Origin of the sequence: Streptomyces sp. NPDC059906 (assembly GCF_042730645.1) — a bacterium.
Classification (GTDB): Bacteria; Actinomycetota; Actinomycetes; order Streptomycetales; family Streptomycetaceae; genus Streptomyces; species Streptomyces rubrogriseus.
In genome coordinates this window covers 1-115,343 of record NZ_JBHWKU010000020.1, presented here as the reverse complement: position 1 = coordinate 115,343, position 115,343 = coordinate 1, and the positions used below count along the sequence as shown (strand labels likewise).

Below are 115,343 nucleotides of genomic sequence, written 5' to 3'. Positions count from 1 at the left end.
GCGGCCGCGTCGGCCTCCATGGCGTCGAAGCCCTTCTTGATGGCGTCCTGGTGGGAGCCGGAGAAGGACGTGTAGACCAGGTCGCCCACGTACGGGTGGCGCGGGTGGACCTCCATCTGGTTGCAGTACTCCCACGTGCGACGGATCTCGTCGATGTCGGAGAAGTCGATCTGCGGGTCGACGCCCTGGGAGAACAGGTTCATGCCCAGGGTGACCAGGTCGACGTTGCCGGTGCGCTCGCCCTGTCCGAACAGGCAGCCCTCGATGCGGTCGGCGCCGGCCAGCAGCGCCAGCTCGGCCGCCGCCACCGCCGTACCGCGGTCGTTGTGCGGGTGGACGGACAGGCAGACGTGCTCGCGGCGGGACAGGTTGCGGCCCATCCACTCGAAGCGGTCGGCGTGCGTGGACGGCGTGGAACGCTCCACCGTGGCCGGCAGGTTGAGGATGATCTCGCGGCCCGGACCGGGCTGGTAGGTGTCCATCACCGCCTCGCAGACCTCCAGGGCGAAGTCCAGCTCGGTGTCGGTGAAGATCTCCGGCGAGTACTGGTAGCCGAACTCCGTCTCCGGGCCCAGCAGTTTCTCGGCGTACTCCATGACCAGGCGGGTGCCGTCGACCGCGATCTGCTTGATGTCGTCGCGCGAGCCGCGGAAGACGACCCGGCGGAAGACCGGGGCGGTGGCGTTGTACAGGTGGACGGTGGCCCGCCTGGCGCCCTTCAGGGACTCCACCGTGCGCTCGATCAGGTCCTCGCGGGCCTGGGTCAGTACGGAGATGGTGACGTCGTCCGGGATGGCGTCCGGGTCCTCGATGATGGACCGTACGAAGTCGAAGTCGGTCTGGCCGGAGGCCGGGAAGCCGACCTCGATCTCCTTGTAGCCCATCTTGACCAGCAGGTCGAACATGGCGCGCTTGCGGACCGGCGACATGGGGTCGATCAGGGCCTGGTTGCCGTCGCGCAGGTCGGTGGAGAGCCAGCGGGGAGCGGTGGTGACCCGCTGGTTCGGCCAGGTGCGGTCGGCGATGTCGACCTGGTCGTAGCCGCGGTACTTGCCGGTCGGCATGGGGCTGGGCTGCTGGCGGTTGGCCATGATGGCGTGGGCTCCTCGTGATGTCCGCGGATCTCGGCGGTGTCCGCGTCGTCCGCGTGTCCGGAAGGACGGCCGACGGCACCACCAAGCTCCGCGGGGAGGGAGTCGGCCTCTACAGGCCCTCGCCGCGGCAGCTAAGGAGAAGCAGCCCGAATCGCATGATGCCCAGCACCCTAGCCGAGTCACGCGGGGCACGCGGGTCCGTATCAGTATGCGGGACCGGGGTGAGAAAGGGGACAAAAAGTGCGGTATACCACTCCCGACCGGGCCACGGGGGTCCCTTCCCGCCCCTGTGCACCGATCGTGGTTGCGGGTAGTGACAGCACGGTCACTCAGTGCGAGAGTGCCGGACATGACGACACACGGGGGCTTCCAGCCCGTCTTCTGCACGATCGTCCCGCCCCACGTCCTCGACCGGCTCGCCCGGAACACGGACCCCGTGCTCGCCGGGCCCGCCCGCCGCACCATCCAGCGCGACGCCCTCGAACGCACCCGCCGCGGCCTGACCACGGTCGCCGGCGCCCCCTCGGTGGCCCCGCGCGCGGACGCGGAGCCCGGGAAGCCGCAGCGCACGATCTACGACGCCGGGCACGGCACCGACCTGCCGGGCAGCGAGGTGCGCGCCGAGGGTGAGGAGCCCGGCCAGGACGCCACCGTGAACCGCGCCTACGCGGGCCTGGGCGCCACCTTCGAGCACTACCTCGAGGTCTACCGGCGCGACTCCATCGACGGCGCGGGCCTGCCGCTGGACGCGACCGTGCACTACGACCGCGAGTACAACAACGCCTTCTGGAACGGCGAGCAGATGGTCTTCGGCGACGGCGACGGCGAGATCTTCCTCGACTTCACCGTCGCCCTGGACGTGATCGGCCACGAGCTGACCCACGGCGTCACCCAGCACACCGCCAACCTGACCTACTACGGCCAGCCCGGCGCCCTCAACGAGTCGGTCTCCGACGTCTTCGGCTCCCTCATCAAGCAGTACGCGCAGGGCCAGACCGCGGAGGAGGCCGACTGGCTGATCGGCGCCGGGCTGCTCGCCCCGCGGGTGACGGGCGAGGCGCTGCGCTCCATGAAGGCGCCGGGCACGGCCTACGACGACGACGTGCTCGGCAAGGATCCGCAGCCCGCGACGATGGACGACTTCGTACGCACCGGCCGCGACAACGGCGGGGTGCACATCAACTCCGGCATCCCCAACCACGCCTTCTACCTGCTCGCCACCGCGCTCGGCGGGCACGCCTGGGAGCGGGCCGGGCAGCTCTGGTACGACGTGCTGACCGGCGGCGAGCTGGCCGAGGACGCGCTGTTCGCGGACTTCGCGACGCTGACGGTGAAGGCCGCCCGGGAGCGCTACGGCGACGGGGACGAGCTGGAGGCCGTCGGCAAGGCCTGGGAGCAGGTCGGGGTGCGGACGCGGTAGTTCCGTACTAGACACGGGTCCATGCGGATTCAGGTGAGGCGCACAGGAGGCTTCGCGGGCATCGAACGCCACGCGGAGGTCGAGACCGAGGGACGCCCCGACGCGGACGAGTGGCACGCCCTGGCCGAGCGGGCGGTCGCCGACGGCCGGAGCACCCCGCCGGTCGGGGTGCCGGACGGGTTCAGCTACCAGCTCACCGTGGACGGGCGGACGGTGTACGCGGCCGATCCCCGGCTGACGGACGAGCAGCGCGCGCTGATCTCGCGGGTGCTGAAGGAGGGTGCGTAACGCCGGTCGGATGCACGGGCGTTGACTTCCCTTACCGGGGGTACGGATGATCCGCGCATGGCGACTGACGACGCGATGCCCGCGAAGCTGATGCCGGCGAAGCCGATGCCGCGGTTCCCGGACGGCTTCCTGTGGGGCGTGTCCACGTCCGCGCACCAGATCGAGGGCGCGGCCGACCTGCGGGGGCCGTCCGTGTGGGACGCCTTCACGGCGGAGCCCGGCCGGGTGAAGGACGGTTCGACGGCGGCGGTGGCCTGCGACCACTACCACCGCTACCGCGAGGACGTGGCCCTCCTCGCCGGCCTCGGCGTGGACGCCTACCGCTTCTCGGTCTCCTGGCCCCGGGTGGACTCCCCCGGCGGCCTGGACTTCTACGACCGCCTGGTGGACGAGCTGTGCGCGGCGGGCGTGCGGCCGGTGCCGACGCTCTTCCACTGGGACCTGCCGGCGGGCCTGGACTGGCTGGAGCGGGACACGGCCGCCCGGTTCGCCGAGTACGTGTCGGTCGTCGCGGAGCGGCTCGGCGACCGGGTCGGCAAGTGGATCACCCTCAACGAACCCGCCGAGCACACCCTGCTCGGCCACGCCCTGGGCGTCCACGCCCCCGGCCGGGAGCTGCTGTTCGACGCCCTTCCGGTCGCCCACCACCAGCTCCTGGCGCACGGCCTGGCGGTACGGGCCCTGCGCGCGTCCGGCGCCACGGACGTCGGCATCGCCAACTCGCACGGCCCGGTCCGGCCCGCCTCGGACGACCCGGCCGACCGGGAGGCGGCGGACTTCTACGACCTCCTGCTGAACCGGATGTTCGCCGACCCGCTGCTGACCGGGCGGTACCCGGAGGGCATCGGGGACCTCATGCCAGGCGATGTGGCGGCCGACCTGGAGATCATCGCCGAGCCGCTGGACTGGTACGGCGTGAACTACTACGCGCCGACGCGGGTGGGCGCCCCGCAGGGCGCGGAGATCGAGTTCGGCGGGGTGACGCTCCCGGCCGAACTGCCCTTCTCGGTGCGCCGGATCGAGGGGCGGCCGGTGACGGACTTCGGCTGGCCCGTGGTCCCGGAGGGGCTGACGGAGCTGCTCACCGGCTTCCGGGACCGCTACGGCGACCGGCTCCCGCCGGTCGTGATCACCGAGAACGGCTGCTCCTACGAGGGCCTCGACGACCGGGACCGCATCGCCTACCTCGACGGACACGTGCGCGCCCTGCACCGGGCGGTCGAGGCGGGCGTGGACGTGCGCGGCTACTTCGTGTGGTCGCTCCTGGACAACTTCGAGTGGGCCGAGGGGTATGCCCGCCGCTTCGGACTGGTCCACGTGGACTTCACGACGCTCGCGCGCACGCCCAAGGCGTCCTACGGCTGGTTCCGGGATCTGCTCGACGGGCAGCGGCGGGTACCGGTCGGATAAACCCCTCGGTGCTGTCGGCGGGGAGTCGTACGCTGGAGTCAGCAGACACACCCGTCACGCGGCGGACGCCGCAGAGGAGGACGAGCAGGCCTAGAGCGCCGGCCCATGACTCAGACACCCTCAGCTCGCACCCCCGCGCAGGGGCAGGCAAGAGCACAGATCACCGTCCCCGCCCAGCACCCGATGGTGACCGTACTGGGCTCCGGAGACTCCCTCCTGCGCGTGATCGAGAAGGCCTTCCCGGCGGCCGACATCCATGTCCGGGGCAATGAGATCAGCGCCGTCGGCGACACCCATGAGGTCGCTCTCGTACAGCGCGTGTTCGACGAGATGATGCTGGTGCTGCGCACCGGGCAGCCGATGACGGAGGACGCAGTGGAACGCTCGATCGCCATGCTCAAGGCGAGCGAGAACGGGGAGAGCGACGGCCGGGAGACCCCGGCCGAGGTGCTCACGCAGAACATCCTGTCCTCGCGCGGCCGCACGATCCGCCCCAAGACGCTGAACCAGAAGCGGTACGTCGACGCGATCGACAAGCACACCATCGTCTTCGGCATCGGCCCCGCGGGCACCGGCAAGACCTACCTGGCGATGGCCAAGGCGGTGCAGGCCCTGCAGTCCAAGCAGGTCAACCGCATCATCCTGACCCGCCCGGCGGTCGAGGCCGGTGAGCGGCTCGGCTTCCTGCCGGGCACGCTGTACGAGAAGATCGACCCGTATCTGCGCCCGCTGTACGACGCGCTGCACGACATGCTCGACCCGGACTCGATCCCGCGGCTGATGGCGGCGGGCACGATCGAGGTCGCGCCGCTGGCGTACATGAGGGGAAGAACCCTTAATGACGCTTTCATCATCCTGGACGAGGCCCAGAACACCAGCCCCGAGCAGATGAAGATGTTCCTGACCCGGCTCGGCTTCGAGTCGAAGATCGTGATCACGGGTGACGTGACGCAGGTCGACCTGCCGGGCGGCACGAAGTCGGGTCTGCGGCAGGTGCAGGACATCCTGGACGGCGTCGAGGACGTCCACTTCTCCCGGCTCACGTCGCAGGACGTCGTCCGGCACAAGCTGGTGGGCCGTATCGTCGACGCCTACGAGCAGTACGACAGCAGGAACGGCACCGAGAACGGCGGCCACAACGGCGGCCGGACACCGGGACACGGTGCCAAGGCCAAGGGGAAGTAGACCAGCACGACCATGTCGATCGACGTCAACAACGAGTCCGGAACCGAGGTCGACGAGCAGGCGATCCTCGACATCGCCCGCTACGCGCTCGCGCGGATGCGCATCCACCCGCTCTCCGAACTGTCGGTGATCGTCGTGGACGCCGGCGCCATGGAGCAGCTGCACATCCAGTGGATGGACCTGCCGGGTCCCACCGACGTGATGTCCTTCCCGATGGACGAGCTGCGTCCGCCGTCCAAGGACGAGGAGGAGGCGCCGCAGGGGCTGCTCGGCGACATCGTGCTCTGCCCGGAGGTCGCCGCCAAGCAGGGCACCGAGGCGCCGACGGAGCACTCCATGGACGAGGAGCTGCAGCTCCTGACCGTCCACGGGGTGCTGCACCTGCTGGGGTACGACCACGAGGAGCCCGACGAGAAGGCCGAGATGTTCGGTCTGCAGGCCGCGATCGTGGACGGCTGGCGTGCGGAGAGGGGCCTGACCGGCCCGTCCCCGGCCCCGACGGTCTCATGAGCCTGCCGCTCGTCGCCGGTGCCGTCGCCCTGGTGGTGGTCGCCTGGCTGGCCGCGTGCGCGGAGGCGGGGCTCGCGAGGGTCTCCAGCTTCCGCGCCGAGGAGGCGGTACGGTCCGGGCGCCGGGGCGGCGAGAAGCTCGCCCAGGTCGCCGCCGACCCGACGCGCTACCTCAACGTGGCGCTGCTGGTCCGCGTCGCCTGCGAGATGGCGGCCGCCGCACTGGTCACGTACGCCTGTTTGCAGGAGTTCGCCAACACCACCGAGGCCCTGCTCATCGCCATCGCGGTGATGGTGCTGCTCTCCTACGTCGCCGTCGGGGTGTCCCCGCGCACCATCGGGCGCCAGCACCCGCTGAACACGGCGACCGCCGCGGCGTACGTGCTGCTGCCGCTGGCCCGGATCATGGGCCCGATCCCCTCGCTGCTGATCCTCATCGGCAACGCGCTCACCCCCGGCAAGGGCTTCCGCCGCGGCCCCTTCGCCTCGGAGGCGGAGCTGCGGGCGCTGGTGGACTACGCGGAGAAGGAGTCCCTGATCGAGGCCGAGGAGCGCCGCATGGTGCACTCGGTGTTCGAGCTGGGCGACACCCTCGTGCGGGAGGTCATGGTGCCGCGCACCGACCTCGTGGTCATCGAGCGCTACAAGACCATCCGGCAGGCCCTCACCCTCGCCCTGCGCTCCGGTTTCTCCCGGATACCGGTGACCGGCGACAGCGAGGACGACGTCGTCGGCATCGTCTACCTGAAGGACCTGGTCCGCAGGACGCACATCAGCCGGGACGCGGAGAGCGACCTGGTCTCCACCGCGATGCGCCCGGCGTCCTTCGTGCCGGACACCAAGAACGCCGGTGACCTGCTGCGCGAGATGCAGAAGGAGCGCAACCACGTCGCCGTCGTCATCGACGAGTACGGCGGCACGGCCGGCATCGTCACCATCGAGGACATCCTGGAGGAGATCGTCGGCGAGATCACCGACGAGTACGACCGGGAGCTGCCGCCGGTGGAGGAGCTGGGCGGGGACCGCTTCCGGGTCACCGCGCGCCTGGACATCGGCGACCTGGGCGAGCTGTACGGCTTGGACGAGTACGACGACGAGGACGTGGAGACGGTCGGCGGTCTGCTGGCGAAGGCGCTGGGCCGGGTCCCGATCGCCGGGGCTTCGTCGATCGTGGAGCTGCCCGACGGCCGTGAGCTGCGGCTGACGGCGGAGGCTGCCGCGGGCCGCCGGAACAAGATCGTGACGGTGCTGGTGGAGCCGGTGGGCGCGGCGAAGCCGGCCGAGGAGGCCGGGTCCGAATGACCCCCGGGGAACTGCGCGACTTCTGCCTGTCCTTCAACGCCTCGGTGGAGGACTTCCCCTTCAACCCGGAGACCTCCGTCTTCAAGGTGCTGGGCAAGATGTTCGCGCTGACCTCGCTGGACGGGCGCCCGCTCACGGTCAACCTCAAGTGCGACCCGGACGACGCGATCCGGCTGCGCGACGACCACCCGGGGCTGATCGTCCCGGGCTGGCACATGCTGTGTCCTCTGGGGGGCACCCCCAGACCCCCAAGCGGCACTGGAACACGGTGACGGTGGGCGCCGGGCCGGACGGCAGTCCCGAGGGCCGGCTCCCGGACCGTGTCGTCCGGGAGCTGGTGGAGGACTCGTACGACCTGGTCGTCGCCGGCCTACCGCGCGCCGACCGTCTCCGCCTCGACCGCCCCTGAGCCCGCCGGGCGGTTGATGCGCAGCCCCACCGCGACCAGTACGGCCGCCGCCAGCACGATCGCCGCGTCCAGGACCAGCACCGTGTGGACGCCGGAGCGCAGGTCCGTCGCGGTGGTGGCCAGCACGCCGAGCAGCGGGATGCCGACGGTGATGCCGACCTGCTGGGTGGAGGTGACCAGGCCGGTCGCCAGGCCCTGCTCCTCGTCGGGGACGCCGGAGGTGACGGTCAGGCCGTAGGAGATGATCGCGCCCAGGTGGCACATGCTGGCCAGGGAGATCGCCGCCGTGGCGAGCACCACCGACCAGTTGCCCTCCCCGATCGCCAGCAGGGGCAGCCCCAGCAGGCCCTGCCCGGTGAGCGCGCCGACCAGGGTGCGGCGGGCGCCGAAGCGGCCGATGACGCGGGGTGCGAGGGAACCGGCCACCACCGACAGCACACCCTGCACGCCGAAGACGAGACCGGTCTCGAAGGCGCTCAGCCCCACGATCTCCTGGAGGTACAGGGTGAGCACGAAGACGACCGTCGACATCATGGAGAAGGTGACCAGGCCGCCCAGGTTGCCCCAGGCCACCGTGCGGCGGCGCAGCATCGGCAGGGAAACGAGAGGGGCCGCGCTGCGCGATTCGACAGCCACGAAGGCGGCCAGGAGCAGCAGGCCCGCGGCCAGGGTGACGAGGACGTCGGTGCGGCCGAAGCCGTGCTCGGCGGCCGTGGTCAGGGCGTAGATCAGGGAGAGCAGCCCGCCGGTGACGGTGACCGCGCCCGGGACGTCGAGGCGGGGCCGCTCGGGAGTGCGCGACTCGGGCAGCAGGCGGGGCGCGAGGGGCAGCACGACGAGTGCGAACAGGGTGAGCAGTCCCATCGTGGAGCGCCAGCTCAGCAGGTCGGTCAGGACGCCGCCGGCCACCATGCCGACGGTGAAGCCGAGCGAGAGCAGGGTGCCGGAGATGCCGAGGGCGCGGTCGCGGGCGGGGCCCTCCGGGAAGGTCGTCGTCAGCAGCGACATGCCGGTCGGGACGATGGCCGCCGCACCGAGGCCCTGGAGGGCGCGCCCGGCGAGGAAGGAGGCCGGGTCCCAGGCGAGGGTGGCCAGCAGGGAGGCGGCGCCGAAGAGCGCGAGCCCGGCGAGGAAGAGCCGCCGGCGGCCGTAGAGGTCGCCCATGCGCCCGAAGAGCAGCAGGAACCCGCCGGACGGCAGCGCGAACGCGGTGACCGCCCACTGGAGGGCGGAGGTGCTCATGCCGAGGTCCGCGCCGAGCACGGGCAGGGCGACGTTCAGGACGGAGAAGTCGAGCGCGACCATGAACTGGGCCGCGCAGAGCACGAACAGGACCAGCCGGTCGCGGGCGGAGAGCCGTGGAGCGGGCGGTTTGGCCGCCACGGGGTCCGGGGTGGAAGTCGGGGTGGTGTCGATCGCCATGGACATGAGCGTCGGGCCCCCGGAATAGTTGTGGGGAGACGCCGATTGTTCTGGTGGTGCCACCACCAGGCACCGGCAGGCACCACAAGCATGGCTACGGGGGGAGTGCGTACGTGCCGGACGTGATCACGAGGACCGGGACCGCGGGCCGGGACCGGCGCCGCAGTGAACTGCGGGAGTTCCTGATGAGCCGGCGGGCGCGGGTGTCCCCGGCCGAGGTCGGCCTGCCGGACGGCGGGGCGCGGCGCCGCACGCCGGGGCTGCGCCGCGAGGAGGTGGCCGTGCTCGCCGGGGTGGGCGCGTCCTGGTACCAGTGGCTGGAGCAGGGCCGCGACATCTCCGTCTCCCCGCAGGTGCTGGACGCGGTCGGCCGGGTGCTGCGGCTCAGCAACACCGAGCGCCGCCACCTGTACGTGCTGGCGGGGCTGAACCCGCCCGCGGCCGAGGTGGAGCCGTCGAAGCGGGACATGTGCGAGGGGCTGCGGCGCCTGATCGACACGTGGATGCCGTATCCGGCGCACATCATGGACCGGTACTACAACTGCGTGCTGTACAACGACGCGGCGGCGATGGTGCTGGGCATGCGGCCCGAGACGACGTGGAACTGCATCCTCGACTTCTTCACCGACCCCCTCTACCGCTCCCGGGCCCGCAACTGGGAGCACAACGCGCGCACGGTCGTCGCCCAGTTCCGCGCGACCTGTGCGGCCAACCCGGACGACGAGGGCTTCCAGCAGGTGCTGGCGGACCTGAAGGGGGCCAGCGCCGAGTTCGCCGCACTGTGGGAGGAGCGGGACATCGAGGACGCGGGGCAGATCCGCAAGGAGCTGGACCACCCGCTGGTCGGCCTGCTCAGCCTGGAGTCGACGGCGCTCCAGGTCCCCGCCCGCCCCGACCTGACCATCGTGCTGCACACCCCGCTGGAGGAGGCGAACACGGCGGCGAAGCTGGAGTGGCTGGCCTCGCCGGAGGGCCGGCGCGGGGCGATGTACCCGGTGGCGGGGTGAGCGGCCCGGGGCCCGGCGGGGCTCCGTATGCTCACCCCATGACCACCGAGACTCCCGGCCTCGACCCCGAGGACCGCAAGATCGTCACCCTGGCCCGCTCGGCCCGCGCCCGCAACGGCGTGCCCGAGGGCGCGGCCGTTCGCGACGAGACCGGCCGCACGTACGTCGCCGGCACGGTCGCCCTGGACTCCCTCCACCTCAGCGCCCTGCGCACGGCGGTGGCAATGGCGGTGGCCTCCGGCGCGAAGTCCCTGGAGGCGGCGGCGGTGGTGACCGAGTCGGAGTCGGCGTCGGAGGAGGACCGGGCGGCGGTGCGCGACCTGGGCGGAGCGGGGACGCCGGTACTGGTGGCTTCGCCCGACGGCACGGTACGGGCCACGGTGAGCGCGGGCTGACGCTCGCGGGCCCGGCGGACGACCGTGGTACGGCGGGGCTTCGGGGATCAGGGACAATGGGCGCCATGAGCGTTCGTACCCAGTCATCCGAAGAACCGGCCGAGACTGTTCACCGGGCCGGCTTCGCCTGCTTCGTGGGCCGTCCCAACGCGGGCAAGTCCACCCTTACGAACGCTCTGGTCGGGCAGAAGGTGGCGATCACCTCCAACCGCCCGCAGACCACCCGGCACACCGTGCGGGGCATCGTGCACCGCGAGGAGGCCCAGCTGATCCTGGTGGACACCCCTGGGCTGCACAAGCCGCGCACGCTGCTGGGCGAGCGGCTCAACGACGTGGTGCGCACCACGTGGGCCGAGGTGGACGTGATCGGCTTCTGCCTGCCGGCCAACGAGAAGCTGGGCCCCGGTGACCGCTTCATCGCCAAGGAGCTGGCGGGGATCAGGAAGACCCCGAAGGTCGCGATCGTCACCAAGACCGACCTGGTGGACTCCAAGACGCTGGCCGAGCAGCTGATCGCGATCGACCAGCTCGGCCAGGAGCTGGGGATCACCTGGGCGGAGATCGTCCCGGTGTCCGCCACGGCGAACCAGCAGGTCGACCTGCTCGCCGACCTCCTCACCCCGCTGCTGCCCGAGGGTCCGGCGCTCTATCCCGAGGGTGACCTGACGGACGAGCCCGAGCAGGTCATGGTCGCGGAGCTGATCCGCGAGGCCGCACTGGAGGGCGTACGGGACGAGCTGCCGCACTCCATCGCGGTGGTCGTCGAGGAAATGCTCCCGCGCGAGGACCGCCCCGCCGACAAGCCCCTCCTCGACATCCACGCCAACGTCTACATCGAGCGCCCCAGCCAGAAGGGCATCATCATCGGCCCCAAGGGCAAGCGCCTGAAGGACGTCGGCATCAAGTCCCGCACCCAGATCGAGGCCCTCCTCGGGACCCCGGTCTTCCTCGACCTGCACGTGAAGGTCGCCAAGGACTGGCAACGCGACCCGAAGCAACTGCGGCGCCTCGGGTTCTGACCCGCCCCGGACACCCCGGACCCAGGCCCCGCAACCACCCGACCGACCCCCACAGCCACACCCCGCCACGCGGCGGTAGCCGCACATTGATACAGCCTGGACCTGCACGTGAAGGTCGCCAAGGACTGGCAACGCGACCCGAAGCAATTGCGGCGCCTCGGGTTCTGAAGCTCCCGAGGGGCAGCGGCCGTCAGGGTGTTGGGCGGCGGAAGCCGATGGTGGGGACAGCGCGGCGCAGGGGCCAGGAGCCGGGCCGGGTGTCGGGGACCAGGTCGGCCAGGAAGGCGTAGCGGCGCAGGGCCGTCGGGTCCTGGCTCTCCACCGACTGGACCTTGCGCCACCAGGTGGCGATCTCGCACCAGCCGGGTGCCGACAGCGAGCCGCCGAACTCCTGGACGGACAGGGCCGCGGTCAGGCCCGCGAAGGCGAGCCGGTCGGCGAGCGGCCAGCCGGCCAGGGTGCCGGTGACGAAGCCGGCCACGAAGACGTCCCCCGCGCCGGTCGGGTCCAGGGCCTCCACCTCGATGGCCGGGACCTCGGCGCTCTCCCCCGTACGCCGGTCGACCGCGTACGCACCGTCCGCGCCGAGGGTCACCACGGCGAGCGGCACGTGCTCGGTCAGGGCGTGCGCGGCGGCGCGCGGGCAGGTGGCGCCGGTGTAGCGCATGGCCTCCTCCGCGTTCGGCAGGAAGGCCTCGCAGTGCGCGAGGTCGGGCAGTCCGGCCAGGTCCCAGGCGCCGGTGTCGTCCCAGCCGACGTCGGCGAAGACGCGGGTGCCGCGCGCGGCGGCCTGGGCGATCCAGGGGGCGCGGACACCGGGCGTGAGGGAGGCGACGGCGGCACGCGCGCGGGGCGGGCAGTCGGGGGACGGCTCCTCCGGCGGCGGTTCGTGGCCGTGGGAGACCATCGTGCGCTCCCCCTCGTACGCCATCGAAACCGTCACCGGCGAGTGCCAGCCGGGCACGGTGCGGGACGGGGACAGGTCGATGCCCTCGCCCTGGGCGAGCGCGTCCCAGCAGTAGTCGCCGTAGTGGTCGTCGCCGAAGGCGGCGGCCAGCGAGGTGCGCAGGCCGAGGCGGGCCAGCGCGGTCGCCATGTTGGCGATGCCGCCCGGGCTCGACCCCATTCCGCGGGCCCAGGACTCGGTGCCGCGTACCGGGGCGGAGTCGAGGCCGGTGAAGACGACGTCGAGGAAGACGGTGCCCGTCAGGTACACGTCCCAGGGCGGGTCCTGCGGGGTGCGCAGGGCGGCGAGGGGGTCGACCTCGGGGCGGTGGTGCGCTCCCTCGCCCTGGGTGTGGCGGTGGGTTCGCTCCTCGGCCGGCACGACGGGCATGACGGGCATGGCGGGCATGGCGGGCATCTCGGACGCGGTGGCAGTTGACACGGTGGACACGGTGGAGGCTGTCACGGTGCGCTCCCTGGCATGGTGCGGATCAGGCCAGTGTGCACCACGGCGCGGACAACCCGGCGCAGGAACCGGGACCGCCGGTCACCAGCGCGGCACGGCCGGGGTGACCCACGCGGGGTCGGCGACCCGCATCGCGGCCGCGTCGTCGCGCTCGCGGAGCGTGCCGTCGTCGTCGAGCCAGCGGCGGTGGAGGAACGCCAGCCGGTCACGGTCGAGTTCGACGCCGAGGCCCGGGGCGTCGGAGACGCCGACCCGGCCGCCGTCGAAGGTGAGCCGTTCGGTGAGCACGTCCTCGGACTGCCAGGGGTAGTGGGAGTCGCAGGCGTGGTGGAGGTCGGGCACGGTGGCCGCCACGTGGGTCATGGCGGCGAGGCTGATGCCCAGGTGGGTGTTGGAGTGCATGGAGACGCCGATGCCGAAGGTGCGGCAGACGGCGGCGAGTTGCTGGGTGTTGCGCAGTCCGCCCCAGTAGTGGTGGTCGCAGAGCACGACCTGCACGGCGCCCTGGGTGAACGCCTCCTGGATCTCGGCGAACGTCGTCACGCACATGTTGGTCGCGAGCGGCACCCCGGTCCGCGCCGCGACCTCGGCCATCGCGGGCGTGCCGAGGGCCGGGTCCTCCAGGTACTCCAGGACGTCCCCGAGTTCCCCGGCGACCTTCAGCGAGGTCGAAACGGACCAGGCCCCGTTGGGGTCCAGACGCAGGGGGTGCCCGGGGAACGCCTCGGCGAGGGCCCTGACGGCGGCGACCTCCTCGTCGGGCGGGAAGACGCCGCCCTTGAGCTTGAAGGAGGTGAAGCCGTACCGCTCGGTGAAGGCGCGGGCCTGGGCGACGACTCCGGCCGGGTCGACGGCGGCGCCCCAGTCGTCCTTCTCGCTCGCCACGCCCTCCGGGTGGTCGGCCCACTTGTAGAAGAGGTACGCGCTGTACTCGACGGTGTCGCGGACCTTGCCGCCGAGCAGCGCGTGCACGGGCAGGCCGAGCGCCTTGCCGAGGGCGTCGAGGCAGGCGACCTCGAAGCCGGAGACGACGGACAGGCGCAGCTTGTCGGCGGTCTGGACCCCGCGCAGCCCGCCGACGTCGACCTGTGCGGAGACCCGGGAGGAGTCCACGGCGACCTCGTCGGCGAGGGTGGACAGGCCGTTGAGGTCGCTCACCCGACGCCCCACCAGCTTGTCCGCGAACGGGCGGGCCAGCTCCAGGTACTTGGTGTCCCCGTAGGTCTCGCCGACGCCGGTGACCCCGTCGGCGGTCTCCACCTCCACGATCAGCCGGGGGGTGTACGGCTGGTGCACGCCCTGTGTGTTGAGCAGCGGCGGGTCCGCGACGAGGATCGGCGTGAGGCGGACGGCGGTGACGGTGAGGTCGCGGGTCACGGGGCGGCTCCTACGAGGTCGAGTCCGGTGGGATCTCGTCATCTCCACCGCTCATGTCATCGGGTCGTGCCTTGTCTTCGTATGTAGATGTAATCCATGTATGGAGATGGAGATTAGATAGGCGACCGGGGAGCGTCAATGGGTCGACGGCATCGGAACGCGTCGGCGCGGTGTACCTGACGGTGCCCCACCTCGGCCGGGCGCACGGGCTGCCGCTGGCCGCGATCGCCCTGACGGCGCTGGCGGTGTGGCCGCTGACCGGCCGCCTGCCGGGTCCGACGGCCGCCCCCTCCCCGGCCGCACCCGGCACCGACGCCACCGCCCCGCTACCCCACCGCCGTTCGGGGCTCGTCCTCGCCGTCACCGTGCTGTGCTGGTCCCTGGCCCAGAACTCCCTGTGGGGCGTCAGCGGCCGGATCGGGCTGACGCAGGCCGGCCTCGGTGACGCCACCCTCGGCGTGATCTTCGCCGTCGCGCTGGGCGCGGGCCTGGTGGGCGTGCTGGTGGCGGGCGCGCTCGGGCCGCGGCTGGGGCGGGCGATGCCCGTCGGCGCCGGCACGGTGCTCATCGCGGGCTGCATCGCGGTGAGCGCGTCGGCGACGACCCCGACGGCGTTCGCCACCGGGGAGATCGCCTGGAACACCGTCTATCCGGTCGTCCTGTCGTACCTGATCGGCCTCGCCGCCTCGCTCGACGCGCGCGGCCGGTGGGCGGTGCTCGTCGGCTCGGCGTCCTCGCTGGGCACGGCGGCCGGGCCGCTGGCCGGCAGTGTCCTGTCGGCGCAGGCCGGTTACGCCGGCATGGGGATGATCCTGGCCGCCGGGCTGCTGCTGGTCGCCGCGCCGCTGACCGCCGTCGCACTGCACACCGCGGGGCGCCCGCTGCTGCCCGGCGCGATCCGCCGCCGCGGCGGCACCCCGGCCGCGCTGGTCGCCGCCGCCACCGGAACGCCGAGCGGTGCGGTGCCCGAGGTCGGTGCCGTGGAGCAGCCGGTCGTGGAGATCGCCGTGGAGGTCCCGGCGGTGGCCGTCCAGGGCGCCTACGACACGGCGGGACCCCGGCAGGCGGCGGCCGCACCGGGGTCCGGGCCGGGCTGAGACCCGCGTACGGGATCCGCTACGCGGCGGGGAACTCGTACGCCTCGACCTCCGCGAGGTACCGCGCCCGCAGTTCCTCGTCGTCCTCCAGGAAGGAGGCGAGGAACGAGTTGCGGGCCAGTTCCCGCAGCCGCTCCCCGGTCAGGCCGAGGGCCTGGCGCACGGCGTCGAAGTTGTCGCCCGCGTAACCGCCGAAGTAGGCCGGGTCGTCGGAGTTCACCGTGCACATCAGGCCCGCGTCGAGCATCGCGGGCAGCGGGTGGTCGGCGAGGGTGTCGACCGTGCGCAGCCGCACGTTGGACAGCGGGCACAGGGTGAGCGGGACGCGCTCGCGCACCAGCCGCTCGACCAGCGCCGGGTCCTCCACCGAGCGCAGCCCGTGGTCGATCCGTTCGACGCCGAGGACGTCGAGGGCCTCGACGACGTACGCGGGCGGCCCCTCCTCGCCCGCGTGCGCGACCCGGCGCAGGCCGAGGGCGGCGGCGGCCGCGTACACCTCGCGGAACTTGACCGGCGGGTGGCCGACCTCGGCGGAGTCCAGGCCGACGCCGGTGATGCGGTCGAGGTACGGCCCCGCCGCGTCCAGCGTCGCCATCGCCGACTCGGCGGACTCGTCGCGCAGGAAGCAGAGGATCAGCCGGGTGGAGACGCCGTGGTTCTCGCGACCCGCGCCCAGCGCCCGCCACAGCCCCTCCACCACCGTGCCCATCTCCACGCCCCGGGCGAGGTGGGCCTGCGGGTCGAAGAAGATCTCGGCGTGCCGGACGCCCTGGGCCGCGGCACGGGCGAGGTAGGCGTTGGCGAGGTCCTCGAAGTCCCGCTCGGTGCGCAGGACGGCCATCAGTTCGTAGTACAGGTTCAGGAAGGACTGGAGGTCCGCGAAGCGGTACGCCTCGCGCAGCGCGTCCTCGTCCGCGTACGGCAGGGACACGCCGTTGCGGGCGGCCAGCGCGAAGGCCAGCTCCGGTTCCAGGGTGCCTTCGATGTGGAGGTGCAGTTCAGCTTTGGGCAGGGGCATCAGAGCATCGTACGGCGGTTTCACCGACGTTTCGGAACCGGTACGCGGGTGAGGTCCCGGGCCACGGTCAGCTCGCCCTCGTATCCGGCCGCGCGCGCCTGCCGTTCGAACTCCTCGGGCTCGGCGTAGCGCTGGCTGAAGTGGGTCAGGACCAGGTGCCGTACGCCCGCGTCCCGGGCCACCCGGGCGGCCTGGCCGGCGGTGAGGTGGCCGTGGTCGGTGGCGAGGGTCTCGTCCTCGTCCAGGAAGGTGGACTCGATGACGAGCAGGTCGCATCCCTCGGCGAGCGCGTGCACGCCCGGGCAGAGCCGGGTGTCCATGACGAACGCGAACCGCTGGCCGCGGCGGACCTCGCTGACCTCGTCGAGCACGACGCCGCCCAGCGAGCCGTCGCGCTGGATGCGGCCCACGTCGGGGCCCTTGATGCCGTGCGCGGCCAGGCGCTCGGGCAGCATGCGGCGGCCGTCGGGCTCGGTGAGCCGGTAGCCGTACGACTCGACGGGGTGCGACAGCTTGCGGGCGTCCAGGGTGTAGGCGGGGGTGACCGCGAGGGGGCCGTCGGCGGCGACCGGGGCCTCGGTCAGGGCGACGGTCTCGCGGTAGGCGGTGGCGTAGCGCAGGCGCTCGAAGAAACGCTGCCCGGAGCGCGGGTAGTGGGCGGTGATCTCGTGCGGGACCCGGTCGAGGTTGATGCGCTGGATCACCCCGGCGAGGCCCAGGCTGTGGTCGCCGTGGAAGTGCGTGACGCAGATCCGGTTCAGGTCGTGGGCGGCGACCCCGGCGCGCAGCATCTGGCGCTGGGTGCCCTCGCCGGGGTCGAACAGGATGCCCTCGCCGTCCCAGCGCAGCAGGTAGCCGTTGTGGTTGCGGTGCCGGGTCGGGACCTGGCTCGCGGTGCCGAGGACGACGAGTTCGCGTACGGACATCGTGGGTGATCCGGTCCGGGCTATCCGGGGGGCCATTCCAGGCCGCGGCCGCCGAGCACGTGGGCGTGCGCGTGCCAGACGGTCTGGCCGGCGCCGCTGCCGGTGTTGAAGACGGTGCGGTAGCTGTCCAGCTTCTCGTCGTCGGCGACGGCCTGGGTCTCGCGCAGCACGTCGGCGGCGAGCTGCGGGGCTTCGGCGGCGAGGGCGGCGGCGTCCTTGTGGTGGGCCTTGGGGATCACCAGGACGTGGGTGGGGGCCTGCGGGTTGATGTCCCGGAACGCGACGGTCGTGTCCGTCTCGCGGACGATCGTCGCGGGAATCTGCCCTGCGACGATCTTGCAGAACAGACAGTCGTCCTGGGGTTCGCCAGCCACTTGGCTCTCCTCACGCCGGTGATCTTCTAGTGGGCATCGTATCCGCCACCGCCGCCGCCATAGCTGCGGGCAGTCGGCCGCCGTAGCTGCGGGCAGTCGTGCCGCCGTAGCTGCGGGCAGTCGTGCCGCTGGGGCGGCACGGGTGGGCGCAGCGGCACCCCGCTCCGCCGGGCCGCGCTCCCACCCGGGGGCGACACCGTCACCGGAATCGGTGGGGCGCCGCCCGCCGTCGTGGGCGCCGGGTGGGTGTGCTCACCGGCGGGCGCCGCAGGCTAGGGCAGGCTCGGCGGTGTCTTCGCCGGGGTTTCCTCCAGTGCCGCCAGCGCCAGCGCGATCGCCTCGTCCAGTTGGGGATCGCGGCCCGCCGCGTGGTCCTGCGGGCGCTGAGGGACCTCGACGTCGGGGTCGACGCCGTGGTTCTCCACGCCCCAGCCGTAGCCCTCCAGCCAGAACGCGTACTTGGGCTGCGTGATCAGCGTGCCGTCGACCAGCCGGTAGCGGCTGTCGATGCCGATGACGCCGCCCCAGGTGCGGACCCCGACGACCGGGCCGATGCCCAGCGCCTTGATCGCCGCGTTGACGATGTCGCCGTCGGACCCGGAGAACTCGTTGGCGACCGCGACCACCGGCCCCCGGGGCGCGTCCAGCGGGTAGCTGGTCGGCCGCATGCCGCGCGGCAGGTCCCAGCCGACGATGCGCCGGGCCAGCTTCTCCACCACCAGTTGGGAGGTGTGCCCGCCGCGGTTCTCCCGGACGTCGACGACCAGGCCCTCCCGGGCCACCTCGACGCGCAGGTCGCGGTGGATCTGGGCCCAGCCGGGCGCCTGCATGTCCGGGACGTGCAGATAGCCGAGCCGGCCGCCGGACTTGTCGTGGACGTAGGCGCGGCGGTCGGCGACCCAGGCGTGGTAGCGCAGCGGCTCCTCGTCGGCGAGCGGGACGACGACGGCGTGCCGCACCTCGCCGCCGCCGGACGGGGAGACGGTCAGCTCGACCGGCTTGCCCGCCGTACCGACGAGCAGTGGTCCGGGACCGGTGACCGGGTCGACGGCCTGTCCCGCGACCGCGACGATCGCGTCCCCGGCGCGCACCGCGACCCCGGGTGCGGCGAGCGGGGAACGGGCGTCGGGGTCGGAGGTCTCGGACGGCAGCACGCGGTCGATGCGCCAGGCACCGTCCTCGTGGCGGGAGAGGTCGGCGCCGAGCAGGCCCTGCCGGGCGCCGGAGCCGTGGCCGCCGCGCGGGGTGACGTAGGCGTGCGAGGTGCCCAGTTCGCCGTGCACCTCCCACAGGAGGTCGACCAGGTCGTCGTGGGTCGCGACGCGGTCCAGGACGGGCCGGTAGCGGTCCAGGACGCCGTCCCAGTCGACGCCGTTCATGTCGGCCCGCCAGTAGTGGTCGCGCATGATGCGGCCGGTCTCGTCGAACATCTGCCGCCACTCGGCGGCCGGTTCGACGGTCTGCCGGACCCGGCCCAGGTCGACACTGATGTTGGTGTCGCTGTCCTCGTCGCCGGAGGCCCGCCGGTCGCTGGGTACGACCTTGAGCCGGCCGTCGGTCCACAGCAGCACCCGCTTGCCGTCGCCGCTGACCTCGAAGTGGTCGGCGTCGCCGCCGAGGTGCTCGACACGCTGCTGGGCGAGGTCGTAGCGCTCCAGCTCGGTGTTCGGGTCGGGGTCCTCGGGGTTGGCGCGGGAGGCGCCCAGGACGCCGGTGAGGGGGTGGCGCAGCCACAGGACGCCGTCCTTGGCGGCACGCAGCCGGGAGTAGCGGGCGGCCTCGACCGGGAAGGGCACGATGCGGTCGGCGAGGCCCTCGATGTCGATCCGGGTGGTGGGGGTGCCCTCGCTGTCGGGGGTCTCCTCACGGTCCGGGGTCTCGAAGGGGCGGCCGTGGCGCTGCGGGCCGAAGGGCGAGGGGGTGGTCGCGGCGAGGGTGATCAGGTAGGGCCGGGCGCCCTCGACGAAGGCCAGGTCGAAGACGTGCTCGTCGTAGACCGGGTCGAAGGAGCGGGTGGAGAGGAAGGCGAGGTGCTTGCCGTCCAGGGTGAAGGCCGGCGAGTAGTCCTTGAAGCGCAGCGGCGTCGCCTCGCTCACCGACAGGTCGGTGGTGTTGGCGAGCTTGAGCTGGCGCAGCGGGTCGGGGCCGGGGTGGGACCAGGCGAGCCAGGAGGAGTCGGGCGAGAAGACCAGGCCGGAGGCGTCGCCGTCCTCGCTGCGGTCGACCTCGCGGACCTCGCCGCTCTCCCGCTCGACGAGCAGGACCCGCCCGTCGTGCGAGGCTACGGCGACGCGGCTGCCGTCGGGGGCCACGGCGAGGTGCAGCACCCGGCCGAGCTGCCCGGCGGCCAGGCGCCGTGCGGTGGCGCCGGGGGCGAGTCCGGTGGCGGGCGCGAACTCCAGGGCGTCGTCGCCCTCGGCGTCCGTCACCCACACCACCCACTCCTCGCCGTCGGCGCGGAAGGTACGCGGCAGCCGGGTGCGCACGCCCGGGGTGGCCGCCAGCGCACGGGCGGGTCCGGAGCGGTGGGTGACCCAGTGCACGCCGCCGCGCACGGCGACGGCGCTGCCGCGCGCGGTGTGGTCGGGGGACGCGGAGCCGAACCAGCGGGCGGCGTTGACCGGGTACGACTGGAGGTCGACGCGGGCGCCGCCGAGCCGGATGTCCAGACGGCGCGGTTCGGCGCCGTCGAGGTCGTCGAGGGTCCACAGCTCACCGGCACAGGAGTAGACGACGCGGCTGCCGTCGGTCGCGGCGTGGCGGGCGTAGAAGCCGTCGAGTGGTGTGTGCCGGCGCAGGTCGGAGCCGTCGGCGAGGGAGGAGTAGAGGGCGCCGGTGCCCTCGTGGTCGGAGAGGAAGGCGATCCGGTCGCCGACCCAGAAGGGGTACTCGATGTTGCCGTCGAGATCGGCGTGCAGGCGCACGAACTCGCCGTCGTCCTCGCGGTCGATCCACAGCTTGCCCGCGGTGCCGCCCCGGTAGCGCTTCCACCAGGCGGCCTCGCGGCCCATCGGCGCGGACAGCAGCACGGTGTGCGGGCCCTGGGCGACGTCGCCGACGGGTCCGTAGGGCAGGGTGGCGGCCGGGCCGCCGTCGAGCGGGAGGGCGCGGGCCCAGCTGCGGCGCAGGCTGGCCTGGCCGTAGGTGCTCAGGGCGAGGACGCGGCCGTCGGCGGTCCAGCCGCGTACCTGGGTCCTGATGCTGCCCCAGTGGGTGAGGCGCTTGGCGGGGCCGCCCTCGACGGGGGCGACGTGCACCTCGGGGGCGCCGTCGCGGGTGGAGGTCCAGGCGACCGTGGTGCCGTCGGGCGAGATCCGCGGGTGGTTCACCGGCACGTTGTCGGCGCTGGCCCGCCAGGCACGGCCGCCGTCGAGCGGGGCGAGCCACACGTCGTCCTCGGCGGTGAAGGCGACCAACTCGCCGTGCGGGTGCGGAAAGCGGAGGTAGGCAGGCGCTGCGGGCTGAGTCACCCCCATACCCTATGCAGGGGCGCGGCCCGCCGACAGAGGTTTGGATCACTTCCGGCCGAGGACCCGTCCGGTCCCGGCCGAGGACCCGTCCGGCTACTTGCCCTCGACCGGCCGGCAGTGCGGGTCGTCCGGGCACCAGATGGTCCGGGTGACGGTCACGGTGGGCCCCGGCCCGTCCTGGGAGGGCCGGTTCGCGGGCGGGGCGCTGGTGGCGTCGCAGTTGCCCAGCCCCTTCACCCGGAACCACTCCTTGCCGTCCACCTTCGCGGTCAGGCCGCCGCGCACGCAGGCGCCGTCGACGACTCGGGTGACCTTGCCGTCGACGGTGATGTCCTTGCCGTCGTCGGTCCTGCCCTCGCAGTGCACGGAGGCCACCGCGTTCTCGCTCGCCGAGGCCGTGGTGCCCTTGTCGCCGTAGGAGGCGGTGCAGGTGAGCCAGCGCACCTGCGCCTTCTGCCGCTGCAGTTCGCGGGTCACGGTCTGGTCGGTCGTGTAGGCGACCGTCGCCGAGCCGAGTCCGCCCGGCTCGCACGCGACGAGACCACCGACGGCGACGGCCGAACCGACGGCCACCGGAGCCATGCGCCAAATCCGTCTCAACGCCCCCATAGAGGGCAGCCTGCCACCGCTCCGGAACCGGCGGTAGGGCGCATACGGCCACTCCTCACCACCGTGGGCGCCATGGGCAACGACCGCAGGCAGCGCGGGCTCGTCGTGGACGCGCTCACGCTGTACCGGGACGGGCCGTCACAGGACCGGCCGTCACAGGACCGGACCCGGCACCGTCGGAAGCCGGCTTTCGGCGCCGTCAGGACCAGCGGCCGGTGCGGGCCAGGAGTACGGCGGTCGCGGCGGTGCCCGCGGTGGAGGTGCGCAGGACGCTGCGGCCCAGGCGGTAGGGGTCCGCGCCGGCCTCGGCGAAGAGCGTCAACTCGTCCGGGGACACCCCGCCTTCGGGGCCGACCACCAGCACGATGTCGCCGGAGGCGGGGAGTTCGGCGTCGGACAGGGGGACGTCGCCGCTCTCGTGGAGGACGGCGGCGAAGTCGGCCGCGGCCAGAAGTGAGGCAACCTGCTTGCTGCTCGCGGCGTCCGCGACGTCGGGGAAGCGGACCCGGCGGGACTGCTTGCCCGCCTCCCGGGCCGTCGCCCGCCATTTGCCGAGCGCCTTCAGGCCGCGCTCGCCCTTCCACTGCGTGATGCACCGGGACGCCGCCCAGGGCACGATCGCGTCGACCCCGACCTCGGTCATCGTCTCGACGGCCAGCTCACCGCGGTCGCCCTTGGGCAGGGCCTGGACGACGGTGATGCGGGGCTGCTCGGCGGGCTCCTCGCGCACGCCGCCCGGGACGGTGACGACCAGGCGGTCCTTGCCCTCGGCGGCCTTCACCGAGCCCTCGGCCCAGTGGCCGCGCCCGTCGGTGAGAACGACCTCCTCACCCGCCCGCAGCCGCTTCACGGAGACGGCGTGGCGTCCCTCGGGGCCGTCGAGGACGTACTCCCCCGCGGGCAGGTCCTGCGGCCGCAGCGAGTCGACCACGAACACCGGTGCCGTCATCGGGCGCCGCCCCCCGTCGCATAGCCCGACAACCCCGACAACGCTGTCCCGACGTCGGCGAGTTCGGACACCAGCACCTCCACCAGCTGACCCGCGGGCAGCTCCCGGGCCATCCGGTGGCCCTGTCCCGCCCAGAGCGCCATGCCCTGCGCGTCGCCGGTCTTCGCCGCCGCCCTGCGCACCGGCGAGGTGAGGTGGTGCACCTCGGGGTAGGCGGCGGGGGCGTAGCGGCCGTGCTCGCGCAGGAAGCGGTTGACCAGGGCGCGGGCCGGGCGGCCGGAGAAGGCGCGGGTGAGTTCGGTGCGGACGAAGAGCGGGTTGGTCAGCGCCTGCTTGTGCAGGTCGTGCGCGCCGGACTCGGGGGTGGCGAGGAAGGCGGTGCCCAGCTGGGCCGCGCTCGCGCCGGCCGCGAGGACCGCGGCGATCTGGCCGCCGCGCATGATGCCGCCGGCGGCGACGATCGGCAGGCTCACCGCCTCCCGGACCTGGGCGACCAGCGACAGCAGTCCGGTGCCGGCGCCGCCGGTCTCCGGGTTGTCCCGGTGGGTGCCCTGGTGGCCGCCGGCCTCCGTGCCCTGGGCGATCACCGCGTCGGCGCCGGACTGCTCGACGGCCCGGGCCTCGTCCGCGGTGGTCGCGCCGACCAGGGCGAAGGTGCCCACACGGTGCAGGGAGTCGACGACCTCGCGGCTGGGCACGCCGAAGTGGAAGGACACCACCGGCACGGGGTTGTCCAGCAGGACGGCGAGCTTGGTGTCGTAGCCGTCGTCCCGGCCGCAGTCGGGGTCGCCCAGCTCGGTCTCGTACCAGGCGGCCTCGCCGGCCAGCTGGTGGGCGTAGACGTCGACGGCCGCGGGATCGGCCGTCTCCGGCTGCGGGAGGAAGAGGTTGACGCCGAAGGGACGGCTCGTGAGCCCCCTCAGCTGCTTGATCTCCTGGTACATCCCGTCCGCGGTCTTGTACCCGGCGGCCAGGAATCCCAGCCCGCCCGCCTCGGACACCGCGGCCGCGAGCCGCGGCACGGAGACGCCGCCCGCCATGGGCGCCTGCACGATCGGGTAGGGGAAGAGATCGGTCAGTGCGGAGGACATGACGGCATGTTGTCACGTCCTCCACACAAGTCCGAATCCGGGCTTCCGTTGGCATACGCCAGGAGCATCCGCATCACGGCGTACGGCGTCAGCGCCCGTTGAACGCGTCCTTCAGCCGGGAGAACAGCCCCTGCTGCCCCGGCTGGAACTGCCCCGTCGGGCGTTCCTCGCCGCGGAGCTTGGCCAGCTCGCGCAGGAGGCGTTCCTGTTCGGGGTCGAGCTTGCCCGGGGTGGTGACCTCGACGTGGACGATGAGGTCGCCGCGGCCGCCGCCGCGCAGGTGGGTGATGCCCCGGCCGTGCTTCGGGATCGACTGGCCGGACTGGGTGCCCGGGCGGATGTCGACCTCCTCCATGCCGTCGAGGGTCTCCAGCGGCACCTTCGTGCCGAGGGCCGCCGCCGTCATCGGGATGGTGACCGTGCAGTGCAGGTCGTCGCCGCGGCGCTGGAAGGTGGAGTGCGGCAGCTCGTGGATCTCGACGTACAGGTCGCCGGCGGGGCCGCCGCCGGGGCCGACCTCGCCCTCGCCCGCGAGCTGGATCCGGGTGCCGTTGTCGACACCGGCCGGGATCTTCACCGTCAGGGTGCGCCGGGAGCGGACCCGACCGTCGCCCGCGCACTCGGGGCACGGGGTCGGGACCACGGTGCCGAAGCCCTGGCACTGCGGGCAGGGGCGCGAGGTCATGACCTGGCCCAGGAAGGAACGGGTGACCTGCGAGACCTCGCCGCGGCCGCGGCACATGTCACAGGTCTGGGCCGACGTGCCCGGGGCCGCGCCCTCGCCGTTGCAGGTGTTGCAGACGACCGCGGTGTCGACCTGGATGTCCTTGGTCGTACCGAAGGCGGCCTCGTCCAGCTCGACCTCGATGCGGATCATCGCGTCCTGGCCGCGGCGGGTGCGCGAGCGCGGCCCGCGCTGCGACGCCGTGCCGAAGAACGCGTCCATGATGTCCGAGAAGTTCCCGAAGCCGCCCGCGCCGAAGCCGCCCGCGCCACCGCCGGCGGCCTGCGAGAGGGGGTCGCCGCCGAGGTCGTAGACCTGCTTCTTCTGCGGGTCCGACAACACCTCGTAGGCGGCGTTGATCTCCTTGAACCGCTCCTGGGTCTTCGGATCGGGGTTGACGTCCGGATGCAGCTCGCGCGCGAGCCTCCGGAACGCCTTCTTGATCTCGTCCTGGGAGGCGTCGCGGCGCACGCCGAGTACGGCGTAGTAGTCCGTGGCCACCTACGACTCCGCCAGGATCTGTCCGACGTACCGTGCCACTGCGCGTACCGCTCCCATCGTTCCCGGGTAGTCCATGCGGGTCGGTCCGACCACGCCGAGCTTGGCAACCGCCTCGCCGCCCGAACCGTAGCCGACCGACACGACGGACGTTGAGTTGAGTCCCTCGTGGGCGTTCTCATGACCGATCCGTACGGTCACGCCCGGATCCTTCGCCTCGCCGAGCAGCTTGAGGAGCACGACCTGCTCCTCAAGGGCTTCCAGCACCGGCCGGATCACCAAGGGGAAGTCGTGCCCGAAGCGGGTCAGATTGGCGGTGCCGCCGATCATCAGCCGCTCCTCGTTCTCCTCGACCAGCGTCTCCAGGAGAGTGGAGAGCACGGTGGAGACCGTACCGCGATCCTCGGCCTCGAAGGGCTCCGCCAGATCTTCCACCAGAGCCGGCACATCCGTGAAACGGCGCCCCGCGACCCGGCTGTTGAGCCGCGCCCGCAGATCGGCCAGCGACGCCTCGCCGAACGGCGCCGGGCAGTCGACCATCCGCTGCTCGACCCGCCCGGTGTCCGTGATCAGCACGAGCATCAGGCGCGCGGGCGCGAGCGAGAGCAGTTCCACGTGCCGCACGGTCGAGCGCGTCAGCGACGGATACTGCACGACGGCGACCTGCCGGGTGAGCTGCGCCAGCAGCCGCACCGTGCGGGCCACGACGTCGTCGAGGTCGACCGCGCCCTCCAGGAAGTTCTGGATGGCACGCCGCTCGGGCGCGGTCATCGGCTTGACGCCCGCCAGCTTGTCGACGAAGAGCCGGTAGCCCTTGTCGGTCGGGATGCGCCCGGCGCTGGTGTGCGGCTGTGCGATGAACCCCTCGTCCTCCAGGGCCGCCATGTCGTTGCGCACGGTGGCCGGGGAGACGCCGAGGTTGTGCCGCTCGGTGAGGGCCTTGGAGCCGACCGGTTCCTCGGTGCCGACGTAGTCCTGGACGATGGCGCGCAGCACCTTCAGCCTGCGTTCACTGAGCATCGGCGCGCACCTCCAGCTGTCGTCCGCCCGTTTCGGCCCGTCTGGCCCTGTCCGACTTGTCTGCCCTGGCACTCATGGCTCGCGAGTGCCAGACTTCCCCGGCCCAGTGTACGGCCGTGGGGTACGCCCCCGGCAAGGCCGGGACCAAGCCGTTAGCGTCGTCGCCGTGACGGTGACTTGGGAAGAGCTGGGCTGGGAGCGGCTGGCGGACGGGGTGGGGCGGTGCCGGCTGCCGGGGTGGGACTGCACGGCGGGGCTGGTGCTCGGCGCGGACGCGGCGCTGATGGTGGACGCGGGGTCGAGCCTGGACGAGGGCGCCCGGTTGCGCGAGGGGGCGCGGCGGCTCGCCGGCCGCCGTGTGACACATCTCGCGCTGACCCACCCGCATTTCGACCACGTCTTCGGCGCGGCGGCGTTCACGGGCGCGGAGGTGTACGGCGCGTGCGGCGCGGCGGGCACGGGCGCGGGCGCGCTGTTCGCGCCGGGCGGACAGGGGCGTCAGGCGCTGCGCGCGGACGCGGTGGTCGAGGGGCTGGACGCCCGGGCGGCGCGGGAGGCGGCCGAGGCGCTCCCCCTCGTCGGGCACGAGGTCCGGGGCGAGCGCCCGCTCGACCTGGGCGGTGGACGGCAGGTCCTGCTGGCCGACGTGGGGCCGGGGCACACCGGGCACGACCTGGCGGTGCTGGTGCCGGGCTCCCCGAACGTCCTGTTCTGCGGCGACCTGGTCGAGGAGTCCGGCGAGCCGCAGGCGGGGCCCGACGCCGTACCGGCGGGCTGGCCGGCCGCCCTGGACCGGCTGCTGGACCTGGGCGGCGACGACGGGCTGTACGTCCCCGGTCACGGAGCGGTGGTGGACGCGGCGTTCGTCCGGGCCCAACGGGACGCACTGGCCGCCCGGTTCGGCGTGTCGCGTTGATCATCGCGCGGGCGTTCCTCGTATCGTCGGCAGAATGCGCCAGTACTCCGCCGACCTGACCCCTCCGTGGAAGAAACCGCAGCCCGTTCCCGAGGTGCCCGCCGATCCCGGCCTGGTGGTCGAGGAGCCCGGCACCGGGTTCTGCGGCGCGGTGATCCGCTGCGAGGCGGGCACGGTGACCCTGGAGGACCGCTTCGGCAAGCACCGCGTCTTCCCGCTGGAACCGCGCGGCTTCCTCCTGGAGGGCCGCGTGGTGACGCTGGTACGACCGTCGTCGTCCTCCGGTCCGGCACGCTCCGCCCCCTCCCGTACGGCGTCCGGTTCGGTCGCCGTCCCCGGCGCACGGGCGCGGGTGGCGCGCGCCGGGCGCATCTACGTCGAGGGGCGGCACGACGCCGAGCTGGTCGAGAAGGTCTGGGGCGACGACCTGCGCATCGAGGGCGTGGTGGTGGAGTACCTGGGGGGTGTCGACGACCTGCCTTCGATCGTCGCCGACTTCGCGCCGGGGCCGGACGCGCGGCTCGGGGTCCTGGTGGACCACCTGGTGCCGGGTTCGAAGGAGTGGCGGATCGCGGAGGCGGTGACGAGCGAGCACGCGCTGGTCGTGGGCCATCCCTACATCGACATCTGGGAGGCCGTGAAGCCGTCGGCGGTCGGGATCGACGCCTGGCCCCGGGTGCCGCGCGGTCAGGACTGGAAGACGGGGGTCTGCCGGGCGCTGGGGTGGCCGTCGGAGAACACGGGGGCGGTGTGGCAGGCGATCCTGGCGCGGGTGGGGTCGTACAAGGACCTGGAGCCGGAGCTGCTGGGCAGTGTGGAACGACTCATTGATCACGTAACCGTGTCTTGAACATCGCCGGTCGTTGACGGAACAGGCCTGGTGGTCTGCTCTCCGCCCCTGCGGAGATGGTCCGTCGATCAGCTCGTCCACACGGCCGAGCAGTTCCTGCTCCCCGCGGAAGCGGGGATGACCCCTCAGTCCACCAGGTCCCGCACCACCGCGTCCGCCAGCAGCCGCCCGCGCAGTGTCAGGACCGCACTCCCGGCCTCGTACGGCCCCTCCTGAAGGAGTCCCTCGCCCAGCGCCCGGCGCGACGCCGCGAGCCCCGCCTCCCGCAGGAGCGACAGCGGGACGCCCTCCCGCAGGCGCAGCTCCAGCAGGACGCGCTCCACGCGCCGGTCCTCGTCCGTGAGGATCTCGCGCCCCGCGCCCGGCGACTTCCCCGCCGCCAGCGCCCCCGCGTACGCCCCCGGGTGCTTCACGTTCCACCACCGCACACCCCCCACGTGGGAGTGCGCGCCCGGTCCCGCGCCCCACCAGTCGGCGCCCCGCCAGTACAGCTCGTTGTGCAGGCAGCGCCCGGCGTCGGAGGTGGCCCAGTTGGACACCTCGTACCAGTCGTAACCGGCCGCGGACAGTGCCTCCTCGGCGATCAGGTACCGGTCGGCGTGCACGTCGTCGTCGGTCATCGGGACCTCGCCGCGCCGGATGCGGCGGGCGAGCTGCGTGCCCTCCTCCACGATCAGGGCGTACGCCGAGACGTGGTCGGGTCCGGCGCCGAGCGCGGCGTCCAGGGAGGCGCGCCAGTCGTCGTCGGACTCGCCGGGGGTGCCGTAGATCAGGTCCAGGTTGACGTGGTCGAAGCCGGCCGCGCGGGCCTCGGCGACACAGGCCTCGGGGCGGCCGGGGGTGTGGGTGCGGTCCAGGATCTTCAGGACGTGCTGCTTCGCGCTCTGCATGCCGAAGGAGATCCGGTTGAAGCCGCCCTCGCGGAGGGTGGCGAGGTACGCCGGGTCGACGGACTCCGGGTTGGCCTCCGTCGTGATCTCGGCGTCCGGCGCCAGGCCGAACTCGTCGCGGACCGCGCCCAGCATCCGTACCAGGTCGCCGGCGGCCAGCAGGGTGGGCGTACCGCCGCCGACGAAGACCGTGCGGACCTCGCGGGGGTCGTCGCCGAGCACCTTGCGGGCCAGGCGGACCTCGTCGACGAGCGTGTCGGCGTAGTTGTCGCGGGAGGCGAGGACGCCGCCGGTGCCGCGCAGCTCGGTGGCGGTGTAGGTGTTGAAGTCGCAGTAGCCGCAGCGGGTCGCGCAGTACGGCACGTGCAGGTAGAAGCCGAGGGGGCGGCCGGCGGCCCCGGCGAGCGCGGACGCGGGCAGCGCGCCGTCGGCGGGGACGGGCTCGCCGTCGGGGAGTGCGGAGGGCATGCGTTCCATTGTCCCGCACCCGGCCGGATCCCCTGCCCGCCCCGTTCAGTCCGCCTGGAGCACCAGCAGCGCCAGGTCGTCCTCCGGGGGCCGCGGCCCGAACTCGTGCACCAGACGCCTGATGCGCTCGGCGACCAGTTCGGCGTCCAGGCCCGCGCACCCGGCCAGCGCCGCGGCGAGCCCGTCGCCGTCGTCGAACTGGCGGGAGCCGCTGCGCCGCTCCGTGATCCCGTCGGTGACACAGAGCAGGGTGTCGCCGGACCGCAGCTCGAAGGTCTCGCTGACGTACGTCGCGTCCTCGACGACGCCGAGCAGGGTCTGCGGGCAGGCGACGGCGGACACCGTGCCGTCGGGCCCGAGGAGCAGCGGCAGCGGGTGACCGGCGGACGCGAGGGTGCAGCGGACGCCGCCGTCGAAGGGGACCAGCTCTCCGTAGAGCAGGGAGAGGAAGCGGGTCTGCGGTCCGTCGCCCGGGGCAACCGGTGGGCCTCCGGCGGCGACCAGCGCGCGGGCGGCGGCGTCGGCGGCTTCGGTGGCGTCGTCGAGGAGGAGCTGGTTGAGGCGGTCGAGGACGTCGGGGACGCCGTACTGCTCGCGGGCCAACAGGCGCAGCCAGGGGCGGGCGAGGCCGATGACGACGGCGGCCTCGGGACCCTTGCCCTGGACGTCGCCCACGGCGAAGCACCAGCGGCCGTCGCCGGCCGGGAAGAGGTCGTAGAAGTCGCCGCTGGGGCCGCCCTTGTCCCGCGGTTCGTAGACGAGGGCGCTGCGCACACCGGGGATCTCCGCGACGGCACCGGGCAGCAAGCCGCGCTGGAGTACGGCGCTGATGGTGGCCTGCCGGGCGTACTGACGGGCGGCGCCGATGGCGAGCGCCACCCGGCGGCTGAGGTCCTCGACCAGGCCGGTGATCTCGTCGGGGAAACCGGTGGTGCCGGGGGCGCCCGGGGTGCCGACGGCGCCCGGGGTGTCGGCCCGTCCGATGACCAGGGTGCCCAGCGGCCTGCCGCCGGCCACCAGACGGTAGGCGAGCGCGGTGCCGTGTGTGCCGTCCGGGCCGAGCGCGTCGCCGGGCCACGGGTGGCCGACGGGGCCGGAGCGCCACGGGTCGCGCGGGCGGGGCGGGTCCTTCTCCAGGGCGGCGCGCAGCTCGTCGAGCCGGCCCTCGCCCGAGTGCCACACGCGGGCCAGCCGGGCGCCGACGGCCGCGCCGGTGTCGTCGGTCCAGGCGCCGCGGCCCAGGGACTCGTCCTCCAGCCACACCCCGCACCAGTCGGCGAGCCGCGGCACGATCAGCTGGCCGGTGAGGGAGGCGACCAGATCCTCGTCGAGCTGCCCGGCCAGCAGGTCGGAGGCCTCGGCGAGGAAGGACAGGGCGCCACGGCCCAGCCACTCCCGGTCGCGGATGCCACGCCGGGCGGTACCGGTCACGCCGTCCCAGGGGGCCCGCCAACCCGCGGGGTCCGACCGGCCGGAACACCCCCCGCGACCTCGGCTCGCGTCCGCGTACGGTCCGACGCCCGGGCCCGCATCCGCGCCGACCGCACGACCGAGAGCGGCCGCCCCACGGCCCGACCCCTCCGACCGCCCGATACCCTCCGCATCCGCGTCCACCGCACCACCAAGGGCAGCCTCCCGACAGCCCGGCACCTCCGACCTCCCCAAACCCTCCCCCTCCACGTCCACCGCACCACCAAGAGCGGCCTCCCGACCGCCCGACCCCTCCGACCTCCCCAAACCCTCCCCCTCCACATCCACCACACGGCCAAGGGCAGCCGCCCCACGGCCCGACCCCTCCGACCTCCCCAAACCCTCCGCCTCCACGTCGGCCACGCCGCCGACGGCGGCAGTCCGACGGTCCGAGCCCGACGCCGGGCTGTCCGACCTTTCGGGGCCCTCCGCGTCCGGGCCGTGCGGGGCTCCCGAGCCGTCCGGGCCGTCCTGGCCCCCGTGGCCGCACCGGTCGCCGTCGTCCACGCGACCGCACTGGCCGCCCTGGCCGCCCTTCTCGCCCCGGCCACCCTGGTCGCCCTGGTCGCCCTGGCCGACCCCGCCAGGCTGCACGGCCTTGCCGGTCTCGTCGGCCCCGGTGTCTTCGCCGGCCGCACTGTCCGTGGTGTCCGCGCCGTCCGGCGCCTCGCCCGGCCGCCAGATACCGGGTGACCCGGGAGTGCGTCGCGCGCCGCACCCTCCGGCGTACGGCTCGCTCTGCCCGGCGTCGTCCGTGCCCACGGCCGACAACCGCGCCCACACCGTCTTGGTGCCGGGGCGGTAGGTGATCCCCCAGGCCTCCGCGAGCGCGGCGACCAGCCGCAGGCCGCGCCCGTACTCGGCGGCGTCGTGCGGCGTCTCGGGGGCGGCGCTCCCGGGCGCGCGGGACGGGTGCTGGTCCGTGACCTCGACGACGAGCGCGCCGGTCCCCTCCACCTGGAAGCCCACCTCGACGTCGGTGCCGGCGTGCACCACGGCATTGGTGACCAGCTCGCTGACGACGACCAGGGCGTCGGCGGTGAGGTGCTCGGTCAGCTGCTCCGTGCCGGGCAGACCGAGCGCGGACCAGTCGGCGAGCGCGGCCCGCACCATCGCGCGGGCGGCGCCCGGCGCCAGGGAGCTGCCGAGCAGGGTCACGCGCGCCCGCGCGCACTCTTCGAAGCCCTCGACGAAACCGTCGTCGAAGCCCTCGGCTGATGCCTCGGCGGCGCGCGCGGGCTCCGAGCCGACGCGAAAGACGGTCTCCCGCTGCGTCGGAATGGCCCCCGTGACTCCTCCACTCCCTGAAGGAAGTGGCTTCTCGCTTGGCCGGTTAGGCTTCACGACGGACCAGCCCGGCCCGGAGAACGTTCAAAGCGCCCACGGTGTCCGCGTGAGCGCGGTGACCGCAGGCAGTGCACTGGAACTTGTCCTGCGTGGGCCGGTTCTCCGCTGTGACGTGTCCGCACATGGGACAGGTCCGGGAGGTGTTGCGGGGGTCCACCGCCATGACTTCTCGTCCGGCGCTTTCAGCCTTGGCGGTCAGGATCGCGAGGAACACCCCCCATCCGGCATCAGTGATCGATCGGTTCAGCCCAGCCTTGAACGCAGCCCCGTTGGGCAGGAAGCTGCCCGGCGTGCCCGGGTCCGGCTTCGGAGCAGGGGCTTTGACCATGTCACGGACCTTGAGGTCTTCATGCGCAATGAAATCGTGATTCCGTACGAGGTCAAGAGCTGTCTTGTGTGCGTGGTCAAGGCGTTGGCAGTGGACCTTGCGGTGCAGTCGGGCCACTTCGTCTACGGCCTTGCGACAGCGCTTGCTACCACGTCTGCACCGACTGAGCGCCTGTTGTGCTGCTTCGAGCTTCGCGGCGGCCTTACGACCATGACGTGGATTGGGTACGAAGCCGCCGTTCGAATCTGCGAGGAAGTTGGCCACGCCGAGATCAATGCCGACCGCACTGCCGCTGGCGGGCAACGGCTCGGGCCGGAACTGCTCGGCAGTAAGCATCACATACCAGCGCTTGCCCTCACGCTTGACTGAGACCGTCTTGACTTTGCCGATCACCGGGCGATGCTGATGCACCTTGACGTGCCCGACGCCCTGGAAGCGCACACGGGTAACAGGATCGTGCGGTGTGGAGTCCCAGCGACAGCCATCCCCGTCTCTGGGGAAGTCCACGGTGTCAAACCGGCCGATTCCCCGGAAGCGCGGGTAGCCAGCCTTCTCAGCGGCCCTGACACGACGGAAGAACGCAGCGAACGCCTTGTCAAGCCGCCTGAGCGTCGCTTGCTGTGAACTGAACGACCAACGCCCATGACACTCCGGGTCGAACGCTCGGATCTCTTTGAGCTGAGCCGACTGGTGTCCATACCGGACGGTGGTCCTGGATGCGTGCCGGTAGGCATCCCGGCGCTCCTGCAGAGCCCCGTTGTACAGCGAGCAGTGATCGCGCAGCATCTCGCCGAACGCGACTGACTGCCGCACGGTAGGCCGCAAGAGGAACTTGTATGTCCGGATCATCCAGCCCACCCCCTCCCGGATCAGCACTCAACGAAAACATCGACAGTCGGCCTTGCGCAGAACGTCGGTGCCCCACTTCGTCACGGAGCACATCCGATTCTCGCCGAAGAGCACGCGAGCGGCGCCCGGTTCCTCCGGATTGCACCGGTGTCGCCACGCCGCCAACCTAACGGCACGCTGGGCACCTCTTTTCGGATCTGGCCAGACTCACCCGAACGAGTGACCAGACGTGTGCCCGCACGCCAGCCCTCCGCTCGCGGTCCCTGGAAACCGGCGTCCGAGACAGTCCCCCTCCCAAGGACCGGACTCCATTCGACTTGAAGCCCTCGAACTGCACCACGATCCCTGACCCCGTCGACAAGGTGTCTCGGCACGCCCACCCTCAACCCGCGGAGATCGACATCGTTGCCGGTGACAACACCGGCCGCACGCCGACCGTCAACGCACCAAGCCGACACCAACGCAAGCGTTTATCCAGCCATTTGGCGTGAAGTAGCCCCCACGACGTGGTTAGAGTAGAAGGTTGGTCGAGGCCTCGATGGTGGAGGGCGCATGGCGCAGGGCGGGCAGAGCATGCCGCTGGAGGTACAGCACATCCGGAAAGCGCTGCTGAAGGAATTCAGTGAGCTCATCCGCATGGACGACTTCGTCAAGAAGGATCCCAGGGAACGCGAGACGGCTCTGCTGTCGAGGGCGGTCTCGGCGAAGGCGGCCCGGATCCTCACCGACTGCTCGTCGGAGGAAGCGGCAGGCGGGGTCATCGACGGCCGGGACGACTTCGGCATCGACTGTGTGGCCTTCTCCGCCTCCGGCTCGGAGATCTACTTGATCCAGGCCAAGTGGAAGGACAAGGGGACGGCCGGCTTCGACACCGAGGCCGCCCTCAAACTCATTCACGGGCTGAAGAAGCTCGACAACCGCGACCTCGACCACTTCAACGAGCGTCTGCAACTCCTCTCGGACCGCATCCATGGAGTCCTCAAGCTGCCCACGTGCAAGGTGCACTTGGTGATCGCTCTGATGGGTGACGGCCGTCTCTCCCCGGAGACCGCCAACATCCTGGACGAGGCAGCCGACGAGTTCGGCGGACAGGGGCGGACCGTCGCGTACCGGGTGGTGAACCAGGCCGAGTTCCACCGGGCCGTCCGGGAGGATCTGGAACCTCAGCCCATCACCCTCAAGGCGACCATGAATCGGGAGTGGTACGCCCGCGAGACCCCGTTCAAGGCGGTGATCGGTGAGGTCAGCGCCGATCAGCTCGCCCGCTGGTACGGAGGGGAGGACGAAGGCGAGGGGCACGGCGAGCGCCTCTACGACCGCAACGTCCGCCGCTCGCTCGGGCTGACCGGGGTCAACCAGACCATGGTCGACTCGATGCTGGAGGACCCGGAGGGCTTCCTGTACCGGCACAACGGCATCACGGTGCAGTGTGACGAGATCACCCAGGAGTACCCCTTCAAGCGGGCGGTGGGGCAGCCGACCGTCCTGACCCTGACCAACGCCAGTGTCGTCAACGGGGCTCAGACGGTCACCTCCGCCTTCCGGGCCTACGAGAAGGACGCGGAGGCCACCGGGGAGGCGTACGTGATGGTGCGCGTCATCTCCCTTGAAGGAACACCGGACGGGTTCGGCCGCTCCATCACCAAGGCCACCAACACGCAGAACCACATGGAGCGCCGGGACTTCATCGCGATCGACCCGGTCCAGGGCGAGATCCAGAAGGACTTCCGCATCTCCCTCGACAAGGAGTACGTCTTCCGGCGGGGCGAGCTGGACCCCGCGCCCGAGTCGGGCTGCTCGGTCACGGAGGCAGCCACCGCGTTGGCCTGCATGCACCGTGACTCCTCGCTCGCCGTGCGGGTCAAGGGATCGACCAACGCCCTGTGGAGCGAGGGACCGGGCGGCGCCTACACGCGGCTCTTCGGACAGCAGCCGAGCGCGGTGCAGATCTGGCGCGCCGTCCAGGTACTGCGGCTCGTGCGCGACGAGCTGACGAAGACGCGGGCGAAGCTCTCCGGCCGCCCCGCCTCGGTCGCCGACAGCGGCACCCTTCTCGTCGCCCACCTGGTCTTCCAGCGTGTGGGGAGGGAGCGGTTCGACGAACCGGACGCCGACTGGGAGGACGCCCTCGCGGAGATTCCGAACCAGGTGAGCGCCGTACTGGCCTGCCTGATCAGCATGGTCGACACCCTCTTCACCCCGAAGAGCTTCGTCACCAGTACGTTCGCGAACGAGGAACGCTGCGCCCGCCTGGTTTCGGCGGTGCTCGGGACCCTCGACCGCGGGGCGGGACCGGACTCCCCCATGAACCTGGCCGCACTGATGAAGAGCGCTGGGCCCGGTCGACAGCGCAGGCCGCAGACCGTGCGCCTGCTGGTCGACCATGACGCGATCGAGGAGGGCACACGTCTGGAGTACGCGCCGAGCGGCGTGGAGGAGCTCGCCATCGGCGCCTGGCTCAACGCCGATCCCCGGCGCCGCCGCGCGAGCTGGGTCAACGACCGCAGGACCCCCCTCCTCTGGGAGGCCGACGGCAAGCGCTACTCGCCCACCGGTCTGGTCTCCCAGATGTGGAACGAGGCCGACTGGAAGGACCAGTGGAGCGCTGTCCAGGGGCCCAAGCAGTGGCGGGTGCCGGGCGAGGGAACGCTGGTCGAGATCGCGGAACGGCTGTGGCAGGGGATCGCGGCCGGGGAGGCTGCCGAAGACGATCATCCGGCGTAGCCGGGAGACGGTGACGCTCGTGAGTCGCCTCACCTCGGCGTCGGCCCCGGCAACTCGGCCCATACGGTCTTTCCCGAGGGGAAGCGGGGGGCAACCCCCCACCGGAGCGCGAGTGCGTCCACCAGGACCAGTCCACGTCCGTGCTCGCCGTCCGGGCACGGTGACGGCACCGGGGTGGGCAGCCGCTCACCCCTGCTGTCGGCAACCTTGATCCGCAGAGCGCCGGAGCCGTCCTCGGGGGCGGTGGCGAGGTTCATCGTGAGCAGGAAGCCCCGCCCGGGGACCCGGCCGTGGGTGACCGCGTTCGCGGCGAGTTCACCCACCACGAGTTCGGCGGCGTCCAGGTACTCGGCGTCTCTCCCCCACCCCCAGTCCAGCAGTTGCTGAACCGCGAGGAGCCGGGCCAGGCGCGCTCCACGCCGGGTCGAGCTGAACTGCTGACGGAAGAGCGCGGGCCCGGGAACACAGCGAGCCAGTCGGGGTTGGTCACGGATTTCGTGCTTCATGTGACAGAGCGTGTCCGGTTCGTCATACGCTGACCAGAGGAACCATCGGTACGGCACACGCCTGTACCGTCGTTGCCGGTTGCGTGTCCGTGCCGACGGGCGTAACCGGGTGGCGGGCGGGCGGGTTGGGGGATGCGTGATGACATCGGGACCCCGTCAGAACAACACCGAAGGCCGCCCCGAACCCCCGGAGGACGCGGACGACCTGCTCGACCTGAACAGAGCCGTGGGCAGACAGGTCAAGCTGCTCCGGGAGCGCGCCGGCCTGACCCAGAAGGAGTTGGGCGACCGGCTCGGGTACGGCGAGGACCTGGTCTCGTCCCTGGAACGGGGCCGCCGGACACCTCAGCCCGAGTTCCTCGACGCGGCGGACGAGCTCCTGGGCGCGGGAGGGCTGCTGAAGGCGACGAAGGAGGACGTGGCCCGGGCGAAGGCGCGGGCTCGGGTACGGCATCCGGCCTGGTTCCGGGACTATGCGCGGCTGGAGGGGGAGGCGGTTGAGGTCAGCTTCTACAACAACCATGACGTGCCGGGGCTGTTCCAGACCGAAGGGCGAACTCGCGCACTGTACGAGATGCGAAAGCCTCTCCTCGCAGTGGAGACCATCGAGCAGCGGGTGACCTCAAGGATGGACCGCCAACGCATCCTGACCGAGTGGCCTCCTCCCATGGTGACTGCCGTAATCGAAGAGGTCGTGCTCCGTCGACCGATCGGCGGGCACGAGGTGCATCGGGAGCAGCTGGCCCGTTTGCTGGAACTCGGGCGACTTCGCACAGTCGAGTTGCAGGTAATGCCCACGAACCGGTCCGAACACGCATGCATGGGCGGCTCGTTCACCCTTCTCACCCCGAAGGGAAAGCCGCAGGTGGGGTACACGGAAGTTCAGGCCGTCGCACGTCTGGCCACGGACATGGACGAGGTCCGTATCATGGCCGCACGCTACGGCAGCATCAGGGCCCAGGCCCTCACTCCGCGAGAGTCTCTGGCCCTGATCGAGAGGATGCAGACCGACGATGAGTGCTGAGAGCTCCCGACTGCTTGTCTGGCACAAGAGCAGTTACAGCGGCAATGAGGGGGGCGAGTGCGTGGAAGTAGCCCTCACGGTCGAGAGCGTCCACATCCGTGATTCCAAGGACGTGCACCAGCCGTCCTTCTCCGTACATACGGAAGGCTGGGCGGCGTTCGTAGCCTTCGCGGCGGCGGGCTGAGCGAGGGAATGGTGGGGAGGTCGGCAGACCTCCCCACCATCCTCCTGCTCTACGGCAACGCCTCCGCGACCTCACGGAAGTGCGCGGCAGCGTCGTCGAGCAGGCCAGCGATCTCGGTTGCGATCTCCTTCGGGGAGCCGAAGTCGTCGAGCTCCGGGACCAGGTGGGCCTGCAGGTCGAAGTTCACGGCCGGATGGTCGAGCAGTTCTTCCACCGTGTACCGGCGGAATCGCTCCGACTCCGAGCGCTCGGTGCACGCGGCGACGAAGTCGTCGAAGTCGGCTTCCACGACCGGGTTTCCGGTGTCGGTGCGGTGGTTGCCGGTGCGGGCGTCGTAGACCCACAGTTCCCGCGTGACGGGGCGGCCGTCCGGCTTGGGCGTGGCCTTGGTGAAGAAGAGGATGTTCGACTTCACGCCCTTGCGGTGGAACATGCCGGTGGGCAGCCGGAGCAGCGTGTGCACGTCGCAGTTCCTCAGCAGGGCACGCCGTACGGTGGCCGCGGCGCCGGTGCCGAACAGCACCCCGTCGGGCACGAAGACGGCCGCCCGCGCCCCTGACCTCAGGGTGACCATGAGGTGCTGGAGGAAGTTGGTGGGGAAGTCGCCGTAGGCGAGGAAGTCGTCCCGCATGGTGGCGTTCGGGACCACGCCGTCGCTCCTGAAGGGCGGGTTGCAGATGGCGACGGTGGGGATGGTGCTGTCCGACCGCAGCACGGGGGTCTTGTGTGTGAGGGTGTCGGCGAGCCGCACCGGGGCGGGGTCGGAGAAGGGCCGACCGGTGTTGAACAGGATGTTCAGGGTGGCGAGTCGGCACATCTGGGCGTCCAGATCGGCCCCGGCGATGGCGGCCGGGTCGGTGGACTGCAAGGCATGGTGGGCCGCGATGAGCGTGGAACCGGTGCCGCAGGCCGGGTCGACGACGGTGTCCTCGGGCCCCACCTCCAGCACCTTGACGACGGCGCTCAGGACCGGGAACGGCGTCAGTGTCTGACCGGTGTCGATCTTCCGGTCGATGTCGTCCCGGCAGGCGCGCAGCATGATGGTGAAGGCCCGTCCCAGCTCGGCCTGGGGTATGAGCCGCCACTGGTAGGGGTCGATCTGCTCCGTGATCAGCTTGGCGAGCTCGGCCATCCGGCCGAGGTCCCAGGACTGCGCGTCGCGGAAGACCATGGCGGCGATCCGCCGGTCGGGACGGGTCGGCGCCTGGTCGTCGAGTTCGCGTATGAGAGCGGTGAGACCGGAGTGCAGGGCGTCGCCGCTCAGGTCGGTCAGCCTCGGCCAGGTGCCCTCGGGGGCGACCGGCTGCCGGGCGAACCGTGCGGGCCGCTGCGACCGCTCGTGGTCCAGCTTCAGGAAGAGCAGATAGCCGACGTGTTCCACGAACTGGAGGCGCGTGATGGCGCGGGTGCTGGTCTTCTCGTCGTAGAAGCGCAGGAGGCGTGCGGCGATGTCCTCACCGGTCCATCGCCCCTCGGGAACACTTCCCGCCGCCGCTCCCGCCAAACCGTTGCCGAGCCCGTTGGCCATGCTTCACCCAGTCCCTGTGTCGTTCCGGAGCGGCGTGACCGCTGCCCCGGGACCCGAGGGGCACGATGGCCGGAGGTCCGGGAGCCGGATTACCGCTCCAGGTCTTGATCGGTCTCTTCGGTGGTGCCGGTGATGGTGCTGTGCGCAGGATCGCTCGTGGACCGGTCCACTTCGGTCTCGACGGTCGTCGTACCGACAGCCCTCTTCAGAGCCTGGGCGACAGCGGTGAACTGAGCCAGGGCGCTTTCGAGTTCGTCCACGATCTCCTGGGCGATCACGTCCGGGGGCGCGAGCGGGGCGGAGGAAGCGGAGGCGGACCGGAGCACCGTCAGGTCGAGGTTGACCTTGTCACGTGCGATCAACTCATCGTACTCATAAGGCTGGAAGCACTCACTGGGCTTTCGGGCCGAGTAGTCGGTGCCTCCGGAGTGGAAGGCGGCGACGAAGTCGTCGAGGTGCTCGCGGCGCAGGGCGCGCTGCTTGAGGGTGAAGCGCTGGTCGGTGCGGAAATCGTAGACCCACAGTTGCTTGGTGGCGGCCTTGCCGCCGGGGCGCGGCGGGACCTTGTCGAAGAACAGGACGTTCGCCTTGACGCCGTTGGCGTAGAAGATGCCGGTGGGCAGGCGCAGCAGCGTGTGGACGTTGGTGAGTTCCAGGAGACGGCGGCGGATCTCCGCGCCGGATCCGCCTTCGAACAGGACGTTGTCGGGCAGGACGAGGGCGGCCCGGCCGTTCGTCTTCAGCAGGGTGTAGATGTGCTGGACGAAGTTGAGCTGCTTGTTGGTGGTCTGCGTCCAGAAGTCCTTGCGGGCGGTATACGCCTCACCGGTGACGGATCCCACGCCGAAGGGCGGGTTGGCCAGCACGATGTCGTAGAACTTGTGCGGCGACTTCGCCAGGGAGTCCTGGACCGTGATCAGCGGGCGTCCCTCGGAGGTGCCGATGCCGTGCAGCAGCATGTTCATCAGCGCGAGTCGGGCGGTTTCCCGCACCAGCTCGTAGCCGGTGATGGCGCCGGTCTGGAGCTTGCGGCCCTGCTCGCCGTACAGCTCGTCCTCGTAGCGCTCGGCGATGTGGGCGTGCGCGGCGATGAGGAAGCCGCCGGTGCCGCAGGCGGGGTCGGTGATCGACTCGCCGGGCTTGGGCTGCACGCAGTCGACCATGGCGTCGATGAGGGGGCGAGGGGTGAAGTACTGGCCGGCGCCGGTCTTGCGGTCCTCCGCGCCTCGCTGGAGGAGCCCTTCGTAGGCGTCGCCCTTGAGGTCCTGGTTCTCGCGGGTCCAGACGTAGGGGTCGATCAGGTCCTTGACGAGCCGGTCCAGGACGGCGGGCTCGTGGATCTTGTTCTGAGCCTTGGTGAAGACCTCGCCGAGCATGGTGCCGCCCTTGCGGCCCAGCTCCCGCAGGATGTGCTCGTAGTGGTCGAGAAGGTCCTCGGACGAGCGGCTGGTGAGGCTGGCCCAGTCCAGGCCCTCGGGGACCAGCGGTTCTTCCGGCTCGTTCTTGCGGAACCGCGCGGGGCGGTTGGCCCGCTCGTCGGCCATCTTCAGGAAGAGGAGGTACGTGAGCTGCTCGACGTAGTCGAGGGTGGAGACACCGGAGTGCCTGAGCAGCTCGCAGTAGGACCAGAGACGGTTGACGAGCGTGGAGGTCGTCTCACCGGCGGACCGGCGGGCGGCGGGAAGGCTGGCGCTGTTCACTGGGGTGGGGGTGGTGCTCATGAGGGCAGTTCTTCCTGACCGGGCGGGGTGGGGCGAGGCTTGCGGGCGGCGCGCTTACGAGGGGCCTTGGCCCCGTGCACGGCACGGATCCGGTCGAGCGTCACCGATGCCGGTTCATCGGCGGGGTTCTGAGGGACGAGGGCGCCGGTGAAGGCGGCGTGGAGGAGGGAGGTGCGGAGGTCTTGGGCTCGGGCCAGCGCGTCTTCTGCCATGGTCCGTGCGATCGCCACACCCTCAAGGTGGAGTTCGATCGTCTTCACGAGCTCTTCCTGGATCTCACGGGGTGGGATCGGTACCGGAAGCAACTTGATCTTCCGAAGACTGATCGACGCTAGGTTCACCGACTGCGTTCCGTTGCGGTCGCACCAAGATTTACCGAAGCCGTTGGCATGCCAGGCCAAGAGCTTGGGATGAATCTCTGCATCGATCACACGCGCCCGGAACACGTGGTTCTGATGGATGCAGTTGTCGATTTGCCCGTCCCAGACCCAACCGCGCCCGAGCTTGTCCCTGTCACCACCTTCGTTGAGCAGCACATCACCGCGTTCCAGACGCAGCGCCTCGACCTTCTCCGGCGGAACACGAATAGTCGTCACCTTGTCCAGGACTATTTCTCCGCGCTGGACGTTGGCAACGCGAAGATACGGGACTTCCACGTAGTCCGGGTCGCCTTGACGTTTACTGTCTTTAGTCACACCACCGGCAACTGAAGCGACCTGCCCCAGGCGCGCCCATTTCCAACCGACCGGGAGATCAGGAATGGGGCCGTCGTCGATGTCTGTCTTCTGCAGTGGGGCGGGGAATAGCTCGATCTCTTCCAGGCAGCCTCGGGACCCCAAGCCAGTCACCTGCTCGGCAAGCGTCGCAGCACTGGAAAGCGCAGTCGATGCCGCCGCCTCACCTGCCTCGATCCGCGAGATCTGCTGCTCCACCTCGGCCACAATGCGCAACTGCTCTGGATGGGGCGGCACGACAATCTTCGTGGCGAGCAGAACCTTCCTCGCCACACTGGCCTGGTTCACGTGATTGTTCAGAACAGTCTTAAAATAACCACTGGACCATAGCCAGTGCAGTTGCACCGCAAGGAACTTACTATCGAACCCTTCAGGCGCACGCAGTCGGGTCATGTGGTTCGAGTAAGCCGCAGGCTCAAGCGAGCCGAACCACGCGGTCTTTCCCACCAGAGCCGGGCTGTTCGTGTTGTTAAAGACGACATCGCCGTACTCGACCCGCCGATCCGACTCATCCATGACGTATCGGGCGTCGGACAGGTCGATGGCGCCATTACGCGTGATGTTCATCGGGCGAAGGTGCACGATTCCGTCACCATCCCGATTGTGTTTGCCGCTGGCAAAGCCGGGCTGAACCTCAACCGCAAGCTCCCCAAGCGTCGCGCGCGCCCACCCCGCCGGAAGCTCCCCGGAACCGCTCTCCGGCCCGTCCCCCGCCGTCGCACTCAGCCCCAGCGTCACGCGCCCAGCTCCCTGTCCAGTTCGTCGAGGATGTCTTCCGCCCTCGTCTCGCCGAACTGCGCCAAGAAGCCGTCCGTGCCGTTCCGCTTGGTGAACGGGGCGTAGTCGAGGTCGGCGGTGTCGAAGCGTACATGTTTGACAGTCGCGGCGGCGATGTGGTCCAGCCACCAGCGCTCGTGCTCGGTGAAGGTCACACCGGCCTGCGCCTGCTTCGCCAGCCAGGCCGCGTACCGCTCCCGTACGACCTCGTCGTGCGGGCGAGGCCGCTCGGCGGCCTTGTCCGCGCCGCCCTCGAGTTCGTACCGCATGAGTGCGAGCAGGTCGGCCGCCGTCCGTGCGGCGGAACGGTCCGCCACGACCGCCTCGCCGACCTGCTCGTAGGAACGCCAGAGCCTGTCCGTCGTCCAGGCGCGCGGGGGGCGTGCCACGGAGCGCGCCAGGTCCTTGAGGCGCCTCAGGGCCTCGCGCGGCGGCACCTGCGAACCGGCGGCGAAGGCGAGGGAGAGCGCCGCGATCTCGTCCCGGTGCTCGTCCACGTAGGCCCGCCAGTCGCGTACCGTCTCGCGGGCCGTCGACTCGTCCTCCGTGACCGCGCCGGCAGAGACCAGGGCGTCACGGCTGGTCTCGTCGTACAGGATGTCCTTCGCGCGCCGCATCTCCAGCAGCCGGGTGCGCAGGGCGGGGTTGGAGGCGAGCGGTTTCAGGGCGCGGTCCACGGCGGACCTGACCGCCTTGTCCGGGTCAAGTCCGAGGCGTTCCGCGGCTTCCCGGGTCTTCGCCTGTTCGTCGACCGCCACCGCCTCGACCATGTTGTGCACGATGGTTTTGAGGGGGACGCCGTCGCTCAGGCCCTCGATCTCCGCCCGTTCCTCGTCCGTCATCTGGAGGTCGAGTTTGGCAAGGCGGGAAGCGAGGGTGGAGACGTGCTCGTCCTCCGCCACGCCCCGGGCGGTCAGGCGGAGGAGTTTCTCCAGGTTGAGGTCCTTCTCCGTGTGCCGCTCCAGCGGGCCCGCGTCCACCTTCTCCTTGCGGGTGACCCCCACCGCGTCGACGATCACGAAGTGCGTCTTCGGGCCGACGCCCGGTGTGACCCGCTCGAACTCCGTGAGGGTCAGGGTGCGGGCGCCCCGGCCCTTCATCTGCTCGAAGTAGGCCCAGCTGTTGACGTCCCGCAGGAACAGCAGGCACTCCAGCGGCTTGACGTCCGTGCCCGTCGCGATCATGTCGACGGTGACGGCGATGCGCAGCTGGGGCAGGTTGCGGAAGTCGGAGAGGCGCTCGGCGGGTTTGCGTGCCGCGTGGGTGATCTTGGCGCAGAAGTCGTCGCCCTTGCCGAAGACGTCCCGGACGACCTCGACGATCTCCTCGGCGTGGTTGTCGTTCTTGGCGAAGATCAGGGTCTTGGGGACGTACATCTCGTCCCACAGCAGCTCGCCGGTGTCCGGGTCGCGCTTGGCGCGTCCGGGGAAGATCTCGGTGAACAGGCGCTCGCGGAAGGTGCGGATCACCGTGCGCAGCTGGTCCTTGCTGATCACGCCGACGCCGACTTCGCGGGCGCCGTAGCTGACGTCCTCGTCGAAGTCCTCGTAACGCTGTCTGCGGGTGCGCCGGTCGCGGACGGGGATGGTGCCCTGGGCGATGACACCGCCCTCGCCCGTTATCCGGGTGAGGATCTCGAAGACCTGGAAGTCGACGTTGACGCCGTCGGCGACCGCCTCCTGGTAGGTGTACTCGCTGACCAGGTTGCCGTTGAAGTAGCCGAAGGTCTGGGCGACGGGTGTCGCGGTGAGGCCGACGATCGGGGCGTCGAAGTACTCCAGGACGGAGCGCCACTTGCCGTAGATGGAGCGGTGGCATTCGTCGACGACGATCAGGTCGAAGGACTCGGGCGGGATGTTCCTGTTGTAGCCGACGGTGATCTCGCCCGGCGCCTCGTAGGAGAACTCCTCCTCGCCGTCCGTACCCGTCCGGGCGGGGACGGTCGCGCCGGTCAGCTCCATGTAAAGGCGCTGCACGGTAGAGACGACGACCTTGGCGGAGGGGTTCATGCCCTCGGCGGCGAGCCGCTGCACGTTGAACAGGTCGGCGAAGGTGCGGTTGGTGTCGGGGGTGGTGAAGTTCTCGAACTCGGTCTGCGCCTGGGCGCCCAGGTTGTTGCGGTCGACGAGGAACAGGACGCGTTCCGCCTGCGCGTGCTTGAGCATGCGGTAGGCGAAGGTGACCGCCGTGTACGTCTTCCCGGCGCCCGTCGCCATCTGCACCAGGGAGCGGGACTGGCCGGTGCCCTGCTGGCCCCTGCCGTGCGCGACGGACTCCTCGACCCCGCGCACCGCCTTGATCTGCGCGGGACGCAGCGGGCGTTCGTCGAGCTCGGGCATGCGCAGGCGGAGCCGGGCGCGGTAGGAGGGGGCCTGCGGGTCCTGCTCGGCCTGGCGCATCCACCGGGCCAGGGTGCGGGGCTGGTGGAAGGAGAAGATCCGCCGGGTGCGGGAGTCCGGGTCGAGCGTGTTGCGGAACCGGGTCTCGCCGCCGTCCGAGACATAGCGGAACGGAAGGGGTGTGCGCCAGGCGATCAGGCGCTGCTGAGCGTCGGTGGGATGGTCCGCGTACCGGTCGGCCTGCTCCTGGGCGGCGGTGAGGTCAGCACCCTCGCGCTTGGCCTCGATGACGCCGACCAGCTTGCGCTCCACGTACAGCGCGTAGTCGGCTCGGCCCTTCGCTGTGGTCACCTCACGGACGGCGACCCCGCTGCCGCGCCGGTCGCCCTGCACGTAGAGGTTGAGGTCGACGCCCGCGTTCTGGACACTCCATCCGGCCTCGGTAAGCATCTCGTCCAGGCGGGTGCGCACCTGGGCCTCGGTGAGGGGCTCGCGGGCGGCCTGCTCGGCGTTGTCCAGGATCCGGGCGCGCTCGGCCACGGCCTCAGAGGCGGCGGCCGGGGTGGTCGCCACCAGGCGTGCCAGACGGGTGTCGTCGGCGGTCTGTGCCTGCTGGAGTGCCACGAGTTGGTCGCGCATGGCCTCGACCTGGCGGGCGAGTTCCTCGCGCTCGGCGCTGACGGCGGCCAGGTCCCGCTGGGCGGCGGCACGGGCCGTCTGTTCGGCCTGCGCGTGGCTCGCCTGGCCCTCGTAGCTCAGGCGGGCGTCCTCAAGGGCGCGTCGTGACTCCGCCACTTGGGCGCGAAGGGCGCGGTTCTCGGCGGCGGGAGTACGTGCCGGGTCGGGCGGAACAAAGGTCCGCTGGTCCCTGGAGGCGGTGAGGAGGCGGTAGTACCAGACGCCCAGGCGGTGGCAGGTCCGCAGCGCGCGGAAGGCGTCGTCCGGGTCGTCGTGGCCGTCGTGGTTGGCCTTGTTGCCCAGGATCCGGACTTCGTGGAAGGCGTCCTTCACGTTCCCGTGCAGATAGCCCTCCCGGTCGAGGGCGGCCAGTCGTTCGATCTGCTTGTCGCCCGTGTACTGCACACGGCCCCGCCGGACCAGGTCGGAGGCGAGGGCCTCGCCGAACTGCCGGGACTTGAGGAGTGAGGTGTTCGGGTCGGTGAAGACGTGCGACTCGGCGGCAGCACCGTAGGCGACAAGGAGGGCGAGATGGTCGTACAGGAAGCCGAAGTTCCGTGAGGTGCGGGCGAGTTCCGCAAGCCTGGGATCCGGCGTACGTGCCGTGCCACCTGCGCTCATCGGATGGATACGCTCTCTCTGGGTAGCCGCGTTCCCCGAGAGCACCACCGGCTCGCAGGGCTTCCTGAGGATCTTCGATCCTATCGGCTGTCGCTCCCCACAGCCACGACTTTCCCCACGCTCACCCGTCGGCGACATTCAGGCGAGGTGCGCGTCGACCGTCAGCCGAACGGGGCAGGTCACGTCGACCCGCCCCGCCCACCACACGCGCGGTCACGCCTCGCGCGAGCCCTCGTACATCTCCTCGATCAGGTTCCTGTACTCCCGCTCCACCACCGGCCGCTTCAGCTTCAGGCTCGGGGTGATCTCGCCGTGCTCGACGTCGAGGTCGCGGGGCAGCAGGCGGAACTTCCTGATGGTCTGCCAGCGCTGGAGACCCTCGTTGAGCTGCTTGACGTAGCCGTCGACCATCTCGACGGTCGCGGGCGCCGCGACGATCTCGGCGTACGGCTTGCCCTCCAGGCCGTTCTCCTTGGCCCACTCGGTGATCGCGATCTCGTCGAGGGCGATGAGCGCGGTGCAGAAGTTCCGGTCGGCGCCGTGCACCAGGATGTTGGAGACGTAGGGGCAGACCGCCTTGAACTGGCCCTCGACCTCGGCCGGCGCGATGTACTTGCCGCCGGACGTCTTGATGAGGTCCTTCTTGCGGTCGGTGATGCGCAGGTAGCCGTCGGGCGACAGCTCGCCGATGTCGCCGGTGTGGAACCAGCCGTCGGGCTCCAGGACCTCGGCGGTCTTCTCGGGGAGCTTGTGGTAGCCCTCCATGATGCCGGGGCCGCGCAGCAGGATCTCGCCGTCGTCCGCGATGCGTACCTCGGTGCCGGGCAGCGGCTTGCCGACGGTGCCGGTGCGGTAGGCCTCGCCGGGGTTGACGAAGGAGGCGGCGGAGGACTCGGTGAGGCCGTAGCCCTCCAGGATGTGGATGCCGGCGCCGGCGAAGAAGTAGCCGATCTCGGGCGCGAGGGCGGCCGAGCCCGAGACGCAGGCGCGCAGGCGGCCGCCGAAGGCCTCGCGGATCTTGGCGTAGACGAGCCGGTCGGCGACGGCGTGCCTGGTGCGCAGGCCGGTGGGGGCGCTCGCGGTGCCGGTGCGCTTGAAGTTGTCCTGGGTGACCTTGGCGTACTCGCGGGCGATCCCGGCGGCCCACTGGAAGATCTTGTACTTGGCCCCGCCGCCCGCGCGGGCCTTGGCGGCGACGCCGTTGTAGACCTTCTCGAAGATGCGGGGGACGGCCGCCATGTAGGTCGGCTGCACGACCGGCAGGTTCTCGATGATCTTGTCGACCCGGCCGTCGACGGCGGTGACGTGACCGGCCTCGATCTGGCCGGAGGTCAGCACCTTGCCGAAGACGTGGGCGAGCGGCAGCCACAGGTACTGCACGTCGTCCTTGGTGACCAGGCCGGTCGCGGCGATCGCCTTGGCCATGTACGACCAGCAGTCGTGCGGGAGCCGGACGCCCTTGGGCCGGCCGGTGGTGCCGGAGGTGTAGATGAGGGTGGCGAGCTGGTCCTTGGTGAGCGCGCCGACCCGCTCCTTGATCAGCTGCGGGTCCTTCTCCAGGCGGGCCGCGCCCCGGCGCTCCAGCTCGTCGAGGGTGAGCACCCAGTCCTCGGAGGTGTCCGCGCCGGTCGCGTCGACCACGACCACGTGGGTGAGGTCGGGCAGCTCCGCCTTCCTCTCCTTCGCCTTGGCGAGCTGCGCGGCGTCCTCCGCGATCAGCACCCGGCTCTCGGAGTCGGAGAGGATGTACGCCGATTCGTCGGCGTTGGTCTGCGGGTAGACGGTGGTCGTCGCCGCGCCCGCGCACATGATGCCGAGGTCGGCGAGGATCCACTCCAGCCGGGTGGCGGAGGCCAGGGCCACCCGCTGCTCGGGCTGCACGCCCAGCTCGATCAGGCCGGCCGCGATCGCGTAAACCCGCTCGGCGGCCTGCGCCCAGGTCAGCGAGTTCCAGTCGTCGGGGCCCTCGCCCGCGGCCGGCGGCACCGGGTAGCGGTACGCCTCGGCGTCCGGCGTGGCGGCCACCCGCTCCAGGAAGAGTCCCGCCACGGAGGGGGGACGGTTCTCGATCAGTGTCTGTGTGTCGCTCACGACATCCTCCGGGCCCGCGACGGTGCGGCTGGCTCGTTGCGGCTGGCTCAGGTGTGGCTGGTTCACTCTCGGGCGGTGTTCAACGGTGCTGAGGCGGTGACGCGGACCGTTGTCCGATCACTTGTTTAACTCACGAGTAACTACGGGGCAGGCATCAGGGTAAAGGGCGACCGGCCCCCGCGTAAGAGCCCACGCCCTGTCATTTCCTACAGACGCCTGGCCGTGACATGCGAAGAGACCCGCCGCACTTTCGTACGACGGGCCCCTCGATGTCCGTTTCATCCGGACTTGGCATGCGGCGTGGCGGTTACTTCTTGCCCTTGCCCGACCCCGCGCTGTCGTCGCTGGACAGGACGGCGATGAAGGCCTCCTGCGGAACCTCCACGGAACCCACCATCTTCATCCGCTTCTTGCCTTCCTTCTGCTTCTCCAGCAGCTTCCGCTTGCGGGAGATGTCACCGCCGTAGCACTTGGCGAGGACGTCCTTGCGGATGGCGCGGATGGTCTCGCGGGCGATGACCCGGGAGCCGATGGCGGCCTGGATGGGCACCTCGAAGGCCTGCCGCGGGATCAGCTCGCGCAGCTTGGCGACCAGCCGCACGCCGTACGCGTACGCCGCGTCCTTGTGGGTGATCGCCGAGAAGGCGTCCACCTTGTCGCCGTGCAGCAGGATGTCGACCTTGACCAGGCTGGAGGTCTGCTCGCCGGTGGGCTCGTAGTCGAGGGAGGCGTAGCCGCGCGTCTTGGACTTCAGCTGGTCGAAGAAGTCGAAGACGATCTCCGCGAGGGGCAGGGTGTAGCGGATCTCCACCCGGTCCTCGGAGAGGTAGTCCATGCCGAGCAGGGTGCCGCGCCGGGTCTGGCACAGCTCCATGATCGAGCCGATGAACTCGGTCGGCGCGAGGATCGTGGCGCGCACGACCGGCTCGTACACCTCGTTGATCTTCCCCTCGGGGAACTCGCTCGGGTTGGTGACGGTGTGCTCGACGCCGTCCTCCATGATCACCCGGTAGACCACGTTGGGCGCGGTGGCGATGAGGTCGAGGCCGAACTCGCGCTCCAGGCGTTCCCGGATCACGTCCAGGTGGAGCAGGCCGAGGAAGCCGACGCGGAAGCCGAAGCCGAGGGCGGCGGAGGTCTCCGGCTCGTAGACCAGGGCGGCGTCGTTGAGCTGGAGCTTGTCCAGCGCCTCGCGCAGCTCGGGGTAGTCGGAGCCGTCCAGCGGGTACAGGCCGGAGAAGACCATGGGCCTGGGGTCCTTGTAGCCGCCGAGCGCCTCCTCGGCGCCCTTGTGCTGGCTGGTGACGGTGTCGCCGACCTTGGACTGGCGGACGTCCTTCACGCCGGTGATCAGGTAGCCCACCTCTCCGACGCCGAGGCCGTCGGCGGAGAGCATCTCCGGCGAGTTGGTGCCGATCTCCAGCAGCTCGTGCGTCGCGCCGGTGGACATCATCCGGATCCGCTCGCGCTTGTTGAGCTGGCCGTCGATGACCCGGACGTACGTCACGACGCCGCGGTACGAGTCGTAGACGGAGTCGAAGATCATCGCGCGGGCGGGGGCGTCCTTGACGCCGACCGGGGCCGGGATGTCGGCGACGACCTTGTCCAGCAGCGCGTCGACGCCGAGGCCGGTCTTGGCGGAGACCTTGAGCACGTCGTCGGGGTCGCAGCCGACCAGGTTGGCCAGCTCCTCGGCGAACTTCTCGGGCTGCGCGGCCGGCAGGTCGATCTTGTTCAGCACGGGGATGATCGTGAGGTCGTTCTCCATCGCCAGGTACAGGTTGGCGAGGGTCTGGGCCTCGATGCCCTGGGCGGCGTCGACGAGGAGGATGGTGCCCTCGCACGCGGCCAGCGACCGCGACACCTCGTAGGTGAAGTCGACGTGCCCGGGGGTGTCGATCATGTTGAGGATATGCGTGTCGCTCTTGTCGTGGGTCGGGGCCCACGGCAACCGCACCGCCTGGGACTTGATCGTGATGCCGCGCTCGCGCTCGATGTCCATGCGGTCGAGGTACTGGGCGCGCATCTGCCGCTGCTCGACCACACCGGTCAGCTGGAGCATCCGGTCGGCGAGCGTGGACTTGCCGTGGTCGATGTGCGCGATGATGCAGAAGTTGCGGATCAGCGCCGGGTCGGTACGGCTCGGCTCGGGCACATGGCTGGGGATCGCGGGCACGCAGGGTCCTGATTCTTGAGGCGTCCGCAGTGTCTGCGGTCTCGGGTCTCGGGTCGGATCGATACGTAGCCTCCATGGTCCCACGGGTGGGGAGCCGGTATGGGTTTGGGACCCTCCGCGACCCGCTGGTAGTGTGGGTGGCTGTGTCTCTTGCCCTCTCAGCGCGAGGCACTCCTTCAAGAAATCACCGGCACGGGACCCTCGCGGCCTCGTGCCTGAACCTGCAAAGGCTCATTCGTGGCGAACATCAAGTCCCAGATCAAGCGGAACAAGACCAACGAGAAGGCCCGGCTGCGCAACAAGTCGGTCAAGTCCTCTCTGAAGACCGCGATCCGCAAGGCCCGCGAGGCCGCTGCCGCGGGTGACGTCGAGAAGGCCACCGAGTTCCAGCGCGTCGCTTCGCGCGAGCTCGACAAGGCCGTCTCCAAGGGCGTCATCCACAAGAACCAGGCCGCCAACAAGAAGTCGGCGCTGGCGCAGAAGGTCGGCGCTCTCAAGGGCTGAACCCCTGTCTGGATTCATCTGGTGTGACCGCCGGAAGGACCAAGAGCGGGCCCTCTCTCATCCGCTCCCGTCCGGCACCCAGGATCCGTGCGCGGCCTGCGTTCGCCACGCGGGCATGGATCCGCGAGCTTGATCCGAAGGCCCCGGTGGCCGTCCTTCCCCAGGACGGACGCCGGGGCCTTCGGTGTGAGCGGGAGGTGCCGCCCCGGGTCGGGGTCCTGCCCCGGGTCGGGGTCCTGCCGCGGGTCAGGGTCCTGCCCCGGGTCGGGGTCCTGCCCCGGGTCAGGACCCTGAGGTCAGGTCCGGCCCCGTGAACGCGCCGCCCGCGCGATGGTCACCACGGCCTTCTCCAGGGCGTACTCGGGGTCCTCCCCGGCGCCCTTCACCCCCGCGTCGGCCTCGGCCACCGCGCGCAGGGCCACGGAGACGCCGTCCGGGGTCCAGCCGCGCATCTGCTGCCGGACGCGGTCGATCTTCCAGGGCGGCATGCCCAGCTCGCGGGCGAGGTCGGCGGGGCGTCCGCCGCGGGCGGAGGACAGCTTGCCGATGGCCCGTACGCCCTGGGCGAGCGCGCTGGTGATCAGCACCGGCGCCACTCCGGTCGCCAGCGACCAGCGCAGCGCCTCCAGCGCCTCCGCCGCGCGTCCCTCGACCGCCCGGTCGGCGACCGTGAAGCTGGAGGCCTCCGCCCGCCCGGTGTAGTACCGCCCGACGACCGCCTCGTCGATGGTCCCCTCGACGTCGGCGGTCAGCTGGGACACCGCGGAGGCCAGCTCCCTCAGGTCGCTGCCGATCGCGTCGACCAGGGCCTGGCAGGCCTCGGGGGTGGCGGACCGCCCGGCCGTGCGGAACTCCGCGCGCACGAAGGCCAGCCGGTCGGCGGGCTTCGTCATCTTCGGGCAGGCCACCTCGCGCGCCCCCGCCTTGCGGCCGGCGTCGAGGACGCCCTTGCCCTTGGCGCCGCCCGCGTGCAGCAGGACGAGGGTGATCTCCTCGGCGGGGGCGCCGAGGTAGGCCTTGACGTCCTTGACCGTGTCGGCGGACAGGTCCTGCGCATTGCGTACGACCACGACTTTGCGCTCGGCGAAGAGCGAGGGGCTGGTCAGCTCGGCGAGGGTGCCGGGCTGCAGCTGATCGGGGGTGAGGTCGCGTACGTCCGTGTCGGCGTCGGCGGCCTTCGCGGCGGCCACCACCTCCTGCACGGCACGGTCGAGCAGGAGGTCCTCCTGGCCCACGGCAAGGGTCACCGGGGCGAGAGGGTCGTCGTTCGCAGTCTTCCTGGCCATCGGGACAAGCATCGCACGCACGACTGACAACGCCGGACGGACCGCTGCCGGACGGGCCCCGCGGCTACGGCTCCTCGCGCCAGCCCTCCCACTCCCCCGCGAACGCGTCCAGTTCGCCGGGGTCCAGCAGCCCCCGCTCGTCCCGCAGGACGACGAGCCACTGGGCGTCCTCGGCGTCGTCCTCGCCGGCCAGGGCGTCCCTCAGGATCCGCGGTTCCTCGTCGGTCCCGAACCGCTCCCCGAGTTCCTGGGCGGCCTCCTCCGCGGCGTCACGGTCGGGCAGCACCAGTACATGTCTCACGTCGCTCACGGGTGCCATTGTCGGTCAGTTCCGGTCAGCTCCGGTCAGCCCTTGGGCACGGTCTGCACGTCGAGGTCGATGCGGATGCTGGGGCCCACCACGGCGATGCCGCGGGCCAGCATCGTCTGCCAGCTCACCGTGAAGTCGTCGCGGTGCAGCTCGGTGGTGGCGCGGCAGGCCGCCCGCGTCTCGCCCTCCATGCCGTTGCCGAGTCCGAGGTACTCGGTGTCCAGGGTGACCGTGCGCGTCACCCCGTGCAGGGTGAGCGCCCCGGTGACGGCCCAGCGGTTGCCGCCGCGGTGGGTGAACCGGTCGCTGTAGAACTCCAGGGTCGGGTAGCGCTGCACGTCCAGGAAGTCGGCCGACCTGAGGTGGTCGTCGCGCATCTTCACGTTGGTGTCGATGGAGGCCGCGTCGATCACGACGTGCATCGCCGACCGCTCCATGTCGTCGGCGATGCGCACCGCGCCCGCGAAGGAGTTGAACCGGCCGTGGATCCGGGCCAGCCCGATGTGCCGCGCGGTGAAGGCGATCGAGGAGTGGGCCGGCTCGATCTCCCAGTCACCCGGCGCGGGCAGCTCCGGCGGCTGGGACACCTGCAGCGTCACGTCCCCGAGCGAGGCCAGCGTGTCCTCGACGACCGTCACGGAGGCCCGGTACGGGGTGTACCCCTCGGCGGACACGGCGAGCCGGTACTCCCCCGCGGGCACCGTCGCCACGAACGACCCGAAGGGGTCCGTACCGCCGCCGACCACCTTGCGCCCCATGGCGTCGCTGACCGTGAACTCCGCATGGGTCACCGGGTCGTTGACGGGGTCGAGGACGCGGCAGCTCAGCACTCCCGCGTCCGGCGGGGTGCGCACCGCCGCCAGGGGACCCGTCCGTTGCATCCGCTTCGTTCGGCTTCCCAGCAAGCGGCCGATCATTTGCGACACCCTCTGCACGACATCGGAAAACTAGTTGACGGAGAAACATTCGATCACCGATGTGGCTTTCGAGGCAACACGGGACCACATCACGGGAAACCGTCACATGTGCTGGGAGTGGGCAGGACTGGACCCGTGTGCTCCGGTTTCACCGCAACGGGCGGGATTTCTCACAGCCGGGACACAGGGGGCACCGGTGGCGCGGGAGGCACCTCGTCGAGTCGTGAGCCGGCGTCCACTGAGCGTGATCCTGCCCCCGTCCCCCTACACCCGCGCCCCGCCAGCTCGTACCCGAGGGCCGTGAGCAACGCACCGAAAAGCCCGTTGAGCTCGTAACAGAACCCGCCCCTTCCCCCCCACCCACGACCTTGTCCCACAGCCGCTTCTGCGCACGCAGGGATCCGGGAGTGGGTTCCGCAGGATGCCCGACTACCGTGCGCTGATGGCGAGTAGGGTCAGCAGGTTCTCCGACTGACGCAGCCAAGCACCTTGCTCTACGGTCGTTTCACCAGTGTGCAGAGCGTCAGGAGGCTCGGGTGGAGAGTATGGAAACCGATCAGGTGAGGGTGAACGTGTTCGTACCCGCAGATCCGGATCTGATGGCCGGCGCGCGGAAGGCGTTCGCAGCCGCAGCGAGTGACGGGAAGAGCATCGACGCTCGCGGGACCGTACCTCTCGGAGATGCTCTGCTCATCGGTTCGGTCGCGACGCACGCTCTCGCCTACCTGATCAACACATTACGGAAGGCATGGAGCAAAGGCGTCGTGATCGATGCAATCGGCCGACAGCTCACCGTCCGACAAGACCCGGCACTGCCGCGCGGCCTGGTCGTCGTGCGTTCGAAATCGGGCGAGGTGACCGTTCGTGACGGAATCGGACTGACTGACGCCATCGCGGGCGCGCTGCCCTCTCGCGGCAACGACAGCGCAGGTGCCGGAGGTCCGGACAGTGCGTGAGGTGGGCCGCAGCATCCTGTTCGCCCGACAGCAGAACCACGGACTCGCCGCCGAGGCAGAGGAGATGAGCAAGGCCTTCGCCGACTCCTCCTTTCTCCGTTGGCTCACGGGGGAAAGCGACCCAGAGCTGGCCTGGGAAGGCTACTTCACCCACACACAGCCGCAGGTCAGAGCGGTTCTCGACGGACTGCTCGCGACGCAACCCCCAGAAGACCGTGAGACGGCGGTCCAGCTCGCGGGCGCCGTGGAGGCCTTCTTCCTTCCGGCGAGCCTCGTGGAATCGCGGGTCTTCGAGAGTCCCGGGCCCTCCGCTGGACACCTCATCGGCATATCTCCGCTCCTCGTACAGCTGAGCGCGGAAATCGCCTGGGGACTGAGCATGGCTCACCCCTATATGCCGGAAGCACTGCCCGCTGGGTGGCAGCCGGCCGCGATGCGCGCACAGGAGTCCTTCGCGCTCGCCGTCTTCCAGTTCGTGCGTGCCCTGGAGCGGCCTGGCGAGGCGCCGGTTCCGGTGACCATGCTCACCACCGTGGGCGAGCGAACCGAACCCGCCGACACCCTCGACTCGACCACTCCGCGGAGTTTCTACGACGCCGCAATGATCTTCGCCCTCGCCCACGAACTGACCCACGTCCGGGAGGGCCACCTGCCGTCCGGCGAGGGAAGGAACACGGGCCGGCTGCTCATCGACCAGCGCATTGCCGCCGTGATGGGGGTCTCCGAGCAGGAGAACGAGGAACTCACCGCGGACGCCTCGACCTTCACCGCGTGCTTCAACTACCTGGTCACCACATGGGACCGAGCCGAGGAACTCCGCAAAGGCTCCGGGCACTCCCGGACGCGGCACACGGACAAGCGGCAGTTCCATTTCACCGCCTGGAAGAGTGCGATCCGCGCGACCGAGATCTGCGAGGCCTACTACTCCGCGGTCCTTCTCCTGGCGCACCTGACCCAGCGCGGTGGTGACGAAGACACGGCGCAGCGTCTCGAGACCACGGGGATGCGATTGCCCTACGTCCAGCAGGCAGTACAGCAAGTACGGCAGAAGCTGCTGGTGCCCGGATACGGGCCGTTCATGTGGACCGAACGTGACGTCGCCTACCGCAAGGCACACCACAGTTGGCGCCTGCACCTGATCGAGAACCTCCTGCCTCAGGTGAGCCGTCACCGGCCCACCCATCTGCCCGGCCTGGCCGGCCGCTATCCGACCCCGGAGGAGACGTGGCAGGACCCGGCAAACGCCGGCGCGGTCCTGCCGGTGCTGGAGCAACAGCTCGCCACCACCCAGCGCGAGCTGGGGCCCAGCCACCAGAACACGCTGGCCACCAGGGCCACCCTCGCCGCAGTGCGGTTCGAGGCGAGCCGCGACGCCCGCACGGCCATGGCCGAACTGCGAGACGTGATCGCTGACATGACACAGGCTCTGGGGCCCGACGATCCCTCCACCTTCGCCGCCCGCTACAGCCTGGCGCAGGTGCGACGAAGGGCGGGGGACCGGGCGGGAGCCACCACCGCCCTCGTCACGCTGTTCCTCGAAGAATCGCGTGCGCTGGGCCCCGACCACCCGGAGGTCCTCGACACCCGCTACGAGCTTGCCCATCTGCGGGCGGAGGAGGGCGATGTGGAGGGAGCCGTCGCCGCCTTCACCTCGCTCCTCGCGGACCAGGAGCGCCTCCTGGGCCATGACCACGTCGTGACCGAACTGACCCGACGCAGCCTCGCCCAGTGGCGGCAGGAGACCGCGGATCCGCCACACGAGACCGCTGCGGCCCCCGCCGGGCCGCTGATCGCCAACGCCCCGTTCCTCAGTCCCGACCATCCCGACACGCTTTCCTCCTACGAGGCCAGGCTCGCCTACCTGGAGCGCGGCCTCGGCCGTGATCACCCCGACGCCCTCACCACGCGGTGGTTCCTGGCCACGCTCCGGGCGAAAGCCGGCGACGTGTCCGGGACCGTTGCCGCCTGCACCGGTCTGCTGGAGCACGACCTGCACGCCATGGGCTTCGACGACATCGACATCAGCGTCCTCCGTTCTCATCTCGAACACTGGCGGAGCCTTGAGACACGCTGAGGCCGGACGGTCGCGGCTTGGCATGGCGCGGTGGCGTGCGTCCTGGTCGTGCGAGGTGACTGCCCTCACCAGCGATCGCCGACGACAGCCGGGCCTACGCGTGGCGAGAACACCGAGCAACCGACTCGGCCGCGACCAACCGCCTTCCGTCCTCACTCTCCCGCCACTCGCAGCTCCCTCCCCGTACCGGCGACCGCCACCGCCCCGTCCCGGTCCGTGCGCAGCACCGTCGCTCCCCGGGCGCGCAGTGCCGCGACGGTGCCGGGGGCCGGGTGGCCGTAGGTGTTGTCCTCGCCGCAGCTGATGAGGGCCAGACGCGGGGCGACCCGGCGGAGGAACGCGAAGTCCTGGTGGGCCGAGCCGTGGTGGGCCACCTTCAGCACGTCGACGTCTTTCAGCGCCGCCGCCGCCGGGGAGCGGGCCAGCTCTCGCTGGGCCGGGGGTTCCAGGTCGCCGAGCAGGAGCAGGCGTATGCCCGCCGTCCGGACCAGGAGGGTGACGCTGGCGTCGTTGGGGCCGCCCTCCGTGCCCGGTGCGGTGGTGGTCGGTGGGCTCGGCGGGGGCCAGACCACCTGCCAGGACAGCGGGCCGGAGCGTCGCTGCTCACCGGTGGCCGCGTGGCGCACGGGGATGCGCCGGGCCCTCGCCTGTCTGCGGACGAACTCGGCCTGGTCCGCGGGCTCTTCGAGGGCGGTCGTCTCGATCGCGCCCACCGTGCGGCCGCGCAGCACCCCGGGCAGCCCGGCCACGTGGTCGGCGTGGAAGTGGGTCAGCAGGACGAGGGGCACGCGGGTGATGCCGAGGGCGCGCAGGCAGTGGTCGACGAGGGTGGGGTCGGGGCCCGCGTCCACGACCACGCCCGTCCCCTCGCCCGCCGCGAGGACCAGCGCGTCCCCCTGGCCCACGTCGCACATCACCATCCGCCACCCCGGCGGGGGCCAGCCCTTGATCAGCCGGGCCAGCGGCGGCGGCTGGAGCACCGCGAGCAGCAGCAGCATCGCGCAGACACCGCACCACCAGGGGTGCCGCAGCAGGCGTCGGCCTGCCAGCAGCACGCCCACCGTGACGAGGGCGAGCAGCGCCGCCCCGGCCCAGCTGCCCGGCCAGTCCACTCCCGCGCCGGGCAGCGCGGCCCCGGTGCGGGCGATCGCCGCGATCCACTCGGCCGGCCAGCCCCCGCACCAGGCCAGGCTCTTGGCCAGGGGCATCGCCGCCGGCGCGGTCGCCAGGGCCGCGAAGCCGAGCACGGTGGCCGGGGCCACCGCGAACTCCGCCAGCAGGTTGCACGGCATCCCCACCAGGCTCACCCGCGCCGACAGCACCGCGACCACCGGCGCGCACAGGGCCTGCGCGGCACCCGCGGCGGCCAGCGCCTCCGCGAGCCGGGGCGGAACCCGGCGTCGGCGCAGCGCCGCGCTCCACCGGGGAGCGAGCGTGAGCAGCGCCCCCGTGGCCAGCACGGAGAGCAGGAAGCCGTAACTGCGGGCCAGCCAGGGGTCGTAGAGCACCAGGAGCAGGACCGCCGTCGCCAGGGCCGGCAGGAGTGATCTGCGGCGTCCGGTGGCCAGGGCGAGCAGGGCGACGGACCCGCAGGCGGCCGCCCGCAGCACGCTGGGGTCGGGTCGGCACACGACGACGAAGGCGAGCGCGAGCAGTCCGCCGAGCAGCGCGGTCGTGCGCAGGTGCAGGCCGAGGCGGGGGGCCAGTCCCCGGCGCTCACTGCGCTGGGCCAGGCCCGGTGGGCCGAGGAGCAGTGCGAGGACGATGGTGAAGTTGGCGCCCGATACGGCCAGGGTGTGGGTCAGGTCGGTCTCCTTGAACGCCTCCTCCAGCTCCGGTGTGACGCGTGAGGTGTCGCCGACGACCAGGCCCGGCAGCAGCGCTCGCGCGTCCGTCGGCAGGTTCTCGGTCGCCTCACGCAGGCCCTCCCGCAACCCTCCCGCCAGGCGCTGCGCCGCCGACGGCTCCGCCAGCACGTCGGGTGGCCGTCGACCGGCGCGTACCCGCAGCACCGCGGCGATCCGGTCGCCGCGCTCTCTCGGGGGTGAGAGCCGTGCCGTGACGCGGAGCCGTGTGGTCGGCAGCAGGGTCAGCCAGCGGGCGGGTGCGGGCCGGGTGCGGGACCGCTCGTCTCCCTCGCCGACGTCGACGAGGACCAGCACCGGCGTCCGGGTCGTCACCGTCGTCCCGGACGCCTCGCTCACCCGCCGCACGTCGGCCTCGATGAGCACCGTGGGCGGCACCGCGCGGTTGCCCCGGACGCGCGGCCGGGTGAGGCGGGGGTCGGCCGTGACCTCCACCTCCGCGGTGACGGTGGCGTAGTGCCGGGCCGCCTCGGGGACGGGTCCGCGGCGCAGGTCCGCGCCGTGCAGTGCGGCCGAGGCGGCCGACGCGGCGACGCAGAGGAAGAGGGCGGCGGCCGCCGTTGCGTGGGGCCGTTCGCGCACCGGCCCCAGCAGCAGCGCCCCGGCCAGGAGGAGAGCGCCCGTCACCACACCCACCGCCCAGCCGGCCGGCACGTCCAGCACCAGCGCCGCCGTCGCCCAGGCCGCGAGGGCGGGCGGGACCAGGCGCAGGTCGGCGGGGCCCTCCTGCCGGGGGTGGGCCGCGCCCAGCCGGTGGCCGGAGGCGGCGTGCACGGGGGCGCGCGGGGGCCTGGCAGGGGGCCGGCCGGAACCGGCGAGCCCGTCCGGCCGGTCCGTTCCGGTCACGTGCCTGCTCATGGCCGTACGAGATCCCGCAGGTCGGCGAAGCGTCGCTCGCCGATGCCGTTGACCTCGCGCAGTTCGTCGACCGAGCGGAAACCGCCGTGCTGGGTGCGGTAGTCGATGATGTGCCGGGCGAGGACCGGGCCGACGCCGGGGAGGGTGTCGAGCTGGTCGGTGGTCGCCGTGTTGAGGGACACCGGTGCCGCGGACCCCGCCGCACCCGTCGGCCCGTCCGGGGCGGGGCCCGCTCCCGGCCGGGGCGCGGGCGCCCCGACGATCACCTGCTCGCCGTCCACCAGGAAGCGGGCGCGGTTCAGTCCGTCGGTCTTCGTGCCCGGCCGGACCCCTCCGGCGGCCCGCAGGGCGTCCGCGACGCGTGAACCGGCCGGGAGGCTGTGGATCCCGGGTTCGCGGACCTTGCCGCCGACGTCCACCACGATCTCGGGCCCGGCCGTGGCCGTGGCCGCCGCCTTGGGACCGGGCCCACCGGTCGTGTCGGGGTCCTCGGTCGTCGGCCCCGGTTTCCCGGCTCCGTATGCCGCCGCCTCCCGCACCACCTCGGGCGCCGCCACCGACTGGGTGCGGCCGGTCCAGAAGTGCTGGACCGCGAAGACCGCCGCGACGACGAGCAGCACCGTGAGCGCGGCAACGCTGCGCCGCTCCAGGCCGCATCGGGTCTGCAGCCACAGCGGCATCCGCTCCCGCAGTGCCTGCCCGGTCCGTTCCCGCCAGGTCGGCGTGGCGGGAACGGAAGCGTCGAGGCCGGGCAGCGGCGGCCCCTTCCCCGTCTCCGCGTGTGCCCCCTCGTCTCCCGCGTGGTCGTATCCCTCGGCGCGCTCGGCGAACAGCGTCTCCGCCCTCCGCCGCACCTCCTCCGGCGCCGCGTGCCGGCGGCCGTGCCGGGCGTGGGAGCGGGGGCGGGCGTGGGAGCGGGCGCCGGGTGCGCGGCGGTGGGCGAGGCGTCCGTCGGAGGCCGGGGCACGGCCCGGGCCGCTGGTCGCGGACGCGGTGCGTGAGCGTGATCGAAGAGCCATGCGAGGAGGATCGGGCACCTGGACGCCCTCGCGATGATCATGGTGAATTCCCGGGGACTACCTCCGGGTTGTGGACAACTCCGGCCCTCACACGGGTTACCCGCCCGCCCCACGCCGCCCGGCACGCGCTCACCGCGACGAAACCACGACCCCCAGCAGCCCCGGCCCCGTGTGCGCGCCGATCACCGCGCCGACCTCGCTCACGTGCAGGTCGGCCAGCCCGGGTACCCGGTCCCGCAGGCGGTCCGCGAGGGCCGACGCCCGGTCCGGGGCGGCGAGATGGTGGACGGCGATGTCGACGGGCGCGCCGCCCGCCCGGTCGGCGGCGATCTCCTCCAGCCGGGCGATGGCCTTGGACGCCGTCCGGACCTTCTCCAGGGGTTCGATGCGGCCCCCCTCCAGCTGCAGCAGGGGTTTCACGGCGAGGGCGGAGCCGAACAGCGCCTGGGCCGCCCCGATCCGGCCGCCGCGGCGCAGATAGTCGAGGGTGTCGACGTAGAAGTAGGCGGAGGTGCCCGCGGCGCGCTTCTCCGCGGCCGTGACGGCCTCGTCCACCGTGCCGCCCGCCTCCGCCGTCTCCGCGGCGGCGAGTGCGCAGAAGCCGAGGGCCATCGCGATCATCCCGGTGTCCACGACCCTGACCGGGACGGCGGCCTCACGCGCCGCGAGGACGGCCGCGTCGTGGGTGCCGGAGAGTTCGGCGGACAGGTGCAGGGAGACGATGCCGTCGGCGCCGGACTCGGCGATCCTGCGGTAGGTCTCGGCGAAGAGTTCGGGGCTGGGGCGGGAGGTGGTGACGGGCCGCCGTTTCTGCAGTGCCTGGGCCAGGGAGCGGGTCGAGATCTCGGTGCCCTCCTCCAGGGCCCGGTCGCCCAGGACGACGGTCAGGGGTACCGCGGTGATGCCGTGCCGCTCCATCGCCCGGGCCGGGAGGTAGGCCGTTGAATCCGTGACGATAGCGACATGGCGGGACATGAGCTGGAGGTTACCTGGCGTAGTGCCCGTGCGGCAGTCCGGCCCCGGCGACCGGGCGTTCACAGGGTCGCGGCCGGTTCGGCGGGGTCGGTCAGGTCGTGCTCTCCGGGCGGGCCTTCTTCTGCCACGGGTACACGGGGCTGGCGGCGGGCGGGGTGATGGCGGGGCGGGCGGGGTTCTCCTCCGCCGGCTCCGGCGCCGGGGAGTCCGGCCAGGTCTGCCGGGCGGACGCGGCGTCGGCGGGCGGGGCCTCGGGCCAGGACGGCGGCGCGGCGGGCGGTGCCTCCCCGGGGCCGGTCCCGGCCGCCGCCTCCGCCTGCGTCTTCGTCTCCGTCCAGTGCCGCAGGGCACCGGCCTCCACGTCGATCTGTGCGCTCAGCGAGTCCAGGTCGTCGTCCGCGAAGTGGCGGGCGCGGTCGCGGGCCGCCCAGCGCAGGGCGTCGGCCGACCGCGTGATGCGCTCGGTGCGCTCGCGCAGTCCGGGCAGGCGCTCGGCAAGGGTGGCGCGGTCCGGCTCGGACTCCAGGCGCCGCAGCTCGCCGTCCAGCTCGAAGCCGTGGGCGCTGAGCCGCTCGAAGAGGGCGAGGGACTCCTTGAGGGATTCGTCCTCGGCCACGCGCGCGTGCAGCGCGTCCTGCGTGGCCCGCATGGAGGTGCGCAGCGTCAGCCGCAGCTGTGCCAGCTCGGCCGCCGGGCCCACCTGGACCAGGGACCTGGCCCGCAGGGTGTGGTCCTCGACGGTGCGGCGCGCCTGCGAGATGCCGCGGTCCACGCTGCGCTTGGCGGCGCCGACGGCCTTCACCGTGGCGTAGACACCCAGCACGACGGCGAGCAGGAAGAGCAGGGCGAAGACGGTGAGCGCTGCTTCCACTGGGCTCCTCCTCCGAGCGTCCGGCCCGCGGGCCGGCCGGCCACGGCGCGGCACCCGTCGTGCCGCCCTTCCACGGTAAACGCAACGGGCAGGCCCAGGGTTCCGCGAGAACCCCGAACCTGCCCGCACCGGACCCGTAGGGGGCGGCCGAGCCGCCCCGGTCACCGCCTACGCCGGGACGATGTTCACCAGCTTCGGTGCCCGCACGATCACCTTGCGGATCCCGGCCCCGCCCAGCGCGGCCACGACCTTCTCGTCGGCCAGCGCCGCCTTCTCCAGGTCGTCCTCGGAGATGGAGGGGGCGACCTCCAGCCGTGCCTTGACCTTGCCCTTGATCTGGACGACGCAGGTCACGGTCTCGTCGACGACGTATACGTGGTCGGCGACCGGGAAGTCCTCGTGGACGACGGAGGACTCGTGCCCCAGCTTGCGCCACAGCTCCTCGGCGACGTGCGGGGCCAGCGGCGCGACCAGCAGCACCAGGCGCTCGGCGACCGACCGCGGAACCGGTCCCTGGGCCTTGGTCAGGTGGTTGTTCAGCTCGGTGACCTTGGCGATGGCGGTGTTGAACCGCATGCCCTCCAGGTCCTGCCGTACGCCGTCGACGGCCTTGTGCAGGGCGCGCAGGGTGCCGGCGTCGATGTCGCCCTCCGCGACGTCGGCCACGGACAGCTCGCCGGTGTCCTCGTCGACGACGTTGCGCCACAGCCGCTGCAGCAGCCGGAACTGGCCGACCACCGCGCGCGTGTCCCACGGCCGGGACACGTCCAGCGGGCCCATCGCCATCTCGTACAGGCGCAGCGTGTCGGCGCCGTACTCGGCGCAGATCTCGTCGGGGGTGACCGCGTTCTTCAGGGACTTGCCCATCTTGCCCAGCAGCCGGGAGACCTTCTCGCCCTGGTAGAAGTAGGCGCCGTCGCGCTCCTCCACCTCGGCGGCGGGCACCGCGATGCCGCGGCTGTCGCGGTAGACGTAGGCCTGGATCATGCCCTGGTTGAACAGCTTGTGGAACGGCTCGGCCGAGGAGACGTGCCCCAGGTCGAACAGGACCTTGGACCAGAAGCGCGCGTACAGCAGGTGCAGCACGGCGTGTTCGGCGCCGCCGACGTACAGGTCGACGCCGCCGTGCGGCAGGCCCTCGCGCGGACCCATCCAGTACTGCTCGATCTCGGGGTCGACCAGCCGCTCGCCGTTGTGCGGGTCCAGGTAGCGCAGCTCGTACCAGCAGGAGCCCGCCCAGTTGGGCATGGTGTTGGTCTCGCGGCGGTACCTGCGCGGGCCGCGGCCGTCGCCCAGGTCCAGGGTGACGTGGACCCAGTCCTCGTTGCGCGACAGCGGGGTCTCGGGCTTGGTGTCGGCGTCGTCCGGGTCGAAGGTGCGCGGGGAGTAGTCCTCGACCTCGGGCAGTTCCAGCGGCAGCATCGAGGCGGGCAGGGGGTGGGCGATGCCGTCCTCGTCGTAGACGATCGGGAAGGGCTCGCCCCAGTAGCGCTGGCGGCTGAACAGCCAGTCGCGCAGGCGGAAGTTGACGGTGCCCTCGCCGGCGCCGGTGCGCTCCAGCCACTCGGTGACGCGTTCCTTGGCCTCGACGACACCCAGACCGTCCAGGGAGACGTCCGTACCGGAGGAGTTCACGATCTTCGCGTCGTAGGAGGCGAAGGCCTCGTCCCACGTCGACGTGTCGGTGCCGCGGCCGTCCGTCGGCTCGACGACGCACCGGACGGGCAGCTCGAAGGCCCGCGCGAACTCGAAGTCGCGGGAGTCGTGCGCCGGGACGGCCATGATGGCGCCGGTCCCGTAGCCCATCAGCACGTAGTCGGCGATGAAGACCGGGACCTGCTCGCCGTCGACCGGGTTGGTGGCGTACGCGCCGATGAAGACGCCGGTCTTGTCCTTGGCCTCGGCCTGCCGCTCGACGTCGGACTTGGAGGCGGCCTGCGCGCGGTAGGCGGCGACGGCCTCGGTCGGGGTGGCGTGGCCGCCGGTCCACGCGTCGCGCGTGCCCTCGGGCCAGGCGTCCGGGGTGAACTTCTCGACCAGCGGGTGCTCGGGCGCCAGCACCATGTACGTCGCGCCGAACAGGGTGTCGGGGCGGGTGGTGAAGACGGTGATGCGCTCGCCGTCGACGGGGAAGTCGACGCGGGCGCCCTCGGAGCGGCCGATCCAGTTGCGCTGCTGCAGCTTGATCGCCTCGGGCCAGTCCAGCTGGTCCAGGTCGTCCAGCAGCCGGTCCGCGTAGGCGGTGATGCGCATGTTCCACTGGCGCAGCTTGGACTTGAAGACGGGGAAGTTGCCGCGCTCGGAGCGGCCGTCGGCGGTGACCTCCTCGTTGGCCAGCACGGTGCCCAGTCCGGGGCACCAGTTGACCGGCGCGTCGGAGGCGTAGGCCAGGCGGTACTCGCCCAGCACGTCGGCCCGCTCGGCCTCGCTCAGGCTGCTCCACGCCCGGCCCGCGTGGCCCGGGACCTCCCGCTCACCGGACTCGAACTGCGCGACCAGCTCGGCGATCGGACGGGCCTTCTTCGCCTCGTCGTCGTACCAGGAGTTGAAGATCTGCAGGAAGATCCACTGGGTCCACTTGTAGTACTCGGGGTCGATCGTGGCGAACGACCTGCGCTTGTCGTGGCCCAGGCCCAGCCGGCGCAGCTGGCTCTGCATGTTCTTCATGTTGGCTTCGGTGGACACGCGCGGGTGCGTGCCGGTCTGCACGGCGTACTGCTCGGCGGGCAGGCCGAAGGCGTCGAAGCCCAGGGTGTGCAGGACGTTGTGGCCGGTCATCCGCTGGAAGCGGGCGAAGACGTCGGTGGCGATGTACCCCAGGGGGTGGCCGACGTGCAGGCCCGCACCCGAGGGGTAGGGGAACATGTCCATGATGAACTTCTTGGGCTTGGCGACCAGCTCCGGGTCGCCCGCCAGGTCACCCTTGGGGTTCGGCGCGGCGTACGTCCCCTCGGCGTCCCAGAAGTCCTGCCAGCGTGCCTCGATCTCGGCGGCCATGGCAGCCGTGTAGCGGTGCGGCGCGGCGTCCGCCGACACAGGGGCACTCGCCGCGGGGTTCGTCTCGCTCATGATCCTCAAAGCTCCATCGATCGTCTCTGCCAGCGGCTGCGACCTTCATGACCAGCGGCTGCGAGGGCCGGGAAATGAAAAATCCCCTCGCACAGGAGGGGACGCCGCGCCGATTCCGGCCACCGGGCTACGGCCGGGGTCGGGACTGATCAGCGCGGCTCGCTAAGCAGAAGGCGTACGGCACGCATGGCGTCAGGGTACCGCAGTCGCCGAGGGGGCCGCGACGGGCTTCCGCGCCAGGCGCGGCCGACCGGATTCCGGGGCCCGGCAACCGGAAAACGGAGGCGAACCTGAACCAAGGTCAAAGGTTACTTCGCGTAACAACCGCTAAGGGACACCAGCACGAGTGCGCCGTCATTTGATAACAACGCAATAACTCAAACCCCCTACCCACGGGTATGGCGCCACTTAGAGTGCGGCAGCGGGACCGCTTTCCCGAACCGCTCCGGAGTTGCCCCCATGAACCCTCCCCCGATCCACCCTCGCGACACCAGTCCGCCGCCTCCCCTCACGTCCCTGACGTGGGGAGGCCTGTCGTGGTGACGAACGACAGCACGGTGGACGACACCTTCGCCCAGTTCCTGGACTTCGGCGCCGGCGTCCTCTCCCTCGTCTTCCTCAGCTGCTCGGTGATCTGGGGTCTGCTCGCCCAGGACCGGATCGTCCTCGACACCCGGCAGCGGATCCTGGCCCAGGCGGTGCACCGGGTCACCGCGGTCGCCTCGGTCGTCTTCCTGCTGGTGCACATCGTGGTCAAACTGGTCCTGGACCACACCACCTGGGTCGCCGCGGTCCTCCCGTTCGGGCTCCTGGCCACGGAGGACGAGGCGTTCGGCGGCCGGGCCGTCCTCATCGGCTTCGGCACCCTGGCCAGCATGCTCATGATCTTCGTGGGGGTCACCGGGGCCCTGCGCAACCGCTTCGCCTCCCCGGCCCCGGTGGCGGCCCGCTGGCGGGCCATGCACATGCTGGCCTATCCGGCGTGGTGCCTGGCCCTGCTGCACGGGCTCTACGCGGGTCGCGCCGCGAAGCCGGTCTTCGTGGTCCTGTACGCCCTGTCCGTGGTCGGCGTCACGGCGGCCCTGGCGCTGCGCGCGGCGCCCCGCCCGGTCAAGCGCAAGGTCGCCGACCGGATCGCCGGCCTCCTCGGGACCGGGGAGCGGCCCGCCCGCGAGGAGGACGAGGAGGCGGCGGAGAGCCGGCCGAGGGCCACCGCCGCCCTGCCCGGCTACGAGAGCGCCGGGCGGTCCCGGTCACGCGGCGCGTCCCCGTCGGCCCCGCTGTACGAACCCGCGGAGCGCCTCACCGCGCCGGAGCCCCCGAGCGGCTTCGCGGCGGCCTACCGTGCCGTGTCCGGTCCCTCGGGCGCGGGCCGGCCGCCGCTGACGGCCGACCCGGCCGCCTCCGCCCCGCTGCCGTCCGACCTGTGGCCCACCGAGGCGATGCCGGTCGTGGACGGCGGCGGCAGCACCTCGGGCAGCTGGCCCATACCGTCGCCGCCCCCGGTCGGCGAGGCACCCCCGTCGGCCTACGACCCGCTCAACGACACCGGACACACCATCCCGGTCTACGGCACCACACAGGCGACGGACCACTCCGCGGCCTACTCCGCGCAGTACTCCGCGCCCCCCGCCTCGGGCTACGGCTCGAGTGACGTGTACGACACCCGTGAGACGAACGCGGTCTACGACACGTACTACCCCAGCGACACGTACAACAGCGGTCCCGCCCCTGAACCAACCCCCGGTGCGCCGTCGCCGTCCCACGACTTCGACGCACCGGGTTCCGGTGAACCTTGGAACACGCCTTCCGGAGGCTTGAATTGAACGAGGCCCTGCCCGACGTCCCGGAGGTCCGCGTGGTCGGGCTTCCCCAGCTCACGTCGGGCTTCGACCTTGTCGAGCGGCTTGACCTGCCGATGCACCTCAAGGTGCACGGCCCGCTCGAACCGATGGGCGGGGAGCAGCTCGCGCAGCTCTCCGAACGCATCGGCCTGAAGGGCCGCGGCGGCGCGGGCTTCCCCTTCCACAAGAAGCTGCGCTCGGTCGCCGAGGCGGCGATCAAGCGCGGCGTACGGCCGGTCGTGGTCGTCAACGGCAGCGAGGACGAACCGGCCTGCCGCAAGGACACGGTGCTGATCAACCGTGCCCCGCACCTGATCCTGGACGGCGCGCTGCTGTGCGCCGAGGCGATGGGCGCCCGCACCCTCGTCATCGGGGTCACCCGCGAGTCCACGCAGCGCTCCATGGAGGCCGCCCTCGCCGAGCGCGGACTGAGCAACGGCCGCCGGTCCGCCCTCCGCGCGCGCGTGCAGCGCAATCCGGTGCGCATGGTGACCGGTGCGGCGGCCTCGCTGATCCGCTCCATCGACGGCGGCCCGGCGATCCCGCCCGGCCGCAAGGTGAGCGCCTCCAGGAGCGGCGTCGGCGGCGCGCCGACCCTGCTGTCCAACGCCGAGACCTTCGCCCAGCTGGCCATCGCCGCCCGCATCGGCCCGGAGCGCTACGGCAACACCGGCCTGTACGACGAGCCGGGCACCGTGATGCTCACGGTCTCCGGCGCGGTGGCCCGGCCGATGGTGATCGAGGTCCCGACGGGCGTGCCGCTGCGCTACGTCCTCCAGCTGGCCGGCGCTCCGCCGGTGCCGCAGGGCGTGCTGACCGGCGGCTACCACGGCAAGTGGATCGACGCGGCGACCGTCGACGAGGCGATCGTCTCCCGCAACTCCCTGCAGCAGGTGGGCGGCTCGCTCGGCGCGGGCGCGATCCTGCCGATCGGTCAGGACACCTGCCCGCTGGGCGAGTCCCTGCGGGTGGCGCAGTGGCTGGCCGAGGAGAGCGCCGGCCAGTGCGGCCCCTGCTACCTGGGCCTGCCGGCCGCCGCGCGGGGACTGGAGGACATCCTGAACGGCGGCGGTCCGGCCGCCCTGGAGGCGGTCAAGCAGGTCGCACGGAACGTGAAGCGGCGCGGTGCCTGCTCGCACCCGGACGGCTCGGCGATGTTCCTGGAGTCGACCGTCAAGGCGTTCACGGACGACCTGGCCGCCCATGTCCTCGGCAACGGCTGCGGTCGGCCCGTGGAGGGTGTCCTGCCGCTCCTGGCGGGCGGCGGTGCCCCTACGGGCATCCCGGGCGGCGGGGGGAACGGCCCCAGCGGCCAGAAGATCTTCGTCGACTGGACGCTGTGCCGGGGGCACGGGCTGTGCGCGGACATCCTCCCGGAGGTCTTCCAGCTCGGCGCCGACGGCTTCCCGACCGTCGCGCAGGCCGAGGTGCCGCGGTTCGCGGAGGCCAAGGCGGTGCGGGCGGTGCGCCGCTGCCCGGCGCTGGCGCTGCGTATCGAGGAGGACACCCGCGGGCAGGCGCCGGCCCCGCACACCAGCCTTCCGGTGCTGTCCCAGGGCCAGGGCCGGGGCCGCCGGGCGCTCGGCCGCTGAGGCCGCGGACGCGGAAACCCCCCGGATCAGGGATCCGGGGGGTTTCATCGAACTGTGGAGCTAAGGAGAATTGAACTCCTGACCTCCTGCATGCCATGCAGGCGCTCTACCAACTGAGCTATAGCCCCTTGTCCTTCATCCGCCCGGTCTCCCCGGCGGCGACGCCAACATTACACGGTCCACCGGGGCGAACACCAAATCGTTTCCGTTCCGTCCCGTTCGCCCTATGCCGTCACGAACGAGTAGAAGCGTTTGAGCGTGCAGTGCTCCTCGAGGAGCCGGCCGTAGATCGGCTCGCCCTCGAGTTCGCGGTACGTCTCGATGGGGTCGCCCTTTATGATCAGCGCCCGCGCGCATTCCTCGCACCAGTACTGGTAGTCCGGGTTGACCGGCTCCATGTCGCGCACGATGGGCGTGCCGCTGCCGCACCAGTCGCACTTCCGCCTGTGTGCACCCATCGATCAGCTCCAGCTGTGGCCGCAGGCCGTGCACACGTAAGAGATTCCGCCGTTGTCGCCGAGGACTTGGGCCACATGACCGGAACCGCAGGAAGGGCAGCTGAGGCGGGTGACCGTGTTCCTTGCCATCGCTCCGCCGAGGAGGTGACCGACCTCCTCGAGGATGCTCCCAGGCATCGCCACTCCCTCCCGTCGGGCCGCGGTCCCCTTCCGGCCGTTTGATTCTGCCACGGCCGGGCCGACCCGGTCAGCGACGCCTCAGTACCGGTCCGGACACGGAGTTCCACCGACGTATACGCCTGTGGGGCGCATGGTGCTCAAGCGGGCGGAGACGAAAAATCCCGCCCCCCGAAGGGGACGGGATTCGTCCGTGGGTTGTGGAGCTAAGGAGAATTGAACTCCTGACCTCCTGCATGCCATGCAGGCGCTCTACCAACTGAGCTATAGCCCCTGGTGCCACGCGACCCGAGTCGCATGGTCCTGCTCCTCGTCCGCTCCGCTCGGCGGGGCGAACAAGAAGAACTTTAGCCTGCGACCTGCCGGAAAGTGAAATCGCCGTTCAGACGTCGTCGCCGATCACCGGTTCCGGCAGTGTGCCGGCGTTGTGCTCCAGCAGGCGCCAGCCGCGGGCGCCCTCGCCAAGCACGGACCAGCAGCAGTTGGTCAGGCCGCCGAGGCTCTCCCAGCTGTGCGGTTCCAGGCCGAGCAGGCGGCCGATGGTGGTGCGGATCGTGCCGCCGTGGCTGACCACGACGAGGGTGCCGTCCTCGGGGAGCTTCTCGGCGTGCCGGAGCACCACGGGGGCGGCGCGGTCGGCGACCTCGGTCTCCAGCTCGCCGCCGCCGCGGCGCACGGGCTCGCCGCGCTTCCAGGCCGCGTACTCGTCGCCGTGCGTGGCGATGATCTCGTCGTGGGTCAGGCCCTGCCAGACGCCCGCGTAGGTCTCCCGCAGGCCCTCCTCCAGGGTCACCTCGAGGCCGGTAAGTACGGACAGCTCGGCGGCCGTGTCCGCGGCGCGCGCGAGGTCGGAGGCGACGATCGCGTCGGGCCTCAGGTGCAGGAGCAGCCCGGCCGCGCGGCGGGCCTGGTTCACGCCGGTCCCGGTCAGCGCGACGTCCGTGCTGCCCTGGAAGCGGCGCTCCACGTTCCACGCGGTCTGGCCGTGCCGCCACAGGATGACGCGGCGGCCGCGGCCCGGCCTGCCCGCCGTCACCTCGCCGGTGGCGCTCATCGCCAGTCCTCGTCGGTGCGCGTCGCCTCCTCGGCGGCCTGGAGCTTCGCGTGCTCCTCCGCCTTGCCGCGGGTCTCCTTGGCGTCGGCGGGCAGCTCCAGCTCGGGGCAGTCCTTCCACAGCCGCTCCAGGGCGTAGAAGACGCGCTCCTCGCTGTGCTGGACGTGGACGACGATGTCGACGTAGTCGAGCAGGACCCAGCGGGCCTCGCGGTCGCCCTCGCGGCGCACCGGCTTGGCGCCCAGCTCCTTGTTCAGCCGCTCCTCGATCTCGTCGACGATCGACTTGACCTGGCGGTCGTTGGGCGCGGAGGCCAGCAGGAAGGCGTCCGTGATCGACAGCACGTCGCTGACGTCGTAGGCGATGATGTCGTGCGCGAGCTTGTCGGCCGCCGCCTGGGCGGCGGCGTTGATGAGTTCGATGGAGCGGTCGGTCGCGGTCACTGCCTGGCTTTCGGGTCGGCGGTCGGTTGACCTCAAGGGTCTCACGACCGCCGACACGGGCCCACGCGGAAAACCGTCCGCCGCGCTCCGCCCCCTACGACGCCGGCTTGTAGTCCTGCCCGAGCACCACCGAGACCCGCGCGTTCGCGGAGACCTTCCCCTGGGAGACGGAGTCGGTGGGCAGGCCCAGGGTCTTGGCGACCTGGACGGCGTTCTCCTTGTCGGCGGCCTCCGCGTAGACGACCTCCGAGGTGGCCTCGGTGCCGGAGGCGGTGCCGCCCGACACGAAGGTGAAGCCGCCGTTGAGGAGGACGACGCGGGCCTTGCCGGTGCGGTCCTCCTCGCCGGTGGCGTTGCGGACGGAGACGCTGACGGCCGCGTCCTTGTCGGGGCTCTTGGCGGTGCCGCCGAGGACGTCCTTGACGACGCTGTCACTTGCTTCGGCGCTGAGCGAGCCGTCGTCCTGGACGGGCAGCAGCGCGGTCTTGAAGTCGCCGCCCTTGGCGCGGTCGGAGAGCCCCGCGAGGAAGGTGCCGAGGTCGTTCTCGGTCAGCGGCGGGTCGAGGATCAGCCCGAGGGTCTGGACGGTGGTCGTCGCGCCCTGCGGATCGGAGGACATCTTGCGGAGCACGCCCTGCATGACCTGCCCGAACCGCTGCAGCTGGGCGTTGGCCTCCTCGCCCTTGGCGCTGTAGGTGGCGTAGGCGACGGCCATCTTGCCGCTGAGGGTCTGGCCCTCGCCCTTGTGCACGAGGGGGGCCGCGCCCTTGTCCTTGGACTCCGGGTCGGGGACGTCGGTGTCGGTGTCGACGTCGATGTTGCCGACCAGGTCGACGAGGATCTGGAGGTAGGGCGTGTCCAGCCGCCAGGTGCCCTCGATGTCGGTGCCGAGGGCGGAGTCGAGGGCGGTGCGGGTGGCGTCGGGGCCCTCGTCGTCGACGGACTTGGCGAGCGTGGTGGTGCTGCCGTCGTCGCCGGTCAGGGCGAGCGCGTTGGGCACCAGCACGGCGGTGCCCTGCTTGGTGGTGGTGTTGTTCACCAGCAGCGCGGTGGAGGTGCCGCCGCCCTTGGTGTCGTGCAGGTGGACGGCGATCACGTCGCGCTTCTGGGCGCCGGCCGTGGTGGTGCCGCCGGTCTTGTCGTCGGAGGAGGACAGGCCGGGCAGCTTCCCCGCGTACCAGAGGTAGCCGACGCCGCCGACCGCGACCAGCGCCAGCACGACGACCAGGGCGACGATGCGCGAGCGGGCGCGCCTGCGGGCCTCCTCGCGGCGCTCGGTGCGGTTCTCCGTGAACTTCATCCAGTCGATGACGTCCTCGGAGTCGCCGGCCGGCTCCTCCACGAAGGCGAACTGCTCGGTGCGGTAGTCCCCGCCGGGTTCGGCCGCCTCGGCGGGGTCCGTGCGCTCCCGCTCCTCGGGCGGGCCCGCCTGCTGCGGGATGTGGGCGGTCTGCTCGGCGACCCGGGGCTGCGGGCCACTGGTCGCGGCCCGGCCGTACGGGTCGTACGGCGGCTGCGCGGGCTGCTGACCAGTGTCGTAGCCGCCCTGGGAGCCGTAGGGGTCGTAGGGCTGCTGGACGGGCTGCCGGCTGCCGGTGGCGTACGGGTCGTAGCCGTAGCCCCCGTAGCCCTGCTGGCCGTAGCCCTGCTGCTGCCCGTACTGCTGCCCCGGCTGTCCGTAGTGCTGCCCGGACTGTCCGTAGGGCTGCCCCTGCTGCCCCTGCTGCCCCTGCCCCTGCTGCTGCGCGTACGGGTCGTACTGCTGTTGCTGCTGGTGGCCGGGCTGGGCGTGGCCCTGTCCCTGTGCCTGTCCCTGTGCCTGGCGGTACACGGGGCGGCCGTACTCGTCGTAGCCGACGAGTTCGTACTGGTCGTCGCCGTGTCCCGGGTCGTATCCGTCGTTCACCGGTGCCCCTCTCGGCTCACTCGCCGCGGTACAGGTGGCGTTTGTCGATATAGCGCACGACTCCGTCGGGCACCAGGTACCAGACGGGATCGCCCTTGGCGACTCTCGCACGGCAGTCCGTGGAGGAGATGGCGAGGGCGGGGACCTCGACCAGCGAGACGCCGCCCTTGGGGAGTCCGGCGTCCGTGAGGGTGTGGCCGGGCCGGGTGACGCCGATGAAGTGGGCGAGGGAGAACAGCTCCTCGCTGTCGCGCCAGGTGAGGATCTGGGCGAGGGCGTCGGCCCCGGTGATGAAGAACAGGTCCGCGTCCGGGTTGAGGGCGCGCAGGTCGCGCAGGGTGTCGACGGTGTAGGTGGGGCCGCCGCGGTCGATGTCGATGCGGCTGACGGAGAACTGCGGGTTCTCGACGGTCGCGACGACCGTCATCAGATAGCGGTCCTCGGCCGCGGAGACCGCGCGGTGGCTCTTCTGCCACGGCTGCCCGGTCGGCACGAACACCACCTCGTCGAGCTGGAACTGCGCGGCGACCTCGCTGGCGGCCACGAGGTGGCCGTGGTGGATCGGGTCGAAGGTGCCGCCCATGACGCCCAGGCGTCGCTTGCCGGCCGACGGGCCGTCGGCCGGACCGTCCACCGGGCCCTGGACCGGACCGGTGGCGCGGGCGGGCACCGCGTTCTGCGTGCCGCGCGCCGGCGCGTGCGCCGGGCCGGTAGGCGTGTCGTGCTCTCCCATGCGAGCAGACCCTACCGGCCCGCCCGGAGTGACCCGGTCGCGCCCACGGAGCCGCGGGCTCAGCGGTCGCGGTTGAACCGGGTGGTGATCCACAGCAGGAGCAGCAGGATGACGAACGCGCCGATGCCGGTGACGTAGGGGCTGAGGCTCTCGTGGTTGCCGCCGTGCTCCTCGCCGCCCTCGGCGGCGAGGGTGACGAACTGGGCGGCGCTGAGGGGAAGGCTCATCTTCGGCAGGACCTATCCGGTGTGGGCGGGACAAGACGTCCGCTCATCGTATGCGGGCGCGCGAGGACCGGGGCGACCGGGGAACCTTCGGGTCTCCTCAGTCGTCCTTCTGCTTGTACCCCCGCAGCAGGAACCACGCGGTCAGCACACAGCCCACCACCATCACGATCAGGACGATCCGGAGCAGATTCCCCGGCCCCTGCTGCTCGGCGGCGGTCGCGGCCCCGGCGAGCCAGTCGGTGTGGGGGATGTGCTGCATGGCGTGGACTCCTTCGACGTACTGCCCGTCCACGGTATCTCCGCCTAGGCTGGGCCCGGCTCGGGGGGCGCAAAGGGCCGCACAAGGGTTCGCAAAGACCATACGTACGTCCAGGTCACACATACGCGCATGGGGGAAGAGATGTCCGACGGCCACCACAACGGGCACGAGAACGTGCCGAGCAGGCAGCGCAGGCGCTTCCCCGGGATCTCCTCGCGGGCGTACGAGCATCCGGCCGACCGCAGTGCCCTGGTGGCGCTGCGCAAGCTGAGCGGCTTCGACACGGTCTTCAAGGCGCTGAGCGGTCTGCTGCCCGAGCGGAGCCTGAGGCTGCTGTTCCTGTCCGACTCGGTGCGCGTCTCGGACCGGCAGTTCGCCCATCTGAACGTCATGCTGCGCGACGCCTGCTACATCCTGGACCTGGAGAAGGTCCCCCCGATGTACGTCAACCAGGACCCGGTGCCGAACGCGATGTGCATCGGCCTGGACGAGCCGATCATCGTCGTCACCACGGGCCTGGTCGAGCTGCTCGACGAGGAGGAGATGCGGGCGGTCGTCGGGCACGAGGTGGGGCACGCCCTGTCCGGGCACGCGGTCTACCGGACGATCCTGCTCTTCCTGACCTCCCTCGCCGTCCGGGTCGCCTGGATCCCGCTGGGCAACGTGGCGATCATGGCGATCGTGACCGCGCTGCGCGAGTGGTTCCGCAAGTCGGAGCTGTCCGCCGACCGCGCGGGACTGCTGGTCGGCCAGGACCTCCAGGCCTCCATGCGGGGCCTGATGAAGATCGCGGGCGGCAACCACCTGCACGAGATGAACGTGGACGCGTTCCTGGAGCAGGCCGAGGAGTACGAGGCGGGCGGCGACCTGCGCGACTCGGTGCTGAAGATCCTGAACGTGCTGCCCCGCTCGCACCCCTTCACCACCGTGCGGGCCGCCGAGCTGAAGAAGTGGGCGGCCTCCCGGGACTACCAGCGGACCATGGACGGCCACTACCCGCGCCGCGACGAGGACAAGGACACCTCGGTGCGGGACTCCTTCCGGGAGTCGGCGTCCCACTACGCCACGCATGTGCGCAGCTCCAAGGACCCGCTGATGAAGCTGGTCAACGACATCGCGGGCGGCGCCGGTGACCTCGGTGACCGGATGCGGCGGGGCTTCGGCGGCTTCACGGGCTCCCAGCCGAGGCCGCCCAAGGACGACGGCGGGCCGGCGCAGGGGCCGGGCGGATCCGAGGGACCCGGGGGACCCGGGGAGTCCGAGGGGCCCGAGGGATCCGAGGGACCCGGCGGTGACGGTCCGGAGTCTCCCCGGGACGGGTCGCCGCGCGACGGCGCCTGACCGCGTCCTGTCCCGCGCTCACACCTTCGGCCGGGCGTTCTCCGCGAGGCTGCCGCACAGCGCCGTGGCGCTGTCCGAGGTGTACGGGTCGGTGCCGGCCGGGACGCCGGCCCCCGCCTCCTGGCCGGCCAGCAGCGGACGGAGGTGGTTCGCCGCGTCCTCGGCGCAGGACAGCGGCCCGGCCCGGACGTAGGAGGCTACGAGCCGGGTCTGGTGCAGCCGCAGGTCGTCCCGGTCGAAGCGGAAGTGCAGCTCGCGCCGGAGGGTGAACAGCGACACCTCGCCCCGGGCGTCGTCGGCCGGTCGCAGCGCGTACACCATGGTGTGGTCGGCGGTGACCTCCAGGGTGCTCGCGTCGCTCTCCACGACCCGCAGGCTCCCGTCCACCCGGATCTCCGGGTCGGCCAGCTCGGCCCGGGCCGGGTCGAAGCGGACCAGCCACCCCGTGGGGGTGTGCCGGCCGTCGGAGGCGGGTTTCTCGAAGCTCTCGTCGAACTGGCGGAGCTGGTCCGGGTCCAGCAGCACCCGCACCGAGCGCACCTCCTCGCCGCCGAGCACCTCCGGGTCGAGCGCCGAGCGGACGATGTAGTTCTTGGCGGTGGTGAGCGCGTTGAACACCTGGTCCTCGGAGAAGTGCGCCGTGCGCCGGGCGCCCGGCAGCGGGATGCCCTGGGCCGCGGTCCTGAAGTGCGCGGCGGGGCTGTGCGCGTACAGGAACGCGGCGTCGTCGGCGCCGGGCACCCGCTCCCGCGGGGCGAGCGGGACGACGGTCATCCGCACCGGCTCGGCGGCCCGCTGCCCGGTGGAGCTCTGGTAGGGGTGCCGTACGCCCATGTAGATGGCGGTGCCGAAGGCCACGGCTATCAGCAGGACGAGGATCAGCGCCTGCCGGGACAGTCCGGCCCGGCGCAGGGGCGGGCGGCGGCGTACGGCGGGCGCGTGGTCGGTGATGCGCTCCTGGGCGGAGAACTCCTGGAGCCGGGCAGCGCGCACGAACGACTCGTCGAAGACGACGGATCGGTACTCGTCCTCTCCGCCTCCGGGGCCGCCCTCGGGCGTTCCTCCGGGCGGACCGCCAAGCCCTGCCATACCTTCAGAGTGGGTCTGCGGAAGGTCGCGTAAACGCGCCGCCACAGGTCAAGTTGGGACAGCTTGCCGGCCCCCCGGAGGGCAGCTCAGGGGCTGCGCGGGATCACCGAGACGGCCGGCTGGGAGTAGTCGGCGGAGGCCGAGGGGGTCGCGGTGCCGCCCTGCTCCGGGCGGGTGGAGGCGGGGGGCGGGACCTGCTGCGTGCCGCCGCCCGAGGACGCGCCCCGGTAGACGGCCACGAAGGCCAGTGCGACCATGCCGATGCCCATCGCGAGGGCGAGCAGCCAGGCGACGGGACGGTGCCAGCGGACCTGCTTGCCGTAGGCCGCGGGAGCGCCGTAGGGGCGGTCGAGGAGGTCGCGGTCGTCGTCCGGGTCGTCGAGGTCGGGATCATGGCCGAAATCGCCGTACCCGTCGTCGTAGCGATCGGCTCTGCTGCGGCCTCGGCGGGCGGCCTCCGCCTCGGTGGCCTCGGCTCTGGCCTGCGCGGCGGCCAGGAGGCGCTCGACGGCGGTCGGCTCGTGCACCGCGGCCGCCCGTACGAAGGCCTCGTCGAAGACCACGGAGGCGAACTCTTCGTCCGACACCCCGCGGTCGTGGTCGTCGTCGGGCTCCCTGCCGTCCGGGAACGGCGTGCCCCCCACGTCCTCCGGCACGGCTCCAGAGTAGACCTGGGAGGTCGTTTTGGGCAGACGGCGGGGAAATTCATCCGGTGGGTGAGATGCCCCGATCGGTACGCCCGCGGCCCTCCCCCGGGGCGCCCGCGGCCGCGCCCGCCGTCAGCGCCGCACGTGCCCGTCGCCGGTGACGATGTACTTCGTGCTGGTCAGCTCCGGCAGCCCCATGGGGCCCCGGGCGTGCAGCTTCTGCGTGGAGATGCCGATCTCGGCGCCGAAGCCGAACTGGCCGCCGTCGGTGAAGCGGGTGGAGGTGTTCACCGCGACGGTGGTGGAGTCGACCAGTTGGGTGAAGCGCCGGGCGGCCTGCTGCGAGGTGGTCACGATGGCCTCGGTGTGGCCGGAGGTCCACAGCCGGATGTGCTCGACGGCCCGGTCCAGGGAGTCCACGACGGCGGCCGCGATGTCGTACGACAGGTACTCGGTCTCCCAGTCCTCGGGGGTCGCCTCGACGACGTTCGCGCCGGAGTCCTTGGCGTGGGCCATCACCCGCTCGTCGGCGTGCACGGTGACCCCGGCCTCCGCGAGTGCGGCCAGCGCGCGGGGCAGGAACTCGGCGGCGACGTCCTGGTGCACCAGGAGGGTCTCGGCGGCGTTGCAGACGCCGACGCGCTGGGCCTTGGAGTTGATCAGGATGTCGACGGCCATGTCGAGGTCGGCGTGCGCGTCGACGTACACGTGGCAGTTGCCGGTGCCGGTCTCGATGACGGGGACGGTGGACTCCTGGACGACCGTGCTGATCAGCGAGGCGCCGCCGCGCGGGATGAGCACGTCGACCAGGCCGCGGGCCCGCATCAGCTCGCGCACGCTCTCCCGGCTCTCGCCGGGCACCAGCTGCACGGCGTCGGCGGGCAGCCCGGCCCCGCCCACGGCGTCGCGGACCACCCGGACCAGGGCGGTGTTCGACCGGTAGGCGGAGGAGGAGCCGCGCAGCAGCACCGCGTTGCCGGACTTCAGGCACAGGGCGGCGGCGTCGACCGTCACGTTCGGCCGGCCCTCGTAGATGATGCCGACCACGCCGAGCGGCACCCTGACCTGGCGCAGGTCGATGCCGTTGGGGAGGGTGGAGCCGCGCACGACCTCGCCGACCGGGTCGGGCAGCGCGGCCACGTCGCGCACGTCGGAGGCGATGGCGCGGACCCGCTCCGGGGTCAGGGTGAGCCGGTCGACGATGGCCTCGCTGGTCCCGGCGGCGCGGGCCTTGGCCACGTCCTGGGCGTTGGCCTCGACGATCTCGCTCGTACGGACCTCCAGCGCGTCCGCGACGGCGAGCAGCGCGTCGTCCTTGGCGGCCCGCGGCAGCGGCGCGAGGTCGGCCGCGGCGGACTTGGCCCGGTAGGCGGCCCGGGTGACGGGTGACATCGAGTCGTACGGCGAGAGCGTGGTCATGGGGGGAAGGGTAGTGCGCGCGCTCCGGGCGGCCACCTGCCGTCCCATCCCGCGAGATAAGCCGGGAGAGGGGTCAAAACGGGTGAACGCCGACCGGCGTCGCGGGTGCCGGGCCGTACCCCGCGGCGATGCGCTGGTGGTAGGTGGCCCGGTCGATGACCTCCAGGCCGACGATCTCCCAGGGCGGCAGCCCCGCGGTCTGCCGGTGCTCGCCCCACAGGCGCAGGGCGACGGCGGCGGCGTCGTGCAGGTCGCGGGCCTCCTCCCAGTACCGGATCTCCGCGTGGTCGTCGGCGTACCGGCTGGTCAGCAGGAAGGGGTGGTCGTGCGCGAGCTGTTCGAGCGCCCGGCGCACCTCGGTGAGCGGGGCGCGGGCGCCGGAGACGCTGAGTGTGACGTGCCACAGGCGCGGGGTGTGCTCGGGCTCCTCGCCGTGGAACCGGTCGCCGGCGGCGACACTGGTCAGGGCGCGCTCCTCGCCGCCCGCCCGGTTCGCGCCCCGGGCGCCGCCGGGGCGGGCGCCCGTGCCGCCGCGGGCGCCCGCACCACCGCGGGAGGCGGTACCACCGCGGGGCGCCGCCGTCCCAGGGCGTACTCCGCTCACGACGGCCTCCTTCACGCACACGGCTCGGCCCGGTGGTCGGCCGGACTTGTCCCTGAGGAAAGTTGAGCAGGCCGCACGAGATCGCGGGGCGGTTTTGCGGAACGTCCACCACCGATTCGGGGACGTTTCGACCTATTACGGGTGCAGGATCACCAGATCGTCCCTGTGTACGACCTCGCGTTCGTACGCGGGTCCGAGTTCGCGCGCCAGTTCCCGGGTGGAGCGGCCGATCAGCCGGGGCATCTCCTTGGCGTCGAAGTTGACCAGCCCGCGGGCCACCGCCCGGCCCGTGCCGTCCCGCAGCTCCACCGGGTCGCCCGCGGCGAAGTCGCCCTCGACGCCCGCGATCCCGGCCGGCAGCAGCGACTTGCGGCCCTCGACGACCGCGCGCACCGCCCCGTCGTCGAGGACGAGCGCGCCCTGTGGGGCGGAGGCGTGCTGGAGCCACAGCAGCCGGTCGGCGGAGCGCCTGCCGGTGGCGTGGAAGTACGTGCCGGTGTCGCCGCCGGCCAGGGCGTCGGCCGCGTGGACGGCGCTGGTCAGCACCACGGGGATGCCGGCGGCGGCGGCGATCCGGGCCGCCTCGACCTTGGTGACCATGCCGCCGGTGCCGACTCCGGCCTTGCCCGCGCTGCCGATGTCGACGCCCGCGAGGTCGGCCATGTCCCGCACCTCGGCCAGCCGGGAGGTGCCGGGCCTGCTCGGGTCGCCGTCGTAGACGCCGTCCACGTCGGACAGCAGCACCAGGAGGTCGGCGCGGACCAGGTGGGCGACGAGGGCGGCGAGGCGGTCGTTGTCACCGAAGCGGATCTCGTCGGTGGCGACGGTGTCGTTCTCGTTGACGATCGGGAAGGCGCCCATCGCCAGCAGCTTGTCCAGGGTGCGGGAGGCGTTGCGGTGGTGGGCGCGGCGGCTCATGTCGTCACTGGTCAGCAGGACCTGGCCGACGCGGACGCCGTAGCGGGCGAAGGAGGCGGTGTAGCGGGCGACCAGCAGGCCCTGGCCGACGCTGGCGGCGGCCTGCTGGCGGGCCAGGTCCGTCGGGCGGCGGCGCAGGCCGAGGGGGGCGAGCCCGGCGGCGATGGCGCCGGAGGAGACGAGGACGACCTCCTTGTCGGCACCGCGCACCTTGGCGAGCACGTCGACGAGCGCGTCGACCCGGTCGGCGTCCAGGCCGCCCGCGGCGGTGGTCAGCGAGGAGGAACCGACCTTGACCACGATCCTGCGGGCCTCGCCCACGGCCTGCCTTGCCCCTGCCACGGCCCCGTCCGCCTCTCCCGTCGACACGCGCCGATCCCTGCGCCCGCCAGGCAATCTACGCGAAGGGAAAGGCCCACCGCACCGGAGTTCACGCTGCGGACAACAGCCACGCCCCCGCCCTCGTCCCGCCACCTCTCCACCACCCCCTCGCCACGCCCCTCGACGCCCCTGCCGCATCCCCACCGCACCCCTCCACGCCCCTCCCCCAACCCCGCCGCATCCCCGCCCGCACCCTCGCCGCATCTTCGCCGCGCCCCGCCGCATCCCCGCCGCACCTTCGCCGCGCCCCGCCGCACCCCTGGCACGGCCCTCTACGTCCATGCCACATCCCGGGCCCGCCTCCGCGCCGCCCTGGGGCCTCCTCGCCGCGGCCCGCCGCATTCCCGCCACGGCCCCCTACGCCCATGCCGCGCCCGCCACCGCCACGCCCCTCCACGTCCCCGCCGTACCGCAGACGTGACGCCACCGCGCTCCCGCCATGGCCCAACCGCATCCCCGGCCGGTCCGCGCCGCGCGTCCCGTCGTGGTCCGTGCCGCGTCCCGGCCCCCGGTGCCGTCCGTTTCCCCGCCGTGCCGGAGAGTCGGCGCAACACGCGCGTGTCGTCGGGCGGTCACCGCGCGTTAACCCGGTTGTCCGATGCGCGACGAGCCTGGAGCTACCGCAGTGCCCCTATCCCTGCCCCGCCGCCGTCTCCCCCGCCCGCCCGGGCGGCGGATCGCCGTGAAGCTGCTGGTCCTGGCCGTGCTGGCGGCCGCCTTCGCCGCACAGGCGGTGGGCGCCCTGATGCCGCACCTGCCGCTGCTGCTCGCGGCGAGCGCCGGTTCACTGGCCGCCGAGGGGGTGCTGTACCGGTGGCAGCGGGGCATGGTGTCGCTGTTCGCCAAGTCGCACGCCGATGTCACGGTCCGGCACGTGCTGCGCGACCTGCTGCTCGTGGTGGGTCTGCTGCGCCTGGGCGAACAGCACCGGGAGGGCGTCTACGCGCCGCTCGTCGCCGGGCTGCTCGTCCTCTACGCCCTGCACTGGTCGATCCAGGCGGTGTCCGTCCTGGTCCGGCGCACCCGGACGCTGCCCGTGGTGACGCGGAACATCGACGCCTCCGCGCTGCGGCTGACCCCGGCGCCCCCGGCGCTGCTGCGCCGCCCGGGACCCCGGCTGGCGGTCTTCGGGCTGCCCGCGACGGCCGGGCTGCTGGCGACGGCGGCGACCGACGCGCCGGTGTACGGGGTAACCGGGCTCGCGCTGTCGCTGGGGGCGGCGCTGACCGGCCTGGGCGCGCTGCTGCTGCGGCTGCTGCCGGGGCGCAGGCCCGCCGGTGAGCAGGAGGTGCTCGACTGGTTCGACGCCTGGCTCGCCCGGTACCGGCCGACGGTCGGCCTGTACTTCTCGGGCGGGGCGTCCTCGGCGTACCAGGCGAACATGTGGCTGGAGCCGCTGGCCGGGCTGGAGGGGCGGCCGGTGATCGTGCTGCGGGAGCGGCACATGGTGCAGCGGATCGCGGCGACCGACATCCCGGTGGTGTGCCTGCCGAAGGTGTCCACGCTGATGCGCCTGGAGCACTCGACGCTCCGTGTCCTCCTCCACCCGTCCAACTCCGGCAAGACCTCGCAGGTCCTGCGCATCCCGACGATCAAGCACGCCTTCGTCAACCACGGGGAGAGCGACAAGCTGTCCTCGTGCAACCCGTACGCGAAGGCGTACGACGAGGTGTGGGTGGCGGGCCCCGCGGCACGCGAGCGGTACGCGCTGGCGGAGGTGGGCGTCGAGGACAAGGACGTGGTGGAGATCGGCCGCCCGCAGCTGGACGCCGTACGGCCGTACGCGGGGCCGCCCGCGCCGGGGGCGTTCACGACCGTCCTGTACGCGCCGACCTGGGAGGGCTGGGACGGCAATCCCGGCAACACCTCGGTGGTCGAGGCCGGGGAGAACCTGGTGCGGGCGCTGCTCGCCGACCCGGGCGTACGGCTGCTGTACAAGCCGCATCCGCTGACGGGGTCGGTGGACCCGCGGGCCCGGGCCGCCGATCTGCGCATCCGGGAGCTGGTGCGGGCGGCGAACCGGGAGCGGGGCGGTCCGCGTCCCGACGCGTCGGCGGCCACCGCCCTGGCCCGGCGTGCGGCGGAGCTGGACCGGCTCACCGCGGCCGGCTTCCGGCCGGCGGCGGACCAGGCGGAGCGGATGCTGCGGCAGCCGGCGCCGGAGGCCGGGCGGGCGGCGGCCGTACGGCGGGCCGAGGCCGCGTGGGAGGAGGCGTACTGGGCGTCGCTGCCGGTGTGGGAGCACCAGGTCGTCACGGACGCCCGGCCGCCGCTGTACGCCTGCTTCAACCGGGCCGACCTGCTGATCAGCGACGTGTCGAGCGTGATCAGCGACTTCCTGGCGAGCGGCAAGCCGTACGCGGTGGCCAACACCAGCGCGCTGGCCGAGGACGTGTTCCGCAAGTCGTTCCCCACGGTGGCGGCGGCGACCGTGCTGGAGCCGGACGCGTCCGGGGTACCGGCTCTGCTGGCGGCGGTGCGCCGTCCGGAGCGGGACGAACTCGCCCAGGAGCGTGCCGCGTTGGCCCTGCGTCTGCTGGGCCCGGCCGAGCCGCCGTCCCGGGAGCGCTTCGCCGGTGCGGTGCGGGCCCTGTGCGCGGCGGCCGGCGAACACCGTATCCGCAGGGCCGAGCGCCTCGCCGCGGACGTCTCCGTCCCTGGTCCCCGACTGGGAACCGACACGAGCGCGCTGCGCGAGCGGCGTTGAGGGCAGGCCGGTCGTCCGGGCGGACGGGCCCGGACGGACGGTCAGGAGTAGACCGGCGGATCCAGGGAACATGAGAAGAACTTGAAACCACCCTGTGGGCGTTCTGGGCACATGTGTGGATACTCATAAGAGCTGTTGGGGCAAGATCGGGCATACCCCTCCAACAGGACCGTTACGCTTGGCCGCAAATCACAGACTCTCCCGCTACGGTACGCGGCAACACACGGACAGCTTCCCCTTCGAACAGGTTGCAGGAATGCCCAGGTTCTCCCTCATCGTCCCGGTGCACAAGGTGCAGGGCTATCTGCCCGAATGCCTCGATTCGGTGCTCGGACAGGACTACGTGGATTTCGAGATCATCGCGGTCGACGACTTCTCACCGGACGGTTCGGGGGCCATTCTCGATGAATACGCGCAACACGACGCGCGTATCCAGGTGACACATCTCACGGAGAATGTGGGGCTGGGCCGTGCCCGGAACGTCGGGTTGGAAAAGGCCCAGGGCGACTACGTTCTGTTCCTGGACAGCGACGACACCCTGTCCGAGGGTGCGCTCACGGCGATAGCGGACCGTCTCGACGCGACGGACGACCCCGAGGTGCTCGTCTACGACTACGCCCGCACCTACTGGAACGGCAAGGTCAACCGCAATCAGTTGGCGGACCTGCTCGCACACACCGGCCCGGACGTCTTCTCCCTCGCCGACCGTCCGCAACTGCTGGACCTGCTCCAGATCGTCTGGAACAAGGCGTACCGGCGGGACTTCATCGCCCGCACCGGGCTCACCTTCCCGCCCGGCTACTACGAGGACGCGCCCTGGACGTTCGGTTCCCTGATCAGCGCCGAGCGGATCGCCGTGCTGGACCGGGTCTGCGTCTACTACCGGCAGCGGCGTGAGGGCGGCAACATCCTCAAGACGGTCAGCCGCAAGCACTTCGACGTCTTCGACCAGTACCGGCGGGTCTTCGAATACGTCGACGCGCACGAGGAACTCACCGAGTGGCGCGGCCCGTTGTTCCGCAAGATGGCCGACCACTACCTGACCGTCCTGGAGCGTCCGGGCCGGCTGCCGCGGGAGGCGCGGGCGGAGTTCTTCCACCGCGCCGCGGCCGACTACCGCGCCCGCGTGCCGAAGGGCTTCACCCGGCCGGGCGGCGGCCGCGGTTACAAGTACGCGATGCTGGAGCGCGACGCATACGCCACCCTGGTGAGCGCCCTCGCCGCGGTGAAGGTGCGCCGGCGGGTCAAGAAGAGCGTCCGCACCGCGGTCAACCGGTCCAAGCGCGGCGCGATGCGCGCCCTCTACCAGTCGCAGCGCGCACTTCCGCTCGACGACAACCTGGTGCTGTTCTCCGCCTACTGGAGCCGCGGCGTCTCGTGCAACCCGGCCGCCATCGACGCCGAACTGGCCCGGCGGGCCCCGCATCTGCGCCGTGTCTGGGCGGTCCGCGCCGAGCACGCGGACCAGGTGCCCGAGGGCGTACCGGTGGTGCGCGTGGGCTCGCGCGAGTACTGGTCGGCGGTGGCCCGCGCCAAGTACCTCGTGAACAACGTGAACTTCGCGGACTCCGTGGACAAGCGCGAGGGTCAGATCCACGTCCAGACCCACCACGGCACCCCGCTGAAGACCATGGGCCTGGACCAGCAGAAGTACCCGGCCTCCACGGACATGGACTTCGAGAAGCTCCTGGAGCGGTGCGACCGCTGGGACTACAGCCTCAGCTCCAACCAGTTCTCGACCGTGATCTGGGAGCGGGTCTACCCCTGCTCCTACACCACCCTGGAGACCGGCTACCCGCGCAACGACATCCTCGTCAACGCCACGGCCGAGGACGTGCGCGCGGCCCGCGCCGAGCTGGGGCTGGCCGACGGTGTCAAGGCGTTCCTGTACATGCCTACGCACCGTGAGCACCAACCGGGTTTCGTCCCGCCGGTGCACCTGGCCCGGTTCGCCCGCGAACTCGGTCCGGACGTGACGCTGCTGGTGCGCGGCCACTACTTCTACGGCGACTCCCCGCACATCGCCGAGCTGCGCCGCACCGGCCGCATCGTGGACGTCTCCGGCTACGCCCGGGTGGAAGACCTGTACCTCGCGGCCGACGCCCTGATCACGGACTACTCCTCGGCGATGTTCGACTACGCGGTGCTGGACCGCCCGATCATCAGCTACGCCCCCGACTGGGACGTCTACTCCGCGGTACGCGGCACCTACTTCGACCTGCTCCAGGAACCGCCCGGCGAAGTGGCCACCACGCAGGCGGAGCTGCTGGCGCTGCTCGCCTCCGGGACGTACGACAACCCGGAGGCGACCAAGCGCCGGGACGGCTTCCGCAGGCGCTTCTGCGAATTCGACGACGGCCACGCGGCCGAGCGGGTCGTACGACGAGTCTTCCTGGGCGAGGAGAGCCTGCTGCCCGTCGTCCCGTTCGACGACCGTTCCCACGCCCCGACACCCATCCAGGCGCTCGAACCTGTCGAGCGGGCCTGACCACGGAAGGAACCGCACCCAGTATGGCCCCTCGGCTCAGTGTCATCGTCCCGATCTACAACGTGGAGCGGTATCTCCCCGCCTGCCTGGACTCCTTGGCCGCGCAGACCTTCCGCGACATCGAGGTACTGATGGTGGACGACGGTTCACCGGACGATTCGGCCTCGATCGCCGCCGCATACGAGACCCGCGACCCCCGTTTCAAACTGATCCGCAAGGAGAACGCCGGCCTCGGCGCGGCGCGCAACACGGGAATGACGCGGCTGGCGCCCGAGTCGGAGTACGTCGCCTTCGTGGACAGCGACGACATGATCCCGCCGAACGCCTACCGGCTCATGGTGGACAGTCTCGACGAGAGCGGCTCGGAATTCGTCACGGGCAACGTCCAGCACATCAACAGCACCAAGATCTGGCAGTCCCCCATGCACCGCATCCTCGCCGGCGGTGCGGTCAGGCGGACGCACATATCGCGGAACAAGAAGCTGCTGACCGACCGAATAGCCTGCAACAAGGTGTTCCGCCGCTCGTTCTGGGAGAAGCACGACCTCTCCTTCCCGGAAGGCGTACTGTACGAGGACGTCCCGGTGATCCTTCCGGCGCAATTCCTCGCCGAAGCCGTGGACATCATCAGCGAGCCCACGTACTACTGGCGACTGCGCGAGGGCGAGGCCGCCCCCTCCATCACCCAGCGCCGGACCGAGCCGAAGGCCGTGCGGGACCGTGCGGCGGCGGTGGAGTCCGTCAGCCGGTTCTTCGCCTCCCAGCCCGGCGAGACGAGCGCCGAGCTGAAGAACGCGTACGACACCACCGCCCTCACCGGTGACCTCCGGATCTTCCTGAACGTCCTGCCGGACGGTGACGCGGAGTTCCGCGCCGAGTTCCTGCGCGTGATCAACAACTACCTGGACCAGGTCGACCCGCGCGTGGTCATGGAGCTCCCGGCGACCGCCCGCGTCAAGTGGCTGCTCGTCCGCAGACACGCGCTGGACGAGCTCGTGGACCTGCTCCGGGCGGAACGGCGCGGTGACGCCGTGAAGATCACCGGCTTCCACCGCAAGTACGTCGACTACCCCGGTCTGGGAACGGCCGCCACCCGCCTGCCGAAGAAGGCGCGCCGTATCGATCCCGACCTCAAGCTCCACGCCCCCCTCCAGGACATCCGCTGGGAGGACGGACGGCTGCGGTTGGCCGGACACGCGTGGATCGACCAGATCGACCAGGCCAACCGGCGCAGCGCGGCCAAGGTCCTCGTGTTGAAGAAGGACGGCTCCCGCAGGGCCACGATTCTGCCGCTGCGCAACACTTACGTCCCGGAGGCCACGTCGCTGTCCGGCCGCAAGCACACCAACTACGACTGGTCGGGCTGGGAGACGGACCTCGACCCCCGCAAGCTCCGCAGGGGCTCCCACTGGGAGGAGGGCACCTGGCGGGTCGGCATCGGCATCGCCACCGCCGGACTCCTGCGCAAGCGCGCGGTCCAGGTGAAGGGCCCGACGTGGGCCAACCACCCGCCCTACCAGTGGCTGGACGACGACTTCCGGCTGCTGCCGACGCCGGTCAACGGAGCGCTGCGGCTGACCGTCGAGCGGGTACGCGCGCTGATCACGGGCCACCGGGCGGTCGGCGCGGACATCGAGATCGACGGCGAGATCCGCGTGCCGCTGGACGCGGGAGAGAGTGTCTCGCTGCGCGTCACCAACAAGAAGAGCGGCGAGCGGCTGCACTACCCGGTCACGCTGAGCGCGGCCGACGGCGCGCACACCCCGTTCACGGTGCGGGTGCCGATGCGGGACGTCGCCCTGCTGCCGGAGCACCAGGACGTAGTGAAGGAGGAGAACGCCGCCGGCGGTGCCGACCCCGCGGCGGCCTCCCGGCGCAACTGGAGCACCCAACTGGTGGCGGTGGCCGCCGACGGGGGCGAGCGCCGTTTCTCGACCGTGGTCCGTGAGGGGCTCGCGGACGGGGAGATGCGGCTGCCGGCGTCCCTCGCGGAGAACGCCGACCGCAACGAGATAGCCCTGGTCTCGGGACACAACGGCTACCTGAAGTTCTCCGGCCGCCCCCTCCAGGCGAAGATCACGTCGGTGCGCTGGACCGGGGACCGCTATGTCGTCGAGGGCGTGAGTGCCGCCGACATCGACGGGGCGGACTTCGTCGTGAAGGCCCGGGACCGGTTCGACGAGAAGACCGTGGCCCTGCGGACCTCACCGGACGGTTCGTTCGGCGCCGAGTTCACCCCGGCGTCCATGTCCGGTCCCGACGGAACGCTGCCGCTCAAGAGCGGGCGCTGGAACTTCTTCCTGCGCACCCCCGACGACCACGACATCCCGTTCCTCGTCGACCGGCTCGCCGTGGACGGCTTCCCGGTGCTCGGCGCCGCGAAGGACCGGGAGTACGAGTTCGAGTCCCGTTGGTACAACTTCCCGCAGCTGCACTGCCCGTCCGACCTGTCCGTCCTGGAGCGCGGTGCCTACCGTCAGGAGCGGCTGCGCAAGGACGTGTACGAAGCGGGGCGGACCCAGCCGCTGCGGGACGCGGTGCTGTTCATCAGCTACAACGGCAAGCAGTACTCGGACTCGCCGCGCGCGATGCACGAGGAGCTGCTGCGCCGGGGGGCCGACCTGGAGTACCTGTGGCTGGTCCGGGACGGTCAGGTGGACCTGCCCGACACCGCGCGCAAGGTGCGTTTCTGGAGCACCGAGTGGTACGAGGCGCTGGCCCGCTGCCGCTACATCGTCACCAACGCGCACCTGCCGCACTGGATGGAGCGCCGTCCGGGGCAGGTGATCGTGCAGACGTGGCACGGCACCATGCTGAAGAAGATCGGCCTGGACATCGAGGCGCCGAAGTTCGACCCCCAGTACCACGAGCGGCTGATCCAGGAGGCCCGCAACTGGACGATGCTGGTCTCCTCCAACCGCTTCAGCACGCCGATCCTCAAGCGCGCCATGGGCTTCGACGGAAAGATCATCGAGACCGGGTACCCGCGCAACGACTACCTCTACGCGCCGGACCTCGCCGAGCGTGCCCGGGAGATCAAGGAGCGGCTCGGCGTGCCCTCCGACAAGCGGGTGATCCTCTACGCGCCGACCTGGCGGGACGACCTCTCGCACCGGCGGGGGCAGTTCAAGTTCGACCTGCGCATCGACGTCGAGGACGCCCGCGCGCGGCTGGGTGACGACCACGTGCTGCTGATCCGCCGGCACTCCAACGTCGTGGACAGCATTCCCGGCGCGGGCAACGGCTTCGTGCACGACGTCTCGGAGTACCCGGACATCGCGGATCTGTATCTCGCCGCCGACGTGCTGGTGACGGACTACTCCTCGGTGATGTTCGACTACGCGCACCTGAAGCGGCCCATGCTGTTCTTCACGTACGACCTGGAGCACTACCGGGACAAGCTGCGGGGCTTCTACTTCGACTTCGAGAACGACGCGCCGGGTCCGCTGATCCGCACCTCGGAAGAGCTGGTGAGCGCGCTGGGCGACCTGGACAAGGTGTCGGCCCAGTACGCGGACCGCTACCGGCGCTTCCAGGAGCTGTTCTGCGAGCTCGACGACGGCAGGGCCGCGGCACGCGTCGTGGACCTGATGCTGGAGCAGGCGCAGGAGGTCTGACGCCCGCTGCCGCGAAGGGGGCAGGCGCCCGGCACTCAGCCCGGTCGCCTGCCCGAAGCCGTCTAGAACGGCTCGAAGCCGTCGAACTCCTGCTGGGCCTCGTCCCGTTCGGCGTCCCGGTCGCGGCGGCGCTGGGCGGCCGGGCGGGGTGCCTCGAAGCGGTGGTCCTCGCCGCGGCGGCCGAGCATCTCGGCGCCCGCCGTGACCGAGGGCTCCCAGTCGAAGACGACCGCGTTGTCCTCGGGGCCGATGGCGACGCCGTCGCCGTTGCGGGCGCCCGCCTTCATCAGCTTGTCCTCGACACCGAGGCGGTTGAGCCGGTCGGAGAGGTAGCCGACGGCCTCGTCGTTGTTGAAGTCGGTCTGGCGCACCCAGCGTTCGGGCTTCTCGCCGCGCACCCGGAACAGGCCGTCCTCCTCGCGGGTGACGGTGAAGCCCGCATCGTCCACGGCCTTGGGCCGGATGACGATCCGCGTGGCCTCCTCCTTCGGCCGGGCCGCCCGCGCCGCGGCGACCAGCTCGGCGAGCGCGAAGGACAGCTCCCGGAGACCCATGTGGGCCACGGCCGACACCTCGAAGACCCGGTAGCCGCGCGCCTGAAGGTCCGGCCGGACCATCTCGGCGAGGTCCTTGCCGTCGGGCACGTCGATCTTGTTGAGGACGACGATCCGCGGCCGGTTGTCCAGGCCGCCGTACTCGCTCAGCTCCGCCTCGATGACGTCCAGGTCGGAGAGCGGGTCGCGCTCGGACTCCAGCGTCGCCGTGTCCAGGACGTGCACCAGCACGCTGCACCGCTCCACGTGCCGCAGGAACTCCAGGCCCAGGCCCTTGCCCTGGCTGGCACCGGGGATGAGACCGGGGACGTCGGCGACGGTGTACACGGTCTCGCCCGCCGTCACCACGCCCAGGTTGGGGACGAGCGTCGTGAAGGGGTAGTCGGCGATCTTCGGCTTGGCCGCGCTCAGCACGGAGATCAGCGAGGACTTGCCGGCGCTCGGGTAGCCGACCAGCGCCACGTCGGCGACGGTCTTCAGCTCCAGCTGGACGTCCTGGAGGTCGCCGGGCTCACCGAGCAGCGCGAAACCGGGCGCCTTGCGCCGCGCCGAGGCCAGCGCCGCGTTGCCGAGGCCGCCCCGGCCGCCCTGCGCGGCGACGTAGGAGGTGCCGTGGCCGACCAGGTCGGCGAGCACGTTGCCCGCGCCGTCGAGGACCACGGTGCCGTCGGGCACGGGCAGGACCAGGTCCTGGCCGTCCTTGCCGGAGCGGTTGCCGCCCTCGCCGGGCTTGCCGCCCGTGGCCTTGCGGTGCGGGGAGTGGTGGTAGTCGAGGAGCGTGGTCACCGACTGGTCCACGGTGAGGATCACGTCGCCGCCCCGGCCGCCGTTGCCGCCGTCCGGGCCGCCGAGCGGCTTGAACTTCTCACGGTGGACGGAGGCACAGCCGTGGCCTCCGTTACCCGCGGCGACGTGCAGTTCGACGCGGTCCACGAAGGTGGTCATGGGATGTGCCTCCAGTTACTGCCTACTGCGGGGATGTCTCTTGGGTAACACGCGAAAGGCGGACCCGCTTCCCCTCGGGGAAGTGAGGCCCGCCTCGCGAAAGTGTCCGGTCAGGCGACCGGGACGATGTTCACGACCTTGCGGCCGCGGTGGGTGCCGAACTGCACCGCACCGGCCTGCAGCGCGAACAGCGTGTCGTCGCCACCGCGGCCGACGCCGGCGCCCGGGTGGAAGTGGGTGCCACGCTGGCGGACCAGGATCTCACCCGCGTTGACGGCCTGACCGCCGAAGCGCTTCACGCCGAGCCGCTGGGCATTCGAGTCGCGACCGTTCCGGGTGGACGATGCGCCCTTCTTGTGTGCCATGTCTCCTCAGTCCCTTACTTCGCAGCCGCGGGGATCTCAGTGACCTTGATCGCCGTGTACTGCTGGCGGTGGCCCTGACGACGGCGGTAGCCGGTCTTGTTCTTGTAGCGCAGAATGTCGATCTTCTGGCCCTTGTGGTGGTCCACGATCTCGGCCTGGACCTTGATGCCGGCCAGCACCCACGGGTCGCTGGTCACAGCGTCGCCGTCGACGACGAGCAGGGTCGAGAGCTCGACCGTGTCGCCGACCTTGCCGGTGGAAATCTTGTCAACCTCAACGATGTCGCCGACAGCAACCTTGTGCTGGCGACCACCGCTGCGCACGATGGCGTACACGCGGATCTCACTCTCTCGCTCGGAACGGCACCCCCGCAGTCCAGCCACCCGGTGACACACGGACAGCCTCTCCCGGCCGGGGCCACGAGGGCCCGCACCCGGAAGGAAAGAGGTTTACGGGGATGTGACGCGTCAGTCGACACGCCGACGGTCAAGATTACGGGGCCGCACGACAGGGGTCAAACCGGGCCCTCGGCGTCAACCGGAGACGGCCGCGACGTACTCGGCGTACGCCTCCGCCGCCCGCGCGGGCGTCAGGTCGAGGTGCTCCAGGATCGTGTACCGGCCGGGCCGGGTCTGCGGCGCGAACTCCACGGCCCGCACGAACTCCTCGTCGCCGAACCCGATCTCCCGGGCCACCACCGGCAGCCCGTGCCGGCGCAGCGTGTCCGCCATCAGCAGGGAGCCCTCCCGGTCGCCGCGCAGGTACGTCGCGAAGGCCGCGCCGATGCCCACCTGCTCGCCGTGGCTGGCCGCGCGCCGGGGGTACAGCAGGTCGAGGGCGTGGCTGATCTCGTGGCAGGCGCCGGACGAGGGACGGGTGTGCCCGGCGATGGTCATGGCGATGCCGGACAGCACCAGGCCCTCGGTCAGCACGGTCAGGAACCCGTCGTCGCCGCAGCCGCCGGGGTGGCGCAGCACGGCCTCGCCGGCCTGCCGGGCGAGGGCGGCGGCGAGGCCGTCGACCTTCTCGCCGTTCACCCGGTGGGCCAGTTCCCAGTCGGCGACCGCGGAGACGTTGGAGACGGCGTCGCCGATCCCGGAGCGCACGAACCGGATCGGTGCCTCGCGGATCACCGCGAGGTCGACGACGAGCGCGATGGGCGTGGGCACGCCGTAGGAACCGCGGCCCGCGTCGTTGTCGAGGATGGAGACCGGCGAGCAGATGCCGTCGTGGGACAGGTTGGTGGCCACGGCGACCATGGGCAGGCCCACGCGGGCCGCGGCGAACTTGGCGCAGTCGATGACCTTGCCGCCGCCGAGACCGACGACCGCGTCGTAGCGCCCCGACTTCATGCCGTCGGCCAGCCGCACCGCGTCGTCGATCGTGCCGCCGCCGACCTCGAACCAGTCGGCGCCGGGCAGCGACGGCTCCAGCCGCCGGCGCAGCCGCGCCCCCGAGCCGTCGGAGATCGCCACGGCCAGCTTCCCGGACTGCGAGATCCGCTGGTCCGCCAGAACGCTCGCCAGGTCGTCCAGGGCGCCCGGCCGGACGTCCACGACGAGCGGCGAGGGGATGAGCCTCGTCAGTACCGGCACGTGGTCTCCTCTCCGCGCCGGGGCCGACCCGGCTGTCACTGATGATGCGCCCGACGGGGGCCGGGGAAACGTGTGGCCCCGTTCGCACGGAATCCGGGCGGACGGGGCCACATGCTGTGCGACAGGTGCCGGATCAGCCCTCGTCGGTGGCGGCCGTGACCGACGACGGTGCCTGCTGGGCGGCCGCCGCGGTCTTCTTCGACGCCGTCTTCTTGGCCGTGGCCTTCTTGGCGGTCGTCGTCTTGGCCGCCTTCTTGGCGGTGGCCTTCTTCGCGGTCGTCGTCTTCTTGGCCGCGGTCTTCTTGGTGGCGGCCTTCTTCGCCGTCGCCTTCTTGGCCGTCTTGCGGGCCGCCGCCTTCTTGGCCGGGGCGGCCTCCTCGGCCTCGGCCTGCGGTGCCTCCTCCTCCGTCGCGGCCGACGGGACGACCGTGACGGCCGCCTCCTCGGTGGACGTGGTGGGCTTGCGCACCGCCCGGCGCCGCGGACGGGCCGGGGCGGCGCTCTCGGCCGGCTCGGCGGCGGCCGGGACCGCCTCCGGTGCCTGCTCGGGCTCCGGCGCGGACTGCTCGGACACCGTGGTGGTGGTCTCCGGGACCGTCAGCACGGCGGCCTCGGCGCCCTCGGGCGAACCGGCCGGCGCGGACACCTTCCGGGTGGCCCGGCGGCGGGTACGGCCCTTGGGCGCGGCCTCCTCCGACCCGGGCGCCGGGGCGCCGGAGAACGCGTCCTCGACGGCTGCGGGCTCGGCCAGCACCTCGGCGGCGGGCTCGCGCCGCACGGGACGCTCGACCTCCTCCTTCACCGTGACGTCCTGCGCGGTGGGTGCCTCGGCGGGCGCGACCTCGGCCTTCGCGGCGTCGCTCTTCGTCGCCTCGCTCTTCGTCGCCTCGCCCTTCGCGGCCTTGGGCGCACCCGCCGGAGCGGACGCCCGACGGCTCGCGCGACGCCGGCCGCGACCGCGCGTGGCGGCGGCCTCGGCCTCGGCGGCGCTGCTGTACAGCTCCTCGTCCGCGCTGAAGTCGGGCGCCGGGAGGGCGACCGGCTCGGCCACCTCCGCGGCGACCTCCGCCTCGGACTCGGCGTCCGCCTCCTGCTCGGGCGTCGGGCCGGTCTCGACCCCGGCGACCGTCTCGTGGTCGTGCTCGTGCGGCTGCTCGGCACCGGCCCGCGCCCGCTTGCGGCGCTTGCCCCCGCCACCGCCGCCGGCCGACGACGGCTGGTCGAGGTGGACGATGACACCGCGGCCGTTGCAGTGCACGCAGGTCTCCGAGAAGGACTCCAGCAGGCCCTGGCCGACCCGCTTGCGGGTCATCTGGACCAGACCCAGCGAGGTCACCTCGGCGACCTGGTGCTTGGTCCGGTCCCGGCCCAGGCACTCCAGCAGGCGCCGCAGCACCAGGTCCCGGTTGGACTCGAGCACCATGTCGATGAAGTCGATGACGATGATGCCGCCGAGGTCGCGCAGCCTGAGCTGGCGCACGATCTCCTCGGCCGCCTCCAGGTTGTTCCTGGTGACCGTCTCCTCGAGGTTGCCGCCCTGACCGGTGAACTTGCCGGTGTTGACGTCGACGACGACCATCGCCTCGGTCCGGTCGATCACCAGCGAACCGCCGCTGGGCAGCCAGACCTTGCGGTCCAGCGCCTTGGCCAGCTGCTCGTCGATCCGGTACGTGGCGAAGACGTCGACCTCGCTGGTCCACTTGGACAGCCGCTCGGCGAGGTCCGGCGCCACGTGGGACACGTAGCCGTGGATGGTCTGCCAGGCGTCGTCGCCGCTGACGACGACCTTGGAGAAGTCCTCGTTGAAGATGTCGCGCACGACCCGGACGGTCATGTCCGGCTCGCCGTAGAGCAGCGAGGGCGCGTTCGAGCTGCCGCCGCTCTTCGCCTTCTTCTGGATGTCCTCCCACTGCGCCTGGAGCCGCTCGACGTCGCGGCGCAGCTCGTCCTCGCTGGCGCCCTCGGCGGCGGTGCGCACGATGACGCCCGCGTCCTCCGGGACGATCTTCTTCAGGATCGACTTCAGCCGGGACCGCTCGGTGTCGGGCAGCTTGCGGCTGATACCGGTCATCGAGCCCTCGGGCACGTAGACCAGGTAGCGGCCGGGCAGCGAGACCTGGCTGGTCAGGCGGGCGCCCTTGTGACCGATCGGGTCCTTGGTGACCTGCACCAGGACCGGCTGGCCGGACTTGAGCGCGGACTCGATGCGGCGCGGGCCGTTCGCCATGCCCAGCGCCTCGAAGTTGACCTCACCGGCGTACAGGACTGCGTTGCGGCCCTTGCCGATGTCGATGAAGGCGGCCTCCATCGACGGCAGCACGTTCTGCACCTTGCCGAGGTAGACGTTGCCGACGTACGAGGTGGCCTGCTCCTTGTTGACGTAGTGCTCGACGAGCACCCCGTCCTCCAGGACGCCGATCTGGGTGCGCTCGCCGTGCTGGCGGACGACCATGACGCGCTCGACGGCCTCGCGGCGGGCCAGGAACTCGGCCTCGGTGATGATCGGCACGCGCCGGCGGCCCTGCTCGCGGCCCTCGCGGCGGCGCTGCTTCTTGGCCTCCAGACGGGTCGAGCCCTTGATGGACTGCACCTCGTCGGACGGCTCGCTCTTCTCCCGCGCCGGCCGCGGCTCGCGCACCTTGACCACGGTGCGCTCGGGGTCGTCGGTGGCGGAGTCGGCCTCGCCCGAGCCGTCCCCGGCCCGGCGGCGACGGCGACGACGGCGCCGGCTGCTGCTGGAACCGCCGCTCTCGCCGGCGGCCTCCTCGCTCTCCTCGGCGTCCTCGTCCGCCTGCTCGGCGGTGTCCGATCCAACCTGATCGGCTCGGTCGGCGGCGGTGTGCTCGCCCTCGCCGTCGCTCAGGTCGCCGTCGGCGGAGTCGCCCCGGCGACGGCGACGGCCGCCCCGGCGACGACGGCGGCGCGAACCGGACTCCTCGTAGCCGTCGGCGTCGTCGTGCTCGTCGCCCGACTCGTCGGCGTCGGCCTCGGACCCGGCCTCGGTCTCGGTCTCGGCGGGGCTCTGAGCCTGGGCCCGGGCCGCGGGCTCGTCCTCGGTGACGGCGGACGCGGCCCGCTCCTCGGCGGCCTCCTCGGCGGCGGCACCCCGGCGCTTGCGACGGCGGCGGGAGGCGGCGGACTGCTCCTCCGGAGCGGCCTCCACGCTCTCCTCGGCCGGCTTCGCCGTCTCGGCACCGGCCGCCTCGGCGGCGGCCTCGGCCGCGGCCCGCTCGGGCGTCTGGAACTGCGGCTCGGCGAACACGGGCGCCTGGAACACGGCGACCGCGGGACGCGACGGGCGCTTGGGCGCCTCCCCCTCGTCGGACGCCGCGGCGGCGGTCTGCGCCGGGGCGGCGAAACCGGTGGCGGCCTTGCGGGTGGACCGGCGGCGCGCACGACGCGGCGCGGCGTCCTCACCGGACTCGGCGGCCTTGGCGGGCGCGGCGCTCTCCGCGGCCTTCGCGGGCTCGGGGGCCGCGGCGGGCTTGGCGGGCTCGGGGGCCGCGGCGGCCTCGGACTCGCCCGCTTCGGCCGGGGCGGACACGCGGCGCGTGGCACGACGGCGGGTGCGGCCCTTGGGCGCGGCGCTCTCCGCCTCGGCCTCGGTCCCCGCTTCCTCCGTCTCGGCTTCCTCCGTCTCGGCCTCGACGGGCTCCGGGGCCACGGCGGCCGCAGGCTCGCTGACGGGCTGCCCGGCAGCCGTCGGCTCGGCGGCCGAGGTCACACTGCGCGTGGCACGACGGCGGGTACGCCCCTTGGGCGCGGCACTCTCGGTGGCCGCGACGGGCTCCGTGGTCTCCTCGGCCGGCACCGGCGTCTCGGCGGCGGGGGCCGCGGACACGACGGTCTCGGCCGCCTCCGCGGCCTCGGGCGCCCCGGCGGGCGCGGAGGCACGACGTACGGCACGGCGCCGCGACCGGGCGGGAGCCGCGGGCTCCGGCGCCGGCTCGGGAGCCTCGGCCACCTCGGCGGGGGCCGGCCCGGCCGGCGCGACGGTCTCCGCCGGCGCCTCGGAACCGCCGGACGGCGGACCCGCCGGGCGGGAAGCGGCCCTGCGCCGACGGCGCGGCGGCAGGGTGTCGCTGGGGGTGTTCGACTCGGAGTCCGTCGGGGTCGAGGACTCGGTGGATTCGGTCGGTTCGAGCATGCGGGGGTTTCTCCCGTCAGGCTCCCGGGCGCCGCGCCTGGTCCGGCATCGACATGTCGACCGCCGGTGACGTCCGCGGCTCGCGCGATGCGCGGTCGCCGCCGTCCGGGGCGCGGGCGCCGCTCGGAAGCTCATCCGTGTCTTGTCTCGCCGGTTCCGTACCCCTTGTCGTGCACGGCCTGGCGAAAGTCTTGTGGTCGGTGCGCTGCCCGACCCAGGTGGCTCCCGAGTTCGAGGGCGGCGCTACGACGTCCGTCCCTACGCGGAACCTTCCTTACGCCGGCGCCTTCGCGGCGGCGGAAGCGGCGGCCGGATGCGGCTCGGGCGCTTCTGCCTCGCGGTCGGGCGCGAGCGGGTCGGTCACCGCACCGGTCTCTTCATCGAACAGCCCCTGCGCCAGCCTGGTCACCGCTGCGGGGACCGGCGGCGCCAGGTCGGCCACGGCGCGAAGACCGGACAGGACGTCGTCGGGTCGTACGGCAGGCGTCACGTGCCGAACAACCAGCCGCAGTATCGCACAGGGCCGGTCGCTGGGCCTATCAGCCGGTGAACCGTGCGTGGTGACGCTCTCCAGATGCGCGACGGCGGAGCGGGTGTCGAAGGTGCGGACGCCGTTCTTCGTACGGCGCTGCACCTCCACCACCGGGGCCGCGTCGAAGGCCGCGACGGCCCTCTCCGCCTCGGCGGGCTCCACACCCTCCAGCCGCAGCTCCCACACGGAGGCCGTCAGCCGGTCGGCGAGCCCGGAGGTCCGGGCCTCGACCGCGTCGACGACGTCGAGCCCGGCGGGCAGCGACTCGTCGAGGAGCAGCCTCAGCCGCTCCGGATCGCGCGCTTCGGTGAGCGCGATCTCCAGGTACTCCGCCTCACTGCCCGTGCCGGTGGGTGCGGCATTGGCGTACGACACCTTCGGGTGCGGGGTGAACCCCGCCGAGTACGCCATCGGCACCTCGGCGCGGCGCAGCGCACGCTCGAAGGCGCGCTGGAAGTCACGGTGGCTGGTGAACCGGAGGCGGCCGCGCTTGGTGTAGCGCAGTCGAATGCGCTGCACCGCGGGAACGGGCGGCGGGCCTACGGGCTGTCGCTTGCCCAGGGGAACTTCTCCTTGTGTACGGCCGGCGGGACGGGCATCACCCTCACCTCGACGGGGGCGTGGCGCCCGGCCCTCTCCTCTAGAGTACGCGTTCCGGCCGCTGCGGGTTCCCGCCGGTACACGAACCGCCACGACGGGACGCCGTCCGGCGTCCGACCGTCGTGGCGGTTCGGTTCAGGGCAGGCGTCGCTCAGGCGAGGTCGCTCCGCGACCAGGTCCAGCTGCCGCCGTCGCCGCTGTCCCACACCTTCACCGGCTTGGCGAAGCCGGCACCCGTGCTGCTCAGCGTCCACAGGCCGGTGCGGTTGCCGGTACCGTCCGCCCGCGCACCGTAGTCGTACAGCACACCGACGTCACCGCGGCCGTCACCGTCGAAATCGCCCGCGACCGGCTTCGACCTGCTCCAGGACCAGCTGCCGCTGACCGCGCTGTCCCACGCCACGACCGGCTTGGCGAAACCGGAACCCGTGCTCCGCAGCGTCCACAGCGTCGTGCGGTTCCCGCCGCCGTCCGCGCGTACGCCGTTGTCGTACAGCACGCCGACGTCACCGCGGCCGTCACCGTCGAAGTCGCCGGAGACCAGCTCGGAGCTGCTCCAGGTCCAGCTGCCCGCGCCGTCGCCGCTGTCCCAGACCTTCACCGGCTTGGCGAAGCCGGCACCCGTGCTCCTGAGCGTCCACAGGCCGGTGCGGTTGCCGGTGCCGTCCGCCCGCGCACCGTAGTCGTACAGCACACCGACGTCACCGCGGCCGTCGCCGTCGAAGTCACCGGAGACCGGCTTCGACTTGTCCCCGGACCAGCTGCCGCTGACCGCGCTGTCCCACGCCATGACCGGCTTGGCGAAACCGGAACCCGTGCTCCGCAGCGTCCACAGCGTCGTGCGGTTCCCGCCGCCGTCCGTGCGAGCGCCGTTGTCGTACAGCACGCCGACGTCGTCGCGGCCGTCACCGTCGAAGTCACCGACGACCGGTTCGGAGCGGCTCCACGTCCAACTGCCGCCGTCCAGGCTGTCCCACACCCTCACCGGCTCGGCGAAGCCGGCACCGGTGTTGGTGAACGTCCACAGCGCGGTGCGGTTGCCGGTGCCGTCCGGTCGCGCGCCGTTGTCGTAGAGCACGCCGATGTCGCTGCGGCCGTCGCCGTCGAAGTCACCGGCGAACGTCTTCGAGCGGCTCGCGTTCCAGCTGCCGAAGTCCGCGCTGTCCCACCGGCGCTGCGGCGCGGCGAAGCCGGACTCCCCGCTGGTCAGCGACCAGATCGTGGTGCCGAAGCCCCCGCTCGTGGTGGCGCCGTTGTCGTAGAGCACGCCCACGTCGCTGCGGCCGTCACCGTTGAAGTCGGCCCTCGGGGTGGACCGGGCGGTGGCGGTGATCCAGTCCCGGACGTCGTCGACGCGCGTGCTGACCGCACTGGCGGCGGTCCCCTCCGGGGCCTCGTTGCCGAAGCAGCCCACCTGGTTGGAGCGGCTGCTGACCGCGACCAGCGCGAGCGTGCCGTCCACCGTGCCCACGGCGGGACCACCGGCGTCGCCCTGGCAGACCGACGCGCCGTTCTTCCCGGCGAGGGTGAGGTCGCCGCCGTCGACGGCGGTGACGGCGAACGTCCCGGTGTGCCTTTCGAGCGGCACCCACTCGCTCGCCGTGCGGCCGTGTCCCGCGACGGTCAGTTCCTGTCCGGCGGCGGGCGCGGTGGCGGCCACCGGAACGGGCGCCACACCCCGCACGGGCTGCGCGAGACGGGCCAGCACGAGGTCGCGCTCACCGTGCGGACGGAGCTCCACCACGGTGCGGGCCTGGCCGTCGCCCACGGTCGCGACGGTCTTCAGCGGGGGCGGCCCGGCCGGCAGCGAGAGGTCGGAGGCGGGGTTGTCGACGAAGCAACTGGCCGCCGTGAGCACCCACTCGGGGGTGACCAGCGAGCCCGAGCAGCCCCGCTGGTGGTCGCCGACCACGAGCCGGGCGGTGAAGCCGTAGTCGGCCCCGCCGTCGGGCTGACCGACCACCGCGTGCGTCGGAGCGGCGGCCAGGAACAGCAGCGGCGCCACGCCGAGCAGCGCCGCGGCCCTGACCCCGGCGACACGCCGGGATGCGCCCCGTCTGAGGCGGTTCGGAGGTGTAACGATCTTGCCACGTGCGTTCATCGCAGTCCTAGGGATCGTCCGGCCTTGCGGGCTGAAGGCTGCGGTCCGCCGACTGCTTTTCACTTGTCGAAGGGCACCCGGATCCGCCGAAACGCACAGTCCGTCCACCCCAGGTTCACAAGAAGAACCCCGTACCCGCACCCCTCCACCATCCAAGACGACGCTTCACGATCTCGTCCACGGGTTCGAAGCAAGGCAAACTGACCGTATGTCACGAACAACTCGTGACCTGCGTCACTTCACCGTCAACGGCAGCAGCTTCTTGCCGGTCGGGCCGACCTGGATCTCGGTGTCCATCGCCGGGCAGACGCCGCAGTCGAAGCACGGGGTCCAGCGGCAGTCGTCGACCTCGGTCTCGTCGAGGGCGTCCTGCCAGTCCTCCCAGAGCCACTCCTTGTCGAGACCGGAGTCCAGGTGGTCCCAGGGCAGGACCTCCTCGTAGCCGCGCTCGCGGGTGGTGTACCAGTCGACGTCGACGCCGGTGGGCTCCAGGGCCTCGTCGGCGCAGGCCATCCAGCGGTCGTAGGAGAAGTGCTCGCGCCAGCCGTCGAAGCGGCCGCCGTCGTCGTAGACGGCGCGGATGACGGCGCCCAGGCGGCGGTCGCCGCGGGAGAGGAGGCCCTCGACGATGCCGGGCTTGCCGTCGTGGTAGCGGAAGCCGATGGAGCGGCCGTACTTCTTGTCGCCGCGGATCTTGTCGCGGAGCTTGGCCAGGCGCTCGTCCGTCTCCTGCGCCGAGAGCTGCGGGGCCCACTGGAAGGGGGTGTGGGGCTTGGGGACGAAGCCGCCGATCGAGACCGTGCAGCGGATGTCGCCGGAGCCGGAGACCTCGCGGCCCTTGGCGATGACGCGGGTGGCCATGTCGGCGATCTGGAGGACGTCGTCGTCGGTCTCGGTGGGCAGGCCGCACATGAAGTACAGCTTCACCTGGCGCCAGCCGTTGCCGTAGGCCGTGGCGACGGTCCGGATGAGGTCGTCCTCGGAGACCATCTTGTTGATGACCTTGCGGATGCGCTCGGAGCCGCCCTCGGGGGCGAAGGTGAGGCCGGAGCGGCGGCCGTTGCGGGTCAGCTCGTTGGCCAGGTCGATGTTGAAGGCGTCGACGCGGGTGGAGGGGAGGGACAGGCCGATCTTGTCCTCCTCGTACCGGTCGGCGAGGCCCTTGGCGACGTCGGCGATCTCCGTGTGGTCGGCGGAGGAGAGGGAGAGCAGGCCGACCTCCTCGAAGCCGGTCGCCTTGAGGCCCTTGTCGACCATCTCGCCGATGCCGGTGATGGAGCGCTCGCGCACCGGGCGGGTGATCATGCCGGCCTGGCAGAAGCGGCAGCCGCGGGTGCAGCCGCGGAAGATCTCGACCGACATGCGCTCGTGGACGGTCTCGGCGAGCGGGACGAGGGGCTGCTTGGGGTAGGGCCACTCGTCGAGGTCCATGACGGTGTGCTTGCTGACCCGCCACGGGACGCCGGAGCGGTTGGGGACGACGCGGGCGATGCGGCCGTCGGGGAGGTACTCGACGTCGTAGAAGGCGGGGACGTAGACGCCGCCGGTCTTGGACAGGCGGAGGAGGAGTTCCTCGCGGCCGCCGGGGCGGCCCTCCGCCTTCCAGGCGCGGATGATCGCGGTGACCTCCAGGACGGCCTGCTCGCCGTCGCCGATGACCGCGCAGTCGATGAAGTCCGCGATCGGCTCGGGGTTGAAGGCCGCGTGGCCGCCGGCCAGGACGATCGGGTCGTCGATGCCGCGGTCCGCCGACTCCAGGGGGATGCCCGCCAGATCGAGCGCGGTGAGCATGTTGGTGTAGCCCAGCTCCGTGGAGAAGGAGAGGCCGAAGACGTCGAAGGCGCCGACCGGGCGGTGGCTGTCGACGGTGAACTGCGGGACGGAGTGTTCCCGCATCAGCTCCTCGAGGTCCGGCCACACGCTGTAGGTGCGCTCGGCGAGGACGCCCTGCTGTTCGTTGAGCACCTCGTAGAGGATCATGACGCCCTGGTTGGGCAGGCCGACCTCGTAGGCGTCGGGGTACATCAGGGCCCAGCGGACGTCGCAGGATTCCCATTCCTTGACCGTGGAGTTCAGCTCTCCGCCGACGTACTGGATCGGCTTCTGCACATGCGGGAGCAGGGCTTCGAGCTGCGGAAACACAGAAGGCACAGACTCGGCGGCTTCGGCAGGCATCTCACGGGACCTTTGTGTGCTGACAAGGGGGACCATCCAGCCTAACCCGGCCGGACCGGTCCCCCTTACCGCTCGCCCCGGGCGCGGTACCGCTCCCGCCCCGGGTGCCGTACCGCTCCCGCCCCGGGCGCTTGACTACGCCGACATCGGTCGCTGCACGGTGATCGACTGGAGCAGGCCGACCGCTATCCAGACGGCGAACATGGAGGAGCCGCCGTAGGAGACGAAGGGCAGGGGCAGGCCGGTGACCGGCATGATGCCGAGGGTCATGCCGACGTTCTCGAAGGTCTGGAAGGCGAACCACGCGACGATCCCGGCGGCGACCACCGTGCCGTACAGGTCGGGGGTGCTGCGGGCGATGCGGCAGGCGCGCCAGAGGACCACGCCGAGCAGGGCGATGATGAGTCCGGCGCCGAGGAAGCCCAGTTCCTCGCCGGCGACGGTGAAGACGAAGTCGGTCTGCTGCTCGGGGACGAAGCGGCCGGTGGTCTGGGAGCCCTCGAAGAGGCCGGAGCCGGTGAGTCCGCCGGAGCCGATGGCGATGCGGGCCTGGTTGGTGTTGTAGCCGACGCCCGCGGGGTCGAGGGCGGGGTTGGCGAAGGCGGCGAAGCGGGCGATCTGGTAGTCGTCCAGGATGCCGAGCTGCCAGACGGCGAGCGCGCCCGCGGTGCCGGCGCCGAGCAGGCCGAAGATCCAGCGGTTGCTGGCGCCGGAGGCGAGCAGGATGCCGAGCACGATGATGACCATGACCATGACCGACCCGAGGTCGGGCATGAGCATCACGATGAGCATCGGCACGGTGGCCAGGCCGAGGGCCTGGAGCACGGTGCGGTGGTCGGGGTGGGGCCGGTCCCCGGCGTCGACGCGGGCGGCCAGCAGCATCGCCATGCCCAGGATGATCGTGATCTTCACGAACTCCGAGGGCTGCAGGGAGAAGCCGCCGGGGAGCTTGATCCAGGAGTGGGCGCCGTTGATGGTCGAGCCGAGCGGGGTGAGCACCAGCAGGATCAGGGCCACGGACGCGCCGTAGAGGAGCGGCACGGCGGTGCGCAGGGCGCGGTGGCCGAGCCAGACGGTGGCGACCATCAGGGCGAGGCCGATGCCGGTGTTCAGCAGGTGCCGGGTGAGGAAGTAGTACTGGTCGCCCTGGTTGAGCTCGGTGCGGTTGCGGGTCGCCGAGTAGACGAGCACCGAGCCCATCAGGGACAGGGCGACCGCGGCCAGCAGTATCGGCCAGTCGAGCCGCCGGGCCATCGAGTCCCGGGCGAAGAGGCGGCTCCAGCCGCCCCTGTCGGGGCCGTAGCCGGAGACGTGGAAGCTGTCGCCGGTCATGCGCGTGCCCTCCGGCTTCTTCCGTTGCCGCCGCGCCGGGTGCCCCGCCGGGTGCCGTGCCGGGTGCCGTGCCCGGTGCCGCCTCGCCGTCGGTGGCGGCGGGTGTCGCGGTTCTCCCCGTTCTGGTTGGGGGTGGTGGCCGGCTGGGTCCCTTCCTCGACGGGGGCGTACTCCTCGTCCGGGGAGGCCTTCTCGTCGGGCTGGAGTTCCTTGACGACGTCCTTCGGCATCTTCGGCGACAGGATCGTGCCGTCCGTCTTGATCTTCGGGAGGCTCGCCTGCGGCTTGGGCAGCAGTGCCTTCTTCGGGTCGATGTCGCCGTCGTCGGAGACGCCGTACAGCGCGTCGTAGATGTTGCGGACGGCAGGTCCCGAGGCGCCGGAGCCGGTGCCGCCCTGGGAGATCGTCATGACGATCGAGTAGTCCTTGGTGTACGTCGCGAACCAGGACGTGGTCTGCTTGCCGTAGACCTCGGCGGTACCGGTCTTGGCGTGCATCGGGATCTTGTCCTGCGGCCAGCCGACCTGGGCGAACCGCCAGGCGGCGGTGCCGCGGCTGGCGACGCCGGCGAGGGCCTCGTCCATCTTGGCCAGCGTGGTCTTGCTTATGGGCAGCTTGCCGTGGGCCGTGGGCTCGATCTCGCGGACGGTCTTGCCGTCGGGGCTGACTACGGCCTTGCCGATGCTCGGGTCGTAGAGGGTGCCGCCGTTGGAGATGGCCGCGTAGATGGTGGCCATCTGGATGGGGGTGACGAGGGTGTCGCCCTGGCCGATGGAGTAGTTGATGGAGTCACCGGCGCGCATCTTGTTGCCGCTGTGGCAGTTCTCGTACGCGATCTTCTCGACGTAGGAGCCGTCCTTCTTGCCGGACTTGCACCAGGCGTCCTTGTTGGCCTCCCAGTAGTCCTGCTTCCACTGGCGGTCGGGGACGCGGCCGGAGACCTCGTTGGGGAGGTCGATGCCGGTCTTGTCGCCGAGGCCGAACTGGTGGGCGGCCTTGTAGAAGTAGTCGTTGGGGTCCTTGGGGTTCATCCCGCCGTCCTTCTTCCACTCCTGGTGGGCCAGGCGGTAGAAGACGGTGTCGCAGGAGAGCTCCAGGGCGCGGCCGAGGCTGATCGGGCCGTAGCTGGCCGACTCGAAGTTCTTGAAGACCTGGCCGCCGACGTTGTAGGCGCTGGAGCAGTCGTACCTGCCGTCGAACTCGTAGCCGGCCTCGACCGCGGCGGCCGAGGAGACCACCTTGAAGATGGAGCCGGGGGCCGCCTGGCCCTGGGTGGCGCGGTTGAGCAGCGGGTAGTTGGACTCCTTGCCGGTGAGCTGCTTGTAGTCCTTGGCGGAGATGCCGCCGACCCAGGCATTGGGGTCGTAGTCGGGGTTGGAGGCCATGGCGACGACGCGGCCGGTCTTGGCCTCCATCACCACGACCGCGCCCGCGTCGGCCTCGTAGAGCCGGTTGGTGTTGCGGTCCATCTGTTTGCGGGCGACCTTCATCGCCTCGTTCAGCTCGTACTCGGCGACCCGCTGGACGCGGGCGTCGATGCTGGTGACGAGGTTGGAGCCGGGGGTGCCCGGGTCGGACTCGGCCTCGCCGATGACGCGGCCGAGGTTGTCGACCTCGTAGCGGGTGACGCCGGCCTTGCCGCGCAGCGCCTTGTCGTACTGGCGTTCCAGGCCGGAGCGGCCGACCTGGTCGGAGCGCAGGTAGGGCGAGTCGGTGTCCTCGGCCTTCTGCAGCTCCTCGTCGGTGACCGGCGAGAGGTAGCCGAGGACCTGGGCGGTGTTGGACTTGCCGGGGGCGGCGTAGCGGCGTACGGCCATGGGTTCGGCGGTGATGCCGGGGAAGTCCTCGGCGCGCTCGCGGATCTGCAGGGCCTGCTTGACGGTGGCCTCGTCGGTGACGGGGATCGGCTGGTAGGGCGAGCCGTTCCAGCAGGGCTGCGGGGTCTCGGCGTCGCAGAGGCGGACCTTGTCGATGACGTCCTGGGGCTTCATGCCGAGGACGCCGGCGAGCTTGGTGAGGACGGCCTTGCCGTCGTCCTTCATCTTCAGCAGGTCGGTGCGGGAGGCGGAGACGACGAGGCGGGTCTCGTTGTCGGCGAGTGCGACGCCGCGGGCGTCCAGGATCGAGCCGCGGGTGGCGGGCTGGACGACCTGCTGGACGTGGTTTCCGGAGGCCTCCGCCGCGTACTCGTCGCCCTGGCGGATCTGGAGGTACCAGAGGCGGCCGCCGAGGGTGGCGAGGAGGGAGAGGACGAGGATCTGGATGACGACGAGCCGGGTCTGGACGCGGGTGCTGCGGCCGGTCTCGGGGATATTGGTCACTGCTGGTGCCTCCCCCTGAAGAAGTAGGTACTGGTGTGCTGCCGCGTCGTCACAGCCGCTTGACCCCCTTGATGCGTCCGGCGCGGGCCACGCGGGCGCGGGCCGTCTTCACCCGCAGCGCGTTGCGCTGTCTGCCGATACGCAGGCCGGTGCCCGAGGAGAGCCAGCCGGAGGAGATGTCGGGGCTCTGGGCGGCGGAGTTGGTGTCGGCCAGCGGGTCGTGTTCGGCGCGGCGGGCGAGCGCCATGATGCCGGGGACGACGAAGGGCGCGAGCAGCAGGTCGTACAGGGCGGCCGTGAACAGCAGGCTGGGCAGGCCGACGTGGCGGGCGGCGGTGTCGCCGACGAGGGCGCCGACGCCCGCGTAGAGCAGGGTGGTGCCGATGGCGGCGGCGACCACCACGACCATGGGGCCGGTGGCCGAGCGGAGCCGTCCGTTGTCCGGTTTGGCGAGTCCGGCGAGGTAGCCGATGACGCAGAGCACGAGGGCGTAGCGGCCGGCGGCGTGGTCGGCGGGCGGGGCGAGGTCGGCGAGGAGTCCGGCGCCGAAGCCGACGAGGGCGCCGCCGACGTGGCCGTAGACCAGGGCGAGACCGAGGACGGTGAGCAGCAGCAGGTCGGGGACGGCGCCGGGCAGGTGGAGGCGGGCGAGGACGCTCACCTGGATCACCAGGGCGACGACGACCAGGGCGACGGACAGCAGGATCCGGTTGACGCGCATGGGGTGAAGGCTCCTACGGCTCGGGCTGCTCGTTCTGCTGCTCTGTCTGGTCGTTCTGGCCGGTCGCGTCGTCCTGGCCGGCCTCGTCGTTCTGGGCCTGGCCCTCCGGGTCGGCCCCGGGGGTGACGGTGACCGTCACGGTCGGCGTGGGCTTCGGCTGCTTCTTCTCCGGGAGCACCGTGTCGCGCGGGTCCTTCTCCGGGGCCTGGACGACGACGCCGACGATGTCGAGCTTGGTGAAGCTGACGAACGGCGTGACGTCGAGGATGCGGGTCAGGTCGCCGCCGTTGGGGTCGACGCGGGTGATGGTGCCGACGGGCACGCCCGGCACGAAGGGCTTGTCGGCCTGGGAGCCGAAGGTGACGAGGCGGTCGCCCTTCTTGACGTCGGCCTTGCCGTTGAGGAGTTCGACGCGCAGGGGGCGGCTGCCCTGGCCGGAGGCGAAGCCGAGTTCGTCGCCGGACTCCATCCGGGTGCCGACGGTGAAGTCCGGGTCGTTGGCGAGCAGCACGGTGGCGGTGTTGGGGCCGACGGTGGTCACGCGTCCGACGAGGCCGTCGCCGTTGAGGACGGTCATGTCGCGCTTGACGCCGTCGTTGGCGCCGACGTCGATGGTGATGGTCCAGGAGAAGCCCTGGGCCGCTCCTATGGCGATGACCTGGGCACCCTTGATGCCGTACTGCCCGGCCCCGGCGAGCCCGAGCATCTTGTCGAACTGCTTCAGCCGGCTGCGGCCGCGCTCGTCGCTGCCGAGCTTCGCCTTCAGGGCCGCGTTCTCCGTCTCCAGCCGCGCGAGCCGGTCGTGCCGGTCGCCGGAGTCTCGGATCGCGGAGACCGCGTTGCCGACCGGGTCGACCGCGGACGAGACCCCGTTCTCGATCGGACCGAAGACGTTGGCCGCGGCCTGCCGGGCACCGTCGACCGGGGAGTCCTCCCCACCGCGGATGTCCACCGTGATCAGTGCGAACGCGATGGCGATCAGCAGCACCAGGAGCAGCCGGCTCTCTTTCGTGTCCCTCACGTGCGGCGGCCGTGCCTTCCTCGTCGAAATTCGGGAATCTCGGAATGTACGTGGCGGTGTTCAGGAATTGAGCTGATTCGGTACGTCGGGCGCTTCACGCGCATCCGGTACCGCAACCCTCTATATCAACGATCCGCCGCACGAGAGGAGATCGTCTCGTACGGCGGAACCGAAGTGTTACGTCATCTGCGGGGCGAGGCGTCCAGCACCTGCTGGAGCGCCTCGAACTCCTCGACGCACTTGCCGCTGCCGAGCGCCACGCTGTCCAGCGGGTCCTCGGCGATGTGGATCGGCATCCCGGTCTCCCGGCGCAGCCGTTCGTCGAGCCCGCGCAGCAGCGCGCCGCCGCCGGTCAGGACGATGCCCCGGTCCATGATGTCGCCGGACAGCTCCGGCGGACACTTGTCGAGGGTGGTCTTGACGGCGTCGACGATCGCGTTGACCGGCTCCTCGATCGCCTTGCGCACTTCGGCGGCGGAGATCACGACGGTCTTGGGCAGCCCGGAGACGAGGTCCCGGCCGCGGATTTCGGTGTGCTCGTCGGAGTCGAGGTCGTACGCCGAACCGATCGTGATCTTGATCTGTTCGGCCGTGCGCTCACCCAGCAGAAGGCTGTACTCCTTCTTCACGTGCTGGATGATCGCGTTGTCCAGCTCGTCACCCGCGACGCGGATGGACTGGGCCGTGACGATGCCGCCGAGCGAGATGACCGCGACCTCCGTGGTGCCGCCGCCGATGTCCACCACCATGTTGCCCGTGGCCTCGTGGACCGGCAGGCCGGAGCCGATGGCCGCGGCCATGGGCTCCTCGATGATGTGCACCTGTCGGGCGCCGGCCTGGGACGACGCCTCGATGACGGCGCGGCGCTCGACGCCGGTGATGCCCGAGGGCACACAGACGACGACCCGCGGCCGAGCCAGATACCGCCGCTTGTGGATCTTCAGGATGAAGTAGCGGAGCATCCGCTCGGTGATCTCGAAGTCGGCGATGACGCCGTCCTTCAGCGGGCGCACGGCAACGATGTTGCCGGGCGTGCGCCCGATCATCTTCTTCGCTTCGGCGCCGACCGCGAGGATGCCACCGGTGTTGGTGTTGATCGCGACGACGGACGGCTCGTTGAGTACGATCCCGCGACCCCTGACGTACACCAGCGTGTTGGCGGTCCCGAGGTCGACAGCCATGTCACGGCCGATGAACGACATTGAGTTCCCCATCAGGATTCGACTGGCCTTCCCAGGAGCTTTTGAGGGCTTTTCAGGTAGGCGAAGTGGGTGCAGTGACGCGTGGAGGCTTCTATCGTAGACGCGCTTTCGCGAACACTGCGCGAGGGTCTTCGCCATTGTCAGCAGATGGCGCACCGCCTCGCTTGTGGAGACGGGCCAACGGTGGGATCCGTTCCCCCGATCAGGCGCGCATATGCCACAGGGCGGTCGCTTTTACGCGACCGCCCCGGCTCCGCCCGGTCCATTCGACTGACGTGGCGTCAGAAAAAAGGCGCTCCCGGCGTGTCCCGAAGAAGGATCAGACCCGGCCCGGGAAGAAGATCTTCAGCTCGCGCTCGGCGGACTCCTCGGAGTCGGAGGCGTGGATCAGGTTCTCGCGGACGATCACACCGTAGTCCCCGCGGATGGAGCCCGGGGCGGCGGCGATCGGGTCGGTCGGGCCGGCCAGCGCGCGCACGCCCTCGATGACCCGCTCGCCCTCGACGACCATGGCCACGACCGGCCCGGACGCCATGAACTCGACCAGCGGCTCGTAGAACGGCCGGCCGACGTGTTCGGCGTAGTGCTGCTCAAGGAGGGCACGGTCCAGGGCCCGCTGCTCCAACGCGGTGATCTGCCAGCCGGCCTTGCGCTCGATACGGCTGATGATCTCGCCGACCAGCGAGCGGCGGACGGCGTCCGGCTTCAGGAGGACGAGAGTGCGCTGGGTCATGATGTGCGGCTCCTTGCAGGCCAGAGAGTCGAATGGCCTGAGGCTACCGGGTCGGTCAGTGCGGCTGGCACCCGGACCGCTCCCAAAATCCCCGCTGTGTGCGGGGAGCAGGACGCGCAGTACCGCGAGCACAAAGGTAAGCCGGGAACATCCCCGCGTGTGCGGGGAAGGTCCGGGTGCCTCAATCAGTAAAGCACCCGGCGCCTACAGTGGCCTGCTACGCCTGCTGAGCTGCGAACCGCGCCTTCGCCTCGTCGATCTTCCGCCCGTAGTGCACGGAGGCCCACCACAGGGCGGCGAAGATCGCGCCGAGGAAGAACATGGTCGGCACCACGAAGCCGGCGGCGATCAGCGCGATCTGCAGCGCCCAGCCGAGGGCGATCCCGCCGGGCCGGGTGATGACCCCGCACAGCAGCACGCTGAGGACCATCGCGATGCCGCTGACCGTCCACACCGTCCCCATGGACAGGTCCGGGTCCTTCATGGCGACCAGTCCGGCGAAGCCGATCACGAAGAACTCGCCGATCAGCGTCGAAGCACAGAGCGTACGCACGGTTTCTCAGCCCCTCCTCAGGAGCAGTCGGGCCTCGCCGACGGTGATGACGGAACCGGTGACGAGCACACCGCCGCCCGCGAACTCGCCCTCCTCCTCGGCCAGCGTGATCGCGGCCTCCAGGGCGTCCGGCAGCCGCGGCTCGACCTGGACGCGGTCGTCGCCGAAGACCTCGACGGCGACCGCGGCCAGCTCGTCGGCGTCCATCGCGCGATGGCTGGAGTTCTGGGTGACGACGACCTCGGCGAAGACCGGCTCGAAGGCTTCCAGCAGCCCCCGTACGTTCTTGTCGGCGCTGGCGCCGACGACCCCGATGAGGCGGCTGAACTGGAAGGCCTCCCCCACCGCCTCGGCGGTGACCCGGGCGCCGGCCGGGTTGTGCGCGGCGTCGAGCACCACGGTCGGTGAGCGCCGCACCACCTCCATCCGCCCCGGCGAGGCGACGGAGGCGAAGGCCTTGCGCACGGTGTCGACGTCCAGCGGCTCGGGGCGCTGCGCGCCGACGCCGAAGAACGCCTCGACGGCGGCCAGCGCGACAGCCGCGTTGTGCGCCTGGTGGGCGCCGTGCAGCGGCAGGTAGACCTCGGTGTACTCGCCGCCGAGTCCGCGCAGGGTGACCAGCTGTCCGCCGACGGCGACCTCGCGGGCGACGACGCCGAACTCCAGCCCCTCGCGGGCCACGGTGGCGTTGACGTCCACGGCCTTCTTCAGCATCACCTGCGCCGCGTCCACCGGCTGCTGGGCCAGGATCACGGTCGCGTCCTGCTTGATGATCCCGGACTTCTCGACCGCGATCTCGCCGGGCGTCTCACCGAGCCGGTCGGTGTGGTCCAGGTCGATGGGGGTGACGACGGCGACGTCCCCGTCGATGACGTTGGTGGCGTCCCAGGAGCCGCCCATCCCGACCTCGACGACGGCCACGTCCACGGGTGCGTCGGCGAAGGCGGCGTACGCCATGCCGGTCAGCACCTCGAAGAACGACAGCCGGTACTCCTGCTGCCCGTCGACCATCTCGACGTACGGCTTGACGTCCTCGTACGTCTCGACGAACCGCTCGGCGGAGATCGGCGCCCCGTCCAGGCTGATCCGCTCGGTGATCGACTGCACGTGCGGCGAGGTGTACCGCCCGGTGCGCAGCTCGAAGGCGCCTAGCAGGGCCTCGATCATGCGGGCGGTGGAGGTCTTGCCGTTGGTCCCGGTGATGTGGATGGAGGGGTACGAGCGCTGCGGCTCGCCCAGTACGTCCATCAGCGCGGCGATCCTGGTGACGGACGGCTCCAGCTTGGTCTCGCCCCAGCGGGACGCCAGCTCCGTCTCGACGGCGCGCAGTGCCGCGTCGACCTCGGGGTCCTCGGGGCGCCCGGGGACGTCGGCCTCCGGGGGGCCGCCCTGGGTGCGCAGGGTGCGGCTGCCGGCCTCGATGACGGCGAGGTCGGGGTCGCGGGTGGTCTCCGCCGCGATGATCTCGTCGAAGTCGTGGGTGGGGTCGGAGGGGTCGGAGGGGTCGGGCTGGTCGTTCTCGCCGGGGTTGTCGCTCACGGGGACAGTCTACGTACCCGCCTAGCCGCGGGCAGTCGTGCCGCTGGGGCGGCACGGGTGGGCGCGGCGGCACCCCGTAGCGCCGGGCTGCGCGACCCCCTGCGGGGCGCCGACGGAGTGGGGTGGCTTGGGTCTCGCGGCGAGTGCAGCGGCGTCGTGGCTGGTCGCGCAGTTCCCCGCGCCCCTAGGTAACGAAGGTCCCCGGCGCAGAATGCTCCGGGGACCTTCATCGACGTGCAACGGCGCCTACGCCTCCGGCAGCTTGTCCAGCTGGGCGGTGATGCGGGTGATGTCCTCGTCCGCCTTGGTCAGGCGGCCGCGGATCTTGTCCACCACGTGGTCCGGCGCCTTGGCGAGGAACGCCTCGTTGCCGAGCTTGGCGTTCGCCTGGGCCTTCTCCTTCTCGGCGGCGGCGAGGTCCTTCGCCAGCCGCTTGCGCTCCGCGGCGAAGTCGATGACACCGGAGAGGTCGAGGGCGACCTCGACCCCCGCGACCGGCAGCGTCGCCGTCGCGGCGAAACCGTCGCCCTCCGGCTGGAGCCGCAGCAGCTGCCGGACGGCCGCCTCGTGGGCCGCGAGCGCGCTGCCCGCGAGGGTGAGCCGGGCCGGGACCCGCTGACCGGGCTGGAGCCCCTGGTCGGCACGGAAGCGGCGGACCTCGGTGATGACGGACTGGACGGTCTCGATCTCCCGCTCGGCGTCGGCGTCCCGGAAGCCGGAGTCGGACGGCCACTCGGCGATGACGACCGACTCGCCACCCGTGAGCGTCGTCCACAGCGTCTCGGTGACGAAGGGGACGACCGGGTGGAGGAGACGCAGCGTCACGTCCAGGACCTCGCCGAGGACCCGCTTGGAGACCTCGGCCGCCTCGCCGCCCGCCTGGAAGGTGGTCTTGGACAGCTCGACGTACCAGTCGAAGACCTCGTCCCAGGCGAAGTGGAACAGCGCGTCCGAGAGCTTCGCGAACTGGTAGTCCTCGTAGTACGCGTCGACCTCGGCGACGACCGAGTTGAGCCGGGAGAGGATCCAGCGGTCCGTGGACGACATCCGCGAGGCGTCCGGCAGCGGGCCCTCGACCGTCGCGCCGTTCATCAGCGCGAAGCGGGTGGCGTTCCAGATCTTGTTGGCGAAGTTCCGGGAGCCCTGGACCCAGTCCTCGCCGATCGGGACGTCGACGCCCGGGTTGGCGCCGCGCGCGAGAGTGAAGCGCAGGGCGTCGGAGCCGTACTTGTCCATCCAGTCCAGCGGGTTCACCACGTTCCCGAAGGACTTGGACATCTTCTTGCCGTTCTGGTCACGGACCATGCCGTGCAGGGCGATGGTGTGGAACGGCGGGGTGCCGTCCATCGCGTAGAGGCCGAACATCATCATCCGGGCGACCCAGAAGAAGAGGATGTCGTAGCCGGTGACCAGGACGGAGTTCGGGTAGAACTTCGCGAGCGACTCGGTCTGCTCGGGCCAGCCGAGCGTGGAGAACGGCCACAGGCCGGAGGAGAACCAGGTGTCCAGGACGTCGGAGTCCTGGTACCAGCCCTCGCCGGTCGGCGGTTCCTCGTCCGGGCCGACGCAGACGACCTCACCGTTCGGCCCGTACCAGACGGGGATGCGATGGCCCCACCACAGCTGGCGCGAGATGCACCAGTCGTGGAGGTTGTCGACCCAGTCGAAGTACCGCTTCTCCATCTCCTGCGGGTGGATCTTGACCTTGCCGTCGCGGACCGCGTCGCCGGCGGCCTTCGCCAGCGGGCCGACCTTGACCCACCACTGCATGGACAGGCGCGGCTCGATGGTGGTCTTGCAGCGCGAGCAGTGGCCGACGCTGTGGACGTAGGGCCGCTTCTCGGCGACGATCCGGCCCTCGGCGCGCAGCGCGGCGACGATGGCGGAGCGGGCCTCCAGGCGGTCCTGGCCCTGGAAGGGGCCGTGGGCGGTGATGACGGCGTGCTCGTCCATCACGGCGATGGAGGGCAGGCCGTGCCGCTGGCCGATCTCGAAGTCGTTCGGGTCGTGTGCGGGCGTCACCTTGACGGCGCCGGTGCCGAACTCGGGGTCGACGTGCTCGTCGGCGACGACCGGGATGGAGCGGTCGGTCAGCGGCAGCCTGATGAGCTTGCCGACCAGGTGCTTGTAGCGCTCGTCCTCGGGGTGGACGGCGACGGCGGTGTCGCCGAGCATCGTCTCCGCGCGGGTGGTGGCGACGACGATGGTCTCGTCGCCCTCCCCGTACTTCATGGAGACCAGCTCGCCGTCGTCGTCCTGGTACTCGACCTCGATGTCGGAGATCGCGGTCAGGCAGCGCGGGCACCAGTTGATGATGCGCTCGGCGCGGTAGATCAGCTCGTCGTCGTAGAGCCGCTTGAAAATGGTCTGGACGGCCTGGGAGAGGCCCTCGTCCATCGTGAAGCGCTCGCGCGACCAGGCGACCGCGTCGCCGAGGCGGCGCATCTGGCCGGAAATCTGCCCTCCGGACTCGCTCTTCCACTGCCAGACGCGCTCGACGAAGGCCTCCCGGCCGAGGTCGTGCCGGGACTTGCCCTCCTTGCCCAGCTCCCGCTCGACGACGTTCTGGGTGGCGATGCCGGCGTGGTCCATGCCGGGCTGCCACAGCGTCTCGAAGCCCTGCATGCGCTTGCGGCGGGTCAGGGCGTCGATGAGCGTGTGCTCGAAGGCGTGCCCGAGGTGCAGACTGCCCGTGACGTTCGGCGGCGGGATGACGACGGTGTACGGCGGCTTGTCGCTCTTGGCGTCGGCCTCGAAGTAACCCCGTTCTACCCAGCGCTCGTACAGCTGCCCCTCTACCTCGGCCGGCGTGTACTGGGTCGGCAGTTCGGTGCTGGGTGCGGGCTGCGGCTGCTGAGAGTTCTCGGTCACGGGGGTCAGTTTACGGGCGTCACGGCACTGTCCCGAAACGCGTTTCTTCTGTAACGGTGCGGCCCCCGGTGACCTGCGCACGCCGGCTCTGAGTCAGGATGTCAGAACCACGTAAAGCATCCGAGGGGGAACCCAGCAATGAGCCACAACCAGCCGGGCCCGTACGGCGGGCAGCCCCAGCAGCCCGGACCGTACGGCCAGCCGGGCCCGTACGGTCAGCAGCCGCCGCAGGCTCCCCAGCCCGGCTACGGCTACCCCCAGCAGACGCCTCCCCCGCAGCAGCCGGGCTACGGCTACCCGCAACAGCCCCAGCAGGGCGGCGTCCCGCCGCAGGCTCCCCCCTACGGCCAGCAGCCCCCGTACGGCCAGCAGCCGCCCTACGGTCAGCAGCCGTACGGCATGCCCCAGCCGCCGGCTCCGGGCGGTGGCGGCAAGAAGAAGGCCGGTCTGATCATCGGCGCGGTCGCCGTCGTGGCGGCGATCGGCGTGGGGGCCTACTTCGTGATCGGCGGGGGCGGTGGCGCGGGCGGCCTGGAGGACGACGGCGCGCACAAGCTGACGACGCCCGCGAAGGCGCTCGGCGAGTACACGAAGGTCCAGGGCCAGGAGAGCGGTGACTCCGACACCGCGAAGGACATGGAGAAGAGCGGCGTCAAGGAAGGCACCGCCGTGATCGGGCAGTGGTCGACCGCCGACCTCAGCGGCTACGACCCCCAGGACCCGTCCACGCTGCCCGACAAGTCGGAGCTGCTGACCGCCAAGGGCTTCACGATGGTGGGCGGTTACGGCAAGATCGACGACCCCCAGGCGACCCTGGACAAGTTCTTCGCCAACATCCAGAAGGAAGTCAAGGACAGCTCCACCAGCGACACCGGCGGCATGCAGAACGCCGAGCTGGTCGGCGAGCCCGAGGAGGTCGAGATCGACGGCACGGTCGCCAAGTGCCAGTCGACCAAGGCCACCAACGCGCTCACCAAGAAGGAGTCGACCGACTGGTTCTGCGCCTGGGCCGACTACAGCACGATCGCCATGGTCTCCCCGGGCGACAACGCCGGTACCGGGGTCGGCAAGGAGAAGGCGATCGACATCACGTCGAAGCTGCGCGACGAGGTCCGCGTCAAGTCCTGACGCGCGCGTCCACGCGTCCAACGGCAACGCGGGAGGGGCCCGGTCGGAATCGACC

General features: G+C 71.5%; 86 protein-coding genes, 2 tRNA genes and 2 pseudogenes (1 of these 90 running past the window's edge). 27 read left to right on the top strand and 63 right to left on the bottom strand.

Annotated features, from left to right (window positions below; all coding sequences use genetic code 11):
• A protein-coding gene (leuA, locus tag ACFV9J_RS27240) for a 2-isopropylmalate synthase (protein WP_385358119.1) crosses the window boundary here: on the bottom strand, positions 1-1,091 show its 5' portion. It extends 631 nt beyond the left edge of the window; the window shows 1,091 of its 1,722 coding nt (coding positions 1-1,091); it begins with the start codon at positions 1,089-1,091; the stop codon falls past the left edge of the window.
• A gap of 352 nt (positions 1,092-1,443) precedes the next feature.
• Here leuA and ACFV9J_RS27235 point away from each other — a divergent pair, with 352 nt between their 5' ends.
• The 7 genes and pseudogenes from ACFV9J_RS27235 (at position 1,444) to ACFV9J_RS27205 (ending at position 7,617) form a co-directional block, all read left to right on the top strand.
• Positions 1,444-2,514, top strand: a complete 1,071-nt coding sequence (locus ACFV9J_RS27235; RefSeq protein WP_385358117.1) for a M4 family metallopeptidase — start codon at positions 1,444-1,446, stop codon at positions 2,512-2,514.
• Between the two features lie 21 nt (positions 2,515-2,535).
• Positions 2,536-2,802 carry a protealysin inhibitor emfourin gene (locus ACFV9J_RS27230; RefSeq protein WP_385358114.1) on the top strand — a complete coding sequence of 89 codons (267 nt, stop codon included), beginning with the start codon at positions 2,536-2,538 and terminating at the stop codon, positions 2,800-2,802.
• Positions 2,803-2,859: 57 nt separating this feature from the next.
• Positions 2,860-4,212: a GH1 family beta-glucosidase gene (locus ACFV9J_RS27225; RefSeq protein ID WP_385358112.1), complete on the top strand. Its 1,353-nt coding sequence runs from the start codon at positions 2,860-2,862 to the stop codon at positions 4,210-4,212.
• 105 nt (positions 4,213-4,317) lie between these two features.
• On the top strand, positions 4,318-5,397 hold the full coding sequence (locus ACFV9J_RS27220) for a PhoH family protein (RefSeq protein WP_385358109.1): 1,080 nt from the start codon (positions 4,318-4,320) through the stop codon (positions 5,395-5,397).
• A gap of 12 nt (positions 5,398-5,409) precedes the next feature.
• Positions 5,410-5,907, top strand: a complete 498-nt coding sequence (gene ybeY, locus ACFV9J_RS27215) for an rRNA maturation RNase YbeY (RefSeq protein WP_109032989.1) — start codon at positions 5,410-5,412, stop codon at positions 5,905-5,907.
• Positions 5,904-7,208 (top strand): hemolysin family protein, encoded by a 1,305-nt coding sequence (locus tag ACFV9J_RS27210; protein ID WP_385358106.1) that lies wholly within the window; start codon positions 5,904-5,906, stop codon positions 7,206-7,208. The genes ybeY and ACFV9J_RS27210 overlap by 4 nt, the downstream gene beginning before the upstream one ends.
• Positions 7,205-7,617, top strand: a pseudogene (locus tag ACFV9J_RS27205) (MmcQ/YjbR family DNA-binding protein). The gene ACFV9J_RS27210 and the pseudogene ACFV9J_RS27205 overlap by 4 nt, the downstream one beginning before the upstream one ends.
• Here the strand turns inward: ACFV9J_RS27205 and ACFV9J_RS27200 are convergent.
• A complete protein-coding gene (locus ACFV9J_RS27200; protein WP_385358103.1) occupies positions 7,579-9,039 on the bottom strand; it encodes an MFS transporter in 1,461 nt (486 codons plus the stop codon). The pseudogene ACFV9J_RS27205 and the gene ACFV9J_RS27200 overlap by 39 nt on opposite strands.
• A 113-nt stretch (positions 9,040-9,152) precedes the next feature.
• Between ACFV9J_RS27200 and ACFV9J_RS27195 the strand changes: the two genes are divergently transcribed.
• From ACFV9J_RS27195 to era, 3 genes are all read left to right on the top strand, one after another.
• Positions 9,153-10,046: a helix-turn-helix transcriptional regulator gene (locus tag ACFV9J_RS27195; protein ID WP_181849438.1), complete on the top strand. Its 894-nt coding sequence runs from the start codon at positions 9,153-9,155 to the stop codon at positions 10,044-10,046.
• A 38-nt stretch (positions 10,047-10,084) separates the two neighbouring features.
• On the top strand, positions 10,085-10,441 hold the full coding sequence (locus tag ACFV9J_RS27190) for a cytidine deaminase (RefSeq protein WP_385358100.1): 357 nt from the start codon (positions 10,085-10,087) through the stop codon (positions 10,439-10,441).
• Between the two features lie 65 nt (positions 10,442-10,506).
• Entirely contained in the window at positions 10,507-11,460 is a 954-nt protein-coding gene (gene era / locus ACFV9J_RS27185) for a GTPase Era (RefSeq protein WP_385358098.1), read from the top strand.
• 190 nt (positions 11,461-11,650) lie between these two features.
• Here the strand turns inward: era and ACFV9J_RS27180 are convergent, their stop codons facing one another.
• Entirely contained in the window at positions 11,651-12,871 is a 1,221-nt protein-coding gene (locus tag ACFV9J_RS27180) for a carbohydrate kinase family protein (RefSeq protein ID WP_385358095.1), read from the bottom strand.
• 81 nt (positions 12,872-12,952) lie between these two features.
• Positions 12,953-14,248 (bottom strand): glucarate dehydratase family protein, encoded by a 1,296-nt coding sequence (locus ACFV9J_RS27175; RefSeq protein ID WP_385358093.1) that lies wholly within the window; start codon positions 14,246-14,248, stop codon positions 12,953-12,955.
• 152 nt (positions 14,249-14,400) lie between these two features.
• On the opposite strand from ACFV9J_RS27175, the pseudogene ACFV9J_RS27170 reads away from it, so the two are divergent.
• Positions 14,401-15,345: pseudogene (locus tag ACFV9J_RS27170) on the top strand (MFS transporter); the annotation flags it as partial.
• Positions 15,346-15,364: 19 nt separating this feature from the next.
• On the opposite strand, the gene ACFV9J_RS27165 reads toward ACFV9J_RS27170, so the two are convergent.
• The 9 genes from ACFV9J_RS27165 to hrcA form a co-directional block, all read right to left on the bottom strand.
• Positions 15,365-16,363 (bottom strand): adenosine deaminase, encoded by a 999-nt coding sequence (locus tag ACFV9J_RS27165; protein WP_385358091.1) that lies wholly within the window; start codon positions 16,361-16,363, stop codon positions 15,365-15,367.
• A gap of 20 nt (positions 16,364-16,383) precedes the next feature.
• Positions 16,384-17,289, bottom strand: coding sequence for a ribonuclease Z (locus tag ACFV9J_RS27160; protein ID WP_385358089.1), 906 nt, complete (start codon positions 17,287-17,289; stop codon positions 16,384-16,386).
• A 20-nt stretch (positions 17,290-17,309) separates the two neighbouring features.
• Entirely contained in the window at positions 17,310-17,663 is a 354-nt protein-coding gene (locus ACFV9J_RS27155) for a histidine triad nucleotide-binding protein (RefSeq protein ID WP_003976256.1), read from the bottom strand.
• Between the two features lie 272 nt (positions 17,664-17,935).
• On the bottom strand, positions 17,936-21,139 hold the full coding sequence (locus tag ACFV9J_RS27150) for a S41 family peptidase (protein ID WP_385358087.1): 3,204 nt from the start codon (positions 21,137-21,139) through the stop codon (positions 17,936-17,938).
• An 87-nt stretch (positions 21,140-21,226) separates the two neighbouring features.
• Complete coding sequence (locus tag ACFV9J_RS27145) at positions 21,227-21,715, bottom strand: hypothetical protein (protein ID WP_385358085.1); 489 nt, start codon at positions 21,713-21,715, stop codon at positions 21,227-21,229.
• A 226-nt stretch (positions 21,716-21,941) separates the two neighbouring features.
• Positions 21,942-22,691 (bottom strand): 16S rRNA (uracil(1498)-N(3))-methyltransferase, encoded by a 750-nt coding sequence (locus ACFV9J_RS27140; protein WP_385358082.1) that lies wholly within the window; start codon positions 22,689-22,691, stop codon positions 21,942-21,944.
• Positions 22,688-23,782, bottom strand: coding sequence for a nitronate monooxygenase (locus ACFV9J_RS27135; RefSeq protein WP_385358079.1), 1,095 nt, complete (start codon positions 23,780-23,782; stop codon positions 22,688-22,690). The genes ACFV9J_RS27140 and ACFV9J_RS27135 overlap by 4 nt, the downstream gene beginning before the upstream one ends.
• An 88-nt stretch (positions 23,783-23,870) precedes the next feature.
• Complete coding sequence (gene dnaJ, locus ACFV9J_RS27130) at positions 23,871-25,007, bottom strand: molecular chaperone DnaJ (protein ID WP_385358078.1); 1,137 nt, start codon at positions 25,005-25,007, stop codon at positions 23,871-23,873.
• On the bottom strand, positions 25,008-26,024 hold the full coding sequence (hrcA, locus tag ACFV9J_RS27125) for a heat-inducible transcriptional repressor HrcA (RefSeq protein WP_052838210.1): 1,017 nt from the start codon (positions 26,022-26,024) through the stop codon (positions 25,008-25,010).
• 166 nt (positions 26,025-26,190) lie between these two features.
• Here hrcA and ACFV9J_RS27120 point away from each other — a divergent pair, with 166 nt between their 5' ends.
• On the top strand, positions 26,191-26,940 hold the full coding sequence (locus ACFV9J_RS27120; protein ID WP_385358074.1) for an MBL fold metallo-hydrolase: 750 nt from the start codon (positions 26,191-26,193) through the stop codon (positions 26,938-26,940).
• Positions 26,941-26,974: 34 nt separating this feature from the next.
• Positions 26,975-27,790: a DUF3097 domain-containing protein gene (locus ACFV9J_RS27115; RefSeq protein WP_385358068.1), complete on the top strand. Its 816-nt coding sequence runs from the start codon at positions 26,975-26,977 to the stop codon at positions 27,788-27,790.
• 125 nt (positions 27,791-27,915) lie between these two features.
• On the opposite strand, the gene hemW is transcribed toward ACFV9J_RS27115, so the two are convergent.
• The 3 genes from hemW to ACFV9J_RS27100 form a co-directional block, all read right to left on the bottom strand.
• Positions 27,916-29,148, bottom strand: coding sequence for a radical SAM family heme chaperone HemW (gene hemW / locus ACFV9J_RS27110; protein ID WP_385358066.1), 1,233 nt, complete (start codon positions 29,146-29,148; stop codon positions 27,916-27,918).
• Positions 29,149-29,193: 45 nt separating this feature from the next.
• The gene (locus ACFV9J_RS27105; protein ID WP_385358188.1) at positions 29,194-31,731 is read right to left on the bottom strand and encodes a SpoIIE family protein phosphatase; all 2,538 of its coding nucleotides are present in this window, start codon (positions 31,729-31,731) and stop codon (positions 29,194-29,196) included.
• A 220-nt stretch (positions 31,732-31,951) separates the two neighbouring features.
• Positions 31,952-33,142, bottom strand: coding sequence for an RNA-guided endonuclease InsQ/TnpB family protein (locus tag ACFV9J_RS27100; RefSeq protein ID WP_385358185.1), 1,191 nt, complete (start codon positions 33,140-33,142; stop codon positions 31,952-31,954).
• Positions 33,143-33,694: 552 nt separating this feature from the next.
• On the opposite strand from ACFV9J_RS27100, the gene ACFV9J_RS27095 reads away from it, so the two are divergent.
• Positions 33,695-35,866 (top strand): AIPR family protein, encoded by a 2,172-nt coding sequence (locus tag ACFV9J_RS27095; RefSeq protein WP_385358064.1) that lies wholly within the window; start codon positions 33,695-33,697, stop codon positions 35,864-35,866.
• A gap of 29 nt (positions 35,867-35,895) precedes the next feature.
• Here ACFV9J_RS27095 and ACFV9J_RS27090 read toward each other — a convergent pair whose 3' ends face one another.
• Positions 35,896-36,372, bottom strand: coding sequence for an ATP-binding protein (locus tag ACFV9J_RS27090; RefSeq protein ID WP_385358062.1), 477 nt, complete (start codon positions 36,370-36,372; stop codon positions 35,896-35,898).
• Between the two features lie 139 nt (positions 36,373-36,511).
• Between ACFV9J_RS27090 and ACFV9J_RS27085 the strand changes: the two genes are divergently transcribed.
• Both ACFV9J_RS27085 and ACFV9J_RS27080 read left to right on the top strand, forming a co-directional pair.
• Entirely contained in the window at positions 36,512-37,396 is an 885-nt protein-coding gene (locus tag ACFV9J_RS27085) for a helix-turn-helix domain-containing protein (protein WP_385358060.1), read from the top strand.
• On the top strand, positions 37,386-37,580 hold the full coding sequence (locus ACFV9J_RS27080) for a DUF397 domain-containing protein (RefSeq protein WP_385358058.1): 195 nt from the start codon (positions 37,386-37,388) through the stop codon (positions 37,578-37,580). The genes ACFV9J_RS27085 and ACFV9J_RS27080 overlap by 11 nt, the downstream gene beginning before the upstream one ends.
• A gap of 49 nt (positions 37,581-37,629) precedes the next feature.
• Here the strand turns inward: ACFV9J_RS27080 and ACFV9J_RS27075 are convergent, their stop codons facing one another.
• From ACFV9J_RS27075 to lepA, 6 genes are all read right to left on the bottom strand, one after another.
• Positions 37,630-39,108, bottom strand: coding sequence for a class I SAM-dependent DNA methyltransferase (locus tag ACFV9J_RS27075; RefSeq protein WP_385358056.1), 1,479 nt, complete (start codon positions 39,106-39,108; stop codon positions 37,630-37,632).
• A gap of 89 nt (positions 39,109-39,197) precedes the next feature.
• The gene (locus ACFV9J_RS27070; protein ID WP_385358054.1) at positions 39,198-40,829 is read right to left on the bottom strand and encodes an N-6 DNA methylase; all 1,632 of its coding nucleotides are present in this window, start codon (positions 40,827-40,829) and stop codon (positions 39,198-39,200) included.
• Positions 40,826-42,301 (bottom strand): restriction endonuclease subunit S, encoded by a 1,476-nt coding sequence (locus ACFV9J_RS27065; RefSeq protein ID WP_385358052.1) that lies wholly within the window; start codon positions 42,299-42,301, stop codon positions 40,826-40,828. The genes ACFV9J_RS27070 and ACFV9J_RS27065 overlap by 4 nt, the downstream gene beginning before the upstream one ends.
• The gene (locus ACFV9J_RS27060) at positions 42,298-45,978 is read right to left on the bottom strand and encodes a DEAD/DEAH box helicase family protein (RefSeq protein WP_385358050.1); all 3,681 of its coding nucleotides are present in this window, start codon (positions 45,976-45,978) and stop codon (positions 42,298-42,300) included. Before ACFV9J_RS27060 ends, ACFV9J_RS27065 begins: the two co-directional genes overlap by 4 nt.
• A 213-nt stretch (positions 45,979-46,191) precedes the next feature.
• A complete protein-coding gene (locus tag ACFV9J_RS27055) occupies positions 46,192-48,069 on the bottom strand; it encodes an AMP-dependent synthetase/ligase (protein WP_385358048.1) in 1,878 nt (625 codons plus the stop codon).
• Positions 48,070-48,376: 307 nt separating this feature from the next.
• Positions 48,377-50,245 (bottom strand): translation elongation factor 4, encoded by a 1,869-nt coding sequence (gene lepA / locus ACFV9J_RS27050; protein ID WP_385358046.1) that lies wholly within the window; start codon positions 50,243-50,245, stop codon positions 48,377-48,379.
• Positions 50,246-50,482: 237 nt separating this feature from the next.
• Here lepA and rpsT point away from each other — a divergent pair, with 237 nt between their 5' ends.
• Positions 50,483-50,749, top strand: a complete 267-nt coding sequence (rpsT, locus tag ACFV9J_RS27045; protein WP_003976241.1) for a 30S ribosomal protein S20 — start codon at positions 50,483-50,485, stop codon at positions 50,747-50,749.
• 296 nt (positions 50,750-51,045) lie between these two features.
• Here rpsT and holA read toward each other — a convergent pair whose 3' ends face one another.
• From holA to ACFV9J_RS27025, 4 genes are all read right to left on the bottom strand, one after another.
• Positions 51,046-52,035 carry a DNA polymerase III subunit delta gene (gene holA, locus ACFV9J_RS27040; protein WP_385358042.1) on the bottom strand — a complete coding sequence of 330 codons (990 nt, stop codon included), beginning with the start codon at positions 52,033-52,035 and terminating at the stop codon, positions 51,046-51,048.
• 64 nt (positions 52,036-52,099) lie between these two features.
• On the bottom strand, positions 52,100-52,345 hold the full coding sequence (locus ACFV9J_RS27035; RefSeq protein ID WP_164276875.1) for a hypothetical protein: 246 nt from the start codon (positions 52,343-52,345) through the stop codon (positions 52,100-52,102).
• A gap of 35 nt (positions 52,346-52,380) precedes the next feature.
• Positions 52,381-53,262 carry a YceI family protein gene (locus ACFV9J_RS27030; protein ID WP_385358040.1) on the bottom strand — a complete coding sequence of 294 codons (882 nt, stop codon included), beginning with the start codon at positions 53,260-53,262 and terminating at the stop codon, positions 52,381-52,383.
• Positions 53,263-53,432: 170 nt separating this feature from the next.
• Positions 53,433-53,639 (bottom strand): arylamine N-acetyltransferase, encoded by a 207-nt coding sequence (locus ACFV9J_RS27025; RefSeq protein WP_385358038.1) that lies wholly within the window; start codon positions 53,637-53,639, stop codon positions 53,433-53,435.
• Between the two features lie 168 nt (positions 53,640-53,807).
• On the opposite strand from ACFV9J_RS27025, the gene ACFV9J_RS27020 reads away from it, so the two are divergent.
• Entirely contained in the window at positions 53,808-54,218 is a 411-nt protein-coding gene (locus tag ACFV9J_RS27020) for a hypothetical protein (protein WP_385358036.1), read from the top strand.
• A gap of 1 nt (position 54,219) precedes the next feature.
• A complete protein-coding gene (locus ACFV9J_RS27015; protein ID WP_385358033.1) occupies positions 54,220-56,292 on the top strand; it encodes a GTP-binding protein in 2,073 nt (690 codons plus the stop codon).
• 152 nt (positions 56,293-56,444) lie between these two features.
• Here ACFV9J_RS27015 and ACFV9J_RS27010 read toward each other — a convergent pair whose 3' ends face one another.
• The 5 genes from ACFV9J_RS27010 to leuS all read right to left on the bottom strand — a co-directional run bounded on the left by ACFV9J_RS27010 (position 56,445) and on the right by leuS (position 64,949).
• A complete protein-coding gene (locus ACFV9J_RS27010) occupies positions 56,445-59,015 on the bottom strand; it encodes a ComEC/Rec2 family competence protein (RefSeq protein WP_385358031.1) in 2,571 nt (856 codons plus the stop codon).
• Positions 59,012-60,034: a helix-hairpin-helix domain-containing protein gene (locus ACFV9J_RS27005; RefSeq protein WP_385358028.1), complete on the bottom strand. Its 1,023-nt coding sequence runs from the start codon at positions 60,032-60,034 to the stop codon at positions 59,012-59,014. Before ACFV9J_RS27005 ends, ACFV9J_RS27010 begins: the two co-directional genes overlap by 4 nt.
• Positions 60,035-60,163: 129 nt before the next feature.
• Positions 60,164-61,009, bottom strand: a complete 846-nt coding sequence (locus ACFV9J_RS27000) for a DegV family protein (protein WP_385358026.1) — start codon at positions 61,007-61,009, stop codon at positions 60,164-60,166.
• 91 nt (positions 61,010-61,100) lie between these two features.
• Positions 61,101-61,880: a hypothetical protein gene (locus ACFV9J_RS26995; RefSeq protein ID WP_385358024.1), complete on the bottom strand. Its 780-nt coding sequence runs from the start codon at positions 61,878-61,880 to the stop codon at positions 61,101-61,103.
• A gap of 168 nt (positions 61,881-62,048) precedes the next feature.
• The gene (gene leuS, locus ACFV9J_RS26990; protein ID WP_385358022.1) at positions 62,049-64,949 is read right to left on the bottom strand and encodes a leucine--tRNA ligase; all 2,901 of its coding nucleotides are present in this window, start codon (positions 64,947-64,949) and stop codon (positions 62,049-62,051) included.
• 536 nt (positions 64,950-65,485) lie between these two features.
• On the opposite strand from leuS, the gene ACFV9J_RS26985 reads away from it, so the two are divergent.
• Both ACFV9J_RS26985 and ACFV9J_RS26980 read left to right on the top strand, forming a co-directional pair.
• Positions 65,486-66,775, top strand: a complete 1,290-nt coding sequence (locus ACFV9J_RS26985; protein ID WP_385358020.1) for a cytochrome b/b6 domain-containing protein — start codon at positions 65,486-65,488, stop codon at positions 66,773-66,775.
• The gene (locus tag ACFV9J_RS26980) at positions 66,772-68,385 is read left to right on the top strand and encodes an NADH-ubiquinone oxidoreductase-F iron-sulfur binding region domain-containing protein (protein ID WP_385358018.1); all 1,614 of its coding nucleotides are present in this window, start codon (positions 66,772-66,774) and stop codon (positions 68,383-68,385) included. The genes ACFV9J_RS26985 and ACFV9J_RS26980 overlap by 4 nt, the downstream gene beginning before the upstream one ends.
• A gap of 55 nt (positions 68,386-68,440) precedes the next feature.
• Here ACFV9J_RS26980 and ACFV9J_RS26975 read toward each other — a convergent pair.
• The 9 genes from ACFV9J_RS26975 to ACFV9J_RS26935 all read right to left on the bottom strand — a co-directional run bounded on the left by ACFV9J_RS26975 (position 68,441) and on the right by ACFV9J_RS26935 (position 73,642).
• Positions 68,441-68,513, bottom strand: a tRNA-Ala gene (locus tag ACFV9J_RS26975).
• A 96-nt stretch (positions 68,514-68,609) separates the two neighbouring features.
• Complete coding sequence (locus ACFV9J_RS26970; protein ID WP_003976229.1) at positions 68,610-68,843, bottom strand: hypothetical protein; 234 nt, start codon at positions 68,841-68,843, stop codon at positions 68,610-68,612.
• A 378-nt stretch (positions 68,844-69,221) separates the two neighbouring features.
• Positions 69,222-69,294, bottom strand: a tRNA-Ala gene (locus ACFV9J_RS26965).
• Positions 69,295-69,402: 108 nt separating this feature from the next.
• Complete coding sequence (locus ACFV9J_RS26960; RefSeq protein ID WP_385358015.1) at positions 69,403-70,074, bottom strand: histidine phosphatase family protein; 672 nt, start codon at positions 70,072-70,074, stop codon at positions 69,403-69,405.
• A complete protein-coding gene (gene rsfS / locus ACFV9J_RS26955) occupies positions 70,071-70,517 on the bottom strand; it encodes a ribosome silencing factor (protein ID WP_052838175.1) in 447 nt (148 codons plus the stop codon). The genes ACFV9J_RS26960 and rsfS overlap by 4 nt, the downstream gene beginning before the upstream one ends.
• Positions 70,518-70,611: 94 nt before the next feature.
• Positions 70,612-72,423, bottom strand: a complete 1,812-nt coding sequence (gene pdtA / locus ACFV9J_RS26950) for a polydiglycosylphosphate transferase PdtA (protein WP_385358012.1) — start codon at positions 72,421-72,423, stop codon at positions 70,612-70,614.
• Between the two features lie 16 nt (positions 72,424-72,439).
• Positions 72,440-73,156, bottom strand: a complete 717-nt coding sequence (nadD, locus tag ACFV9J_RS26945; protein ID WP_385358010.1) for a nicotinate-nucleotide adenylyltransferase — start codon at positions 73,154-73,156, stop codon at positions 72,440-72,442.
• A gap of 59 nt (positions 73,157-73,215) precedes the next feature.
• Positions 73,216-73,383, bottom strand: a complete 168-nt coding sequence (locus ACFV9J_RS26940) for a hypothetical protein (RefSeq protein ID WP_003976223.1) — start codon at positions 73,381-73,383, stop codon at positions 73,216-73,218.
• 97 nt (positions 73,384-73,480) lie between these two features.
• Entirely contained in the window at positions 73,481-73,642 is a 162-nt protein-coding gene (locus ACFV9J_RS26935) for a hypothetical protein (RefSeq protein WP_385358008.1), read from the bottom strand.
• A gap of 141 nt (positions 73,643-73,783) precedes the next feature.
• Here ACFV9J_RS26935 and ACFV9J_RS26930 point away from each other — a divergent pair, with 141 nt between their 5' ends.
• Positions 73,784-74,983 carry a M48 family metallopeptidase gene (locus ACFV9J_RS26930; RefSeq protein ID WP_385358182.1) on the top strand — a complete coding sequence of 400 codons (1,200 nt, stop codon included), beginning with the start codon at positions 73,784-73,786 and terminating at the stop codon, positions 74,981-74,983.
• Positions 74,984-75,001: 18 nt separating this feature from the next.
• On the opposite strand, the gene ACFV9J_RS26925 is transcribed toward ACFV9J_RS26930, so the two are convergent.
• From ACFV9J_RS26925 to proB, 5 genes are all read right to left on the bottom strand, one after another.
• A complete protein-coding gene (locus ACFV9J_RS26925; RefSeq protein WP_385358006.1) occupies positions 75,002-76,072 on the bottom strand; it encodes a hypothetical protein in 1,071 nt (356 codons plus the stop codon).
• 86 nt (positions 76,073-76,158) lie between these two features.
• Complete coding sequence (locus tag ACFV9J_RS26920) at positions 76,159-76,728, bottom strand: hypothetical protein (protein ID WP_385358004.1); 570 nt, start codon at positions 76,726-76,728, stop codon at positions 76,159-76,161.
• 123 nt (positions 76,729-76,851) lie between these two features.
• Positions 76,852-78,138, bottom strand: coding sequence for a glutamate-5-semialdehyde dehydrogenase (locus ACFV9J_RS26915; protein WP_385358001.1), 1,287 nt, complete (start codon positions 78,136-78,138; stop codon positions 76,852-76,854).
• 73 nt (positions 78,139-78,211) lie between these two features.
• Entirely contained in the window at positions 78,212-78,742 is a 531-nt protein-coding gene (locus ACFV9J_RS26910) for a hypothetical protein (RefSeq protein WP_011028437.1), read from the bottom strand.
• A 135-nt stretch (positions 78,743-78,877) separates the two neighbouring features.
• Positions 78,878-79,981 carry a glutamate 5-kinase gene (gene proB, locus ACFV9J_RS26905; RefSeq protein ID WP_385358179.1) on the bottom strand — a complete coding sequence of 368 codons (1,104 nt, stop codon included), beginning with the start codon at positions 79,979-79,981 and terminating at the stop codon, positions 78,878-78,880.
• Positions 79,982-80,321: 340 nt separating this feature from the next.
• Between proB and ACFV9J_RS26900 the strand changes: the two genes are divergently transcribed.
• The 4 genes from ACFV9J_RS26900 to ACFV9J_RS26885 all read left to right on the top strand — a co-directional run bounded on the left by ACFV9J_RS26900 (position 80,322) and on the right by ACFV9J_RS26885 (position 88,853).
• Complete coding sequence (locus ACFV9J_RS26900; protein ID WP_385357998.1) at positions 80,322-80,462, top strand: hypothetical protein; 141 nt, start codon at positions 80,322-80,324, stop codon at positions 80,460-80,462.
• A gap of 177 nt (positions 80,463-80,639) precedes the next feature.
• Positions 80,640-82,748, top strand: coding sequence for a hypothetical protein (locus ACFV9J_RS26895; protein ID WP_385357996.1), 2,109 nt, complete (start codon positions 80,640-80,642; stop codon positions 82,746-82,748).
• Positions 82,749-83,004: 256 nt separating this feature from the next.
• The gene (locus ACFV9J_RS26890) at positions 83,005-85,236 is read left to right on the top strand and encodes a CDP-glycerol glycerophosphotransferase family protein (protein ID WP_385357994.1); all 2,232 of its coding nucleotides are present in this window, start codon (positions 83,005-83,007) and stop codon (positions 85,234-85,236) included.
• Between the two features lie 23 nt (positions 85,237-85,259).
• Positions 85,260-88,853: a CDP-glycerol glycerophosphotransferase family protein gene (locus ACFV9J_RS26885; RefSeq protein ID WP_385357992.1), complete on the top strand. Its 3,594-nt coding sequence runs from the start codon at positions 85,260-85,262 to the stop codon at positions 88,851-88,853.
• Between the two features lie 62 nt (positions 88,854-88,915).
• Here the strand turns inward: ACFV9J_RS26885 and obgE are convergent, their stop codons facing one another.
• The 17 genes from obgE to ACFV9J_RS26800 form a co-directional block, all read right to left on the bottom strand.
• The gene (gene obgE, locus ACFV9J_RS26880) at positions 88,916-90,352 is read right to left on the bottom strand and encodes a GTPase ObgE (RefSeq protein WP_385357990.1); all 1,437 of its coding nucleotides are present in this window, start codon (positions 90,350-90,352) and stop codon (positions 88,916-88,918) included.
• A gap of 110 nt (positions 90,353-90,462) precedes the next feature.
• On the bottom strand, positions 90,463-90,717 hold the full coding sequence (gene rpmA / locus ACFV9J_RS26875) for a 50S ribosomal protein L27 (protein ID WP_003976205.1): 255 nt from the start codon (positions 90,715-90,717) through the stop codon (positions 90,463-90,465).
• Between the two features lie 14 nt (positions 90,718-90,731).
• Positions 90,732-91,052, bottom strand: coding sequence for a 50S ribosomal protein L21 (gene rplU, locus ACFV9J_RS26870; protein ID WP_003976204.1), 321 nt, complete (start codon positions 91,050-91,052; stop codon positions 90,732-90,734).
• A gap of 198 nt (positions 91,053-91,250) precedes the next feature.
• Positions 91,251-92,312: an iron-containing alcohol dehydrogenase family protein gene (locus ACFV9J_RS26865; protein ID WP_385357986.1), complete on the bottom strand. Its 1,062-nt coding sequence runs from the start codon at positions 92,310-92,312 to the stop codon at positions 91,251-91,253.
• Between the two features lie 133 nt (positions 92,313-92,445).
• The gene (locus ACFV9J_RS26860; RefSeq protein ID WP_385357984.1) at positions 92,446-96,459 is read right to left on the bottom strand and encodes an Rne/Rng family ribonuclease; all 4,014 of its coding nucleotides are present in this window, start codon (positions 96,457-96,459) and stop codon (positions 92,446-92,448) included.
• Between the two features lie 274 nt (positions 96,460-96,733).
• Complete coding sequence (locus ACFV9J_RS26855; RefSeq protein WP_385357981.1) at positions 96,734-97,510, bottom strand: TIGR03936 family radical SAM-associated protein; 777 nt, start codon at positions 97,508-97,510, stop codon at positions 96,734-96,736.
• A gap of 232 nt (positions 97,511-97,742) precedes the next feature.
• A complete protein-coding gene (locus ACFV9J_RS26850; protein ID WP_385357979.1) occupies positions 97,743-99,692 on the bottom strand; it encodes a trypsin-like serine protease in 1,950 nt (649 codons plus the stop codon).
• Between the two features lie 234 nt (positions 99,693-99,926).
• A complete protein-coding gene (locus ACFV9J_RS26845; protein WP_385357978.1) occupies positions 99,927-101,867 on the bottom strand; it encodes a TIGR03960 family B12-binding radical SAM protein in 1,941 nt (646 codons plus the stop codon).
• Between the two features lie 135 nt (positions 101,868-102,002).
• Positions 102,003-103,199, bottom strand: a complete 1,197-nt coding sequence (gene rodA / locus ACFV9J_RS26840) for a rod shape-determining protein RodA (RefSeq protein ID WP_385357976.1) — start codon at positions 103,197-103,199, stop codon at positions 102,003-102,005.
• Entirely contained in the window at positions 103,196-105,520 is a 2,325-nt protein-coding gene (gene mrdA, locus ACFV9J_RS26835; protein WP_385357974.1) for a penicillin-binding protein 2, read from the bottom strand. The genes rodA and mrdA overlap by 4 nt, the downstream gene beginning before the upstream one ends.
• Positions 105,521-105,569: 49 nt before the next feature.
• Entirely contained in the window at positions 105,570-106,241 is a 672-nt protein-coding gene (mreD, locus tag ACFV9J_RS26830) for a rod shape-determining protein MreD (RefSeq protein WP_385357971.1), read from the bottom strand.
• A 13-nt stretch (positions 106,242-106,254) separates the two neighbouring features.
• Positions 106,255-107,262 (bottom strand): rod shape-determining protein MreC, encoded by a 1,008-nt coding sequence (mreC, locus tag ACFV9J_RS26825; protein WP_385357969.1) that lies wholly within the window; start codon positions 107,260-107,262, stop codon positions 106,255-106,257.
• 182 nt (positions 107,263-107,444) lie between these two features.
• The gene (locus ACFV9J_RS26820) at positions 107,445-108,464 is read right to left on the bottom strand and encodes a rod shape-determining protein (protein WP_007449816.1); all 1,020 of its coding nucleotides are present in this window, start codon (positions 108,462-108,464) and stop codon (positions 107,445-107,447) included.
• A 319-nt stretch (positions 108,465-108,783) separates the two neighbouring features.
• Positions 108,784-109,197 carry a nucleoside-diphosphate kinase gene (gene ndk / locus ACFV9J_RS26815; RefSeq protein ID WP_385357967.1) on the bottom strand — a complete coding sequence of 138 codons (414 nt, stop codon included), beginning with the start codon at positions 109,195-109,197 and terminating at the stop codon, positions 108,784-108,786.
• 217 nt (positions 109,198-109,414) lie between these two features.
• Entirely contained in the window at positions 109,415-109,750 is a 336-nt protein-coding gene (locus ACFV9J_RS26810) for a DUF4233 domain-containing protein (protein ID WP_385357964.1), read from the bottom strand.
• Positions 109,751-109,756: 6 nt separating this feature from the next.
• Positions 109,757-111,289: a bifunctional folylpolyglutamate synthase/dihydrofolate synthase gene (locus ACFV9J_RS26805; protein WP_385357962.1), complete on the bottom strand. Its 1,533-nt coding sequence runs from the start codon at positions 111,287-111,289 to the stop codon at positions 109,757-109,759.
• A gap of 246 nt (positions 111,290-111,535) precedes the next feature.
• Positions 111,536-114,160, bottom strand: a complete 2,625-nt coding sequence (locus ACFV9J_RS26800; protein ID WP_385357960.1) for a valine--tRNA ligase — start codon at positions 114,158-114,160, stop codon at positions 111,536-111,538.
• A gap of 138 nt (positions 114,161-114,298) precedes the next feature.
• Between ACFV9J_RS26800 and ACFV9J_RS26795 the strand changes: the two genes are divergently transcribed.
• On the top strand, positions 114,299-115,288 hold the full coding sequence (locus ACFV9J_RS26795; protein WP_385357957.1) for a hypothetical protein: 990 nt from the start codon (positions 114,299-114,301) through the stop codon (positions 115,286-115,288).
• Positions 115,289-115,343 lie beyond the last annotated feature (55 nt).

What these genes read in the sequence shown, in the direction of transcription:
- ACFV9J_RS27235 (WP_385358117.1), top strand. Translation starts at nt 1,444, where the DNA reads ATGACGACACACGGGGGCTTCCAGCCCGTCTTCTGCACGATCGTCCCG.
- ACFV9J_RS27230 (WP_385358114.1), top strand. Translation starts at nt 2,536, where the DNA reads ATGCGGATTCAGGTGAGGCGCACAGGAGGCTTCGCGGGCATCGAACGC.
- ACFV9J_RS27225 (WP_385358112.1), top strand. Translation starts at nt 2,860, where the DNA reads ATGGCGACTGACGACGCGATGCCCGCGAAGCTGATGCCGGCGAAGCCG.
- ACFV9J_RS27220 (WP_385358109.1), top strand. Translation starts at nt 4,318, where the DNA reads ATGACTCAGACACCCTCAGCTCGCACCCCCGCGCAGGGGCAGGCAAGA.
- ybeY (WP_109032989.1), top strand. Translation starts at nt 5,410, where the DNA reads ATGTCGATCGACGTCAACAACGAGTCCGGAACCGAGGTCGACGAGCAG.
- ACFV9J_RS27210 (WP_385358106.1), top strand. Translation starts at nt 5,904, where the DNA reads ATGAGCCTGCCGCTCGTCGCCGGTGCCGTCGCCCTGGTGGTGGTCGCC.
- ACFV9J_RS27200 (WP_385358103.1), bottom strand. Translation starts at nt 9,039, where the DNA reads ATGGCGATCGACACCACCCCGACTTCCACCCCGGACCCCGTGGCGGCC.
- ACFV9J_RS27190 (WP_385358100.1), top strand. Translation starts at nt 10,085, where the DNA reads ATGACCACCGAGACTCCCGGCCTCGACCCCGAGGACCGCAAGATCGTC.
- era (WP_385358098.1), top strand. Translation starts at nt 10,507, where the DNA reads ATGAGCGTTCGTACCCAGTCATCCGAAGAACCGGCCGAGACTGTTCAC.
- ACFV9J_RS27165 (WP_385358091.1), bottom strand. Translation starts at nt 16,363, where the DNA reads ATGCCCCTGCCCAAAGCTGAACTGCACCTCCACATCGAAGGCACCCTG.
- ACFV9J_RS27160 (WP_385358089.1), bottom strand. Translation starts at nt 17,289, where the DNA reads ATGTCCGTACGCGAACTCGTCGTCCTCGGCACCGCGAGCCAGGTCCCG.
- ACFV9J_RS27150 (WP_385358087.1), bottom strand. Translation starts at nt 21,139, where the DNA reads ATGGGGGTGACTCAGCCCGCAGCGCCTGCCTACCTCCGCTTTCCGCAC.
- ACFV9J_RS27145 (WP_385358085.1), bottom strand. Translation starts at nt 21,715, where the DNA reads ATGGCTCCGGTGGCCGTCGGTTCGGCCGTCGCCGTCGGTGGTCTCGTC.
- ACFV9J_RS27140 (WP_385358082.1), bottom strand. Translation starts at nt 22,691, where the DNA reads ATGACGGCACCGGTGTTCGTGGTCGACTCGCTGCGGCCGCAGGACCTG.
- ACFV9J_RS27135 (WP_385358079.1), bottom strand. Translation starts at nt 23,782, where the DNA reads ATGTCCTCCGCACTGACCGATCTCTTCCCCTACCCGATCGTGCAGGCG.
- hrcA (WP_052838210.1), bottom strand. Translation starts at nt 26,024, where the DNA reads ATGCTCAGTGAACGCAGGCTGAAGGTGCTGCGCGCCATCGTCCAGGAC.
- ACFV9J_RS27115 (WP_385358068.1), top strand. Translation starts at nt 26,975, where the DNA reads ATGCGCCAGTACTCCGCCGACCTGACCCCTCCGTGGAAGAAACCGCAG.
- hemW (WP_385358066.1), bottom strand. Translation starts at nt 29,148, where the DNA reads ATGCCCTCCGCACTCCCCGACGGCGAGCCCGTCCCCGCCGACGGCGCG.
- ACFV9J_RS27105 (WP_385358188.1), bottom strand. Translation starts at nt 31,731, where the DNA reads ATGGTGCGGGCCGCGCTCGCCGACTGGTCCGCGCTCGGTCTGCCCGGC.
- ACFV9J_RS27100 (WP_385358185.1), bottom strand. Translation starts at nt 33,142, where the DNA reads ATGATCCGGACATACAAGTTCCTCTTGCGGCCTACCGTGCGGCAGTCA.
- ACFV9J_RS27095 (WP_385358064.1), top strand. Translation starts at nt 33,695, where the DNA reads ATGGCGCAGGGCGGGCAGAGCATGCCGCTGGAGGTACAGCACATCCGG.
- ACFV9J_RS27090 (WP_385358062.1), bottom strand. Translation starts at nt 36,372, where the DNA reads ATGAAGCACGAAATCCGTGACCAACCCCGACTGGCTCGCTGTGTTCCC.
- ACFV9J_RS27085 (WP_385358060.1), top strand. Translation starts at nt 36,512, where the DNA reads ATGACATCGGGACCCCGTCAGAACAACACCGAAGGCCGCCCCGAACCC.
- ACFV9J_RS27080 (WP_385358058.1), top strand. Translation starts at nt 37,386, where the DNA reads ATGAGTGCTGAGAGCTCCCGACTGCTTGTCTGGCACAAGAGCAGTTAC.
- ACFV9J_RS27075 (WP_385358056.1), bottom strand. Translation starts at nt 39,108, where the DNA reads ATGGCCAACGGGCTCGGCAACGGTTTGGCGGGAGCGGCGGCGGGAAGT.
- ACFV9J_RS27070 (WP_385358054.1), bottom strand. Translation starts at nt 40,829, where the DNA reads ATGAGCACCACCCCCACCCCAGTGAACAGCGCCAGCCTTCCCGCCGCC.
- ACFV9J_RS27060 (WP_385358050.1), bottom strand. Translation starts at nt 45,978, where the DNA reads ATGAGCGCAGGTGGCACGGCACGTACGCCGGATCCCAGGCTTGCGGAA.
- holA (WP_385358042.1), bottom strand. Translation starts at nt 52,035, where the DNA reads ATGGCCAGGAAGACTGCGAACGACGACCCTCTCGCCCCGGTGACCCTT.
- ACFV9J_RS27030 (WP_385358040.1), bottom strand. Translation starts at nt 53,262, where the DNA reads ATGATCGGCCGCTTGCTGGGAAGCCGAACGAAGCGGATGCAACGGACG.
- ACFV9J_RS27020 (WP_385358036.1), top strand. Translation starts at nt 53,808, where the DNA reads ATGGAAACCGATCAGGTGAGGGTGAACGTGTTCGTACCCGCAGATCCG.
- ACFV9J_RS27010 (WP_385358031.1), bottom strand. Translation starts at nt 59,015, where the DNA reads ATGAGCAGGCACGTGACCGGAACGGACCGGCCGGACGGGCTCGCCGGT.
- ACFV9J_RS27005 (WP_385358028.1), bottom strand. Translation starts at nt 60,034, where the DNA reads ATGGCTCTTCGATCACGCTCACGCACCGCGTCCGCGACCAGCGGCCCG.
- ACFV9J_RS27000 (WP_385358026.1), bottom strand. Translation starts at nt 61,009, where the DNA reads ATGTCCCGCCATGTCGCTATCGTCACGGATTCAACGGCCTACCTCCCG.
- leuS (WP_385358022.1), bottom strand. Translation starts at nt 64,949, where the DNA reads ATGAGCGAGACGAACCCCGCGGCGAGTGCCCCTGTGTCGGCGGACGCC.
- ACFV9J_RS26970 (WP_003976229.1), bottom strand. Translation starts at nt 68,843, where the DNA reads ATGGGTGCACACAGGCGGAAGTGCGACTGGTGCGGCAGCGGCACGCCC.
- ACFV9J_RS26960 (WP_385358015.1), bottom strand. Translation starts at nt 70,074, where the DNA reads ATGAGCGCCACCGGCGAGGTGACGGCGGGCAGGCCGGGCCGCGGCCGC.
- nadD (WP_385358010.1), bottom strand. Translation starts at nt 73,156, where the DNA reads ATGGGAGAGCACGACACGCCTACCGGCCCGGCGCACGCGCCGGCGCGC.
- ACFV9J_RS26940 (WP_003976223.1), bottom strand. Translation starts at nt 73,383, where the DNA reads ATGAGCCTTCCCCTCAGCGCCGCCCAGTTCGTCACCCTCGCCGCCGAG.
- ACFV9J_RS26935 (WP_385358008.1), bottom strand. Translation starts at nt 73,642, where the DNA reads ATGCAGCACATCCCCCACACCGACTGGCTCGCCGGGGCCGCGACCGCC.
- ACFV9J_RS26930 (WP_385358182.1), top strand. Translation starts at nt 73,784, where the DNA reads ATGTCCGACGGCCACCACAACGGGCACGAGAACGTGCCGAGCAGGCAG.
- ACFV9J_RS26925 (WP_385358006.1), bottom strand. Translation starts at nt 76,072, where the DNA reads ATGGCAGGGCTTGGCGGTCCGCCCGGAGGAACGCCCGAGGGCGGCCCC.
- ACFV9J_RS26915 (WP_385358001.1), bottom strand. Translation starts at nt 78,138, where the DNA reads ATGACCACGCTCTCGCCGTACGACTCGATGTCACCCGTCACCCGGGCC.
- ACFV9J_RS26900 (WP_385357998.1), top strand. Translation starts at nt 80,322, where the DNA reads ATGCCACATCCCGGGCCCGCCTCCGCGCCGCCCTGGGGCCTCCTCGCC.
- ACFV9J_RS26895 (WP_385357996.1), top strand. Translation starts at nt 80,640, where the DNA reads ATGCGCGACGAGCCTGGAGCTACCGCAGTGCCCCTATCCCTGCCCCGC.
- ACFV9J_RS26890 (WP_385357994.1), top strand. Translation starts at nt 83,005, where the DNA reads ATGCCCAGGTTCTCCCTCATCGTCCCGGTGCACAAGGTGCAGGGCTAT.
- ACFV9J_RS26885 (WP_385357992.1), top strand. Translation starts at nt 85,260, where the DNA reads ATGGCCCCTCGGCTCAGTGTCATCGTCCCGATCTACAACGTGGAGCGG.
- obgE (WP_385357990.1), bottom strand. Translation starts at nt 90,352, where the DNA reads ATGACCACCTTCGTGGACCGCGTCGAACTGCACGTCGCCGCGGGTAAC.
- rpmA (WP_003976205.1), bottom strand. Translation starts at nt 90,717, where the DNA reads ATGGCACACAAGAAGGGCGCATCGTCCACCCGGAACGGTCGCGACTCG.
- ACFV9J_RS26860 (WP_385357984.1), bottom strand. Translation starts at nt 96,459, where the DNA reads ATGCTCGAACCGACCGAATCCACCGAGTCCTCGACCCCGACGGACTCC.
- ACFV9J_RS26850 (WP_385357979.1), bottom strand. Translation starts at nt 99,692, where the DNA reads ATGAACGCACGTGGCAAGATCGTTACACCTCCGAACCGCCTCAGACGG.
- ACFV9J_RS26845 (WP_385357978.1), bottom strand. Translation starts at nt 101,867, where the DNA reads ATGCCTGCCGAAGCCGCCGAGTCTGTGCCTTCTGTGTTTCCGCAGCTC.
- rodA (WP_385357976.1), bottom strand. Translation starts at nt 103,199, where the DNA reads ATGACCGGCGACAGCTTCCACGTCTCCGGCTACGGCCCCGACAGGGGC.
- mreD (WP_385357971.1), bottom strand. Translation starts at nt 106,241, where the DNA reads ATGCGCGTCAACCGGATCCTGCTGTCCGTCGCCCTGGTCGTCGTCGCC.
- ACFV9J_RS26820 (WP_007449816.1), bottom strand. Translation starts at nt 108,464, where the DNA reads ATGTCGTTCATCGGCCGTGACATGGCTGTCGACCTCGGGACCGCCAAC.
- ndk (WP_385357967.1), bottom strand. Translation starts at nt 109,197, where the DNA reads ATGACCCAGCGCACTCTCGTCCTCCTGAAGCCGGACGCCGTCCGCCGC.
- ACFV9J_RS26795 (WP_385357957.1), top strand. Translation starts at nt 114,299, where the DNA reads ATGAGCCACAACCAGCCGGGCCCGTACGGCGGGCAGCCCCAGCAGCCC.